Origin of the sequence: Xanthomonas sp. CFBP 8152, from assembly GCF_014199025.1 — a bacterium.
In the GTDB taxonomy this organism is placed as follows: Bacteria; Pseudomonadota; Gammaproteobacteria; order Xanthomonadales; family Xanthomonadaceae; genus Xanthomonas; species Xanthomonas arboricola_B.
The window spans coordinates 287,444-402,786 of the sequence record NZ_JACHNO010000004.1; the positions used below are offsets into that span (position 1 = coordinate 287,444).

Below are 115,343 nucleotides of genomic sequence, written 5' to 3' on the forward strand. Positions count from 1 at the left end.
ATCGCGCGATATCTGTCCACGCTTGAATGCACTTAACAGCTCACGGACGGTCATCGCGCTGCTCCCCCTTCGATGAGTCTTTCCATGGCATCGATACCGAGTTCGCCGGCCTCGAATGCATCCAGCAGCGCATCGATCCCGTGGTGCGGATTGCTGGCGGCAACGACCGGGGCAGTCACCGGCGCAGGGACAGCGGCTAGCACCTCAGTGATGTAGACCACCAGCGCAGCGACCGTACTGTGGTCGAACACCTCTCGGCCAGACACCTTGATGGCGTAGCGATGCCCGATCTCGCGCATGAGCCGCATGCTCACCAGCGAGTCTGCGCCCAGCTCCTGCAGGTCGATCTCCGGCGTCAGCTCACCGGGATTGAGCACGAGCGCGCGTTCGAGGAAGTCGACGATGAAAGTCTGCAACTCATCGCCTGGTGAGGTGCTGGACACGGGCGGCGTCACCGCTGACACATGGGCGGCGGGATCCGGCGCGGCGTCGACCAGCCAATAGCGCTCGCGCGCGAACGGATAGGTCGGTAGCGGAATGCGACGCGCCTGCAGGCCGAACAGCGCAGCGAAATCGGGCGTCGCACCACGGACGAAGAGCTCGCCCAATGCGTCCAGCTGGGCGCGGCGCTCGCGCGGGTACGCGGCCGCCTCGATGCAGCGCTCCGCTTGCTTGGTCAACCCCTCGCGCTCACGTGTGCCCAACCGAGTTGACGCAGTGTCGGGTGAGGTTGCCAATGCCGTCTGCAGCGCCGATAGCGTCTCGGCGATATCGGCGGCAACGCAGGACCAACGGCAATCGAGGTGTTGCCGGCCCTGCAGCAGGGTGTGACTGAGCTGCATCGGGTCCAGATCCCGCCTCGCTTGCAGGTGATCGAACAGACGTTGCTGGCTGATTCGCAACTGGCGGGGGGTGCGTGCCGATAGCGCGATGGGCCATGCACGCCCGGTTGATCGGGAAACCGGGAATGCTGGTGCTTCTTCGATCACCAGGTGCGCGTTCGTTCCGCTGAGGCCGAAGGCACTGAGCACCGCCCGTCGTGGGCCGTGTTCGGGCGCTGGCCAGTCACGCAGCGTGGTGTTGACAAAGAACGGGCTATTGCTGAAATCGATATGCGGATTTGCCTTCCGATAATGCAGCGTGGGTGGCAACTGGCGATGCCGCAGTGATAGCAGTACCTTGAACAAGCCCGCCATTCCGGCCGCCTCGGCGGCGTGACCCATATTGCTCTTGACCGAGCCGATCGCGCAGTAACCGACACGGTCGGTGCGCTTGCGGAATGCCCGTGTCAACGCCTGGACTTCGATAGGGTCGCCGAGCACCGTCCCGGTACCGTGCGCCTCGGCCATCTGGACGTGCGAGACATCGATGTTGAAGCGCGCGTAGACACTGCACTCCAGTTGCTCTTGTGCTGATGCACTCGGCGCGGTCAGGCCGTTGCTGGTGCCATCCTGGTTGATCGCGCTGCCCTTGACGATACCCACGATGTGGTCGCCATCGGCCTGGGCTGCCGAGAGCCGCTTCAGTACGACAATGCCGACGCCGTCGGCGGGCACGAAGCCATTGGCCCGCTCGTCGAAAGTGAAGCAACGGCCATCCGGCGATAGCATGCCGGCACGGCTACCGATGGCATGGAAGCCATCGGTGCATTGCACATGCACACCTCCGGCAATGGCCAGCTCGATCTCATCCATCCACAATGCCTGGCACGCCAGATGGACAGCCACCAATCCGCTCGAACAAGCGGTGTCGATCGTCATCGCCGGCCCGTGCAGATCCAGGTGATAGGCAATACGCGATGACAACAGGGCTGTCGAGCTGCCATGCATGGCGGCGACCGGAAGTTCGCCGTCCAGCAGCTGGGTATAGTCTTCGCCACTGCATCCAATGTAGACACCGCAGTGACTGCCGGCGATGGCTTGGCCAGCGTAGCCCGCATTCTCCAGCGCCTTCCACGACTCCTCCAGGCAGAGGCGCTGCTGCGGGTCCATGTGCAACGCGTCGGCACGCGATATGCGGAAGAACAGTGGATCGAAATACTCGACATCGCGAATGTATCCGGCATGAGCGCAGCGCACGTCGTCGTCACCTTGCCGCGCCTGGCTCTGCCAGCGCGTGGCCGGCTCGACCAAATCATGCCCGGCAGCCAGATTCCGCCAGAGCTCATCGACATCGTCGGATTGCGGAAAGCGTCCGCTCATGCCGATGATGGCGATTGGTTCGCGCTGGATCGGTGCCATCCGTGCGACTGCCGGTTGCGGCGAGGTGGTAGTGGTTGACCCGGAAACACGGTCGACTGGGGCATGCCGTGCGGCAACGCGGTGACTGGCCAGGATATGCGCGGTGAGTTTGTCGACATTGGGATGGTCGAACAGGCAAGGCCCCGGCAGGCTGATGCCCAGACTCTGGTTGATCGCTCGAACGACCTTGAGACCGATGATGGAATCGAGCCCGAATTCGGCGAACATCGCCTGCTCGTCCAGCAAGGCCGGATCCAGCCCGAGGGCACGGCATACTTCGCTTGCGACCGTTGCCTGCACCGCCTCGCGCAAGGTCGGGTCGGTATCGTCTTGGCCAGTGCTGGCGGCATCTGCGTCCTGCTGAGCCTGCGGGATCCTGCGGACGCGGTCGCCATCGAGACCAATACGATCGACCAGGTTCACGCCTTCGACTGCCAGCGGCGCGTGCGTGCGCAGGAAGCCGAGTTGTTCGAACGGGCCGGAAAGCAGGACATCCAGCGCCCAGCCACCTGAAGCAGCATCGATGAAGTCGATCCCGATCTCGCGCAGCTCGTCCGATCGCCTCGGGTCGTCGATGGTCCAGTAGCCCCAGTTCATCACCCTGGCCCTCACTCCACGTAGCGACAGCGCACGCGCGAAAGCGTCCTGCCACGCGCAGGCTGCGGCGTAATGGCTTTGCTCGCGATTGCCGATGAACGACACCAGCGATGACAGAAAAATGATGCCATCGCGAAGGTCATTGGCAAAAACCTGAGCGAACGCCACAGCTGGGCGGACCTTGGCGCCGAATGCCTCATGCAGATCGCCCTGCGACAATGATCCGAGCGGCACCCTGGAAAAGTGGGTCGTCGCCACCAGCACCGCGTCGATCCGTTGGTGGCGCCCGAGCATCTGAGTTCGCAAACGACGCAGCGACTCCAGGTCTCCCGCATCGGCCTGGCAATACTGCAGACGTCGATCGCCACCGAAGCGCGAGAGTGCCTGCTGTATGTCCGCTTCCGGTCGCCGCCCTACCCAGACGACGGTGGCCAACCCGCGCAGCAGATACTCGGTAATGTGCTGTCCAACGTGGCCAGCACCTCCAACGAGGATGTAGACGCCCTCGCGGACGGACGTAGACCGTGGTCGATCCAGGTGCAGGGTGGTCAGCTGGCTGCGTAGCCAACGACCATGACGATGGGCATACACGCTTGTCCGGCCGACGACCGCGTGCAATGCCGCCAATACTCCGATGTGCGGCGTCTGGACAACGGGGAGATCGGCCACCACCACCGCTGCATGGCGATACTCTTTTGCAGCCGATCGTAGAAACCCGACCACCGCTGCGTGTGCTGGATCGGGACAATCGTCCGCCACCGCCGATTGGGATTGCCGCGTCACCGCAACGAGGGCGATAGCGGTACCGCACCGGCCGATCGCGTCCAGTTCCTGCAACAGCTCCAGGCACTGTGCGACCGCCGCGGTGTGCTCCTCTATCGGCGCATCGAACGCGGCCTGCAACGCATGGGGAATGAACCAGATCACCCGACTCACAGGCCGCTCGATCAAGCGGTGACGCAGGGACGCGCGATCACTCCACGCGACCGCTGCGACACCGCTAGGCGAGACGGCTTCTATCGTGTCCGGCAGTGCGTCGGTCACGCCGATGACCAGTACATCTGCATCGACTGGCAACGCGTCTGGCGCGGCGATGTTCTGCCACTCCGGCACCAGCAGGGTCGCATTGCCGGCGACAGCGTCCACGGGGAGAGCACTGGTCGCACCCTGCTCTCCTGCGGGCGCTGCACCGGCACGCCCGCGCAGCGCCACGACCGGCCAATATTCTTCTTCCGCGAACGGATACGTCGGCAACGACACACTGCGGGGCACGCCGTGGTACAGACAGGCCCAATCGAGCTCCGCCCCGCTCGACCAGGCTTCTAGCGCCACCTCGTGGGGACCTGCCTGCCAGCCGTCCGGCAACGTCGGCATCGCGCCACCGCCCATTCGCCGGCCGGCGTAAAGCTTGGAACGGCGCGGTTGCTCATGCACATACGCATGCAAGCTGTCGATCACCTGCGCCAAGGAGGTGGCCGCAAACGCGATTCGATATTCCATCGCTTCCCGACCCAATTGCAGCGTGGCAGCGACAGCGGACACGTCGGCATCGGTGAACGAGCCGCGCTTGAGGGCGACTTCGAGACGCTTTGCATATTCCATCAGCCGATCGGGCCGACGCGCCGAAACCACGATCAGCGCAGGCCAGCCCGAGGCACGAGACATCGCAATGGTCTGCGGTAGGGCTGGCGGAGCCTCCTGCACCACCAGGAAGGCGTTGGCCCCGCCAGCGCCGAACGAGGACACCGTAGCCGTGCGCGGAACTGCAGCGCCATCAGCCCGGCGTGGCCGCGTCCAAGGCGCGAGCTGCTGCTGCAGCACGAAGGGTGTACCAGCCAGATCGATGTTGGGATTGGGGTTGGTGCTATGCAGCGTCGGCACGAGTTCACCGTGCTTGAACTGCAGCAGCACCTTGGTCAGCCCGGCGATCCCTGCCGCGGCTTCCAGATGGCCGATATTCGACTTGACCGAACCCAGCGCACAGAACCCGAGTTCACGCGTGCTTGTAGCGAATGCCTGCGAGAGCCCTTCCACCTCGATGGGATCGCCCATCTCCGTTCCGGTGCCATGTGCTTCGACGTAGCTGATATCGCGCGCATCCAGGCCGGCCCGTGCCAGGGTCCGCTGCACCAGGTCGCGCTGGGCGCGTGGATTGGGCACGGTGTAGCCATGCGTGCGGCCGCCATGATTGATGCCCGAGGCCAGGATCACGCCATGGATCCTGTCGCCGTCGCGCTGGGCACGCGACAGCGGTTTGAGCAGCACAGTACCGACGCCTTCACCAGGTACAAAGCCCGTGGCGTTGGCACCGAAACTTCGACAATGCCCATCGGTGGACAGCATGCGCTGCGAACACAGACCCACATAGGTCGACGGATGCAAGTAGAGATTCACACCTCCAGCCAGCGCCATCTCGCATTCGTCGCGTAGCAGATGCTCACAGGCCTCGTGAATGGCGGTCAACGACGCCGAACACATCGTATCGATCGGAAGGCTGGGTCCATTCAGATCGAGCAGATAGGACACCCGGTTGGCCACCGAGCCGAAGCTGGTGTAAGGCGTTGCCGCGCTGCCGTGCTCGGCCAGATCCCGGGCATGCAGCTCGAAACCGGTCTTGGTGATGCCGACAAACACGCCGACACGCCCTCCATGCCTGCTGGCCAAGCTCCGACGCGTGTAGTTGCCGTCCTCCAAGGCTTCCCAGCACGCCTGCAGGAACAGCCGTTCCTGCGGGTCCATGTCGAGCGCTTCGGCCGGCGCGATAGAGAAGAACAGCGGATCGAAGTCGGCGAATCCTTCCAGGAATCCGCCCCACTTGCTGTAGCTCATCCTGCTGGCGATCGCCAGCTGCGGGTCTTCGCAGAAGAAGCCTTCCAATGGCCAGCGCTGCGCAGGAATATCACCGATGCAGTCGCGGCCAGTGCGCAGGTTTTCCCAGAATGCATCCAGACTGCGGGCCTGCGGATAGCGGCCGGCGAGCCCGATGATCGCGATTGGTTCGCCTGCATCGGCCGCGCTCCGTCGGATTACGGCAGGGTCGGCCGCAGCAACCGTCCTGTGAGGCACGGCAACGTCTTGGGCAGCGACGGCTGGCAGCAAGCTACCCACCCAGAGCGCGCAACTCTCGGCATGTTCGGCTGCCAGGAAGTCGCCGATCGCCTTCAACGAGTTGAACTGGTAGAACAGCGTCTTCGGCAAGCCGGGAAAGGTGGCCGTCAGGCGCTGGTTGAGCTGGGCGATCATGATCGAATCGATACTGAACGTCTCCAGCGCCGCGGTGCCGTCGACACGCGCGGGATCGATCTTGGACACCTCGCTAAAGACCTCGATCAGCCGTCGCAGTGTCAAGCTGGCGAGATCCGGCGAAACGTCTATCCGCTGCATGCGGGCTACGTCAGGCTTGCGTTCGGCGATTGCGGCAAACAGCGCAGCCATGTCGGCGCGTTCTCCGGCTAGCACACTCACGCACGACTCTCCGCTCTGCCAAGCACGACGAAGTGCATCCATGGCATCGACGGTGCCAAGCGGCGCCAGGCCAGCCTGTGCGAGTTCCGCCTCGGCCTGAGCGGACAGGCGCATGCCGCCATCGCGCCAGTATGGCCAATCGATGCAGAGTGTCCTGCCCTGACGCAGTCCAAGAGCGACCCGTGCAGCGCGGGCCGTGGCAAAAGAGCGCATGAAGGCATTCGCAGCGGCGTAGTCGCACTGTCCAGCGCTGCCGAGTGCGCCGCCGATCGAACCGAAGCAGATCAGGAAGTCCAACGGAGCAGAGCCATGGCAGGCATCCAGGTGCTCGAGTCCGGCCACCTTCGGCGCCAGCACGTCCTGCAGTTGCTCAGCGCGCTTGCGCGCAAGATATCCGTCGTCCAGTACGCCGGCCGCATGCAGGATGCCATCGATACCGCCGTACCGATCGGTCATCTCGCCCAACACTGCCTGCACGGCGGCACGGTCGCTGACATCGGCGCGGCGGTACTCCACGTGCAATCCCGCCGTACACAACGCTGCCACCTGTGCAGCAAGCGCTGGCGACGCCTCGCTGCGACCGACCAGAACCAAGGTGCCGGTTCGCAGTGTCGCGGCCATTTCCCGAGCCAGAAGCAGCCCGAGTCGACCGCCACCGCCGGTAATCAGATAGCGACCGGCATTGCGCCAGGGCCAAGGCGCTGGCTGCGCTCCGTTGGGCACCGGAACGAACCGACGGATCAGCGGCTCTGCATGCGTGCAACGTAATTCGCGCATGTCAAAGGGTTCGCACTCGATCAACTGCAATGCGGCCTCGGTGGTTGCATCCGCCGCAAGATGAAGGAGTTGTACTTCAAGTCTGTCGTACTCGCGCTTGGCGCTGAGCAACAGCGACACCAGCGCGCCGCAGACGCGCCCTTCGTCATCGCCCGGCAGCACCAGCTGGATCATTGCCGGCGCCATCGACGCCGCTTCGCGCACCAGGTCGAGCAAGGACGATGCGTAGGTCGTGAATCGTGTGCCGATGCTGTCGCCTGTCCGTGGCCACACCCGCACCGCAACGTCGGTGCGGGTGTGGATGACATCGGCAAACGGGGTGGAAGGAGAAACATCGCAAAACACGACAAACCGGGGGTGATCCCAGGTCATGCGCGGCGCCGCCGAGTGCTCCCAGCGCTCGGCAAACAACGCCACCTTCAGCGGCTGTGTCGAGGCCACAGCGGGCTCCATCGCGGGGGTATCCAGCCAGAAACGTGTTTTGTTGAAAGGATAAAGGGGTGCGTTGATCCTGAGCGGTGGCGTGGTGCCATAGAGCGAACGCCAGTCGAACGGAAATCCGCTGACCCATAACGAAGCCAGCATGTCCTGCTGCCCCTGCGCGACCCACCGTGCCAGCGCTGATGCCAACTCTGCACTCGCCGGGTCGTTGTGCGCACGCGGCGAGGACGGGCTCGCATGACCGCAGTAAACGCCGGCCGCAGCGGACTCGCCGTCCAGGTAGCAGCGCAATCGGGTCTGCAGCAGATCGCTATCGCCTGCGACGATCGCAATGCGATACGGCATTTCCTTGCGGCCCACTTGCAAGGTATAGGCAAGACTGCGCAAGGACAGCGTTGGCCGATGCTGGACGAAACTCGCCAGCTGTTGCGCGAGCACGCGCAGGCATTGCGGATCGTGTGCAGAAAGCGGAAACAGCCATGGCCCGATCGCTTCCTTGTCTTGGTCCTGCGCGTGTCGCGCGATGCATGCCTCCAGGATCGCATGCGCATTGCTGCCTCCCACGCCCATCGCACTGACCGCCGCACGATGCGGTGCCGGTCCCTGCAGTCGGCGCCGGGCATCGACAACGAAGAACGGAGACTGCTCCAGCTTCAAAGCAGGATTGGGCGAAACGAAATGCAGCGAGGCCGGGATCTCACCATACGACAGACTGAGCGCCACCTTGATGCAACCGGCCAGTCCTGCCGCCGTGTCGAGATGGCCGATGTTGGTCTTGACCGAGCCGATGCCGCAGTACTGCCGTCGTCCTGTACGGGCACCATAGGCCTGTGAGAGTGCGGCGATCTCGATCGGATCGCCGAGCGGCGTGCCGGTACCGTGCGCCTCGACATAACTGATCGACTCCGGGTCGATACCGCTGACGGCCAGCGCACGGTCCACCACGTCACGCTGACCCGCCACGCCGGGAGCGTAGAAGCCAGCGCTGTTGCCTCCGTCGTTATTGGTCGCCGTGGCACGTAGCACTGCGTAAATGGGATCTCCATCGGCAATCGCGTCGTGTGCGCGCTTCAGCAACAGCACCGCTACACCCTCGCCGCCGACGGCACCATCGGCAGCGGCATCGAAGGCGCGCAGATGGCCGTCGCTGGAGAAATTCATGCCCTCCTGGTGCACGTAACCGGTGCCTTCGAAGCTGGCCACACGCGCCGCTGCGACGAGGGCGAATGGCCATTCGCCCTCCAGCAGTCGCCGGTGCGCCAGGTCCAACGCACTCAATGAGGAGGAACAGTTGGAATGCACGAACAAGCTTGGTCCCACCAAGCCGAGCTTGTTGGAGATCACCGCGGGCAGCGTGCCGTTCTGGGCCATGATCCAACCCACATACTGCTCGATGCTCTGCGCCGATGCGGAGGCCGAGGCCAAGAGATGTGCGTGGTAGGCGCTGGTGCTGGCGGTGGCGAACACCGCCGTGCGGGCTACCTCGTCGATGCGATAGCCGGCATCCTCGATCGCGCGCCATGAATGCATCAGCAGCAGGCGTAGCTGTGGGTCCATCAGCTGCGCATCGCGCTCCGAGACGTTGAAGAACGCCGCGTCGAACACATCGCGATCGTGCAGCTGGGAACGTACCGGGACGTACTTAGGATCGGCCAGGACATGCGCGGGAATGCCGAGTTGGCGCAATTCACCATCCGGGACGCGCTCGATGCTCTCTTTTCCGGCCAGCAGGTTATGCCAGAACTCCTCGGCATTGCTGGCACCCGGGAAAGCGCAGGACATGCCGATGATGGCGACACTGTCGGCGTAATACGCCGGTACGTCTGTCGGTGCTGAAACAGCACGGGGCGTGGGTGCACGCTCAACGGGCGCTGGTCCAGTGGCCGTATCGGTCAGCGATTCCAGATGACGGGCAAGGCGGGCAATGGACCCGAATTCGAAGATCGCGGTGACCTCGAAACCAGGATGGAGTTCTGCAGCGATTCGCTCTGCAACGACAATCGCCTGCAGCGACGTTCCGCCCTGTTCGAAGAAGCCATCGTCAGGGCGAAGGTCGCGCCGGCCGAGCACGGCCTGCCAGATGAGCAGCAGGCGTTGTGTGATGGTATCTGCCGCAGAGGCCTTCACCTGCACTGGGGCTGGATCAGCCAAGGCACCGACCCCTGCACGGTCGATCTTTCCGTTCGCCGTCAGCGGCAATGCGGGTACATCGACATACGCCACAGGAATCATGTGGTCGGGCAGATGCGCGCGGAGGTAGTCCATCAGTTCGCGACGGCCCGGCGTTTGTCCCGGTGCGGGCACATAGGCTGCGACGAGTTGGGGCTCGGCATCCTGGCGTATCGCGCAGGCGCATAGATCCACGCCCGGGTGCCTGGCCAGTGCGGCTTCGACGTCGCCCAGTTCGATGCGAAAGCCCCGTAGCTTGACCTGTGCATCCCGACGCCCCAGGTATTGCAGGCATCCATCGGCCAGCCAGCGCGCCCGATCACCGGTCTGGTAAACGACCCGACCAACCGCGAACGGATCGGCGACAAAGCGCTGCGCGGTCAGAGCGGGCTGCTTCCAGTACCCGCGTGATACGCCGTGACCACCGATATACAGATCGCCCTCCACACCGATCGGCACCGGTTGCATCGCCGCATCCAGGACATAGGTGCAGGTGTTGGCGATCGGTCTGCCGATGGTGATCGGACCCGTTGGCGTGATCGGTCCTGTAGTGGACCAGATCGTCGTCTCGGTCGGTCCATACATATTCCATGCGATGCCGTCCTTGGCAAGACGATCACGCAAGGCATCCGGAAGCGCTTCGCCGCCGCACAGGGCTTGCATGTCGCCCTGATTGCGCCAGCCAGCGCGATACAGCATCTGCCAGGTGGCCGGCGTGGCCTGCATGATTGTCGGCCCGACCTCGTGTATGGCCTGCATCAGGCGTCGCGCATCGCGCGCCTGCGCCGACGTACAGATATGCGTCCTGGCACCGCGTAGCAACGGCATCAGCAGTTCCAGCCCGGCAATATCGAAGCTGTATGGTGTGACCGCAAGCAGTCGGTCGCCATGGCCCACGGCGAACTGATCTGCCATCGCACCGAGCAGGTTCAGCAGCCCACGATCGGTAATCACGCAGCCTTTGGGCCGCCCGGTGCTTCCCGAGGTGTAGATGATGTACGCAACGCTATCGGCAGAACGTGTGACCGGGTCCGCCTGCCCGGACCTGGCCGACAGCAGATCCGGATCGTCGATGAAGAGCAGACGATCGCTCGCGATACAGGAGGCCATTGGCGCGACGCTCGCGCGATCGGTCAGGATGCAACACACCTCGCTGTCCTGCACCATGTAGTCGAGGCGATGCTGCGGATAAGCCGGATCCAGCGGCACATAGGCGGCTCCGGACTTGAGCACTGCCAGCATCGCCACGACGAGCTCCACCGAACGCTCGACGCAGATGCCGACCCGGCAACCTGTGCGTGCCCCCGAGTGTTGCAGTCGCTCGGCCATCAGCGCACTGTCCCGATCAAGCTCGGCATATGTCAGCGAACGCTTGGCGCAGCTCACCGCGATGGTCTGCGGCCGGCACCGTGCATGGTGTCCGATCAGCTCGGGAATCGACTGGGCGAGCAGGCCTGCGCGTGCAGTGGCGTTCCATGTCTGGAGCAGACGTTTGCGCTCGACCTCGCCGAGCAGCGGTAGTCGACTGACCCGCGTCATTGGATCTGCAAGCGCTCCCGCAAGCAGGCAAAGTAGATGATCGCCCCAGCGCTCGACTGTGGCAGCATCGAAGACATCGGTGGCGTACTCGTACTGGCACGACAGGCCATCTGCCGATTCCTCGACGTACAACGACAGATCGTACTTGGCATAGTTCCAGGGACCATCCACGCACTGCCATGCGGACGAAGGCCCGCTCTGGGGAGACGGCTGGTTCTGGAGCGAGAAAAACACCTGTACCAGCGGCTGTCTGGCCAGGTCGCGGGGTGGTTGCAGCTCATCGACCAGGTGCTCGAACGGCATTGCCTGGTGATCGTAGGCGTCCAATGTCACGACGCGGGCACGCGCCAGCAGCGCGTCGAACGATGGATCATCCGTCAGGTCCAACCTCAGGACGATGGTGTTCAACAAGGGCCCGACCACATCGACCAGACCCGGTTCCATGCGCGTGGCGATGGGCGAGCCGATCAGCACGTCTTGGCGGCCGCTCAACCTGGTCAACAGGACGTTGAAGGCCGCGAGCATCGTCATGTACAAGGTGACGCCGCGCGCTGCGCTCAGCGTCGACAGCCCGCGATGCAAGTCCGCCGATAGGGTGAAGCGGTGGAGCGCGCCGCGGTACGACTGTGACGGCGGGCGTGGGCGGTCGGCCGGCAGTTCGAAAACCATCGGCGCGCCTGCCAACTGTTCCAGCCAGTAGCGCTTGTGCGCATCCAACGCATGCCCGTCGCTACGCTCCCGTTGCCAGGCGCTGTAGTCGGCATACTGCAGCAGCGGTTCCGGCAGTGGTGTGTCACGATGGTCGGCGAAGGCTGTGTAAAGAAGGCGCAGCTCCTTCACCAGCAGTGCGATCGACCAGCCATCTGCGGCAATATGGTGCGTCGCCAGACAGAGCAGCCAGATCTGGTCCGCGCACTGCAGCAAGCGCGCGCGTAGCAGAAGGTCCTTGCTCAAGTCGAAGCGGCGTTCTATGTGCGCCCGCTGCAGGTCCATGCACGCATCGGCACAGATTGCCTCAGTCACTGCGCGAAGATCGTGGATCTCCAGCTCGACGCCCTGCGGCGGCTGTATGACGCAGTGGGGACCTTCGGTATCGCAAACGAAGATGGTCCGCAGCACCTCGTGCCGGCGCACGAGCTCTGACAACGCCCGCTGCAGGGCCAGGGTGTCGAGCCTGCCCTGCTGGCGCAAGGTGATCGGCATGTTGTAGGCGCCACCGGCCAAGCCCAGCCGGTCAAGCATCCATAGACTCTGCTGGGCGCTGGACAACGACATCCGGTCTGAACGCGCAACCCGCCCCAGCACTGCCACTGACGGAAGCACCCCCGCACCCGACGCGACCACCTTGGCCAACTGTTCCAAGGTGTCGGCAGCGAAGAAGTCGCGTACGGAAAGATCCACGTGCATCGCCTCGCGAATCCGTCCCACGGCGCGAGTGGCAAGCAGGGAATGTCCGCCCAGACGGAAGAAGCTGTCTTCCACGCTCGGTGGCGAACATCCCAGGACCTCGACCCAGATCGCGGCCAGTTGCCGTTCGCTCGGCGTTCGCGCAGCCGTGTGTGTCTGCGCCGTGGAGACCGCCACCGCCGGCGGCAAGGCAGCCTGATCGATCTTTCCACTGGATGTCAGCGGAAACTGCTCCAGCACGACCAGCGTGGAAGGCACCATGTAGGTCGGCAGACGAACGCGTGCGGCGGCCAGCAATGCCTCTGGCGAGACGGCACCTGGAACGGTGGCGACCACGTAAGCGATCAGTCGCCGGCTGTCGAGTTCTCCCTGAGCCAGTACCAAGGCTTGACCGACGCTACCCTCCTGGAGCAATGCCGCCTCCACGTCGCCCGGTTCTATGCGGTAGCCGCGCACTTTCAGTTGGCGGTCGAGACGTCCAAGGAATTCCAGGCTGCCATCCGGGCGTAACCGTCCACGGTCGCCGGTCCGGTACATGCGCGAACCGGGATCGGCGAAAGGATCTGCGAGGAAGCGCTCGGCCGTGAGTGCCGGCCTGCCATTGTAGCCCCGCGCCACTCCGGTCCCACCGATGTAGATCTCGCCCGCAATTCCCGCCGGCACACGCTGCAGCGCGTCGTCGAGTACGTAAACGCGCACATGCGCCAGCGGCTTGCCGATCGGAGGGTTGCGAGGATCTGCCGGATCGCAGACGTGAAGGGTTGCGCAGACAGTCGCCTCGGTCGGACCATAGGCGTTGATGAAGCGCACTGTCGTTGGCCAACACCGCACGATGGACGCCGCGCAGGCTTCGCCGGCGACCACCAGCGTTTCCAGCTTCGTCGCGGCACCAGCCTGCACAAGCCCGGGAATCGCGCTGGGTGGCAACGTCACATGGGTGATCGCGCGTGCCTGCAGGGTGGCAGCAAGGGTGTCGCCGGCCAGGATGTCCATTCGGCCAGGCAGGCATAGGCAGGCACCGCTGCACAAGGCGGTGAACACTTCCGAGACCGAGGCATCAAAGCCCAGCGTGGCGAACTGCAGGAGCCGGCTGGCCGAGGTGATGGCGAATGTTTCGATTTGTGCGACGACCAGATCGCGCAGTCCACGGTGCTCGATCAACACACCTTTGGGTCTGCCAGTCGAGCCGGAGGTGTAGATGACATAGGCGAGGTCATCGACGGAGGGTTCGGCACATACGGCTTGCAGTTCTGTTGCCTCCGCGGTCACCGCCGCCGTGGCGATGGACTGGAACGCGACGGCAGTCGCCCGCTCCGGCAACTGTGCAAGCATCGACGCATCCACCAGTACCAGACGTGGACAAGCGTCCCCGAGCAGACCTCGCAGCCGCTCTTTGGGGGATCCCGCATTGATCGGAAGATACGCCGCTCCGGCTTTGATCACGGCGAGCATCGCCACGAACGTATCGACGTCGCCATTGCTGATCACCGCGACGATATCGCCGGGGCCGATGCCGTTTCGACGCAGCCACAGCGCCCAAGCATTGGCGCGCGCGTTCAGCTCGGCATAGCTGAGGCAAAGAGAGGGCGATTCGATCGCTGGTGCATGCGGGGTGAGCGCGGCCTGGGCCTGGAACAAATCACTGACACTGCGGCGCGGCGCAGACGCGGCCCCCGGCGGGAGCACAGGTGTTTCGCCTGTCAGGGGCAGACGCGAAACCCTCAGAACGGGACGCTCCATTGCCGCCTGCAGCAACGTGCTGTACATCTGTGCCACATCCGCGATGGTGGTCGCATCGAATAGATCGGTGGCGTATTCGATCTCAGCAACCAGGCGGCTTCCGACCTCGATGACGTTCAAGGTCAGGTCGTACTTGGAGGTCGCGCTGGGCAGGGCGATGGGCTCGACGCGTGCGTTACCGAAGCGCAACTCGCCGGGGGGCGTGTTCTGCAGCGCGAAGATCACCTGCACGATCGGCTGACGCGAGAGGTTACGGGTTGGCCTTAGCTCGGCCACCACCTTCTCGAACGGCGCATCCTGGTGGGCATACGCAGCAAGCGCGGTTTCCTTGGCGCGTACAAGGATCTCGCGAAAGCTGGCATATGGATCGATATGTACGCGCAGCGCCAGCGTATTGATGAACAAACCGATGAGTTGCTCGGTTTCCTGGCGGGTGCGGCCGGCGGTCGGCGTGCCGACCACAATGTCTGAGCTGTCGCTCCAGCGCGCAAGCAGGATCTGAAACGCCGCGAGCAGCACCATGAAGGGGGTGACGTCTTCCTCGCGGGCGAAGCCGGGCAGGCGGCGCGAAACCGCGGACGGCAGCGTGAACCGATACATGCCGCCACGAAAACTGGCCACGGCCGGACGCGGCCGGTCCGTGGGCAACGCCAGCAGATCCGGAGCATCGGCCAGTTGCCGCTTCCAGTAATCCAGTTGTTGGCAGACGCGTGCTTCTGTCAGCCACCGACGCTGCCACACGGCGTAATCGGCGTACTGCAGCGCAGGCGCAGGCAACGGCGGAGTGTCCGGGTGGGTGCGGACGCGGTAAAGCGCGCTGAGCTCGCGAAACATCACCGTATGCGACCAACCATCCGCGGCAAGATGGTGCGCGGCCAGGATCAGCACATGTTCGCTGTCGTGAATGCACAGCAAGCGTGCACGGAACAGTGGGCCACGTTGGAGATCGGTCTGGTGGCCTGCCTCGCTGGCCAGCAGGTCGGCAACGCGTGCCTGCACCTGTACAGTGTCCAGGCAGCTGAGATCGTGGACGACCAGAGGGTCTTGCGAGCCGGCATCGATCACCTGCCGCGGCTCCTGGTCTTCGACGACGAACCGAGTGCGCAACATCTCGTGACGTTGCACAAGCTCGGCGACCGCGCCTCGCAGCGCCTGCACATCCAGTGCTCCATGGATCCGGAAAGCCAATGGCACGTGGTAGGCGGCGCCCACCAGGCCAAGCTGTTCGAGAAACCAGAGCCGCTCTTGCGGGAACGAAAGCGGGATGTGCTCCCAGCCAAGACGTGGCCTTAGCGGCGCCTCCGGCTCCTGCAAGGGCGCATCCAAATGCTGTTCCACCTCGGTCTCGAGCCCGGAGATGGTCGGATATTCGAAGATCGCTCGCAACGGAACATCGATCGCCAGCTGGCTGCGCAGCTGAGTGACGATACGCATCGCCAACAGCGAGTTGCCACCGAGCTCGAAGAAGCTATCGTGCAGCCCTACCCGATCCAGGCGCAAGACATCGGCGAAGATTCCAGCCAGGGTTCGCTGCAATGGCGTATGAGGTTCGGCGTAGTCGGCCACATCGGGCCGCTCGTCGGGCGCGGGCAGACGTTGCTTATCCGCCTTACCATTGGCGGTGAGCGGTAGCGCCGGCAACAGGATGGTCGCCGACGGCAGCATGTGCTCAGGAAGCGAGCTGCGCAGGTGCTCGCGCAGCTCGCGCAGGAGCGTTTGCTGAAAGGCGCCGGCCAACGGATCGTTGGTGTAGTGCGATAAATCAGCCGCTAGCGTCGTCGCTACTGCACTAGGATGCAAGGCGGTCACGGTGGCGCGACGGTCGATGAGATCCGCTGACAGGTACCCGGCCACTGTCTGCGACCAGGTGAGTATCACATCGTAGCCATGGCGTTCTCCCAGTTGCCACAGTGCTTCCGGCTCCAGCGCAGGCACATGCAGCTTTCCGACCTGCTCACGCAGCTCGCGCACAGACAGGGTGTCGCTGCAGCTGCGCAGACATATCAGCGTGGCCAACGCGATCGCAAGCCGAGCATTGGGCATGTCGGTCAACCGCACGCATGCCGGCTTGTGCTGGGAAAAATACCCGTCGAGCTCCTGCAGCGGATCGTTGCCTTGCGGCCGCCACACTTCCGGGAGGGGGATTGCTTGCTCAGCGGCTCCCACTTCTAGCCATACGTCATATCGGTATTGGTTGAGTTCGTTCTGCGCATCGCCACGCTTGAGCAGGATTTCGACATGGGTGATCGTAGGCAACCAGTGCGGCAAGGCTCGAAAGAAGTCGGGCGCAACCAGGAGTTCCTTTTCCTGCCAGATGCTACGGTCGATCGCTAGGCGCAGTTGCGCCACTGGCATATCGTCGTTGGCCCGTGCCAACTGTACGGACGCATGAAAGGCCTCAAGCAGGTCGTAGTTGCGTACGTCGCCAATGAAGATCCGTCCCCCCGCCTTCACCCGCTCGACCGCCTGTCGTAGCACCTCCAGCAGGTAGTCGGTGCCGGGGAAGTACTGGATGACCGAGTTCAATACGATCGTATCGAAGCCGTCCGGCAACCCTGCAAACTCGATCGCCGGCTGCACATGGACGCTGACATGCTGCAGACTATCGGCCGAGTGTATCCACTCTCTCAGGCGTGATATCGCCGCTGACGAGAGATCGGTACCGACGTAGCATTGGCAATGGGGCGCAAGCTGCTCCAGCACGAGGCCCAATCCGCATCCGATTTCCAACAACCGCTGCGGATGCCGTGCCAGGATCCTGCTCGCCGTTGCCTGCAGCCACTGCCGCATGTCCTGTTCTGGAATGGGTGCGCCGGTGTAGCTGCTTAGCCAGCCGGTAAAACTGGGCGCGCACTGCGTACCGACAGGTTGGTAGGTCTGTTGGTAGAGCGCCTGCCATTGCTCGACGCTCTCGTCGGCGCACGACGCGATCTCGGATGCCGAGGCGGACGAGCCGACGACATAAGCAATCAGAGCGCTCTGCTGATCATCGCTTTGCTTGACCGTCACGACCGCTTGTCGAACGGCTGGATGCCGCAGCAGAGCAGCCTCGATTTCCCCAAGCTCGATCCGGAAGCCGCGCAGCTTGATTTGCTGATCGGTGCGACCAAGATATTCGATCTCGCCGTCTGGGGTGCGTCTGGCCACATCGCCACTGCGATACAACCGCTCCCCCACAGCGAAGGGACTGGCGATGAAGCGAGACGCAGTCAACGAGCTGCGGTTGAGATAGCCCCACGCCAAACCGGCGCCGGCGACGTAAAGTTCACCTGGGGTACCGTCTTCGACCGGTCGCAGTGATTCGTCGAGGATATGGATTGCAAGGTGCGGTAGCGCCTGCCCTAGGAGGCTTGCAGACTGCTGCTGTGCGTCTACGTCCACCACACGCCGCAGGGTGACATGCACCGTCGTTTCGGTGATGCCGTACATGTTCACCAGCTCCGGGGTGGTATCGCCGTGCCGCTCTATCCAGCGACGTAGACCACTGAATCTTAGCGCTTCGCCACCGAAAATGACCAGCCGCAGATGTAATGCCAGACGTCGGAACTCGTCGACCGCCATAAACTGCGAAAATGCAGAAGGCGTCTGGTTGAGGACAGTGACGCACTCTTGGCTGACGAGATCGTAGAAAGCCTCGGCATTGCGGTTGACGTTGCTGGGGACGATGACCAGCCGGCCGCCATGTAACAAGGCTCCCCACATCTCCCATACCGAAAAGTCGAACGCATAAGAGTGAAACAGCGTCCAGACATCCTGCGGACCGAAGCCGAAGCGCACCCGGGATGCATCGAACAAGGCCGCCACGTTGGACTGTGGCACTAATACCGCTTTAGGCTGGCCGGTCGATCCGGAGGTGTAGATCACGTAGGCCAACGCACCTTGCGAAAATGCTCGGGGTGAGCCGGCCATTGCGCTCGACGTTGCGCTTCCGGCGTCACGGTCCAGTCGCACGACGGTGCGGCCCTTCAACTCTGGCTCATCGCACAGGTCCGGCTCGGCCAACAGCAGGCTTGCACCGCTATCGTCCAGCATGAATGCAATGCGCGCAGCAGGCGTCCCTGGGTCGATGGGTAAATACGCAGCGCCAGTTCGGAGAACGGCGAGCACGCTGCTGATCAGCAGTGGCGATCGTTCAATGCACAGTCCGACGATGCAACCTGGTCCTGCGCCTAGCTCCTGGAACCTACACGCGAGCCGCCAGGCGCGCTCCTGTAGGTCGCGATAGGTGACATGGATGCTGCCCCATGTCAGCGCAATCGCATCGGGTGCGCATTCGACTTGCGCCATGAAGCGGTCCAGCAACGATGACCCAAGGCCGTCGGGATCAGCAGGACCGCTCACTGGGGCATTACGACTGCATGTCGCTAAGTCCGTAGGGGTTGTCACGCATACATCTCACGATAACGCATCACCCATTCTTCGGAGATTTCATCGGACTGGCGCCGATGCCGGGTTGGTGCGATGGCTCCGCATTGCGCCGACAGCCCTAGGAAATTCAACACCGAGTGCAATGTGGATTCATAGTTCGCTGCGAGATCTTCATAGTCGATCGTCAACGGCTGGAGCCTGTATCGCTTGAAGAATGAACGCCAAGCGTCGTCGCCACTTTGTAACCAATCGGCAAGACGTCGGATCGCCGCGGAGTCGAAGTCCTCGACGTTGATCGGCTTTATCGGGTCATTAGAGCCCTCCACACGGACGAACTCGCTGGTCTTGAGGGCCTTGAACAGCGACACAGCCTGCTCGATGCGATCGGAACGGCGTAACCAGATATAAGAAAGGCGCGGAAAAGCTCGACTGAACAAAACATGGGGGGATGCCAGACGATCGTTAAAGCTAGCCTGGAGTAGCTCCACTGCGTTATGGAAGTCGGAAAATGGCCGCTGAAAGTGAATTTTTACGCCGAACACACCGTTGTCGGTGGTGCCTGCATCGATAATTTGACGCAGCGTCTGATCTGCGGGATGTGCCTCCCGATGCGCCTGTAGGAGCGCCTGGTAGCGTGCAGGGTCCATGTCGAAAATCTGCGCTTGTGGCAGACGCACAGGGGGCGCGAAATACTCTTCGGGCCGGCCCGCCATATTCGTCTGACGTAATCCGCTTGCGAGTAGCGTACTTCCGCTGCGCATCGTGGTGCAGATGATGTAAGACTGCCTGTTCCGCATCCTTGAGAACTCCTAGTGTCACGGAATTTCGGACCGTGCCGTTACGACTTCAACTTTCGCTCTTTCAGAGGCTTGGGTTGCTCACGAAAAGGCATCTCTCTTTTGCATCACCGACGCGTGAAATCAACCACATCTGACGTCTGGCGACTAAGCGAGATCAAGCATAACCACCCAACACTTGGCTGATTCTGTTGAAAAAGTAATTCTTGCGGCGCTGCGACGACCCCGCAGGACTCCAAAGCATCAAAATTATCGTAAGGGCGCGCCATCATCTTGCCATCGCAAGAGGGATCGACTCTGAATCCGAGCAACGTCTTCAAGGCATCCTGCACTCCACGTTGAGGGCCTCTTGCGCATTCAGCAAGCGCTGATCGAGGTCGTACTTCGCATCCTCTTACGATCAATCGTCCTAGTCAAGCTAGTCGACTCCCCCGCTAGCTATTACGCTGAAGTTACTAGGTTGAAGCCTAGAAACAAACGCAATTGAGCCAGAGCGAGCGCATTGATGACAGATCGGACTGTCACAAATTTTTGTAGCTTGATTGTCGTAAGGTTTTACAACAAGAACAATTCTGGCGTGCTCGTTAAAATTTCTTGAATTCAGATTGATCGTCCGCTTAACAATCAAACAACAATTAACAACCTGACTGCTTGGATTGGCATCATCCTCACCGACAGCTCCAGATCTCGATGCATTGTGAAACAGTGCCTTTGGGGCGGCACTCGGGCAACTTCACTGCCTGCTCCAATAAGCTATTCGAATGCCAGCTTGACAGTCATAGTCAGCGCATGCCACCGCAACACACTAATACCTAGATGAGCACCTGATCGACTCGAAATTCACGTGCTTGATGGTGCTGCAATGCAGCACTTAGCGGAGCAGCAGGAGAAGATTAAGGGAGTGGCGGACATACACCAGTGCGCGCAACGGCTATGCGTGCACCAAAGGACAAAACCGCAAACACATAGCAACGCTGGGACGAGTAGTGCTGGCTTCTGATTTTTTGAGCAATATTTGTAAGATCAGTATACCCTGATGCATACTGATTGGATTCAGGCACTTCACCATGCCATATGAAAATTCGATCCTATGACTGTATTGTGTCGACTGTCCCGCCTGGATTGAAACGCTCCAATCGCGGCCTTGGCGTCAGCACCAGAGAATGATTCGTGGCAAACTTAGCGTCCATCTCCCATATTTTTTCACGAAAGGTTTCGCTCAGTTGAGCGCGGTAGTGCTCTGCGTAGTCTTTCGTGCAAAGCAGAAACTTTGAGGCAGCGGCGATGTCTTCCCGATCAATCACGCAAAATACTATCCAATCGGGGTGGGCGCTTAGTGCTTCGGCGACTCCAAGCATAAGATCCGGATAAGCGGGGCTTAGCATGTCGTCCAGGCAGACTACACCGTAAGGCTTCATGCAGCTAAACGCGAGTGCCATGTCCTGCATCAATGACGTCTTATCATGATCACCGTCGATATGAAAGAATCTGAAACCCTTGCTTTCCCCTTTGGGAACGATCATTTCAACCTTCATTGATCGGCTATCTCCACAGATAATATCCACTCGATCCCTTAGACCAAACAGGCGTAGACGCTCATCAAGCCGGACATTGACGTGGATATCCGGCCAGTCAAAGCGGTCTATTGCCACCGCGCGCTCTTGCTCATGCAGCCCAATTGCCAGTGCTATCAAGAAACGCCCCTCGAAGGCACCTATTTCTGCGATGTGCCCTCCCCATCCAAGGTGGGTCTGACCTCGTAACAGTGCGTGGCAAATCCTCGCCGAAAATGCCGAGGACATTCCTGGTACTTTGAAATAGTGATCTTCCATGTAACAGTTGAAATTTAACATTTCAGGATTCGGGTAGTGATGACTGGAGGATGTTGGCGCATATTTTTTAAGCTTGCCACCTAGCTGCGCAACGCGTCGCTGGTTAGTGAAATTATTGTTATGTTGGGCACCAAATCGTTTGCTTCATCTTGTGGTGAACGCTCCATTTGGCTTTGTAGGGTTGTTCCTCCGCTACTCGCATACCAGGTCACGCATCGATGGAGCTTCTGAACAGCGCGCAGTAGTCAGGCAACACTAGCCCGCACACGTTGAGGAATGACCCATGCAACTGACGTTCGGTGACGCTGAGGGCTTGGGCAAGCGCAAGCAGACCCGCCGCGAGAACTTCCTGGCCGAGATGGATCAGGTCGTTCCATTGCAGCAATTGCTTCGGCTGGTCGAGCGCACTATCCGTTGTCAGGACGCCCTGGTCGATAGCCGTATGCACGGGCGGATGTTGCGGATTCGTTTGCTGCAGCACTGGCATGTCTGTGGATGGTGCCCCGGCAGGCGCTGCCGGTCAGGGGGATGCTGCCCGGTGGTGGCATGAGCCGCTAGAACCTGCATGAATCACGCGACTCAGGCCAACTACACGCTTCATCTCGACGATGTCGTCTGAACTTCGAAGATCCTTGCTGTTTGTTCAGAGCTTCCCTAGACAAGGCATTCAGCGAATTATGGAAGGGGATTGTGCTGTGACCGATTTCAGCAAGAAGACTGGATCAGTTCTCGTTACCGGTGGCGCTGGTTATGTTGGAAGTCATGTCGTCCTACAGCTGTTGGAGAAGGGTGAAAGAGTCGTGGTACTGGACGATCTGAGTACAGGATTCGCCGAAGCTGTGATAGGAGCAGAGCTTGTGGTGGGTAATGTCGGTGACATTCAACTCGTATCTCGGCTGATCCAGGATCATCATGTCGATGCGGTGATGCATTTCGCTGCGCGCACAGTTGTACCGGAATCTATCGAAGCTCCACTGCGCTATTATACTCACAACACAGTATTCACCAGCAATCTACTGTATTCTTGCGTTAATTCAAATGTGAAGAATTTTATATTCTCCTCTTCGGCTGCTGTGTATGGCATGCCGGAGTCGGGTAAAGCCAGTGAAGAGACACCGCCAGTACCTATAAACCCGTACGGCACTTCGAAGCTGATGAGCGAGTGGATGTTGCGCGATCTTGCGACCGCCAAGCAACTGAGTTACGTAGCACTGCGTTATTTCAATGTCGCTGGTGCTGATGTACGAGGACGTATAGGACAATCTACCCGAAATGCCACGCTTTTGATCAAGATCGCATGCGAAGTTGCGGATGGTAAGCGGGATTGTGTCGAAATCTACGGAACAGATTTTCCAACGCCCGATGGAACGGGCGTACGCGATTATATCCATGTTCAGGATTTAGCATGCGCACATGCCCAGGCTCTCGATTATCTCAGAGCCAACGGAACATCAGTTGTTCTTAATTGTGGATATGGGCATGGCTCGTCGGTACGTGAGGTATTGAGCGCTGTCGAGCGGGCCTGTGGCGGCCCGCTTCGGGTACTTGAACGGAGTAGAAGGATTGGTGATACACCTTTTCTGATAGCCGATTCCAAGAAGATTCGTTCAGTACTCGGTTGGTCTCCACGTTACGATGATCTTGATCTGATTATAGAGAATGCTCTAGCCTGGGAGCGACGACTACCTGGTTTTCGGGCGGCGTGAATAAAGGTTCTCGTCAATAGATAATTAGGTTAGCGCTGCCACGAGAAACTGGTGCGCAAGGCGTGCAGCAAGTAGTTGATCGTCGACGTGCAGAGTGTGAGAACACAGATACGGCGAGTCAGAAAGACTATGACGCAGGCCAGAAAGTCTCAGGAATCAAGCGACATATCGCCGTAAACAACAAAGCCCACCGAACGCGGCTTGGCCAAGAACACCGTGCAGGTGCCGACGTTGTTTGCGCTCTCCAATCTGTGGATGGTGCTCCGCTAGTCGCTGCCGGTCAGGGATGATGCTGCCTGGTGGCGGAATGAGCCGCCAGAAGCTGCATGGATTACGCAACTCAGGCCAACTACACGCCTCATCTCGACGATTTCGTTTGAATTTCGAAGATCTTGCAGGTTGTTCAGAGCTTTCCTATACGCAGCTAATTTTTGACATCGATTTTCCGTCAATACGTCAAGATTAGTTTTTTTACACCAATATTTTTTGTATTTTTTCTCGTCGCCTGTAAGTGATTTATATGTAGTGCAAGGTGTTGTCGAGATTGGTATTGTCATGCGCATGGACCAACCCGACTTCATTCAGATCACCGACCACGCAGTGTCGCGGCAGGATTGCGCCGCCATCGTGCAGCGCATGCGCGCCAGCCAGCAGCTGAAACCGGGCCGCGTCGGCAGCGGCGTGTTTCCCGAACTCAAGCACAGCCGCGACCTGCGCATCAGCGGTGTGGCCGAGTGGGCCGAAGTGGAAAACCGCCTGCAGCAAGCCGTGTTCGAAGGCGTGCTGACCTATCTGCGGCACTATCCACAAGCCCTGATCTCGCCGCTGATGCTGCAGGTCACCACCGCCGACGGCAGCCCGCATCGGCTGGTGGCCGAGGACATCGCGCAGATGAGCGAGCAGGCGCTGGGCGACCTGGCCCGCACCTGCCTGCGCCCAGGCGCGATCAACCTGCAGTGGTACGCCGCCGAGCAGGGCGGTTATCCGTATTGGCATTGCGAGCTGTACCCGCGCGATGCCAACGCCGACACGCTGCACCGGCATCTGCTGTGGACGCTTTACCTCAACGACGAGTTCGAACACGGCGAAACCGAATTCCTGTTCCAGCAGCGCAAGGCGCGCCCGCGCACCGGCAGCCTGCTGATCGCCCCCACCGCCTTCACCCACACCCACCGCGGCAACCGCCCGGTCGGCGGCGACAAGTTCATCGCCACCAGCTGGATCCTGTTCCAGTCGGCGAGTGCCTTGTACGGCGGGGAATAGGGAATCGGGAATGGAGAATCGCAACAGCAGAGCCACGCTGTTGCGAATTGCTGTCGCCGTTACGATTCCCGATTCTCCAATCCCGATTCCCCGCCCCTAGAACAGACTGCCTTGCGGCGATTGCGGCACCGGCTTGGCCGGCGGCGCGGGGCGGCGGAACTTGGTCGTGTCCAATGCCGGCATGTCGCGTGCGTCGAAACCGCTGCGGCGGTGGGCCAGGGCGAAACGGCGTGCCAGCAACTCCGCGTAGACGCCCTGGCCGCGCAGGCGTGTGCCGAAGGTGCTGTCGTAATCCTTGCCGCCGCGCAATTGCTGGATCGTGCTCATCACATGCCCGGCGCGTTGCGGGTGATGGGTCTGCAACCAGTCGCGGAACAGCGGCGCCACCTCGTGCGGCAGCCGTAGCAACACGTAGCCGGCACTGTGTGCGCCGGCGTCGGACGCGGTCTGCAGGATCGCTTCCAGCTCGTGATCGTTGATCCACGGGATCACCGGCGCGGCCATCACCCCGACCGGCACGCCGGCCTCGTGCAGCGCCCGCATCGCGCGCAGGCGGGCATGCGGTGCGGACGCGCGGGGTTCCAGCCTGGCCGACAGATGCGGGTCCAGCGTGGTCACCGAAAAATGCACGTTGACCAGGCCCTCGCGTGCCAGCGGTGCACGCAGGTCCAGATCGCGCGTGACCAACGCATTCTTGGTGATCAGCGTGAACGGGTGCCGCGTCTCCCACAACACTTCGATCAGGCGCCGCGTCAGTGCGCGTTTGCGCTCGATCGGCTGGTAGGCATCGGTGTTGATGCCCAGTGCGATCGGGCTGGGCACATAGCCCGGGCGCGACAGTTCGCGGCGCAGCAGCTCCGGCGCATTGGTCTTGGCGAACAGCTTGGTCTCGAAATCCAGCCCGGGCGACAGATTGAGATAGGCATGCGAGGGCCGTGCAAAGCAGTAGCTGCAACCATGCTCGCACCCGCGATACGGATTGACCGATTGCGAAAAGCCGATGTCCGGCGATTGATTGCGGCTGATGATGCTGCGCGCGGTTTCCTCGGTGACCTGGGTACGCAACGCCGGCGCGGCGAACTCCTCGCCGTCGTCGGCGTACCAGCCATCGTCCACCGGTTGTTGGGTGGTGGTTTCGAAGCGTCCGGGCAGATGGCCGGTCGCACCACGGCCCTTGATCGCAGTTGCCATCGCGTCATCGTACGGCCGGCAGGTCTCAGGCAATGCGACCAGGCGCGCGCCACGATGAAGCTTTCAGACCCGGCGCGGCGATCGCGTTGGCCGCACGGTCACCGCAGCGGTGCCTGCGGCCCGTAGAATCCGCGCATGCTCGCATCCGTACAGGGCGCGTGGGACTGGCTGGCCACCATTCCCCACCTCGAAGCGCTTCTCCTCGCCGCCTACGTGCTGTACCTGCTATGGATCGCCGGCTGGATCGTGCTGCAGAAGCGCGAGCCGGTGGCTACGCTCAGCTGGGTATTGTCGCTGGCCGCTTTGCCGTATCTGGGCCTGCTGATCTATTACTGGCTCGGCCCGCAGAAGGTCAAACGCCAGCGGCTGCGGCGCGGCCGCTCGCGCTCGGGCATGGAGAGCTACAGCAGCGTCTGCCCGCCGGACGCCGACTGCACCGAGCTGGCCAAGATCGCCCAGTCCACCACCGGGCTGGCTCCCAGCAGCGCCACCGAGGTGCACTGGCTGGTGGATGGCGCGGCCACCTATGCGGCCATCATCGAGGCCATCCGCGGTGCACGCGACCATATCCATCTGCAGTACTACATCTTCCAGCCCGACCACAGCGGCACCGCGATCTGCGATGCGCTGATGGAGCGCGCACGCGCCGGGGTCAAGGTGCGCCTGCTGATGGATGCGGTGGGCTCGTCGGCGATGACCCGGCGCAGCTTGCGGACGCTGCGCGCGGCCGGGGTGGAGACTGCATGGTTCCATCCATCCCAGCTGCTCAAGCCGTTCAAGCGGCCGTGGTTGAACCTGCGTACCCACCGCAAGGTGGTCGTGGTCGACGGCAGGATCGGCTTCACCGGTGGCATCAACGTCACCGACGAAGAAAACGAGCAGGTCCGCAGCGATGCCTATCGCGATCTGCATGTGCGCCTGCAGGGCCACGTGGTGCGCAGCCTGCAGCTGGTATTCCTGGAAGACTGGTTGTACGCCACCGGGCAGGGCCGCGCCGCCTTCCACGGCCAGCAGCTATGGCCCGAAGACGTGCCGAGCCGCGCGCAAGGCGATGTCGATGCGCAGGTGCTGATCTCCGGGCCGGATTCGTCGTGGGAGTCCATCCACCGGCTGATGGTCGCTGCGATCCACGAAGCCCGGCATCGGGTCTGGTTGGTGACGCCGTATTTCGTCCCCGGCGAGGCCGCGCGCATGGCGCTGACTTCGGCCGCATTGGGTGGCCTGGACGTGCGCCTGCTGGTGCCGCGCGTTAGCGACTCGCGTCTGGTCACCTACGCGGCACGTTCGTATTTCGACGAGTTGCTCGAGGCGGGCGTGCGCATCTACGAATACGGCCCGCGCATGCTGCACACCAAGGCGCTGCTGGCCGACGATGAGGTCTGCATCGTCGGCAGCGCCAATTTCGACAGCCGTAGCTTTCGCTTGAATTTCGAGCTGTCGATGCTGTTCCGCGACCAGGCGGTGGCCGCCGAACTGGCCGGTTTGATCGACGCCGACCTGCAGCAGGCGCAGGAAGTGCGCTTCGTCCGCCAACGACCGTTGTGGCGCTCGCGGCTGCCCGAAGCCTGTGCACGGCTATTGTCACCGCTACTCTGACCCGCAGCGCTGCGCCCACGTGGAACCATGTGGGGCGCGGCGCTACACTGCCGCCACTGATCGGGGAGCTCGTCATGCACTGGCTGTTTCTGCTTATGGCATTGGGTGCGCTGGTGCTGGCCTTCAGCACGCCGCACGTGTGGTTGCTGGTGGCCTCGCTACTGGTGGCGCTGCTGCTGCTGTTGCTGTGGACGCGCGGCTGGTTCGCCTCGCGCATGGGCGATACCCAGCGCGACACCAGCAGCCTGATCGACCCGGCCGAGCTGCGCCGCCTGCGCGAGATCGCCGAAGCCCGCAAGGCGGCCGCCCTCAACGCCACGCGCGATGGCGAGCCGCAGGCCTGAGACCGACGCAGTGACCACCCAGCTCAGCGTCAACGTCAACAAGATCGCGGTGTTGCGCAATTCGCGCGGCGGCCCCGATCCGGATGTGGTGCAGGCCGCACGCACCTGCATTGGCGCCGGTGCGCACGGCATCACCGTGCACCCGCGTCCGGACCAGCGGCATATCCGTGCCGACGATGTGGTCGCGCTGAGCGCGTTGACGCGCGAGCACGGCGTCGAATTCAATATCGAAGGCAACCCATTCGCGCCACCGCGCGGCGGCTACCCGGGGCTGCTGGAGTTGTGCCGGGCCACGCGCCCCGAACAGATCACATTGGTCCCGGACGGCGACGGGCAACTGACCTCCGACCACGGCTTCGATTTTGCCCAGGACCCCGCGCAACTCGCGGCGTTGATTGCCTCATTCAAGGCGCTGGGTGCACGCGTCAGTTTGTTCGTCGATGCCGGTAATCCCGATATCGCTCAGGCGGCGCTGCTCGGTGCAGACCGTATCGAGTTGTACACTGGTCCGTATGCGCAAGCGCATTCGAACGGGCAGCCGGGGGCGGCATTCGCGTTGTTTGCCGGGGCAGCGCAGCGCGCCAGCGCCGCAGGTCTGGGCATTAATGCCGGGCACGATCTGTCGCAAGGCAACCTTGCCGACTTTCTCAACGCTGTCCCCGGCGTGCTTGAAGTGTCGATCGGCCACGCGCTGATTGGCGAGGCTTTGTATCAAGGGTTGGATGCGAGCGTGCGTGCGTATCTGACGATACTGCGCAGCGCATCGGTTGACGTTTGAGATACTCAATCAAATAAGCACGTGTATCGAAAACGACGGCGCTGACCGCGATACTGCGGCGCGGTCTGAGTTCGAAGTCGCATGGACCTCTGGATTCCCGCGCCCTCCATTCCTGCCCCGCGTCTATACGCGCCTGACGACCGCTCGCTACGTTTTTATTTACTTTAAAGCGACTGAACGCTGTAAAAATCATTATCTACATAGAGGCAGAGTTTCTCTGCCCGGATGAATTATTAACTCCATTAGTTATTGCACAAGACTGATGCGATCAGCCTGCGCATTTTTTGCCGCATCCAACACCTTGGCCATCACCGCGTACTCCGCATCGGCACTGACGGCAATCCGCAGTTCCGGCTGATTTCCAGATGTTTCGCGCATCTGTTCGGTCAACCGCAGCTGCAACTCCTGCAGTGTCACCGGGCTGGAATTCCAGAACACCTGACCACGGGTATCCACACGCAATGCGATCGGTGCAGGCGGCTCCAACTATCGCTGTGGTGGGTCGTTGTGCTGCGGCAGATCCACCGTGCTTGGTCGCGTCAACATCGACACGGTGACGATAAAGATGATCAACAACACCAACATGACATCTACCAGCGGCGTGATATTGATCTCCGCCAGCGGTCCACGATTGCTCGTCGTACTAAAGCCATGACTGCCTCCTGTGCTGTGAGCGTGGGTGCTGCACGATTGAGCACACACCTGGTCGGGCGCTGCGATAGGGCAGGTCGGCCGCAGGGAAGCAGCGTTTATCTAGCGAGCCGAAGCGGCACGCCGGGGTCGATCACGCATAAAAAAACGCCACCGTTTCCGGTGGCGTCTGCAGTCGCGTCATGACTGTGGTGTTGCGATCTTGCGAAGTCTTACTGCATGAAGCCGATTTTCTTCATCTGCGAGTTCTTTGCCGCAGCCAGGACTTTGGCCATCACCTCGTACTCCGCGTCCTGGTTCGCATCGATGCGCAGTTCTGGCTGATTGGTCGGATCGCTGGCGATCACTTCTTCCATCCTCTGCTGCAGCTGATCCACTTGCACTGGACTGTTGTTCCAGAACACCTGGTTGCTGGCATCGATCCGCAACTCGATCGGCGGTGGCGGTTCGGTCGTCTGCGGTGGCGGGTTGAGTACCCGCTGCGGCAGATCCACGGCGATCGGATAGGTCATGATCGGCGCGGTGACGATGAAGATGATCAGCAACACCAACATCACGTCCACCAGGGGCGTGACGTTGATGTCGGCCATCGGGCCACGGTTTCCACCGGTACTGAATGCCATGGCTTACTGCCCCTTCTCTTTAGTCGCGACGAAGCCGATGTCCAACATGCCCTGACCCTGCGCGATCTTGGTGATCTCGTTGATCGTACGCATCTTGGTCGTGCGGTCGCCACGCAAATTGAGCGGCGGTTGCGGCGTCTGCTGTGCGGCGGTCGACAGGCGCGACTCCAAGGCCTCTTTTGAAATTGACTGATCGTTCCAGAACAGATCGCCGTTTTCTTTAACCGCTAAGGTGATTGGATCAGAGCGCTTTGTTGCTTCCTCTTCCTTGTTCAAGTTAGCGTGCGGCAGATCCACCTTGACCTTATGGGACATCAGCGGTGCGGTGATGATGAAGATGATCAGCAGCACCAACATCACGTCCACAAGGGGCGTCACATTGATGTCGGCCATCGGGCCACCGCTGTTTCCACTACTGAAGGCCATAACGGGCTCCGTCTAAATCGTTGCGAGGTCGTTCTTTACTACGGATTAGCGAACGCGCGAACCAGTGGCGAAGAAGTCGTGCAGGTCGTGGGCAAAGGTATCGAACTTGGCGATCACCGAGCTGTTGACCTTGGAGAAGAAGTTGAATGCAAACACCGCCGGGATGGCGACGAACAGACCGATCGCGGTCATGATCAGCGCTTCACCCACCGGGCCGGCCACGACCTCAATGGAGCCCGAACCGGTTGCACCGATCTTGATCAGCGCGCCGTAAATGCCCCACACGGTACCGAGCAGACCGACGAACGGCGCGGTCGCACCGACGGTGGCCAGCAGGGTCATGCCGGACTGCAGCTTGGTGCTTTCGCGGGTCACGGCCTGACGCAGGGCGCGGTCGACGAACTCGGAACGGCTCAGGCTCTCGCCCAGACCACCGACGCTGGTGCCTTCGGCACGCTGGTGGTGAGCGGCGGCCTGGGCTGCGTCTAGCGCGATCTTCGAGAAGGGCTCGGAAGCCGGCTGCTCTTCCATGGCGCGGATGGCGTCCTGCGCATTCGGGGCATCCCAGAACGCGGTGGTGACGCGGTCAGCCGCGCTCTTAAGACGGGTGGCACGGAAGATGTTGATGACAGTCCAGTACCAAGATGAAGCGGACATGGCGATCAGCGTGATCAAGACGACCCAGGACACGGCGAAATCGCCGGGGCTGGAGGTCATTTCGGTCATCAGATGCTCAAAGCCCATCTGCGAAAGACCGGCCGACGGATTGGAGCCCCCTGCAGCGGCGGCGATAAAGATTTCCTGCAGCATGACGCTTACCTTTGTTGTGTGTGGTGATGAAGGGTGGAGCGAAAGGAAGACAGGATCCTGGGCCGACCGTGGCCGGCCCGTGGGATCAGTTCAGAGCAAAGTTGACCGGGACGCGGACACGTCCGGCGGCTTTCTGCCCGTTGACGGTGGAAGCATTGAATTTCCACTTGCGTGCTGCATCCATCGCGGCACGGTCAAGGTCGCGGTTGCGGCTGGACTTTTCGACCGACACATTGGTCACGTTGCCGTTCGCATCCACATCCACGATCAGGATGACCTCACCTTGGACACCGGCACGGAATGCAGCCGGCGGGTATTTCGGCGGGTTCATGTTCTTGGACGAGATATCGACACTGGCGCCGATGTCACTCGGCGGTTGCGGCGGAGCCGGCGGGCTCGGCGGCGTGACGATATCGCTGGGACGCGGTTCGGGAACATCGACGACCGGAGCTTCCGGCGGCGGCGGAACCGGTGACGGCTTCGGCGGCGACAGATTCTTGACCGGCGGCGGCGGCTTGTCTTCCGGCGGCGGCGGCGGCGGCGGCGGCGGGGGAGGAGGCGGTGCATCCACCAAGGTGACGATGGTGGTGCGCTCCTTCTCAGCCGGAGCCTTCGGCGCCACTGCAGGGATCAGCAACATCATCAGTGCAGTGAGGTGCAAGGCAATTACAAAAGCAATGCCGATAATGCGGGCCCAGCTCAGACCCTGGTTCCCGGCATCATAGTCATGCCTGTGGATAACGAGTTGTTCCGTCATGCGCCAATGGCTCTTTCAGTGGGGGCCCCGGATCACGGTGGTGATCCCCAGGTTTTCGGACGGCTTTGACACCGCAGGAACCCCCAAGCTTATACCAATCCCGAGTCCTGTAACCACTAAAAACACAGGGATTTCGGGGGTTTATTTTCTTTTTACTTCAGATTGATGATCTTCTTGGCGTCATCGGGTTTTTTGACACCCTTGGCGATTGCCTGCTGCGCGGCCTGCTTGGCCTCCGGGATGCGACCTTCCGAATGCAGCACCTTGGCCAGATTCAGATAGGTCTCGCCGTCCTTGGAAAGCGGTGCGGCCTTCTGCCAATTCTCGATCGCCTTGGGTACGTCTTCGCTGTAGTAATACGACTGCGCCAGCGCAAGGTATGTCTGATAATCGGGTTTGAGGATGCCTTTTTGCATACCTTCATTGATGACCGCGATGACGTCCTTTTCCTTGTTCTCGGTGTTGGCGTAGATGGAATACAACTGCTTGTACTCCTTTTCTTCGGTCAACTGCCCGGCAGCGCGCAGCTTGTCCATCACTGCGGCGGCCTTGTCCATCTGATCGGCCTGCATATACATGCTGGCCAGGTTGAGCTGAGCCTTCTTGTCGTTGGGCGTCTTGGCGGCAAGCGCTTCGGCGGCGGCCACCGCTTCACCGGTCTGGCCGGCTTCGGCGTAGGACGCCATCAGCAACTGGTTCCAGGTGTCCTTCGGCTCGGGCGAGGCGGCGATGGCCTGCTTCAACACCGGAATGGCTTCTTTGTAGCGCTCGGCCTGGTACAGCGCCTGACCCTTGAGGATCAGGTCTTCCGGACGCTGCGACTTGCTCTCTTCCAGATACTTGTCCAGCGTGGCCAGACCTTCGGCCTGTTGGTCGTCCTGCATCTGCAACTGGGCCAGCATCAGCATCGACTGGAACTGGCCGTTGTTGTCCAGCGCATTGAGGCCGATCGCCTGCTGCAGGTACTTCTTGGCAGCGGCGGTGTCGTCCATGTTGTACGCCGCCTGGGCGGCCAGCTGCGAGGCCAGCGCCTTGTCGGCTTCGTTGGCCGAGCCGTTGGCGAGGATCTCATCGGCCTGGGTGCGGACGGCCGGGAAGTCTTCGCCCTTGTTGAAGGTTTCGATCAGCTTCTGCAGCTTGCTGCCCAGCTTGGACGAGGGCTTGATCGTCGGCGCGGCGCGGGTGGACTGCGGATACAACTCTTCGGCCTTGCCGTTGCCCTTGGACTTGCGGCTGGCGCGCTCGGACGAACGATCCGACTGCGCGACCGCGTCGGCGACAACAGCCCCGCCCAGCGATGCGGCGATGAACAGGGACAACAGGGCTTGCTTGCGGTTGAGCAGTTTCATGTTTCACCTCGGACGAGCCGCCGTCGGGCGGTACGGAAAGCGGAATAGACGCTGTACGAAAAATCTGAGCCGGCAAACTTAGCAGAAAGTCTCAGTTCCCGAAAACGGTTTCCATGCTGTGTTGCGACATTCGGTACGTGCGCGCTGGGATATCAGCCGCAACGCGGTACACGCCCGTCCTGTCGCGCCTGCCGGTAAACCGGTTGGAGTTGATCGACGTCTGCCTGGAGTTCGCGGATGCGATTGGCGGGGTCGGGGTGAGTGGACAGCCACTGCGGCTGGCGGTTGCCGCTGGCCGCCATCATGTTCTGCCATAACGTGACCGCCTGGGCAGGGTCGAAACCGGCCTGGGCCATCAGGCGCTGGCCGACCACATCTGCCTCGCTCTCCTGCGTGCGTGAGCCCGGCAGCAGGAACACGGTCTGGGCGGTCATCCCGCCGACCTGGTTGATGGCACTGGCCGCGCCGTCGCCATAGGCCGCCCCGGCAAGCGCGCCGATGATGCCCAGGCCGGTCTGCGCGCCGAGCTGGCGGGTGATGCGCTCTTCGTGATGGCGGGAGATCACATGGCCGATTTCGTGCCCGAGCACGGCGGCCAGCTGATCCTGCGTCTTGGCGACGGTGAAGATGCCGGTGTTCACGCCGACCTTGCCACCGGGCAAGGCAAAGGCGTTGGCTTCGTCATCGACAAACAGCGCAGTTTCCCAACGGGTTTCTCGCCACTGCGGCGGCAGCTGCGCCACCAAGGCGTTGACCACGCACTGCACGTAGGCGCTCTGCTTGCCATCGGTGCTGACTTTTTCCTTGGCCTTGGTCTGCGCGAACGACTCGGCGCCGAGTTTGTCGAGCTGGTCCTGCGTGACGCCTCCCACCACCTGTCGGCGGCCGGTCGGCGAAGTTGTGGTGGCACATGCCGCCAGTGCAAAGACGGCAACAACGATCAACAGCTTGGCTTTCATCCAATCCCCCTTGAACCCTGGGGACATTTTGGCAGGCTCGTCTTAACTTTTCGTCAATCCGCTCAGCCGACGCCAAAAAAGTACAGCGCCGCCAGGGCGGTGGCATTGTTGACGCCATGCGCCACGATCGGTGCCCACAGCGTGCCGGTGCGCCAGTACAGCCATGCGAACGCCGCACCCATGCTGCCGTAGACCAGCCACAGTTGCGCGATGGCAGCCGGGCCGTTGCCACTGACGCCGGGCACTTCGTGCACCAGCGCAAAGATCGCACTGCTCAGCGCAATGCCCAGCCAGGGCCGGCCGGCGGCGAGCAGGCGGCCGAACAAGACGCGTCGGAACAGCAACTCTTCGTACGCCGGGGCGATCGCCACGGCAAACACCACCAGCGCCAGCGGCCATTGCTTGATGGCTTCTTCCATCAGCGGCAGGTTGGTCGGCACCGGTTTGATGCCCAGCGCGGACGCCGCGACGCTGACCAGATTGCTGAGCAGGAACACGCCAACCGCGATCAGCGCGGTCCAGCCCCAGGTGGAGGCACGCCTTGCAGCGGCGCGCGAGGCCCGGTGTTCGTCTGCGCTGGCTCGGCGGCGCCAGTAGTACAGCAGCAGCGCCGGTGATGCTGTACTGACCAGTGCGGTAAGCAGTTGCACCAGCACGCCGGGCTGGCCGATCGCGGCCATGATCTCGCTCGAGGACAGCGTCAGGCCCTGCGCTTTGGCGGCCTGCGCGGCACCGACGCCGCGGAACATGCCCCAGAGCGCAAATCCGGCCACGCTCAGCGTCAGCAGCATGCCAGTGGCGATCAGCACATCGATGCCGAAGCCCAGCAATGGCGGCAGCAGCGGGGCGGTGCCGGCAGCCGGCGTCGGTGCCGGCCTCGGGGAAGGATCTGCGCTCATCGTCGTCCTGAAAAAAACCGCAGGCGTCGGCGCAGCGCCAAAGCGATGCGCCGACGGGCGACGGTGGCTCAGATGTCCAGGTTGGACACCTTTAGCGCGTTGTCCTCGATGAAGTCGCGGCGTGGCTCGACCACATCGCCCATCAAGGTGCTGAAGATCTGATCGGCGGCCACGGCATCTTCGATACGCACCTGCAACAGGCGGCGCGTGTCCGGATTGACCGTGGTTTCCCACAGCTGTTCGGCATTCATTTCGCCCAGGCCCTTGAAGCGCTGTACCTGGCGGCCCCGCTTGGCCTCTTCCAGCAGCCAGGCATGCGCCTGGGCGAAGCTGGTGATCGGATGGGTCTTGTTGCCACGCACGATCTGCGCGCCTTCACGGACCAGGTCGTGCAGAGCCAGCGAGACGTCGCGCAGCGGACGCAGCTCGCCGCTTTCGAACGCACCCATCGGCAGCACCTGGGTGAATTCCTCACCCATGTGCCTGCGCACCGCCACCAGCGATGCCGAGGCGCTGTCGGTAGCCGGGTCGAAACGCAGCTGGTAGCGCGCCGTACCCAGGGTGCCGCGGTTGAGCACTGCCTGCAGCGCATCCAGGGTGGGATGCACCTCGCCTTCGGCCTGCAGCTTATCCACATCCAGCGGCGGCAGGTCGATCAACGCGGTGAGCAGCGCCGGGTCGTAGCGGTGTGCGTTGCGCGCGATCGCCTCGTTGGCGCTGGTGAACAGCATCAACAGCTTCTCCAGCGCCTCGCCGGTGATCGGCGGCTCGTCAGTGGCGGGGATCAACGCCGCGCCTTCGACCGCGTTGCTGGCCAGGTAAGAGTTGAGCGCCGCGTCGTCCTTGAGATACAGCTCGCTCTTGCCCTGTTTGAGCTTGTACAGCGGTGGCAGACCGATGTAGATGTAGCCGCGTTCGATCAGCTCCGGCATCTGCCGGTAGAAGAAGGTCAGCAGCAGGGTCCGGATGTGCGAGCCATCGACGTCGGCGTCGGTCATCAGGATGATACGGTGATAACGCAGCTTGTCCGGGTTGTACTCGTCGCGGCCGATGCCGGTACCCAGCGCGGTGATCAGGGTGCCGACCTGGTCGGAGGCCAGCATGCGGTCAAAACGCGCGCGTTCGACGTTGAGGATCTTGCCGCGCAGCGGCAGCACCGCCTGATTCTTGCGGTTGCGGCCCTGCTTGGCCGAGCCACCTGCCGAGTCACCCTCGACGATGAACAGCTCGGACAGCGCCGGGTCTTTTTCCTGGCAGTCGGCCAGCTTGCCGGGCAGGCCGGCGATGTCCAGCGCACCCTTGCGGCGGGTCAGGTCGCGCGCCTTGCGGGCGGCTTCACGCGCGCGGGCGGCGTCGACGATCTTGCCGGTGATGGCCTTGGCTTCGTTCGGATTCTCCTGCAGAAACTCCTGCAGGCGCGCACCGAAGGCGTTTTCCACCGCCGGACGCACATCCGAGCTGACCAGCTTTTCCTTGGTCTGCGAGGAGAAGCTGGGGTCGGGCACCTTCACGGAAAGCACCGCGATCATGCCTTCGCGCATGTCGTCGCCGGTCAGTGCGACCTTGGCCTGCTTGGCGATGCCGTTCTGCTCGATGTAGTTGCTGAGCACCCGCGTCAGCGCGGCGCGGAAACCGGCCAAGTGGGTGCCGCCATCCTTCTGCGGGATGTTGTTGGTGAAGCAGTACATGGTTTCCTGGTAGGCGTCGGTCCATTGCAGGGCCACGTCCACCACGATGCCATTGTGCTCGCCGGTCACCGAGATCACGTTCGGGTGCAGCGGCGACTTGAGCTGCGCCAGATGCTCGACGAAGCTGCGGATGCCGCCCTCGTAGTGGAAATCGTCGCGGCGGCCGTCGCCGCGCTCGTCGATCAGGGTGATCTTGACGCCCGAATTGAGGAACGACAGCTCGCGCAGGCGGCGCGCCAGGATGTCGTAATGGAACTCGACGTCACTGAAGATCGCCACGGCCGGTTTGAAGCGCAGCGTGGTACCACGCTTGGTCGAGGCTTCCAGCTGCTTGAGCGGGTACTGCGGCTCGCCCAGCGCGTATTCCTGCTGGTAGTGGAAGCCGTCGCGCCAGATGTCCAGCCACAGGTGTTCGGACAGCGCATTGACCACCGACACGCCCACACCATGCAGGCCGCCGGACACCTTGTAACTGTTGTCGTCGAACTTGCCGCCGGCGTGCAGTACGGTGAGGATCACCTCGGCTGCGGAGACGCCTTCTTCCTTGTGGATGTCGACCGGCACGCCGCGGCCGTTGTCGGAGACCGCAACCGAGCCATCGACCAGAATCTTGACCAGGATGTCGTCGGCATGGCCGGCCAGGGCTTCGTCGACCGAGTTGTCGACCACCTCGAACACCATGTGATGCAGGCCGGTGCCGTCATGGACGTCGCCGATGTACATGCCGGGGCGCTTGCGGACGGCTTCCAGGCCACGCAGCACGGTGATCTTGCTGGAGTCGTAGGTGCCGTTGGGGGTGGGCGAGGTGTTCTGTTCGTCGGTCATGCGTGTGCCGTTAGCTCCACAACACGGGCGTAGGCGGCAGGAGCCGCATCGCACCGTGGGAAAAGGGGGATAGCCCGGAAATTATACCAGTCGGCCCACCTGCGCCGCCGACGGTTACGCGGAGTGCGTCAGCACGGCCACAGTGCCGTGTTCCACGTGGAACCGATGCAGCAGCTTGCCGGATTCGGCCAAGCCGGGCGGAATTTCGGTTGCGGTGATCAGCACCTGCGCCGGCGCGGACGCCAGGCGCTGCAGCACGCGTGCCTGGTGGTGGCGGTCCAGCTCCGAGCCAAGGTCGTCCAGGGCGATCACTGGCCACTCGCCACGCTCATGGGCGAAGTCTTCCGCCTGCGCCAGCAGGCAGGCGAGGGCGGTGAGCTTTGCCTGGCCCCGGGAGAGCGCATCCTTGCCCGGCAGTGCATCGAAGGCAGGCGCCCAATCGGCACGGTGCGGCCCTTGCGAGGTGTAGCCGTTCTGACGATCACGCTCGCGTGCCAATAGCAGCGCGTCGGCAAGTGACACTTCATGGCGCTTCCAGCCCGGTGCGAACGTCAGCGCGGATAGCCCGAGCGACGGGGCGATCGCGGTTGCGACCGGAACCAGTCGCTCCTGCAGGCGCTCCAGATAGCGAAGACGACGCGATGTCAGCGTTTCGCCAGATTCGGCGAGTTCATGATCCCAGGCATCCAGCATGCGTGGCTGTGCGCCCTGCTTGAGCAGGGCATTGCGCTGTTTGAGCGCCCGCGCGTATCGCCGCCACAGCGCCAGGAAGTCAGGTTCCACGTGGAACAGCCCCCAGTCCAAGAAGCGCCGGCGCGGCTCACCACCACCGCTGATCAACACATGGCTGCCAGGTTCGAAGGTCACGACAGCCAGCGCGGCACACAAAGCGCCCAGCTGGGCGACAGCTTCGCCGTCCAGCCGGCCGGTCCATTCCTGGCCGCTGTGGCGCAGTCCCGCCCGCCGCGTGCGTTCCCCAATCGCGGCGGTTCCCTCGCGCCACTCCACGAAGACTTCCAGATCGCTGGCACCTTGCTGGATCAGCCCGTCACGTACACGGCCACGAAAGCTGCGGCCATAGGCCATCAGATGCAACGCTTCCAGCACGCTGGTCTTGCCCGCGCCGTTATCGCCGGTCAGCAGGTTCAAGGAACTGGCGGGGTGGAGGTCGACGGTCTCGAAACGACGAAGTCGATGGATGGACAACCGCACTACGTGCATCGATCGGTCTGCTCTGCGCTGTGATCCGGCATCCCGGTCGGAGCGGAGGATACGTGATCGATGCGGGTCCTGCCCATGCAGGCGTGAAGCGACCCGAGGGACAGGCAGGGGACAACCTGTGGATAAAAAGCAGACCTGAGCAACCTCTGCCGCTTACCCACAGGTTATTGACCCCTCCACAGGGGTCTAACCACAGGGTTTCGAAGTACAAAACAGATTTAAAAACAAGCACATAGGGTGGTTTCCGGCGAAATCTGGCCCTACCATCACCACCAAGCTCTTAAATTCTTTATAGATTTAAAAGCAAAGCTCAATGTGCATAACTCAAAAAAACGGCTTGAGGACGCTCAAGTCAGACGCAGCTATACGTCCTGGCTCGGATCGAACCACTTCGCTTTTGATGAACTGGTTCAGGCTAATACCCATGCGGGTGACTTCGCTGGACGACAAAACCGCAGCGCTCATGACTGCCGAATCTCACTAAGGCTGCGACAAAGCCAACTTTTTCAATGTTGGTTGGTGACACGAGGAGAACCACGTTGTTCCACGTGCACGCCGTTGACCTGCCAACAGGGTCTTCGTGACTCGATAGGTCCCGGGTGGGTAGCCTACTTGCGCGGAGCACACCGACCTCACGTGGCACTGTCTTTAGGCAAGACAGCTCACTGATCCTTTGGGATGCCTGAAATCACAGATTGGCAAAGCATCCGTGCCGGCGACAGCCGCGCACCAGGCTTTTGCCCCTCTTTTTTTGATATCGCTCGCCTACGAACTTGCGCCCGTCAATCCAAGCAAATGAACTAATGCGCTTGTGCGATCGTTGAAGTCTGACTACCCGGGAGTGGCGTCTATCGAACCGTCCTTGGCTCGGTGATCGTGCGGCACTGCTACTCCGAGGATCCTGCCCGAAGGCACAGCCGCTTCAGCTAAGACACCGAAGCATCCAAGCGCCAAGCCGATCTCCCAAAACAGCCTAAGCCTCCCAAAGCCTTACACCGCAACGAACCCAACGCTCTCGATCTCCAAAACGAAAAAGCCCGGCTGTCGCCGGGCTATTCGTGTTCCACGTGGAACTGGGCGTCAGAGGCGCAGCGGCATCACCACATGGCGCGACTTCTCGCTACTAGCCTCGCGCACGAGCGCCGACGAGTTCGCATCGCGCAGCTGAATGACCACGTGCTCGTCGCGCAGTGCAGACAGCGCGTCCAGCAGGTAGTTCACATTGAAGCCGATCGCCAGATCGTCGACCTTGGTGTCGGCCTCGATTTCTTCCTGCGCTTCTTCCTGCTCAGGATTGTGCGCGCTGATCTTCAGCTGACCTGGTGACACTTCCACCCGCACGCCGCGGTACTTCTCGTTCGACAGGATCGCCGCACGTTGCAGAGATGCGCGCAGTGCCTCACGGTCCACCTTGACCTCGCGGTCGGCGCCGATCGGAATCACCGCCTCGTAATCCGGGAAGCGGCCGTCGATCAGCTTGGAGGTGAAGGTCACATCGCCACGCTTGACGCGGATGTGGCTACGACCGACTTCCAGCTCCACTTCGCGGTCTGCCGCTTCCAGCAAGCGCAGCAACTCGGTTACGCCCTTGCGCGGCACGATGATCTGGCGCTTGGCACCGCCGCATTTCTCCAGCTCGGTCTCGCACAGCGCCAGACGGTGGCCGTCGGTGGCCACGCAACGCAAAAGACCCTCGCGCAGGTCGAACAGCAAGCCGTTGAGGTAATAGCGCACGTCCTGCTGGGCCATGGCGAACGCAGTGCGCTCGATCAGCTCCTTCAACGCCGCCTCTGGTACTGCAACGCGCTCGGTGGCTTCGACTTCGTCCACCGACGGGAAATCGTTGGCAGGCAGCGTGGCCAGGGTGAAGCGGCTACGCCCGGCCTGTACCGTGACCTTGTCGCCGGTCTGCGAGATGGTGACGCGGCTGCCGTCGGGCAGGGCACGCAGGATGTCGAACAACTTGCGCGCCGGAATCGTGGTTTCGCCGTCCTGCGCGTCTTCCACCATCGTGCGCGAGATCATTTCCACTTCCAGGTCGGTACCGGTCAAGGAGACCTGTCCGTCCTTGACCTGCACCAGCAGATTGGCCAGAACCGGCAGGGTTTGACGGCGTTCGACCACATTGACCACCTGGGCCAATGGTTTGAGGAAGGCTTCGCGCTGCAGTGTAAAACGCATGTGGTTCCGTGCCCCTATGCTTTAAAAGATAATGGAATAAATCAAAAGCTTGGTGGTGATGGTAGGGCCGTTCTCAGCGGATAACCACCATAACTGTTTGTTTCCAAAGACAAATTAGCGCCTGAAAGTCGTTGGACTAGTGCCCCTGGGCTGGCGGTAAAACCTGTGGATAGTTTTCCGCCCGCCCTGCGAGGCAACGTTATCCACAGATTCTCCCGCATTTGACCCCAACGTTTCCACGCTTTTCTCCAAGCGGGCCGTCCAGGCGGTTGCCGCCTCACTCACTGAGCTTGCGAATCAGCTTTTCCCAGTCCTCGCGCAGCTTGCCGTCGGCCTCCATCAGCGTGCGGATCTGCCGGCAGGCATGCAGCACGGTGGTGTGGTCGCGGCCGGCGAAGGCGTCGCCGATCTCCGGCAGGCTGTGTTCGGTCAGCTCCTTGGCAAGCGCCATCGCCACCTGGCGCGGACGCGCCAGCGAGCGGGTGCGCCGCTTGGAGAGCAGGTCCTTCATCTGGAGGCCGTAATAGTCCGCCACGGTCTTCTGGATGTTGGGGATGCCGATCGCCTGCTGCTGGGCGCGCAACAGGTCGCGCAGCGTCTCCTGGGCAAATTCCACCGTGATCGCGCGGCCGGTGAAGTTGGCACGTGCCACCAGCGTGTTGAGCGCGCCTTCCAGGTCGCGCACGTTGGAGCGCATCTTCTTGGCGATCAAAAACGCCACGTCGTCCGGAATTTCCGCGCCGCGCTCGCGCGCCTTGGCCAGCACGATCGCCGCGCGGGTCTCGAAATCGGGCGGATCGATCGCCACCGACAGGCCCCAGGCCAGGCGCGACTTCAGCCGCGGCTCCAGGCCTTCGACCTCGCGCGGGTAGCGGTCGCAGGTCAGGATGATCTGCTGGCGGCCATCGAACAGCGCGTTGAAGGTGTGGAAGAACTCCTCCTGCGTGCGGTCCTTGCCGGCGAAGAACTGGATGTCGTCGATCAGCAACGCATCGATCTGCTGGAACTGGCGCTTGAACTGGTCCATCGCCTTGTCCTGCAGCGCCCGGATCATTGCGCTGAAGAACTGTTCCGAGCGCAGGTACATCACCTTGGCGGCCGGATTGGCCTGGCGCAGCGCGTTGCCGGCGGCGAACATCAGGTGGGTCTTGCCCAGGCCGGTGCTGCCGTACAGCAGCAGCGGGTTGTGTGCGCGGTCGCCGGGCTTCTGCGCGGCCTGGATCGCGGCGGCCAGACCGAGCTGGTTGCTGCGGCCCTCGACGAAGTTGGCGAAGGTGTAATGCGAATCCAGATTGCCGGCGAACGGCACGATCGGCGCGGCGACCGGTGCGCTGGGCGCGGCCATCGGTGCCGGTTGCGGCTCCGGCGCACGCGGGCGCGAGCCGACCGCCAGCGCCACTTCGCCGTTGCCGACGAAATACGCCACCAGTTCGCGGATGCGCGGCAGATAACGCTCGCGGACCTGGTCGACGATGAAGGCGTTCGGCGCATACAGCACGATGCTGTCGCCGCGGTCTTCGGCTTGCAGGGGTTTCAACCAGGTGTGGACGTCTTCGGGCGGGAATTCGGCTTCGAGACGTTCCAGACAGCGGGGCCAAGCATCCATCAAAGTATGATCATCTGTTGCTGGCTGCGGCGCGCAGAAAAGCGCCGTGCTCGCAGCCCGGTAGTGAAAAGAGGATGCGCCAGACTAGCACCCAGGGCAGGGTTTTCCCAGACTTATTCACAGGTCCATCCACAGGGCTTGACCGCCATCACCTCCGCTAACGTGTCCGGGGAGTTGACCCGGCCGCTGCAGGCCCTATAGAATTGCCGGTTCTATTCGTCTCCATTCATGCAGAGGGCCCCATGGCCACCAAGCGTACTTTCCAACCCAGCAACCTCAAGCGAGCACGCGACCATGGCTTCCGCGCACGTATGGCAACCGCCGACGGCCGCAAGATCCTGGCTCGCCGCCGCGCCAAGGGCCGCAAGCGCCTGAGCGCTTGATTGCCGCGCCGCTCCCTGCGGCCGAGGCAGTCCCTAACGTGAACGCATCGAACCCGTGCAGGCGATTTCCTCGCTCTGCGCGGGTTCGTACGCGTGCGCAATATACGGTCGTTTTCGATACTGCACGTCGTACCTCGGACCCGTTGCTCAGCCTGCACTGGCGGACCGGCGATACGCCGCCGCGCCTGGGCATGGCGGTGTCGCGCAAGGTTGATACCCGTGCGGTGGGACGTAACCGGATCAAACGCGTACTACGCGATGCCATGCGGCATCTGCTGCCCGAGCTTGCCGGCGGCGATTACGTGATTGTGGCGCGCTCCGCAGCCGCAAAAGCGACCAATCCACAGATTCGCGACGCCTTCCTGCGCGTGCTGCGCCGTGCCGGCGCATTGCCCCTGCCTCCTGCGCCCGGCACAATGCCGCCCGCCAGGACGATGCACCCATCCTCCCTTCCCCCGACAGAGCCGGAACCCAGTTCCGACTGAGCGAGTTGCTGCCCGATGAACCAGACCCGTGTTTTCCTGATTTTTGCCTGGCTGATGGTCGCGGCGCTGCTGTGGATGGAGTGGGGCAAGGACAAGGCGGCCGCCAATGCGCCGGTGGTTGCGGCAACGCAGTCGGTGCCGGCTGCGCGCGATCTGGACGCAGCGGCACCGGTGGCCAATGTGCCAGCGGCCCAGGCCATCCCGCAGGCGGGCGTGCCGGGCGCTGTCCTGGCGACCAGCACGACTGCCGCGACGCCGGCCGCTGCCGGTGCTGCGCCGGTGATCACCCTGACCTCCGACGTGCTGCGCCTGAAGCTGGACGGCCGCAGCGTGCTCGACGCCGAGCTGCTGCAGTTTCCGCAGACCAAGGACGGCACCGCGCCGGTCAGCCTGCTGACCGAAGATGCCGCGCATCCTTATAACGCCACCAGCGGCTGGGCCAGCGAGCATTCGCCGGTACCCGGCGTGGGCGGCTTCCGCGCCGAACAGCCGGGCACCGCGTTCGAACTGGCCAAGGGCCAGAACACCCTGGCGGTGCCGTTCGTATGGAATGGCCCCAATGGCGTGTCGATCCGCCGCACCTTCACCCTGGAGCGCGGTCGCTACGCGATCTCGATCAAGGACGAGGTGATCAACAAGAGTGGCGCGCCGTGGAACGGCTACGTGTTCCGCAAGCTGAGCCGGGTGCCGACCATCCTCAGTCGCGGCATGACCAACCCGGATTCCTTCAGCTTCAACGGGGCGACCTGGTACAGCCCGCAGGAAGGTTACGAGCGTCGCGCGTTCAAGGACTACATGGACGACGGTGGCCTCAATCGCCAGATCACCGGCGGCTGGGTGGCGCTGCTGCAGCACCACTTCTTCACCGCGTGGATTCCGCAGAAGGACCAGGCCTCGCTGTACGTGCTGAACCAGGACGGCCCGCGTGACGTGGCCGAGCTGCGTGGCCCGGCCTTCACCGTGGCGCCGGGCCAGACCGCGACCACCGAGGCACGTCTGTGGGTGGGCCCGAAGCTGGTCAGCCTGATCGCCAAGGAAGACGTCAAGGGATTGGACCGTGTGGTCGATTACAGCCGCTTCTCGCTCATGGCCATCATCGGCCAGGGCCTGTTCTGGGTGCTGAGCCATCTGCACAGCTTCCTGCACAACTGGGGCTGGGCCATCATCGGCCTGGTGGTGTTGCTGCGCCTGGCGCTGTATCCGTTGTCGGCCGCGCAGTACAAGTCCGGTGCCAAGATGCGCCGCTTCCAGCCGCGCCTGGCGCAGCTAAAGGAGCGCTACGGCGACGATCGCGTCAAGTACCAGCAGGCGACGATGGAGCTGTTCAAGAAGGAAAAGATCAACCCGATGGGCGGCTGCCTGCCGCTGCTTATCCAGATGCCGATCTTCTTCGCACTGTACTGGGTGCTGGTGGAATCGGTGGAACTGCGTCAGGCGCCGTGGCTGGGCTGGATCCAGGACCTGACCGCGCGCGATCCGTATTTCATCCTGCCGGTGCTCAACATCGCCATCATGTGGGCCACGCAAAAGCTGACCCCGACTCCGGGCATGGACCCGATGCAGGCCAAGATGATGCAATTCATGCCGCTGGTGTTCGGCGTCATGATGGCCTTCATGCCGGCCGGCCTGGTGCTGTACTGGGTGGTCAACGGCGGGCTGGGCCTGCTGATCCAGTGGTGGATGATTCGCCAGCACGGCGAGAAGCCGAGCAAGATCATCCAGGCCAACGCCAAGTAAGCGCAGTTGCACAGAGCCCGCCGCAAGGCGGGCTCTGTGCATGTACCTGCACATGCTGTCTGCCCTGTTGTCTTCATCGCCAAGGACGCCGTCGTGATGTCATCGCCGCTTTATCGCCTGTTGCTGTGCGCCAGTTGCGCCGGAGTGCTGGCGATGGCCGGCTGCGGCAAGCAGAACGCGGGACATGCAGCGCCTGCGGCCAGGGCACCCGCGCAGGCCGCTGCTGGCGCACAAGCCGAAACCGACAACGACGACGCACGCGCACTGATCGCGCAGCTGCGTGAGCAACTGGATCGGCATCGCCGCATCATCGTGTTGCTGGCCGATGCGGATGCTCAGACGCCACGCGATCGCGCCACGTCCAGCAGCGTGGGGCAGCAGCTGTTCCATGAAAACCTTCAACAGCGCGAACGCATCGCTGCGCGATTCGAGACGGTGCTGACGTCGAATGCAGCGCGGCGCTTCGCGACGATCGCCACGGTGCTGGACGAGATCGAATCGGCACCGGATCTCTACGATGCCGACCGCCTGGCGTTCGCCGAAGTGCTGCGCGACCTGCACGCACGCATTGGCCGCGATTCGGCATTACCGGCAGTGAAGCTGCATCAGCGCATCGGCGAGGATCTGGAAGCGCTGGACGAGATCGAGCGCAGCTACAACAAGGAACTGACGCAGATTTTCAGCCGCTTCGATCGCAGCCGCGCGATCGTGCCCAAGCGCGAGAAGTGGGACGACTACGTGGCGCATCTGCGCAGCCTGTACACGCGCGAAAAGATCCTGCGCGATCATGGCGTGGTGGAGCCGTACCCGTTTTCCGCGCGCGATAGCGACAGCGAGATCTTCGGCCGCGACCTGCCGCCCAAGACCGTGGTGCTGACTTTCGACGATGGCCCGCACAAGGCCTATACCGAAGAGATCGTGGCCATCCTCAAACGCTACGACGTGCCGGGCGTGTTCTTCGAAGTGGGGCGCAATCTGGGCAGCCTGGACGCGCAGGGCAAGCCGAACCTGGCAGCGTTATCCAAGATCAGCCACACGCTGATGGAAGAAGGCTATGCGGTTGGCAACCACAGCCTCACCCATGCGCAGTTGTCCAAAACCACCGGCGATGCATTGCGCAGCCAGGTGCTGGATACCGATACGTTGTTGCGTGCGGTGGACGACAAACGTGCGCCATTGTTCCGGTTTCCGTATGGGGCGCGCAATGCCGAAGGCTTGCAGCTGCTGGGCGAGGCGGGCCTGAAGTCGATCATGTGGAACATCGATTCGATGGACTGGGCCGACCCGGTGCCCGAGTCGATCGTGCAGCGCGTGCTCGACCAGGTGAACAAGGAGCAGCGCGGCATCGTGTTGTTCCATGACATCCACGACCGTGCAGTGAAGGCGCTGCCGCAGATCCTGGATCGCCTGATCGCCGACGGCTACCAGTTCGCCGGCTGGAACGGCCGCGAGTTTTCGGTGGCGCACGCGCCCAGCGCGGCGGCCGAGGCGACCGTGACCACCGGCTACGCCAACTCCTGGGCGATCGTGATCGGGATCGACGACTACGCGCACTGGCCCAAGCTCGAATATGCCGCCAACGACGCGCAGGCCATCGCCAGCACCTTGACCGGCCCGTTGGGATTTCCGTCCTCGCAGGTGGTGGTGCTTAAGAACGGGCAGGCCACGCGCAACAATATTCTTGCGGCGTTTCACGATCGTCTCGGCGAGGGACGCGCGCAGGCCAACGATCGCGTATTCGTGTTCTTCGCCGGGCATGGCGCCACGCGCCGGCTGGCATCCGGGCGCGACCTGGGCTACATCATTCCGGTCGACTCGGATCCGCAACAGCTGGCCAGCGATGCGATCGCAATGAGCGACCTGCAGAACATCGCCGAAAGCCTGCAGGCCAAGCATGTATTGTTCGTGATGGATGCCTGCTACAGCGGACTGGGCCTGACGCGCGGCGGGCCGACGTCCGGCGCCTACCTGCGCGAGAACGCACGACGCATCGCGCGCCAGATGCTCACTGCCGGCGGTGCCGATCAGCAAGTGGCCGACAGCGGCCCGAACGGGCATTCGGTGTTTACCTGGGTGCTGCTGCAGGCGCTGGCGGGCAAGGGCGACCTCAATGGCGACGGCCTGATCACCGGCACCGAACTGGCGGCCTATGTCGCACCGGCGGTGTCGGCAGTGTCGCCGCAGACCCCGGCATTCGGCAGCCTGCCCGGCTCGCAGGGCGGCGAGTTCGTGTTCCAGGTACCGAGCGGCGAGGAGTTCCTGACCGCCGGCACCGCGCAGCTGTCTGCCGATGCGATCGCACTCAACGGACGCGTGGATGCGGCGCGTCCTGTCGCTCCGGCCAGCGGTGCTGCAACAGCTGCGGCGCCGGTGACGGTGAAGACATTGCAAGGTGGCGAAGCCAAGCTGGTCTTGCCGACGGCGGTGAAGAGCAGCGACCGCCAACGCGCGCAGCTGGCCAACGAACGCGGCCTGCAGTTGTACAAGGAAAAACGCTACGCCGAAGCGGCCGAGCAGTTTGCCGAGGCCTTGAAGCTGCGCCCGGACTTCGCCTTGGCCGCCAACAACCTGGGCTTTGTGTATTACCGCCAGGAACGCTTTGCCGAATCGGCGCGCTGGCTGGAAAATACCTTGAAAATCGATCCATCGCGTGCGGTGGCCTATCTCAATCTCGGCGATGCCTACGCAAAAGCCGGTGATCGCGACAAGGCGCGCAAGGCCTATTCCACCTACCTGGAATTGCAACCGCAAGGCAGCGGCGCCGCGCAGGCGCGTGCGCAGTTGCAATCGCTGTGATTCACGGCGGCTGACACATCGTTGCGAACAGTCGCCAGGAGCACGCGTGCCGCGATGGAGGCGTTGATACACCAGGGACCCGGGCATCGGCACGATGCCGCTGCCGGTCGCGCAGTCGCTGCATCGCCGCGCTTGTCTTCTTCAATCCACCTCAGAGCAATGCCGATGTCGTCTTCCACTTCTACCATCGTTGCCATCGCCAGTGCTGCAGGAGCCGGTGGGGTGGGCATCGTACGCCTGTCCGGGCCGCAGGCGGCGCAGATTGCCGCCGGGCTGGGCGTTGCGCAGTTGCAGCCTCGGCAGGCGCGGTACGCACGCTTTCGCGATGGGCAGGGCGAGGTGATCGACGATGGCATCGCGCTGTGGTTCCAGTCACCGCGCAGCTTTACCGGCGAAGACGTGGTGGAGCTGCAGGGACACGGCAGCCCGGTGCTGTTGCGGCAGCTGGTGGCGCGTTGCATTGCACTGGGTGCGCGGCAGGCGCGCGCGGGCGAGTTCAGCGAGCGTGCCTTTCTCAACGGCAAACTCGATCTGGCGCAGGCCGAAGCCATCGCCGATCTGATCGCCGCCGGCGACCTGCGTGCGGCACGTGCCGCGCGCAGATCCTTGGACGGTGTGTTTTCGCAACGTGTCGATGCGCTTAGCGACAGCCTCACCCGGCTGCGTATCCACGTGGAAGCGGCGATCGACTTTGCCGACGAGCCGCTCGATACCCTGGGCGGGGCGCAGGTGCGCGACGGGCTACAGCAGGCGCGCGCACTGCTGACGCAACTGCTGCGCGATGCCGAGCGCGGGCGCAAGCTGCGCGACGGCCTGCACGCGGTGCTGATCGGCCCGCCCAACGCGGGCAAGAGTTCGTTGCTCAATGCATTGGCCCGCAGCGAGCGCGCCATCGTCACCGATGTCGCCGGCACCACCCGCGATACCTTGCAGGAAGCCATCCAGCTCGATGGTTTCGAACTCATGTTGGTCGACACCGCCGGCCTGCGCGAGGGCGGCGATGCGATCGAGCGCGAAGGCATGCGTCGCGCGCGTGCCGAACTGCAGCGCGCCGATCTGGCGCTGGTGGTGCTGGATGCGCGCAACCCGCAAGCCGCGCGCGAGGCGATCGGCGATGCCATCGATACGGTGCCGCGTCAACTGTGGATCCACAACAAATGCGACCTGCTGGCCGAACCCGCAGCGCTCGATCGCGATGCGATCGCGATCTCGGCAGTGACCGGGCAGGGACTGGAGCAGTTGCACGCCAGGCTGCGCGAACTCGCACTGGGCGACGGAGCGGACAGCGTGGAAGGCGAATTCTCCGCACGCACGCGGCATGTCGAGGCATTGCGTCGCGCCGAACAGCATGCGGACGCAGCGGATCTGGAGCTGGGTTTCGAACAACTCGAACTGGCCGCCGAAGAATTGCGCCTGGCACAGGAAGCACTCGGCGAGATCACCGGCAAGCTGAGCGCCGACGAATTGCTGGGCAAGATCTTTTCGAGCTTTTGTATCGGCAAGTGACGCTGCGCGGCACCACGTGCAGAGATGAATCCGGTACTGCCTAGGCCAAAAAAATCCGGCCTCTTTCGAGGCCGGATTTGGTAATGCAGTCATTTAACCAGCGAACAATCAGAAATCGTAGCGTGCGGTCAAACGGAACGAGCGCGGAGTCTGATAATTGACGTCGTTCAAATAGTTCGGGCTGATCACGTCGCGAGACGCCTCACTGAACTCGTTGTACTCGGTAACCCTGTCGTTGTTGAAGAGGTTGAAGACATCGAGCTTGATACGCAGCTTGTTGTCGGCCCAGTTGGGGATGTAAGCCGCTGCCAGATCGAACGTCCAGGTCCAAGGTGTTCGCCCTTCGTCACCACGCTGACGCAGCACGCGCGTGCCCTCGGCATTCAAGCAGTAGAAGCTCGAGCCGCTGTACCCGCTCAGTGTCCCCTGGTCGGGCTGAGGAATGTCGTCCAATGGGATATAGCCTTGGCAGTTGACCGGGCGCCCGGACTGCAGAACCAGGTTGCCGCCGAATTGCCATTCCGGTGTCAGGTTGTAGGCACCGAACAGCTTGAGGGTGTGCTGGCGATCGTTTGGTGTCGGCCCATAGGTGCCGTCGGTGAACAGACGGTGGTCGAAGTCCTGTGTCAGGCCCGGATCTTCTTGTTCCAGGGTGGAATTGACGTAGCCCTCCACATTGCCGCGCGTTCTGGCAAACGTGTAGGAACCCTGGAAGTTGAACTTCTCGCCGGTGCGCTCCCAGAAGAACTCCAATGCAGTGTGGAGGCGGCGGTATTCGGGCAGGCCAAGATAAGAAGCTGGCAACGTCGCGAGTTCAAGTTCGCCATCGCCGTTCAAGTCGACATTGATGGTGACATCACTACCCGGATTCAGGAAGTAGCAGCTCGGGACCGAGCTCGGATCGAAGTCGGTAAAGCCATTATCTGCTGCCCAATCGATCCACGGATTGGTCGTGCAGGTATCGTCCATGCCGGACTTCACTTCGCGACGGATCATTCGCACACCCGCCATCCAGTTTTCTGTTAGTTGCAGCTGCCCGCCCAGAATCACTTCGTCCTGATACATGGGCGAAAGATTGGTGGATGCAACTGAAGCCGGGTTTGGCGCAACCAGCGAGCCGTTGGTCTGGGTCGCACCGATCTGCGCGCCCTGGCCGACCGGCGTGCCGTCTGCTTCACTCCAGCCGTTGACGAAGTACCAGTTGGAGACCGTGGATTCCGCACCCGTTGCACGGATGCTTGAGTTCGTGGCGACCGGAATGTAGTACCGACCGGCGGTTCCGAACAGCTTCAGGCTGGCATCGCCCAGCACGTCCCACGAGAAACCAAGCCGTGGTGCCAGTTTGTAATCCGATTCTACCCAGGCAATACCGTCGCCATTCTTGTTTTCGAACTTCTCTCCGCGCAGACCGAGCACCGCGAGGAAGTTTTCTGTCACTTGCCAATTATCTTCGACATAGAACGCGCTATTGATATTTTCGTAACTGGAACTGCTGGTCTGATAAACGCGCGAACGGGCGTAGAGGGCCCCACGTGGGACCAATTGACCGTTGACTGTCCGGCCTGGCTGCCCGGCAAATGCACCAGTTGCCACCGAACTGCCGGGGACCGTGTAGTACGCCCAGTTGATGCCGCCAGCATAGGTCTGACCGCGGTGGCTGGATTCGTATTTTTCCTGATCGGCACCGAAGCGTATGCGATGGTCGCCCAACACCCATTCACCGTCGACACGGAATGCCTTACGGATGTCTTCGTCCGGTTCGGCATTCAAATCGGCGATGGTCGAGATGGTTCCCGGGTTGCAGCCGATGTAGCGGTCCACCACGCTGGTGGTCAGTCCGAAGCTATACGCCCATGGGCATTCCCCGCCGGCTGGGTTGGCTGGCAGGCGCGAGTTGATGAGGTTGCTCAAATAGCCGTATTGCGCTGACAGGGTGAAGTTGTCGGTGAAATAGCCAGTGTATTTAAGGATGCCGACCTTGCCGCCATTTTCCATCTCATACCGTTCGATTGGCGCTTCGTGCCGGCCGACGTTGTAACGGTTTTCGCCGTTGGCATCGAGATTGTACTCATAGGTGCTGTACTTGGTCTTGGCCTGGTTATAGATGCCGGTGAACTCGACCAGATTGCTGTCGTTGATGTACCAGTCTAGCTTGACCAATCCTTGCGGTGTGCTGTCGCGAGTCCGTTGGCTCGTCAATGCTCCGAACGTGTCGTCGGTTTCGCTACGGCCTTCGGCCAAGGCGAAGAAGAACAGCCTGTCTTTGATAAGCGGGCCACTGGCATACGCCGAATAAATGGTACTGTCGAATTGATTGTCGCTGCGGTACTGGTACAACGGGTCTGCCGCATCTGGATCGCGCTCACGCACGTTCTTCCCGGAAGCCCGTCCCCAATCCGGCTCCCATTCGACGCTACCGCCATAATGCCAGTCGTTGGAACCGGACTTGGTCACGATGCTGATAATGCCACCCAGCGAGCGCCCATACTCAGCACCATAACCGCCGGTTTTGACCTGCAGCTGGCCAATGCCCTGGAAGGGCACGTTGGCGAAGGACAGGAACGTGCGCATGTTGGTCACGTCGAAGCCGTTGATGTAATAGCCGTTCTCGGCCACCGACGAACCGCCGAACGAGGCGAGATTTCCTGCGCCCAGACCGCTGTCGCCTCTGACTGCGCCAGGCGCTAACAAGGCGACCGAGGAGACATCGCTGGCCACGGGCAGCGAGATCATCTGTTCGGCCGTGAATACCGTGGTGGATTCAACCGAGGACACGTCGATCGGGTTGAACGCACGTTGGCCTAACACTTCGACCCTGTCCAGGGTCGTCGCGTCATTGTTCAGAAGCACTTGCGAGCCGCTACCGACCTTGACCTCGACCTCGCGGGTTACGCCATCCGAGGTGATGACGTACTTGCCCGGAGGCAGCTGGCTGAAGGTGAATCGGCCATCGGCAGCGGCGGTGGCCGAGCGGCTTACACCCGTCTGGGGGCTTTGGATGGCAATGGTGCTGCCTGGCTGCCCGCTACCAAAAATGGAGCCAACCGCGCTCTGTGCTTGCACACCGCCGGCAACGCACATGCTTAGTGCAATGCTCAAGGCACTGCGTGCGATGTTCTTCGACAAAGACCTACGAACCCCTGGACGTGTCATTCCTCTCTCTCCTGATGAAGTACCGCCACAACGACTGCAAACCGTAGAACCCAACTGCATTGCCGCAGTTGAGGGGGGAGCCCCTTCGAAGGACGCCGACCAGCCCAGCTCGTCACCTTCCTGAAGGGTGTCTGAAGATTAACCCAAGATTTACGGCTGTGTCATTTCTCGGGAACTTTTTAGTGAAACAGGGCTTACGGACCAGGACTTGCTGATCCGTTTCGTGTAGCGGCTGCTGGCCCGGTTGAATACGGGTGTCGTCCGCGTCCCGAGTCTGTATAGACAACAGGTACTCGCTCTCCCAATAGTCATGAGCTGACCGATCAGCGAGGCGCAGCTAAGTTGCGAAGGGTCTTAACAGTGCGGGCGGCAGTGAGACGGCGATTGCCGTGAACGTGCCAGCGCTACGCCGGATCCCGGTCGGCAGCGATGTGCTGCATTGATCCTGCGGAACTCGTGCAAGCGGTCGGCGGCGTGCGCGCAGAATGAGCGAGGCCAAGTGGTCTCGATCAGCGCGTGGTTGATTTGGCTGTTGCGCCTGCGGCCAGTCTGTGTCGGTGGAACGACATGCATCCGGGATCAGACAAAAATCCGGTGAAGCTGGACAACAGAGCGCGGATGCACGTCCGACACTCTCTGTACTGCGCGAGGTCAGCAACAGCCCGGAGGCGGAGCCGTCCTGCTGCTACATCACACCCGGCAACACCGTCTGCAATGCCGCGTTCTCGGCATCGCATGCTGGCGATGCAGCGGTAGTGGCAGGTTGCTTTGCACGTGCCTTGTCGATCTCGCGGCGTGCAGCGGCTAGATCCTTCTGGAACTCGGGGTTGTCGTGCAGGGCGGCGACGGTGGCGGCGCCCATGATGCGGCCCTGCAGGACATCGCTCTGCCAGTGCACGTTGCAGACCAGGCGGCTGTCGCCGAAGGCGCGGCCGCGGGCGAGCAGGGCGTCGCGTTGTGCGGGGGCCAGCTCGGCCAGAATCAGTGCCCAGCTCCAGCCGATGGCGGTGTGGCCGGAGGGGTAGGAGCCGTTCTTGCGCAGCGCCGCGTCGTCGTCGGGCGTGCACATCGGCTGATCGTTGCGCATGAACGGGCGTGGCCGCTGGTAACGGGCCTTGGCTGCGCTGGTGCTGGTGCTGGCGTCGCGCATGCTGCGTTCGAGCAGGCGCAGCAGGTGCGGGGTGTGCGCCTGGTCGATCTGGATGCCGAGCGCGCAACTGAAGTGATTGGCGGCCGCCGGGAAAGTCAGTGCAGCGTCTTGCCTGGCCAGGTCCCAGCGCGGTGTATTGCGCAGAGCGAGCATGGAGGTGGCGATGGCTTGATCGTTGGCGAGCGCGGCGCTGCCGTCCTGCGGCGGCGGCGGTACCAGGCGCAGGCTGTCGGGCACCTGTGCTTTTTCCAGGTAGCCGTGTGCATCGGTGGCGATCACCGAGCCTGCCGGGGCCACCTTGTCGCGCGCGCCTGCACTGCCGCATCCCACTGCCAACATCGCGATGGCGACGCTGGTCAGCGTCCGGGAACAAGCGCGCGCAATGCGATCGGACATGGAGCAACCCTCGGACAACACGGATGGATGAGGGCGCAGATTACGACGCGCAGATGACATCTGCATGCCAGCGAAACGCAGCTGCGGCGCGCAATGCGCAGCTGCTGTCGCAGCACTGTCATGCCCCGGTCGCATCGACGCAAGACAGCTGTCGCACGCTTGCCGTCATCTTTTGACTCGTTCCCCTGCCGCTCATGCCCAAGACCCATCTGTTAAGTGCCGCCGTCCTTACCGCGCTCGTGCTGTCGCCGGCCGCCCATGCCGCCGATCCCGAGCTGACTGCCGACACCGGTACGACCGTGCAGCAACTCGATGCGGTCTCTGTCATCGGCCAGGGCGAAACGCGTCAGGTGCAGCGCATCACCCAGCAGGACATTCCGGTGTTGCCGCCGGGCACCAGCATCCAGAAGCTGCTCAACCGCATGCCGGGCGTCAACGTGCAATCCAACGATGCCTTCGGTGCCAACGAGGAGTCGCAGACGATCAGCCTGCGCGGCTTCAACGGTACGCGCCTGGGCTATACGCTCGACGGCCTGCCGCTGGGCGACAACGCCTACGGCAACTACAACGGGCTCAATATCAGCCGCGCCCTGATCGCGGAAAACTTCGGCGGCGTGGAGCTGGCCTCGGGCATCGGCGCACTGGGAACCGCGTCCACCAGCAACCTGGGCGGCACCATCCAGTATTACTCGGCCGACCCGTCCAGCGTGTTCGGCGGGCAGCTGTCGCAGACGGTGGGCTCCGATGCCAATCGCCGCACCTTCCTGCGCGTGGACACCGGCGACTACAACGGTTTTTCGGCGTCTCTGTCCGGTATCAATGCCGAAGCCGACATGTGGGCGCGCCCGGGCTCGCCGACCACCACGCGGCAGTTCAATGCCAAGGGCGTGTACCAGTTCGACGGCGGCAAGCTGACCGCATTCGCCGACACTTCGCGGACCTCGCAGGCCGATTATTCGTATCTGTCCAAGAGCGGCATGGCGCGTGGCCTGGGCTGGGACTGGAACCTGTACGCACCGGACTGGAACCGTGCGTTGGCCGCGGCGTACTGCGCACCGGCCACGCGCAATGCGGCGCGCTGCGGTTTCAGCGGCGGCGTGGACAATGTCGACGATGCCTATTACCAGAGCCGCGCGTTGCGCGACGACGATCTGTTCTATGTGGCCGGCGACTTCCAGCCCAACGATGCGATCAACCTGCACACCCAGGTCTATCACCACGAAAACAAGGGTCAGGGCCATTGGTGGTCGCCGGGGCAAGCGTCCAATCCGGGCACGCCGCAGGCACTGCCGATCTCCATCCGCAGCACCAATTACTGGATCAACCGCACCGGCGGCATCGCTTCGCTCGGATGGAACCTGGGCCCGCATCACCTCGAAGCCGGGCTGTGGTACGAGCGCAATCACCACGATGTGGAGCGCAATTTCTACTGGATCGACGGGCCGGTCAACGACGATAAGTTCCTGCAGGATCCCGATCGCCGGCTGTTCTCGCAGAACTACATCATCACCACGCGGCAGTTCTACGTGCAGGGCAACCTCAAGTTCCTCGACGAGCGCCTGAGCGTGGATCTGGGCATCAAGAGCCCGAGCACCGAAATGACCGCGCGTGAAACGCCGGGGCTGGCGGTGGAAGCGCCGGTGGCGACCGGCTCGATCAAGGCCAGCGAGTCGGTGCTGCCGCAGGTCGGTCTGGGCTATCGTCTGGCCGAAGGGCAGGAAGTGTTCGCCTCGTACGCGGAAAACATCGCTGCATTCCAGGGCGGCGGCGCCGGTGGTCCGTTGCTGGTGACCCAGGCCTCGTTCGATGCCAGCGTCGGCGCGCTGGAGCCGGAGAAGTCGCGCACCGTGGAGGCCGGTTACCGCTTCGTGCGCGACCATTTCGAAGCCTCGCTGGTCGGCTACGACGTGACCTTCGACAACCGCCTGCTCTCGCTCAATCCCTGCGCCAGCATCCAGCAGGGCACCACGCCGGCGTGCACCACGCGCTTCTTCAACGTGGGCTCGGTGAGCAGCCGCGGCGGCGAACTGACCGTGATCTGGAAGCCGACCAGCTACCTGCAGTGGTACAACTCGGCCTCGATCAACCGCTCGACCTACGACGACAACTACGTGCAGAACGGCGCGATCATTCCGACCGCCGGCAGGACCACCGTCGATACGCCCAAGCGCATGTTCGCCAGCGAAATCGCCTTCACCTACGCCAACTGGAACATCAACCTGCGCGGCAAGTACACCGGCCAGCGCTACTACACCTACACCAACGACCAGGGCTTCGGCGGCTACACCTCGTTCGATGCGGGCGCCGGGTACGACTTCGGCCAGGCCGGCGTGCTGCAGGGGCTCAAGCTCTCGCTCAACGTGACCAACCTCACCGACAAGCGCTATGCGTCCAACCTTACCGCCTTCGCCAACAGCGATCCGAATGGACGTCAGCTGGCGTTCCATGCCAGCGCGCCGCGGCAGGTGTTCTTGACCTTGGATGCCAAGTTCTGAGTTAGGGATTGGGGAGTCGGGATTGGGGATTGGTAACAGCGGGTTTTGTGGCTGCTTAGTGATTTTCGGTGGTGTTCGACGTGGATGGTTTTAGAGTGGCTGGCAAGACCTGGCGAGTGATTGTCGGGCGGGTGCGACGATACGGAGGTGCGGGATGCAAGGCCGTGCATCCCGCCCTGCTCATCGGCCGCGCTCGCCTGGCGATGACGCGGTGGTGTTGATGGCTGCTTTTTGGTTGGAGAACGGCATGATGCAGTTCCACCGTGCGTTGGTGTTGGGAGCGATGATGGTCGGCATGAGCGGACCGGTGTTGGCACAGGCGCCGTTGGCGAAGACGGTGCAGATCTATGCGCACCGTGGCGCCAGCGCATTGCGCCCGGAGCACACCTTGGCCTCGTATGCCAAGGCGATCGTCGATGGCGCCGATTTCGTCGAGCCGGATCTGGTGTCCACCAAGGATGGCGTGCTGGTGGCGCGCCACGAAAACGAGATCGGCGGCACCACCGATGTGGCCAGCCACCCGGAGTTCGCCGCGCGCAAGACCCGCAAGACCATCGATGGCCAGGCGATGGAAGGCTGGTTCACCGAAGATTTCAGCCTGGCCGAATTGAAGACCTTGCGTGCGCGCGAGCGTCTGCCGCAATTGCGCGGCACGCGTTGGGACGGGCAGTTTCAGATCGTCACCTTCGACGAGATCATCGAGTTTGTCGCCGCCGAATCGGCAGCGACCGGGCGCACGATCGGGCTGATTCCGGAGATCAAGCACCCGAGTTACTTCAGTGGGCTGAATCTGGCGATGGAAGACAAGGTGCTGGCAAGCCTGCGTGCGCATGCCTACACGCAGACCGCGCCGGTGGTGATCCAGTCGTTCGAGACCGGCAACCTGCGTGAGCTGCGCGGCAAGATCGGGCGCAGCAGCAACATTCGCTTGCTGCAGTTGCTCGGCGGCGCGCAGATGGCGCTGCCCGATGCGGGCGTGGGCAACGCGCCGCGTACCTACGGTCAAATGATCACGCCCGAGGGGCTGAAACAGGTTGCCGGCTATGCCGATGCGATCGGCCCGGACATCCGCAGCATCATTCCGCTGGATGCGCAGCAACGCCTGGGCACGCCGACCCGCCTGGTGCACGACGCGCATGCGGCAGGATTGCAGGTGCAGCCGTATACCTTCCGCCCGGAAAATTATTTCCTGTCCGCCAACAACCGCAGCAGTGCTGCGGTGACCGAGCGTAACGAGGCCGGTGCATTGGCCGAGTTGAAGGCCTATCTGGATGCCGGTATCGATGCGTTCTTTGCCGACGATCCGGGCCTGGCGCGGCGTGCGTTGAGCGAGCGCAAGTAGCGCCGATGCCGGGCTGCCAAGCGCTCTGTAACGACGCTGGCAATGGCGCGCTCCTACGAATAGGGCGCTACGCCCCCGGTGGCCGCTCGCGCGGCGGGAAGTGCAGCACCACGTTGTGCGAGCCGTCTTCCGGGCGTTGCCACAGCACCGGCACCTGGCGTGGCGGCGGCGGTTCCAGCACGTCGCGTTCGGCGTTGCTGTTCTCCCAGGCGGCGTCTTCGTCCTCGTCTTCCCAGCTGTAGCGCGGCCTGGCCTGTTGCGGGTCGCGCAGGCGCAGCAGCAGCGCGGCGATCAGGCCGGCCACCGCACCGCCCAGATGCGATTGCCATGACACGCCGGCCTCGTGCGGCAGGATGGTCAGCACCATGCCGCCGTAGAACAGGAAGGCGATCATGCTGGTGGCAATCGCCGGGCGGTCGCGGCGCAGCAGGCCCAGCACGAACACCAGGAACATCAGCCCGTGGGTGACGCCGCTGGCGCCCAGATGCCGGCTGCCGGGCTCGCCCAGCAACCACGCGCCCAGCCCCGCGCCCAGCCACAGCAACGGCAGCGCCAGGGCGGTGGCACGCGGATACACGCTGCCGGCCAGCGTGCCCAGGATCAACAAGGCGGCGGCGTTGGCGCCCAGATGCGCGAGCGAGCCGTGCAGCAGCGGTGCGGTGAGGATGCCGAGCAGGCCGTCGGCCTGTAGCGGCGCCACTGCCCAGGCGCGCCAGTCGAACATGCCCTGGGCGGTGAACACCGCCACCAGCAGCAGCACTGCGGCCAGGCTGAAGTTGAAGGCACGCAAGACCCGGGAACGATCCAGGCGATCTTGCGAGGTGGCGTCGGCGGCGGCAACAGGATGCGGTGTCATGCCTTCACGGATGGCGTCGCGCGGGTTTTTTTACAAGCCCGCCGAACGCGGGATAAGCAGGCCCGGCGACGGGATAATCCAGTTCCGCCACCGGTGATTGGCGCAGCGGCTCGCGTGGCATCACGCAGGTGGCTGAGGCGCGACACCGATTGGCTGCAGGGCCCTTGCCCGCCCACTATCGCGGGACACGCCGCAAACACGTCCCTGTAGGCGCTTACGCAGCATCCATGCCGCGTAAGGTCCCGCGACGGTGGGCGCAAGGACCCCTCGCGTTGGTCGGTGCGCATGGATGCGAGCAGCGCACGCGGCGCTGCTGTTCCCAAATCCCGATTCCCGATTCCCGATTCCCAGCCCCTCAGTGCCGAGCCGGCTTGGGCGGCCGCAGCAGGCTCAGCACGATGGTGAAGACCAGGATCACGATCACCGCCGCCAGCGAGACCAGCACCGGAATCTTGTACAGATCGATGATCATCATCTTGGTGCCGATGAACACCAGGATCACCGCCAGGCCGTACGGCAGCAGGTGGAAGCGGTCGGCCATGCCGGCCAGCAGGAAGAACATCGCGCGCAGGCCCAGCACCGCGAACACGTTGGAGGTCAGCACGATGAACGGGTCGGTGGTGATCGCGAAGATCGCCGGAATGCTGTCCACCGCGAAGATCACATCGATCACCGCAATCAGGATCAGCACCACGAACAACGGGGTGAACCAGCGCTTGCCGTCCTTGATCACGCTTAGCGCATGGCCGTCGTACTGCGGGCTCAGGCGCAGATGCCCACGCATCCAGCGCAGCACCGGGTTGGCTTCCAGATCCGGCTCCTTGCCGGCGGAAAACCACATCTTGATGCCGGTCAGCAGCAGGAACGCACCGAATACGTACAGCAGCCAATGGAACTTGGTCAGCAGCACCGAGCCGGCGAAGATCATGATCGCGCGCAGCACGATCGCGCCCAGCACGCCGATGATCAGCACGCGCTGGCGCTGCTCCTCGGGTACGCCGAAGTAGGTCATCACCATCAGGAACACGAAGATGTTGTCGACCGCCAGCGATTTCTCGACCAGGTAGCCGGTCAGGAACTCCAGCCCGATGCGATCGGCCGCCGCATCGCCCATGCTGCCTTGCAGGTACCACCACAGGCCCGCGTTGAAGGCCAGCGCCAGCAGCACCCAGCCGATGCTCCACCAGGTGGCTTCCTTGAAGGTGACCTTGTGGGCACCGCCATGGCGCATCAGCACCAGATCGACCAACAGCGCCACGATCACCACGATCGCGAAGCCGCCCCATAACCAGACATTGCCAATGGTTTGCATACAAGAATCCCGAAAGTGAAACGACCTGGACAGCCGGTAGGCTGAGGCCTTGTGACACGGAAATCGTGGATTCCGGGTGACGGACCTTCGCCTGCGCGGCGAAGGTCTCGCTCACAACCGGCCGGGCCGGTTGCCGTTGCACCGGAGCCTGGCTGGCAGGACTCGTCATGACGGCGACAACGCTGGGAGCTACTCCCCTTCTGTGCCCGATTCTGCGTGCCCGGGGCAGGCACGTCAATCCAGCCGGATACAATGGGCGGATGAATATTCCAGTCCCCGTCGTCCGACTCAAGAATGCGTGGCGCTCCAGCCACCCGTGGATCTTCCAGAAGCTGGTGGAAAAGCCCGCCGCCAAGCCCAAACCCGGCACCATCGTCGATGTGGTCGGCGTGGACGGGGAGTGGGTCGGCCGCGGCTTCTACAACGGCCACTCGCGCATCGCCGTGCGCATCCTGGAGACCGACCAGGCGGTGCCGGTGGATGCGGGCTGGTTCTCGCGCAAGATCGCCGCGGCAGTGAGTCTGCGCCGCGACTGGCTCAAGCTCGACGCGGTGTCCGATGCCTGGCGCGTGGTGCACAGCGAAGGCGACGGCCTGTCCGGCCTGGTGGTGGACCGCTATGGCGACCTGGTGGTGGTGGAGTTCTTCGCCGCCGGCATGTTCCGCCACCGCGAATGGATCTACGAGGCGCTGCGCGAGCAGTTCCCGGGCTGCCGCTTCCACAGCTTTGCCGACGAGCACGTGCAAAAGCAGGAAAGCTTCGACTTCCACGGCAACACCACCACCGACGCGTCGGTGATCACCGAGTACGGCATCAAGTTCCGCGCCGACCCGGCCGGTGCGCACAAGACCGGCTTCTTCGCCGACCAGCGCGAGAACCGCCAGTGGCTGAGCGAACAGGTCCAAGGCAAGAGCGTGCTGGACCTGTGCTGCAACACCGGCGGCTTTGCGGTGTATGCGGCCGCGCGCGGTGCGTCCGAGGTGCTGGGCGTGGACATCGACGAGGACGTGATCGCCATCGCCAAGGGCAACGCCAAGCTCAACAACGTGCGGCCGAAGTTCGTGCAGGCCGACATCTTCCCCTGGCTGCGCGATGCGTCCAATCGCGGCGAGCAGTTCGATGTGGTGATCCTGGACCCGGCCAAGATGACCCGCGACCGCGAGCAGGTGATTCCGGCGCTGAAGAAGTACCTGGACATGAACAAGCTGGCGCTGGGCGTGGTCAAGCCCGGTGGCCTGTTCGCCACCTTCTCGTGCACCGGGCTGGTGGCCGAGCAGGAATTTCTGGACATGCTGCGGCGCGCCTCGTATTTCTCCGGGCGCACCATCCAGATCCTGAAGGTGGCCGGTGCCGGTCCGGACCATCCGTTCATGGCGCACGTGCAGGAATCGCGCTATCTGAAGGCTGTTTTCTGCCGCGTGGTCTAGCGCGGCGATCACCCCGTGGAGCGGCCAGTCGATGACACCGGACGATGAGGAACGCAAGGCGCTGACCCGGTTGCTGGGCGAGATCGAGCGGCCCCATGCCAGTCTGCTGGCCAGCAACTGGCCGGTGTTCGGCGTGTGGCTGCTGTTCGCCGGCGCCTTCATGTATCTGTTCCAGACCGGCAGCGGCTCGCCGTTGCATCCGTTGCTGCTGGCGCTGGGCTCGACCTGCCTGGGCGTGCTCGGGGCCTGGATCGTCTTGCGCTCGGTGTGGGCGCGGCAGTGGCTGCATGTGCGCGAGCACGTCGATGTCGAGAGCGTGCGCGCGCGCCTGGCCGAACTGGGCGACTGAGTGCCGTGCACGCCGGGCGGCATGCGCGCCCGGCGTGGCAGTGATGGACGTCGCAGGCATCACTGCCTGCGGCGGCGGTATGTGCGCGTTGTTTGCCAACCGTTGGAGTGCCCACGCGGTGGCGTGCACGCCGCTTTGAAGTGGTGCCCCACGCTGCCATTCCCTGGCCTGTGCGTGGTCCGTCAGGGAGTGCTGCCCGCTGCCCTGCGACCAATCACCAGCCCGCCGGTCGCGCGGTGATCTCCGGCACGGCCTGGCGCAGGTCGGCGCCGAACTCGGGATTGCGCATGGTCTGGCCATCGGCGTAGCCGTAGAACACGCCTTGCGTGGGTGTGCTGCCTTCGCGCAATTCGCTATCGCCACGCACCTGGGTGGTGCCGGACACGTTGACCGCACCGAAGGCGCCTGGCCCCATGAAGACGGTACTTGCCTGCGCGTTGGCGCCGATCGTTGCGCCTGGATGCCAGACGGTCAGGCCACCGAGTACCGCATTGCCCTGCACGGTGCCGCCCATCACCGTGGCATGGCCGTCGATGCGTGCGTTGCCGAGCACGTTGCCGGCCAGCACGCGTGCACGCGGCCCGACGTAGGCGGTGGACGCAACGTTGGCGGTGCTGTCGACCCAGCCGCCGCCGTTGGCGTGGCGACGGCCCACCGGCGTGGGCGTGGATGCACTGGGCTGGCTGCCTGCCGGTGCGGCGTTGGTCAGGGTCACGCTCCACGGGTAGCGGTAGATCGCGTAATAGGATTGGTCCCACTTGATCTGCTGCATGGTGCCGGGCGCGCCCATCACCATCAGGTACACCGCGCTGTCGCCCCTGTTGCGGGTGACGTTGACGCTGGCCCTGGCGCCGCGTTGCAGGGCGCTGTAGCGCGCACGGCCGGTGCTGTCGATGGTGACCACGCCCCAGCGCCAATCCGAATCCGGCAGCGGGATGCTGGCGGGATCGTTAACCAGGCCAGGCAGGGATGTGGTGGCCGGCGCGGTCTGCACCTGTCCTTCGAAGGCGACCGTGAAGCTGGTCGCGCCGCTGGCGGGAATCAGCTGCACCAGGTTGTAGCCCCAGCGTTGCGGTGCCCACTCGAACGGCACGCGGTAACGATTGGCCTGGCCGGCGACCGGATCGAGCACGGTCAGGCGCAATGCGCGATCGCGGTTGTCCCAGTCCTGCGTACGTTGCGGATCGAACGCCAGGTTGCTGCCGTAACGCGCGCGGTACAGCGCGCCCTGGTCGCTGCCATCGGGATTGGTGTAGTCCCAGTTGACGTTGCGCAGCGCCCAGTCGCCGAACACATCGTTCAGTTGCGACTGGGTCCAGCCCATATTGGTTCTGAGGATGATGAACGGATCGGCGCTGCGCTGTGCCGGATCGCCCGGCTTGGGCGCCTTGGCCCACAGGTCGTTGATGGTGGCGTAGCCGTAGCGGTTCTTCAGGTATTCCAGGAACTGCCAGTTGCAGTAGCGGTCGCGGGTGGAGCCCAGATACAGGTGCGGGTAGTTCACCAGCATGCTGGAGCAATGCACCTGGCTGGAATGGAATTCCGGCAACTGGTGAGTCATCCAGTTGGCGTGCGACTCCCAGATCCAGCCGGTGAACTCCGAATCGCGCAGGCCCAGCGTCTGGCCCTGCAAGGCATGGGTGAGTTCGTGCGCCAGGCCCCAGTGGTCGCGCAGGCCGCCCGGCGCCATCCACATGCCCATGTTGCCGCTGCCGGTGACGCCGCCGCTCAGCCCGAAGCCGGGATCCAGATGAATGCTGGCCTTGTACTTGGTGGTGCTGCCGCAGGCCGGCTCGGGGAATTGCAGGCGGTTGATGAAGGTGTCCCAGACCAGTTCCAGATGCTCGCCGGCGGCGCGCACGTCGGCGGCGGGCACGCCATCGCCATTCCAGCGGAAAGCAAAGTGCGCGGTCTCGTAGCGTACTGCCGGCATGCCGGCCTCGTTGGTCCGGGCCACCCAGGTGCCGGTGGTGCAGCCGGCGGCGCTGGCGGTGGGTGCGGTGCACAGCCCGGCGGCGATCAGGCTGGCGGTCAGCAGGCCTGTCGTCAGACGGGGAGTGGAACGCGGTCGGGGCAGGGCACGCGATGCGGTGGACATGGGAGGTTCTCGCAAAGAATGGGATGCGCACACGCAGCCGCACACACGCAGGGCTGCGCAGTGGCGAAAGAGACCTGGGGAATGTCCGCCGACGTTGGTGGCCGCGCAAGTATGCGTAGCCACGCACTGTGCGCAATTGCTTTGCAGATGTAATTTGCAGAACTGCAACGTGCGCATCGCTCGCGCTGTGGCGCGGGTTGGAGTTGCGCTGCCCTGTCAGGCGATGTGCACAGCGCACCTGTGATGCACTGTGCGAACCCACTTTCCGGTCCGGCGATGGGGCAATGCGCCGGATGATCGCGACCGGCCTGCGCTGCCGCGGCGCTGGCTGCGCAAGCACGCCCCCGGCAACGTCGTGGATCACGCGCGAGCAGGTCGAACAGCACCAGATCGCGGTGAGCAAGACCGGCGCCGACACCTACCAGATCCTCAAGATGAAGGACGACGACGTGATCGTCGGCGAGTTCTGGACGTTTTCCGCAGACGGCAAGACGCTGATCCGCAATGGCGTGGGCAAGTCGCCGGAAGGCAAATCCAAGGCGTATCACGAGTTCTTCGAACGCAAGTGAGCGCTGGCGCGTGGTCAGTGGATCACGCACGCGACATCCCCGGATCGTGCAGCGGCTGAGGCAAGCGCGGCTATGATCGATGCATCCCCCATCTTCTGCGAGCTGCCATGACCCTGCATCGCCTGTGCACCGCCATCTTGCTCAGTCTGGCCGTGGCCGCACCCGGCCACGCGCTGGAGTTTTCCAAGGCCGAGCTGGCGCGCGCCACGGCGCTGCAACAGCGGCTGATCACGCTGGACTCGCATCTGGACACGCCGGCCAATCTGGAGCGCCCCGACTTCGACGTGTTGCAGGCGCATGCCGGCAACCGGCTGTCGCAGGTGGATTACCCGCGCATGGTCGAAGGCGCGCTGGATGGCGGCTTCTGGGCGGTCTATACCGGGCAGGGCAATCGCAGTGTGGCCGCGCACCTGGACGATCGGGATGCCGGCCTGCAGCGGCTGTTGAAGATCCACACGCTGCTGGCCGCGCAACCGCAGCGCTTCGCCTTCGCCAGCACGCCCGCCGATGCCGCGCGCATCAAGGCCGATGGCAAGCGCGTGGTGTACATCAGCATGGAAAACGCCAGCCCGCTGGTGGCCGACCCCACCCTGCTGCGCTTCTATTACGCGCAAGGCCTGCGCCTGATGAGCACCGTGCATTTTCTCAACAACGAGTTCGCCGATTCGGCCACCGACCCCAAGGGCCCGGAGTGGAAGGGCCTGAGCCCAGCCGGCCGGCAACTGGTGCAGCAGGCGCAGGCGCTGGGCATCGTGATCGATCAATCGCATGCCTCCGATGCGGTGTTCGACCAGCTGATCGCATTGTCGCCGGTGCCGATCGTGCTCTCGCACAGCGGCGCGCGTGCGGTCTTCGACCATCCGCGCAATATCGACGACGCGCGGCTGAAGGTGCTGGCCCGGCACGGCGGGGTGATCCAGGTGAATTCCTACGGTGGCTATCTGGTCGACAGCGGCGCCAGCCCCGAGCGCAAGGCCGCCGAGAAGGCGCTGACCGAGCAATACGGCGGCTGGGAGCACATCAAGATCGCCGACGGCACGGCCCTGAGCGCCGCGCTCAAGGACCTGGATACGCGCTACCCGATCAAGCGTGCCACCGAGGAGGATTTCTTCGCCCATCTGGAGCATGTGCTCAAGGTGGTCGGGCCCGAGCACGTCGGCATCGGCATGGACTGGGACGGCGGCGGTGGCGTGGTCGGCCTGGAAGATGTCTCCGACCTGCCGCGCATCACCGCCTGGCTGCTGCGCAAGGGTTACACCGAACAGCAGATCGCCGGCATCTGGGGCGGCAATCTGCTGCGGGTGATGGGGCAGGCGCAGGCGTATGCGGTGGGGAGTGGGGAATCGGGAGTAGGGAGGTAGTGCTGGGATTGGGCAGTCGGGATTCGGATTCGCAAAGCCGAGGCGGTTTGTCGTGCGGGGCTGGTCCTGCATAGCGCCTGGCGGTGGGGCGCTGGCTTGGTTGTTGGTGCAGGGCTGGGGTAGAAGCGCGTTGCTGCTGCGGCGTCGCCGGATTGGCTGATCGGGAGGGGGCGTGGTGCGTCAGCTCTAGCTGTCGGCCCGGTGGTCACTTGGCCGGGTGACCGCGCTGTATCGGGGCGGCCAGCTCTGCACCAGCATGGTTGCTGCAGCATTCCGAGCCTCGCACACGCTCGGGACACCTGATGTGGATTTGGGCATTTGCACAAAAACTGGCGTTTACCTGCCCACAGCCAGGCAGCAGGCTGACGATGCTTCCTGGAACAAGCGCCAACTAGAATGCGCCGACCCCTGTGCGGTGCCAGTGCCAGGGCACTGTGCGCCGGTGGGCCCACCGACTGCTGGAGCGTGCGATGACCCAAGCCTCCCGGCCCCTGCCGCCCCCCGACGGCATGGCCCCGACCTACCGCAGGATCCTGTGGCGGCTGATCCCGTTCCTGTTCGTCTGTTACCTGTTCAATTACCTGGACCGGGTCAATGTCGGCTTTGCCAAGCTGCAGATGCTGGGCGATCTGGGCATGAGCGAGACCGTGTACGGGCTGGGCGCGGGCATCTTCTTCATCGGCTATCTGGCCTGCGGGGTGCCGAGCAACCTGATCCTGCAACGCATCGGCGCGCGCCGATGGGTGGCGATCATGATGGTCAGCTGGGGCCTGCTGTCGACCTGCCTGATGTTCGTGCGCACCCCGGCCGGCTTCTACATCTTGCGCCTGCTCACCGGCGCGGCCGAGGCCGGCTTCTTCCCCGGCATCGTGCTGTACCTGACGCGCTGGTTTCCGCGCGCCCAGCACGGCCGGGTCATGACCGTCTTCATGTCGGCCATCCCGATCTCCGGCGTGCTGGGCGGGCCGTTGTCGGGCTGGATCCTCGGCCATTTTTCGGCCGGGCAGGGTGGCCTGGCCGGCTGGCAATGGATGTTCCTGCTGCAGGGCTTGCCCACGGTGTTGCTGGGCATCGGGGTGTGGTTCCTGCTCAGCGATGGCGTGCAGCAGGCGAGCTGGCTGGACACGCAGGAGAAGCAGGCATTGACCCGCGCGCTGGCCGCCGACGAAGCCGGCAAGCCGGCCGGTGCCTCCAGCTCGCTGGGCGCGGTGCTGCGCAACCCGGCGGTGTGGATGCTGGGCACGGTGTACTTCTGCATCCAGAGCGGGGTGTATGCGATCAACTTCTGGCTGCCCTCGATCATCCAGGGCAGCGGCGTCACCGACCCCACCCGGATCGGCCTGATGAGCGCCATTCCGTACCTGGCCGCGGCGGTGTTCATGGTGCTGATGGGCCGCTCGGCCGACCGCCGCCGCGAGCGCCGCTGGCATCTGGTGATGCCGTTGCTGATGGGGGCGGCCGGGCTGTGCATCGCCGCCAGCGTCACCGACAACCTGGGTCTGGCCCTGTTCGGCATGACCCTGGCCACGATGGGCGCGGTCAGTGGCTTGCCGCTGTTCTGGCCGCTGACCAACGGCTTCCTCACTGCCGCCGCTGCGGCCGGTGGGCTGGCGCTGATCAACTCCACCGGCCAGGTTGCCGGCTTCGTCAGCCCGTACCTGGTGGGCTGGATCAAGGACGCCACCCACAGCACCGAGCTGGCGCTGTACGTGCTGGCCGGCGCCATGCTGCTGGGCGCCGTGCTGGTGCTGCGGGTGCCGGCACGCGCGGTGAACCAGTGATGCATCCGTCCCAGCGAGTGTGCCCATGAAGATCGTCATTGCGCCCGATTCCTACAAGGAAAGCCTGTCCGCGCTGGAGGTGGCCACCCAGATCGAGGCCGGCTTCCGCGAGGTGTTCCCCGACTGGCAGTACCGCAAGGTGCCGGTGGCCGATGGCGGCGAAGGCACGGTCGACGCGCTGGTGGCGGCCACCGACGGGCGGGTGATCGACTGCACGGTCAGCGGCCCGCTCGGCATCCCGGTGCAGGCATTCTTCGGCCTGACCGGCGACGGCCGCACCGCGGTGATCGAAATGGCCGCCGCCAGCGGCCTGGCGCTGGTGCCGCCGGCCGAGCGCACGCCGCTGCGCACCAGCACTGCGGGCGTGGGCGAGTTGATCCTGGCCGCGCTGGATGCCGGCGCGCGGCGCTTCATCATCGGCATCGGCGGCAGCGCCACCAACGACGGCGGCGCCGGTCTGGCGCAGGCCCTGGGCGTGCGGCTGCTGGATGCGCAGGGCGAGTCGATCGGCCCGGGCGGCGGCGCGCTGGCGACGCTGGCCCGCATCGACACGCAGGCCCTGGACGTGCGGCTGCAGGACTGCCAGTTCGAAGTGGCCTGCGACGTGGACAACCCGCTGATCGGCCCGACCGGCGCCTCGGCGGTGTTCGGCCCGCAGAAGGGCGCCACCCCCGGCATGGTGCGCCAGCTCGACAGCAACCTGCAGCACTACGCCGATGTGCTGCAACGCGACCTGGGTGTGCGCCTGCACGACCTGCCCGGCGGCGGTGCGGCCGGCGGCCTGGGCGCGGCGCTGGTGGCGTACCTGGGCGCGCAGTTGCGGCCCGGCGTGGAGATCGTGGCGCAGGCGCTCGGGCTGGATGCGTTGGTCGCCCAGGCCGATCTGGTCATCACCGGCGAAGGCCGCCTGGACGGCCAGAGCCTGCACGGCAAGACCCCGGTAGGCGTGGCGCGGGTGGCGCTGCGGCACGGCAAGCCGGTGCTCGCCATCGCCGGTTGCCTGGGCAACGGCGCCGCGCTGCTGCATGGCCATGGCATCGACGCGATGTTTGCGGTGGTGCATCGCGCCTGCACGGTGGAGCAGGCACTGGCCGACGCCGCCAGCAACGTGCGCATCGCTGCGCGCAATGTGGCCGCCGCGCTGCAGGTGGGCCAGGTCTTGGCGCAGCTGCCTGCGAGTGCAGACATGCGCTGACGGCAGCGCGCGGGATGCCTCGCGCAGGCCGTGCCCATGCCGTGCCCATGCGGTCGCCACGTGGCGACCGGGTCGCGCACAACGCATCTTCTGTGCGATGGCGCACGCAACGCTGCGTTAGCAGGGATGTTTGGTCCGCTAGACTGAGCGGATTGCCCGGGGAACAAGCGAGCATTCCATTGAGCCACCGCGACGCCTTTGTGTCATCCACTCCCCGCGAGACCGAGCGGCTGTCGCGTCTGGCGCTGCTGCAGGTTGTCGATACCGATGCCGAGCCGTTCTTCGATGCGCTGGCCGCCGCCGCGCAGGCGATCGCCGGCACGCCGATCGCGCTGGTGTCGCTGGTGGACGAACATCGCCAATGGTGCAAGGCCAATATCGGCCTGCCCGACGCCAGCGAAGGCTCACGCGAACTCGCGTTCTGCGCCCACGCCATCCAGGACGATGCGGTGATGGAAGTACGCGATGCGCCGGCCGATCCGCGCTTTCGCGACAATACGCTGGTCACCGATGCGCCTGGAATCCGTTACTACGCCGGCGCGCCGATCGTGTTGTCCGACGGATTGCGCATGGGCACCGTATGCGTGCTCGATCAGCGCCCGCGCGCGCTGGAGCCGGCGCAACTGGCCGCGTTGCAGCAACTGGCCAGGGTGGCCGCCGAAGGTCTGGAGCAGCGCCGGCTGATGCTGGAGCGTGAAGCCGCCAACGCGCAATTGCAGCAACGCCTGCGCGAGAGCGAAGCGTTTCTGGAACGCACCGGCCGGGTTGCCGGCGTCGGCGGCTGGGAAGTGGACGTGGCCAGCGGCACCCTGACCTGGTCGGATCAGACCTGCCGCCTGCACGATCTGCCGGCGGGCTACCGGCCGACCTTGGCAGAGGGGATCGGCTTCTATCCGCTCGATGCGCGCGCGGTGATCACCGAGGCGGTCGAGGCCTGCGAGCGCGATGGCACGCCCTGGGATCTGGAACTGCCGCTGGTCAGCGCCACCGGCCGGCAGCTATGGGTGCACGCCACCGGCTCGATGGAGCATGTGGACGGACGCACCCGCCTGATCGGCGCGATCCAGGACGTCACCGACCGCCATCGTGCGGTGGATGCGCTGGCCGCCAGCGAGCGCAAGTTCCGCAACATGTTCCAATACAGCCTGGGCCTGATCTGCACCCACGACATGGATGGCCGCCTGATCAGCGTCAATCCGGCCGCCGCGCGCTCGTTGGGCCGCAGCGTGGACGGTGTGGAAGGCCGCTCGTTGCTGGAATTCGTCCGCCCCGAGCGGCATGCCGCCCTGCAGGGCTATCTGTCGCGCATGGTGCTCGACGGTCAGGACGCCGGGGTGATCGAGCTGGTCGCCAGCGACGGCAGCCTGCGCCACTGGCAGTACAGCAACGTGCTGGACGTGGAGTCCGACGCCACCATCGTACTGGCGCACGCCCAGGACATCACCAACCAGTACCAGCAGGAGAAGCAGCTGCTGGAATGGTCGTTCACCGACCCGCTCACCAACTGCTACAACCGCCGCTTCCTGGACGAGCTCGACAAGCGCGACCCCAGCGTGCGCTGGGGCTGCATCGTGGTGGATCTGGACAAGTTCAAACTGGTCAACGACACCCATGGCCACCAGCGCGGCGACGAGGTACTGGTGCAGATGGCCTGGTTCCTCAATCAACCGCTGCGCACCCAGGACCGGCTGGTCCGTCTGGGTGGCGACGAGTTCCTGGTGCTGCTGCATCAACCCACCCAGCCGCAGCTGGCGGCATTGGCGCGCGACTACGTGGCCGCCACCGACGACGCGCCGATCCAGTTCACCCTGGGCACCGCCCTGCGCAACGATGGCGAGGCGCTGGCGGCGGTGGTCGATCGCGCCGACCGCTCGCTGTATGCGCTGCGCCGGGCGCGCCGCGGCACCAGCGTCAGCGACGGGCGCGAATAACGTGCGGCGTCCTGCAGGCAGCCACTGCCGAAGCTGATCGGCGGCTGACCCTCACGTCTTGCCGGCGCCCGCGAACGTGCCGATGAATACGCGATCGCCTATCATGTAACCGTTTTCAACTACATGGTTTGGAATGGACACCTTCGATCGCACCCAGCTCAGTCCCAAGTGGCAGTTCCGTTTCGATTTCTTCGACCGTCACGGTGGCCCCAAAGACCCCAGTTACAAGAACGCACTGAAGACCTTGAGCTTTGGCGAGAAGGTCAAGGTCGGCATGAACTTCTATGCCTTCTTCTTCGGCGTCATCTATTTCTTCATCATCGGCCTGTGGCGCAAGGCGTTGAGCCTGATCGGCATCAGCATCGTGGTCAGCATCGTGGCCTCGTTCCTGCCCGCCGCGTTTCAGAACGTGCTGTGGCTGCCGTTGTCGTTGTTGACCGGCATGATCGCCAACTACGCCTATTACCTGGACAAGGTGAAGGGCAGCACCAGCTGGAACCCGTTCGAAGGCATGCGCTGGATCTGAAGCAACTGCGTCACCGGCGCGTCGGCCCCTCCCGCCGCCATGCCAGCGTCGCCAAGCCCGGTCACTGACCGGGCTTTTTTATGGGCGAACCAAGCCCCGGGGACCAGGCCCCTCTCCCCCCGGGGCGATAAGGCACAGCGTGCGCGCCACTGGCGCGCGTGCCTGGGAGCGCCCGCGCTGCTAGCGCGGGCCCGGGGCGCGGAGCGGGGGTTGGGGTGAGGGTCCGGCCCACCGATACGCAACACGCCCAGGCGCAGCTCTCTCAACCGACCGCGCGCAACGCAGCCCAATCTGACCCCAAGCCGGCTCATCCGTCAGTGCAGCTGACACGCGCCGGAAACGCAGTACCCGGGCACTCGCAACAGATTGATTCAAAACACCTAAACCTCGGAAAAACTGGCGGAACCCGCACACTTTGCTGCACCGCGGTGTGCAGCAGGTGGGCGAGAATGCTTAATCTTTGCCAACCCGTGACACACGACTGTACCGAATTTAGATCGATCCAAGTACCCCATTCCCCCGCAAGTGTTTGAAAAGACGAAGTCTTTCCGTCGTACTACCGTCCTCGACGAGACGCTTGAATGACCGATCACCGCCGTTGTCGCCCGCAGCTGCTGTCCCGCGCCGTGCTGCTCGCATTGCTGTCACCCCTGCCCGTACTGGCCCAGCAGGTCAGCGCCCCGCAACAGCTCGATGCCGTCACCGTGACCGGTTCGCGCATCAAGCGCGTCCAGGCCGAAGGACCGGCGCCGGTGCAGATCATCGGTTCCGAGGAGATCCGTGCGCAGGGCTTCACCACCGTCTACGACATGCTCGGCACCCTCAACCAGGCCATCGGCACGGTGGAGGCCGACGTCAGCTGGGGCTCGCATACGCCCAACGCCAGCCCGCTCAACCTGCGCAATCTGGGCCCCAACCGCAGCCTGTTGCTGGTCAACGGCCGCCGCGTGGCCGACTACCCGCTGCCGTACAACGGCCAGAGCAACGTCTCCAACTACAGCAACATCCCGGCCGCCGCGGTGGACCGGGTCGAGGTGCTCACCGGCGGTGCCTCGGCCATCTACGGCTCGGACGCGATCGCCGGCGTGGTCAACGTGATCCTCAAGCAGAACTACAGCGGCGACCAGTTCCGCATGCGCGGCGGCACCTCCACCGAGGGCGGCCGCGATACCGCCGATGTGTCCTGGGCCGGCGGCCGCACCGGCGACAACTGGAGCGTGACCTACGCGCTGCAATACACCAGCCGCGACCCGCTGTTCGGCCGCGACCGCCCGCAGATGGACGACGCCAGCGATGCGCCCTACAGCGCCTGGACCGCCGAGCAGCGCCGGGTGGGATTTCGCCCCAGCAGCGGCATCGCCCTGATCGACAACGCCAGCGGCACCCGCCAGGCGCCGCCGCCCGGTGCCTGCGAGCAGTTCGGCGGCGAGTACTACCTGGCCGACCGGCTGCTCTACAACCGCAACACCGGCGTGACCAGCAATACCGGCCAGCTGTGCGGGCTGAGCGCCGACTACGGCAACTGGCTGCTGCGCAGCGGCAGCAAGGACCTGTCCGGCTATCTCTACGGCACCTGGGAGTTCGGCAATGGGGTACAGGCCTGGACCAACCTGGCGGTGTTCGATTCCCAAGCGCAGTGGGGCACCTCGCCGCCTGCGGTGCAGCTGCCGGCCGGGCTCGATTTCCCGGCGTTCTACGATGTGACCAGCGGCCAGCAACTGATCGGCGTGCGCCAGTTCACCGCCGCCGAGGTTGGCAGCCAGGCCGGGCTGCGCAACCGCAACCGCGAGCGCTCCTGGGACATCAGCGCCGGTTTTCGCGGCACCCTGGCCGACGGGCGCTTCGATTGGGAGGCCTCACTGGGCCGTTCGTACTACCGCGTGCAGGAGCGCATCTCCACGGTGGACTGGCAGCGCGCCAACGCCTATTTCCTCGGCCCGCAGCTGGGCACCGTGGATGGGCTGCCGGCCTATGCGCTAGACCGCGCGCGCTGGTGGACGCCACTGACGCCGGGCCAGTACGCGCAGATCGGCGCGCACTCGGTCAATCGCGCCGCCTCCTGGGTCAACCAGGGCGCGCTCAGCCTCAGCGGTACCCTGGCCGACGGCTGGGCCGGGCCGATCGAATTCGCCGCCGTGGCCGAAGCCGCGCAGCAGGGCTACCGGCTCAATCCCGATCCACGCGCCAATCTCGATTACGAGGTGCAGAACGTCGACCGCGGTGGTGGCGAGCGCACCCGCTATTCGGCCGGGCTGGAGTTCAGCGTGCCGCTGACCAGCACGCTGATCGCCACCCTGGCCGGCCGCTACGACCGCTACGGCGACTACAAGGCCTATAGCGACGACGCCAACCTGCTCGACATCGGCACCCAGAAGGAATCCACCTGGAGCGCCGGCCTGCAGTGGCGCCCGATCGACAGCCTGCTGTTGCGCGGCAGCTACGCCACCAGCTTTCGCGCCCCGGACATGCACTACCTGCTCGGCCAACCCAGCTCGGCGCAGGTGCGCACGCTCGACCAGTACCGCTGCATCGCCAGCGGCGCCTACCGGATCAACAATTGCACTGGCGACAACACCGCGGTGACCTATCCGTTCGCCATCAATCGCCGCGGCACCCCGGACCTGGACTCGGAACTGGGCAATTCGTGGACGGTGGGGTTTGTCTGGGACGCGTTCGAGCATGTCTCGTTCACCGCCGACTTCTGGAGCATCCATCTGGAAGACGAGATCCGCGACATCGACGAAACCACCATCCTGCGCGACGAGGCCGGCTGCCGCACCGGGCTGACCATCACCCCCGGCCAGGCCTGGTCCAACCCGGGCGGCGCCGATTACTGCGCCTCGATCCTGGCCCGCGTGCAGCGCGATGCAGGCGGCGCCATCACCGCGATCGAGCGCGGCCCGATCAACCTGGCCCAGCGCGACGTACGCGGCCTGGACCTGTCGGCGCGCTACCAACTCGAAACCGGCGTCGGCGATTTCCAGCTGGGTCTGGATTACACCAACCTGCGCTCGATGCGCGAGCAGACCTACCGCACCGATCCCAACCCCGAGCGTCGCGACCGCGACATCCGCAGCAAGCTGCGCGGCAGCGTGAGCTGGCTGTACGGCAACTGGAACGCCACCGTCTACGGCGACCGTGTCGGCGCGGTGCCCGGCGTGCGCTCGCACTGGGGCCTGGACCGGCTCGACACCCCAGGCGGTTGCGTGCCGTTTGCCGATGGCGGCGTGCCCGACGACCGCGCCAACTGCACCGACACCGATCCGGCCAGCCCCACCTTCGGCCAGAGCACCCGCAAATACTTCGGCCGCGTCGGCCCGGCGATCACCTGGAACGTCAATCTCGGCTATCGCATCACTCCGGCGATGAAGCTCAACCTCTACGTCAACAACGTCTTCAACAGCACCGGCTACAACCACAAGGATCCGTACAAGCTCGATTACGAGTTCTACAACAGCCGCCTGTTCAGTCCGGTGGGGCGCGAGATCGCGGCAGAATACGTGTTCGATTTCTGAGGCGACCAACGCCCGGCGAGATCGTCAGACGGCAGCGGGTGGCCGTGCCGGCGCCGGCACTGCACGCGAGTGCCGGCCGGTCTCGGACCGCCGCTCGTTCGAACGCGGTCGTTGTACGCCGAACGCTGCGTGGTGCAGCGCTCGGCAGGGATCCTCCACCTGCGGCTTCGGTCGCCCGCTCCCCCGAGGTGTTTTGCATGCTCTGCGCAGTTTCGTCCGACCGTTCCGTCTTCCGCGGCGCTGCGCTGCCGTTCTGGCGCCGCGCTGCCGCCGGCCTGTGCCTGCTCGGCATGGCGGTGTGTGCGCCGCTGGCCGCGCAGGACCCGGCGCAGGTCAACACCTTCATCGGCAGCAAGGACGACGGCAACACCTTCCCAGGTGCCTCGGCCCCGTTCGGCCTGGTCCAGGTCAGCCCGATCGGCGCGCACTACGCCGGCTGGCGCTACGACGATCCCAGCATCCGCGGCTTCGGCCATTCATTCCTGTCCGGGGCCGGCTGCTGGGAGCAGGGCGGGCAGGTCTCGGTGCTGCCGGTCACCGGCCGCATCGGCCCGGGCGGCGACTTCGACACCGGCGACGCCAAGGCCTTCGACCAGAAGCGTTACGCCGCCCGCTACACCCATGACGGCGAAGTCGGCCAGGCCGGTTACTACAAGGTGCGGCTGACCGACTACGGCGGCATCGACGCCGAAGCCACCGCGCTCACCCGCGCCGCGGCCGAGCGTTACACCTTCGCCCCCGGCGCCGACACCGGCCATGTGCTGGTCAATCTGGGCCAGGCCAACGACCGCCACGTGGTGATCGGTAGCCAGCTGCAGGTGGTCGGCGACCGCGTGGTCGAAGGCAAACTGACCACGCGCAGTTTCTGTGGCGGCCACGAATACACCACCTGGTTCCGGCTGGAATTCGACCGCCCGTTCACCGCGCACGGCGTGTGGGGCGAAGACGGCGGCGTGCCCGATGCGCGCCACGGCATGGGCGGCGAACTCAAGCCCAATGGCGCCTGGCTCAGTTTCCCGCTGGGCAACAACAAGAACGCGCGCGCAGTGACCGTGGTCAGCGCCATCTCGCACGTGGATGCCGAAGGTGCACGCAACAACCTGCGCGCCGACGGCATGCTCGGCGGCAAGCTGCTGGGTCTGGAGCAGATGCGCCAACGCGCGCAGCAGGCCTGGCGCAAGGAGCTGGCCAGCCTGCAACTGGATGGCGCCAGCGCCGACGACCGCAGCGTGGCTTACACCGCGCTGTATCACGCCCTGCTGCAGCCGCTGACCGGCAGCGATGTCGATGGCCGCTATCGCGGCTTCGACGATGCGATCCACCGCGCCGATGGCTGGACCTACTACGAGTATTTCTCGCTGTGGGACACCTATCGCTCGCAGAACCAGCTGCTGGCGTTGCTGCAGCCGACGCGCGCGCGCGACATCGGCCGCTCGCTGCTGGCGATCCATCAGCAAGGTGGCTGGCTGCCGCGCTGGGGCTATGCCAACTTCGATACCAACATCATGACCGGCGATCCGGTGACCCCGTTCCTGGTCGACCTGTGGCGCTTCGGCGCGCTGCAGGACAACCAGGCGCAGGCGTACGCAGCGCTGCGCCAGAACGCCTTCGAGCAACCGCCGATCAACTCGCGCCACGCCGGCCGCTCCGGCAACGCCAGCTATCTGGCCAACGGCTTCGTGCAGTACGACCGCGCGTTCCCGTCCAAGGGCATGGACGTGGACCCGCACCACGGCGGCTCGGCCACGCTGGAGTACGCGCTGGCCGACTGCGCGTTGGCGCAGATGGCGCAAGCGCTAGGCCACCCCGACGACAGCGCGTTGCTACGCAAACGCGGCGGCAACTGGCGCAGCGTCTGGGACGCCAACGTGCGCGATACCGACACCGGCTTCAGCGGGTTTCCACGGCCCCGGCTGGAAGATGGCAGCTGGTACGCACCCTCGGACGATCGCTACAGCCCGCGCTCGCAGCACGGCTTCCACGAAGGCACCGCCTGGCAATACCAGTGGCTGGTGCAGCAGGACATCCCCGGCATGCTGCAGGCCATGCACGGCAGCGAGCAGGCCGGCAAACGCCTGGATGCCTTCTTCGCCTACGACGACCTGCTGAAGGACCCGCTCAACGCCGCGCGCACGCACTGGGTGGTCGGCCCGTACAGCTATTACAACCAGTACCGCTACAACCCCAACAACGAACCGGATCTGCACGCACCGTGGATGTATACGTTGATCGGCCAGCCGTGGAAGACCGCCACCGTGGTGCGCGCTGCGCAGCAACTATTCACCAACGCGCCCAACGGCGTCACCGGCAACGACGACCTCGGCACGATGTCGGCCTGGTACCTGTTCAGCGCCCTGGGCCTGTATCCGGCGGTGCCGGGCAGCGGACAGTTCCTGCTGCACGCCCCGCGCTTCAAGCGGGTGACGCTGAACCTGGGCAACGGCAAGCGCCTGCGCATCGACGCCCCCGGCGCCGACGGCCGCGCGCTGCAATACGTGGACAGCGTGCATCTGAACGGCGCGCCGCAGCGGCAGGTGTTCCTGGATTGGGCCCAGTTGCAGCAGGGCGGCACGCTGTCGTTCGCGCTGACCAGGCAGGCGCCGACCCAGGGCTGGGGAACCCAACCAGACGCACTCCCGACCTCGTTCTGCGCCACGCCTGCAACCGCGCGTTGAGCGAAAGCTCCTCTCCTGGTTGCGGGGGAGTGCGAGGGAAAGGGCTAACGCTGCCGGCGCACGTGCTCAAGCCCCTCTCCTGCGGGGCGATAAGGGCGCCACTGGCGCGCGTGCCTGGGAGCGCCCGCGCCGCTGGCGCGGGCCGGGGCGCGGAGCGGGGGTTGGGGTGAGAGTACGGAGCGAAGCCCCTGACCAAGTTGGATAACACCAGGCTTCGCCCGTACCCTCATCCGGCCCTTCGGGCCACCTTCTCCCGATGGGAGAAGGGAGTGGTCAGCGCGCATCCGCAAGCAGCCGTGCAGCACAGGACGGCTACCGCCAAGACTTTCCCATCGACGATTCAACCTTGAAGGCGCGTGGCGGCGCGTGCGTCATCGCTGGTCATTGGTGGATATCCGAGGCGCCCCTCATCCGCCCTGCGGGCACCTTCTACCGGTGGGAGAAGGAAGCCACCTCAACCGACCTTCCCCAACCGGCTATTCCGCCGCCCATACGCCACATACACCACCACGCCCAGCACGTTCCACACCAGGAACCAGCCCTGCGTGGTGCTCGGCAGGCTCCAGAACAGGTACAGGCAGCCCAGGATCGCCACCGGACCCACCACCCACGCCAGCGGCGTACGGAAGGAGCGCGCACGCGTCGGTTCGCGCACGCGCAGCACCAGCAGGCACGCCGCCACCGCGGTGAACGCCGCCAACGTCCCGGCATTGGCCAAGGCGGCAATTTCATCCAGCCGCGCCACGCCGGCCAACGCGGCCACCAACACGGCCGTAAACAACGTGATCGCCACCGGCGTACCGGTGCGTGCGTTGACCTTGGACAAACCGCGCGGCAATAGGCCATCGCGCGACATCACGAAGAAGATGCGGCTCTGCCCGTACAGGAATGCCAGCAGCACCGTCGGCAGCGCGATGATCGCCACCGCGCCGATCACCAACGCCGCCTTGCCGTGGCCGAGTTCGCGCATGATCAGCGCCAGCGGCTCGGGGCTCTTGCCGAACACGGTGAAGCTCATCGCGCCCACCGCCGACAACGCCACCAGCACATAGATCAGCGTGCAGCCGATCATCGAACCGACGATGCCGATCGACAGATCGCGGCCGGGGTTCTTGGTCTCCTCGGCTGCGGTGGAGATCGCATCGAAGCCATAGAACGCGAAGAAGATGATCGCCGCCGCCGCCATCACCCCACGCTCCACGCCATCCGGGCCTGCGGTCTTGGGGAAGCCATACGGCATGAACGGCTGCAGGTTGGCGCTGTCGAAGGCCGGCAGGGCGATCGCCACAAACACGCCCAGCGCCACGATCTTCAGTACCACCAGCACCGCATTGAGCGTGGCGCTTTCCTTGGTGCCGGCCATCAGCATGCCGGCCACCAGGAAGGTGATCACCACCGCCGGCAGGTTGACGATGCCGCCGGCATGCGGCCCGGCCACCAGGGCATGCGGCAGGTTGACCCCCAGCCACTGCAGGAAGCCGACGAAGTAGCCGGACCAGCCCACCGCCACAGTACTGACCACCAGCGAGTATTCCAGCACCAGGCTCCAGCCCACCACCCAGGCAATGCTCTCGCCGAGTGCGGTGTAGCTGTAGGTGTAGGCGCTGCCGGCGGCCGGCATCATCGTGGCCATCTCCGCATACGCCAGCGCCGCGCAGGCGCATACGATGCCGGCGGCCACGAACGACAGCAGCACCGCCGGGCCGGCCTTGTCCGCGCCTACGCCGATCAACGTGTAGATGCCGGTGCCGACGATCGCGCCGATACCCAGCGCGATCAGGTGCGGCCAACTCAGGCTGCGGACCAGTTGCCGGCCGGCCTCATGCACGGTGACCTGATCGATGGATTTGCGCCTGAGCCAAGACGACATGCGGACCTCGCGGGAATCAAAGAATTCCCGAGTTTCGCCCAACGCGCCGCAGCAAAGCTATCTGTCCAAGGTCATGCGTCGGCGCAGGCGTGTCAGCGCACGCACGCCCACCGCCTTACTGGGCGCGCACCGCACCTCGCCGGTGCTTGGCGCGGCACGACCGCCACCGACATCCCGGCTTTCATGAATCCGCAATCCCCAATCCCCGCTCACTCAACAGACGGGCGATGCGGTGGGCGCACATTGCGATAGACCAACTGCACCGCCCACGCGCCAATCAAACCCACCGCACCAGCGGCAAAGTGGGTCCAGTCGAGCAGGCGTGGCGCCGCACCGTTGGCGTCATGCCCCCAGAAGTTGAACCACAGCAGCACCAGTGCGGTGACCCCGATCCCGATCCAGAACCACAGCCGCGTGCCGCCGATCGCATAGAACCCGAATGGCAAGGCTGCCCCGATCAAAAAGTGCACCGGGAAGAAATACGCCGTACCGTACGGCCGCATCAGGTACCACACGATCGCCGCAAAGCTGCCCAGAAACGCGAACAGGCCCAGCGCGAACAGACGGGTTTGGTTGGTGGCGGTGGTCATCAGCTGGCCTGGCGGGAACGAAGCCTCACCCTAGCCATGCGCAGGTCACGTTGAGGTCAATGCGGTCCGAGCAGTCTGCAAATCCATCACCACTGCGCTGTCTCGTTCGCTGCACGCCGGCGCCGCACGCAGTGTCTACGGCGCGTTGCAGCCATGACGTTGAAACCCGGCACGCGTCTTCAAGTGTGCGTGATACGCCGCCACCGCCGGCAACGCCGGCCGCGCAATCGGGCTGGCGAACCAGCGCTGCGTCGATAGCCCCAGCACGATATCGGCCAGGGTGAAATCCGCGCCGAGCACGAACGGGCCGCCGCGTTGCAGCTGTGCCTCGAGGATGGTCATGTGGCGATTCCACTCGCGCACGCTCGCCGCAATCGCCTGCGCATCGGCATGCGCCGCGCTGCCACGCACCGTGGCCATGAACGCGTACCGCCAGGCGGTGTTGAGCTCGGTGGCCTGCCAATCCATCCATTGCTCGACCAGCGCACGTGCGGCGGGAGCAGTCGGCAACAGGTCGGTGCGACCCGCATGTGCGGCCAGATACCGGCAGATCGTGTTCGACTCCCACAGCACCAGATCGCCATCGCGGATCACCGGCACCAGCGCATTGGGGTTGAGCGCGCGAAACGCCGGCGTGTCCACCGATGCAAACCCACTGCCATAGGTGTGCAGCGTGTAGTCCAGCGCCAGTTCCTCGCACAGCCACAGCACCTTGCGCATATTGATGGAAGTCGGTTTTCCGTAAAGTTCGAGCACGGTCGGCAACGGCTTGGGCAGGTCGCTCACCTTAGCGCGCATGCCTGCATCTGCGCAGCAGCCCAGACCTCGGCGCGATGCCAGGCCGCTTCGCACCTCCGCCAGGCACATCGCAGGGGTCGCCCATCTGCATCCGACGCAGTGCGCGCCAACCGGCCGTACGCTGCGCCCTGCAGCCGCGCCGACACCTCCGGCCGGCAAGTCACTGACGCAGCCCCTGCGACCGGCCCGGCTACACTGCGCACATGTCATCCCAATCCCTGATCCTTCTCGGACTGCTCGTCGCAGTCCTGGTGCTGCAGCTGATCGCGCTGCTGCGACGTCCTTCCACCAGCGGCCTGGAGCTGGCGCTGCGCGCCGAGCAACGCGACGGCCGCGGCGAACTGCGCGAGCAACTCGAAGGCCTGGCGCGGCAACAGGATGGGCGCCTGGAAACCTTCGCGCGCAATCTCACCGAGCTGTCCACGCGCACCGATCAACGCCTGGACCTGTTGCGCGACGCACTCGGCGAAGACGCCCGCAAGGCCCGCGAAGAAAGTGGCCTTGCGCAACAACGCACCAGCGAACTGCTGACGCTGCGGCTGACCGAATTGCGCACCCAGCTCGACGGCTTCGGCCAGCAGCAGGAAACACGCATCCAGGTGTTCGGCCTGCAACTGACCGAGCTGATCGCACGCACCGACACCCATATGGCCGCCCTGCGCGACGCGCTGGCCGAAGATTCCCGCAAGGGCCGGCAAGAGGCCGGGCAGTCGCAGCAGCGCTTCACCGAGGCCTTGGGCCAACGTCTGACCGAACTCACCCAACGCAACGAGCTGCGCATCGGCGAGATGCGCGCCACGCTGGAACAACAGCTGGCCAACCTGCAGAACGACAACGCCAGCAAGCTCGAATTGATGCGCGCCACCGTCGACGAAAAGCTGCAGACCACGCTCAACACGCGCCTGGATGCCTCTTTCAAGCTGGTTTCCGAGCGCCTGGAGCAGGTGCAGCGCGGCCTGGGCGAAATGCAGCAGCTGGCCACCGGCGTGGGCGATCTCAAGCGCGTGCTGACCAACGTCAAGGACCGCGGCGGCTGGGGCGAGGTGCAGCTGGAGAACATCCTCGAGCAGACGCTGACGATGGAGCAGTACGCGCGCAGCGTGCGGGTCAGGCCCGACAGCGCCGAAGCGGTGGATTTTGCGATCCGCCTGCCGGGGCGTGGCGACGACACCGTGGTGTGGCTGCCGGTCGATGCCAAGTTCCCACGCGAGGACTACGAGCGCCTGATCGATGCGCAGGAAAAGGGCGACCTGGACGCGATCAAGAATTCGACCGCGCAGCTGGAACGCGCCATCCGCATCCAGGCCAAGTCGATCAGCGACAAGTACGTGTGCCCGCCGCAGACCACCGACTTCGCGGTGATGTTTCTGCCCACCGAGGGCCTGTACGCCGAAGTGATCCGTCGCGCCGGCCTGGTCGACCTGCTGCAGCGCGAACATCGCGTGGTGCTGGCCGGCCCGACCACGTTCACCGCCCTGCTCAACAGCCTGCAGATGGGCTTCCGCACGCTGGCGATCGAAAAGCGCTCCAGCGAGGTCTGGCAGGTGCTGGGCGCGGTGAAGAGCGAGTTCGGCAAATTCGCCGGCATTCTCGAAAAGGCCGAGCGCCAGATCAGCACGGTCGGCAAGAGCCTGGGCGAAGCCAGCCGCAAGACCCGCACCATCGAACGCCGCCTGCGTGGCGTGGAAACCCTGGCCAGCGAACACTCCCAGGCGCTGCTGGACGATGCCGGCAGCGACGACACCGGAAGCAGCAGCGAAGACGACAGCAACGACGAGCAGGAGTGATCCGGCTGCGTCAGGCGATGCCACAAGCCATGACGTAGGAGCGCGGCCGGGCGCGACCGGGCATTACCGATAACGCCTCATCGCGCCCGGGTGCGCTCCTACGAACGCAGGTCTCCGGCGTGCCCTTCTTGCGCCCGATGGCGAGCACGCCACGCAGACATCGCCGCCGCGATGCTTGCGTCACCTGGTTCAAGAAGAGGTTTTCCCCGATGGCGACCCGATCGATCCACGCAGTGCTCTGCGCGCTGCTGCTGACCGCATGCAGCAATACCCCGGCGGCCAGGTCGGGCGCTGCGGCAAGCGCCCCGCAGCCACCGCGCGCCGTCTCCGCCGACGCTGCCGACTGCACGGCAAAGGGCGGGCAACTGCGTCCGGTCGGCCGCATGCAGACGGTGCGTTGCGTGGTGCCGTATGCCGACGCCGGCAAGACCTGCAGCGACAACGCCGACTGCAGCGGCGATTGCCTGGCCACCAGCATCGTGCCGACCGGCACCGCGACCTCCGGCACCTGCCAGCGCGACAGCGACCGCTTCGGCTGCCGCCAGGAAGTGGTCGGCGGCATGGGCCAGGCCGCGTTGTGCATCGATTGAGGGCTTCGAACATGGCCAAGCGCTTGCACTGGCCGGTCAGCCGATCGGCCCGTGCGCGTCGCTGCAGACATCTGCCGGCAGCGTGAGCCAGCGGCATCGCTCGCTCCACCCTGGCGGTTTATGCTCTCGGCTCCACCTGTCCAGGACGCACCGATGAGCCAGACGCTTTACGACATCCCCGTGGCGCGCATCGACGGTGCGCCCGCCACGCTGGCCGACTATCGCGGCAAGGTGTTGCTGGTGGTCAATGTCGCCTCCAAATGCGGGCTGACCCCGCAGTACGAAGGCCTGCAAGCGCTGTATCGCGACAAGCAGGCACAGGGACTGGAAGTGCTGGGCTTTCCGGCCAACGACTTCAAGGGCCAGGAGCCGGGCAGCGAGGCGGAGATCGCGCAGTTCTGCCAGCTCACCTACGACGTGAGCTTTCCGATGTTCTCCAAGATCGCCGTCACCGGCGCCGAAACCCATCCGCTGTATCAGCAGTTGACCAGCGCCCGCCCGCAGGCCACCGGCGACGGCCCGATGCGCGAAAAACTGGCCGGCTACGGCATCGCACCCAACCCGGCACCGGGCGTGCTGTGGAACTTCGAAAAATTCCTGATCGGCCGCGACGGCCAGGTCATCGACCGCTTCGCCCCCGACGTGCCGGCAGACGATGCGCGCCTGCGTGCAGCGGTGGATGCTGCGCTGGCATCGGCTGTTTGAGGCCCCTCTTTACCAGGGCCAGACACCACGCGTGCGCAGCAGGGGCAGACGTGGCTTGAAGCGCACGCCGCGGAGCAGGGATTGGGGTAGGGATACGGTTAAAGACGGCTGCACCATCTACACTCGACGCTGATAACAGACAGATGTCTGGAGTGATCTGCACGAGCGCAGGAATACGCTGCGTTTGCTGGCATGACCAAAACATCACGGCCGTTGCGGATAGGCCGGGCTCCGCCAGCAGCATGCGATTGCACTGCTCGATTTCCAGTCGCCGGCCCGCCCGAGCTGCGAGCAAGCTACACCCGATGTGGCAGTGCAATCATCGCGAAAGCGACACAACAAGGAACCTGTCGATGCGTCTTATCTTTGTCGTGCTGATGCAGCTTGGCAGCTCGTCGTTGCAGGCTGCGGAACTTTGCCGCGACCTGCGGACAACCCCGGAAAGTAATGCCTGCTGGAACGAGCAAGTCGGCATATCGCAGGAACGTCTGAACGATTATCTGGCTACCGCGCGCGACACGGCCATTTCCACGCCGGGCGTTCCCGCCGACGCCTTCGACAACGCACAGACGGCGTGGACGATTTACCGGGATCTTCAATGCGGCAATGTGCGAACGCGCTGGCGCGATGCGACGGTCCGGTCGGCAAAAGTAGCGAGCTGCATCGTCGACCTCAACGATCAGCGGGCGCACGACCTATGGAAACACTATCTCACCTATATCGACCGCACGCCGTCGATCAGGCCCGAACCCGCGTTGCGCTCCGGCAAGTGACATCGCAATTGCAATCCGATCTCCGGTTCGGATTGCCCGAGGCAAGCATCCGCAGACGCAACAAAGTCTTCGGTCACCACCTCGTATGATTGTTGCGAAAAAACGAAAAGCCCGGGATCGCTCCCGGGCTTTTCGTACTGACTCCAAACCGCAAGCTCGACCGATCAACGAATCCACTGCGGGATCGGCATCGCATCCACCGGAACGGTGCTGTCCTTGTCTTCGCGCAGGTAGTCGGGCAGCTCGTTGTTCTTTTCGCGATGGCTGCGCAGATCGCGCACGATCTGGTAGTTGCGGCGTTGCATCCACGCATCGCGGGTCAGCGCGTATTCGTCCGGTGCCTGGTCGCGCAGCGAATCCAGCGACATCAGTTGCGCGCGCGTATCCACCAGCTGCAAACCCTGCAGGGCGAAGCGCGCACCGCTGTCGTCGACCTGGCGCAACGGCGAGAGCGGAATGTCGCCGCCCAGCCCGAAGGTATCGCGCACGGTGCGTGGGCCGAACAACGGCAGTTCGAAGTAGCGCGAATTGCGCCAGCCCCACACACCCAGGGTCTGGCCGAAGTCTTCGCTACGGCGCGGAATGCCCGCTGCCGAGGCCGGATCGAACAGGCCAGCCACGCCCAGCGTGGAATTCATCACGAAGCGGCCCAGCGACTGCACCGCATACACCGGGTGGCCCTGCAGCAGCTGATTGACCATGGTCAGCGGCGTGCCCAGATTGTCGAAGAAGTTGGTCACGCCCAGGCGGGCCGGACGCGGCACGACCTTGGTGTAGCCGGTGGCCAACGGACGCGCCACGCCGCGGTCTACTGCCAGGTTGAAGCGGTGCATGCCGCGGTTGTAGCGCTCCCACGGATCATAGGACGACGCGTCACCGGGCTGTACCGGTGCACCGTTGGCGCCGGCCTGCGGGGTGGTGGGGCCGTAGAGCGCAGCGAAGTCGTCCTCAGCCGAGGTAGGGGCACCGGGCGTGCCGGCGCTAGCATCGGCCCTGGTCTGGTCGGTGGACGCCGCTGCGGTGGCCGGCACGGCGTCGGGTGCGGCAAAGCCGGCGGCGGCCGGCTGTGCGGTCACGCCGGCATCGTCGCGCACCGGTGCTGGGGTCGTATCCGGGACGGTCTCGGCAGCGGTCACCGGCGGCGCGGACTTCGGAGCTTGGCCGGCGCAGGCGCCAAGCAGCAGGCAGGCCAACAGGGAAAGGGGGCGAAGCTGGGTCATGGGGTGGCACTCAGGCCTGGAAATCGAAAGTAGGGGACAAACGGTAGGCGGCACGCAATTCGTCCAGACCGGACGCTTCGCCCACCACCGTGACAGGGCTGGCTGCGGTGCTACGCAGACGCGCAGCCAGTTCGGCCAGCATCGCAACGCCAGCGCTGTCCAGGCGTTGTACACCCGACAGGTCCAGCGTGCGAATGCCGTCCAGCTGTGCGATCGCCTGCGGCCATGCCGCAGTGACCGCGTCGCGGTCGAGCACGCCGGTGAGGACCAGTGTCTCGCCCTTGCGTTGCACGGAGCTGTTACTTGCCATTGGCCGGTGCCGCACCGACCTGCAGATTGCCGCTACGCAACTCTGCGGCAACCTTGGCGATGCCCTTCTCGCGCAGCGGACCGTCGAACTGGGTCTTGAAGGTCTGCACGTAGGAGATGCCTTCGATCATCACATCGAAGATCTTCCACTGGCCACCGACGTTACGCATCATGTAATCGACCGGGGTCGGGTCATTGCCGGCGCGCAGCAGGTCGGTGGACACCTTGACGCCGCGGTTGCCCGGCAACGGGCTCTCGGACTTGGCACGGAAGGTCGGCTTGCCTTCGAAGTTCAGCAACGCGGTGCCGTAACGCTGCATTAGGTTGTCGGCCAGCGCATCGGCGAACAGCTTGACGTCCGCATCGGAAGCACCACGGCCGTTGACGCCCAGCACCAGGCGGGCCGAGTAGTCGCGGTCGAAGGCCTTGTTCAATTCGCCGTTGATGTACTGACGCAGGGCGGCCGGGTTGCTGCGGAACTCGGCGCGGCGCTGATCCAGCGTGCCCAGGATGCGGGTGCTGCTGTCGATGACGGTCTTGGTGGCAGCGCCCTGCGCGGGCGTGCTGGCGGCAGCCGGCTGGGCCAGCACGGTGGCCGGTGCGCACACCAGCAGGGTCGAGGCCAGGATGGCGGAAAGCAGGGTGGTTTTCATTGGTGTGATTCCGTAGAGGGAGAAGCGGTCTGGGCCGGCGCGGGGGCCTGGCCGTCGGTGGCGGCCGGGGCATTGCTGCCACCACCGCCACCACTGAACATGTATTTGCCGACCAGCTGCAGCAGATCCACCGCCGGCTGGGTGAAGCCGATTTCTTCGCCCGGCTTGAGCGTCTCCGGGTCGCCGCCCGGCTGCAGCCCGATATAGCTCTCGCCCAGCAGGCCGCTGGTGAAGATGCCGGCCGAGGTGTCGGCGGGCAGATCCTTGTACTTGTTGTCCAGCGATAGGGTGACCACCGAGTCGAACTTGGTCGGATCCAGGCTGATGTCGGAGACCTTGCCGATGGTGACGCCGCCGATCTTCACCGGCGCCTGCGCACGCAGCTGGCCGATCTGGCTGAAGCGCGCGGTCAACGTGTACTGGCTGGACCCGAAGCCCCAGCGCTGGTTGGTCGAAGCCACCGCCAGCACCAGCAGCGAGGCCAGGGTCAGCAGCAGAAAGGCGCCGACGGCGAATTCGAGTCGTGGTCCACGCATGGCCATAGTTATTCCACTCACCTAAACAACATTGCAGAAAGGACGAAGTTGAACATCAGCACCAGCAGTGAGGCGTTCACCACCGCACGGGTGGTGGCGATCGAGGTGCCTTCGATGGTCGGCTCGGCGTGGAAGCCCACGTAGGCGGCGACCAATGCGGCCGTGCCGCCGAAGATCGCCGACTTGAGCATCGCCACACCGAAGTCGTCCCAGAAGTCCACGCTGTTGCTCAACCCCGACCAGAATGTGCCGTTGTCGATGCCCAACACGTGTACGGCCTCGAAGTAGCCGCCGGTAATGGCCAGCGAGCAGAACACGCCGGTCAGCAACGGCACCGTCAGCACCGCCGCCCAGAAGCGCGGTGCCACCGCCTTGGCGACCGGGTCGATGGCCATCAGCTCCAGCGCCTTGATCTGGTCGGTGGCGCGCATCAGGCCAAGCTCGGCCGCGATCGAACTGCCGGCGCGGCCAATGAACAACAGCGCGGTCAGCACCGGTGCCAGCTCGCGGTACAGCGACAGTCCCAGCAAGGTGGACAGCGCATCCGACGCACCGTAGGTGGTCAGCGTGCGGTAGCCCTGCAGGGTCAGCACCAGGCCGACGAAGGCGCCGCCAACGGCGATGATTGGCAGCGAGCGCGCGCCGACCTTGTAGATCTCGCGCACCAGCTCGGCGATGAAGTCGCGCGTGGGCACCGAGCCGCGCAGCACGGTCAGCGAGAACAGCCCGGCGCGGCCGAAGGCGCGGATCGACTCGACCATGCCCATCAGGCAGCACTCCGGTCGCGCCGCGGCGCCGCATCGAAGGCGATCGGGCCATCCGGCTGGCCATGCAGGAACTGCTGCACCAGCGGATCGGTGCTGTCCTGCAATTGCTCGGGCGTGCCGGCGAACACGATGCCGCCATTGGCGATCACCACCGCCTGGTCGCTGATCGGCAGGGTTTCGTGCACATGGTGACTGACGATGATGCTGGTCAGACCAAGGCTGTCGTTGAGGCGCTGGATCAGGCTCATGATCACGCCCGAGGCGATCGGGTCCAGCCCGGTCAACGGTTCGTCGTAGATCATCAGCGGCGGGTCCAGTGCCAGCGCACGCGCCAACGCCACACGCCGCGCCATGCCGCCGGACAACTCGCGCGGCCAGGCATCGGCGGCCGCGAGCAGGCCCACCGCATGCAGCTTCATCTGTACCAGGCGCTGCAGCACTGGCGCCGGCAGGCGCGTATGCGTACGCAGCGGCAGCGCGACATTGTCGGCCACGCTCAGGTCGGTCAGCAGGCCATTGCCCTGCAGCAGTACGCCGACATTGCGACGCATCTCCAGCAATGCACGGTTGCCACGCGGGATTTCCTCGCCGAACAGGGTGACCGTGCCGGCGACCGGACGCAGCTCGCCGGTCAATGCGGCCAGCAAAGTGGACTTGCCGCTACCGGAAGGACCGAGCACGGCCGTGATGCTGCCGCGTGGCACCTCAAGCGAGACGTCGCGCAGGATCGTGCGACCGCCGCGATCGATGCGGACACCGGACAACTGCACGACAGGGGATGCGGACGCCGTCATCGAAGCCTTTAACAGAATTCCAACGCGATAGAGTAACCGTCACACGGCTGAACATAACCGAACCGGCGCGTGCAGTATTGTCGCATGACGCCTGTACTGCAGCAGACGCAGTACGGCTGATACGTGTGCAACAAGCCGTCTCATGCATGACGCAACGCAATCTTCGAACGCATGGGTGTTGTGGCAGGGATGCCCTATGTGGATGATCGGATTCCCTGCCGACCATGAGCACAAAATGGACTTACTGACCCTGGAGCACTTTGCAGGCAGCGTCAACGACACGTTCTCGGCCGCATTGAACGAAGGCGAGGTTCCATTCGTGCTGGTCGAGGCGCGCGCGCTGCCCACCACGCACGCGGTACATCGCGCGCCGTTTTCGCTATTGTTCCGCAACAGCTCGGCATTTCTGTTTCCGCAACAGATCTATCAGCTGCGGCACACGCGGCTGGGCGAAGTTGGAGTGTTTCTGGTGCCGGTGGCGCGTGAGCGCGATGGTTTTCTGTATCAGGCGGTTTTCAACTGAACTCATCCGCAGCTGCGGATTCGGCACAACGCCACTGCATCGCAAGATGCATGTCGTTGGACTCGCTGGCGATAAATCCCAGACGCTGATACAGGCGCCGCGCCGCAAGATTGGTATGCAGCACATGCAGCGATAATGGACACCTGGCTGCACGCGCCAACGTCTGCGCATGCGCCACCAACGCAGTGCCGATGCCCTGGCCGCGCCAGGCCGGCAGCAGGCTGATATCGACCAGCACGTGCTGCGTCGCGTCGCGCTGTAGGTAGAACCTGCCCAGCGGCGCCTGCGCGGTTTCCACGACCAGGAAGTCGGCATCGGCAAAGTGGGTCAGGTAGTGCGCGTGCTGCAGCGCAAACTGTTGGTCGACAAACGTGCGTTTGGTCGCGTCCGGCCATGGCACCGCTGCCAGCTCGGCGCTGCGGGTGCACGCATACAGATCGCGCAGCCATGGCAGGTCGGCAGCGTTCGCTGCGCGTAGCCGGACGCCGCGCGCGTGCAGGACCGGCGGTTGTGCGATGGGCGCATGCCGTTGCGGAAAGGGCAGCGCGGGAAAGCCGGCGGCGGCGGACATTGCCCTTCGCCTCAGCCGAATGCCGGGTAATCTCCGGACAGGGCGATGCAGAAGTTCACCGCAAGATAGGGCTGCTGGTTTTCATGCGCCAGCCCATTGCCGGTCGGCAGCAATGCCGTCGGCGAGAATTGCGTCTCGGGCTGCTGCACGGTGGCAAATGGACGTGCGGTGGTGCTGCCCAGCGACGACAGCGCTGCGCCATTGGCGGGCGTGCCGCTCTTCTTGGTCTGATCCGATTGCGAGAACGCGCTGATGCTGTGCTGGTGGGGCGGGATCTGCGTGCTCAGCAGGCTCACCCCGGCAGTGCCGAACGTGTTGCCACGCTGCCGGTTGCTCAATCCGCCACCCAGGCCTTGCTCGCAGCCGGCGCGCGCGCAGAAGTTGGGCAACTGGAACGTACTGGAGCCGTTGCCGCCATAGGCCACACCCAGCAGCGAGTACAGCACGGTGTTCTGCGTAATCGGCAATGTTGCGCCGTTGCACAGCGCCCAGCCGACGGGATTGAAATCGAAGCCGAACAGCTGGATTTCGCCGATGTATGGTTCGGTCATGAGCGGATTCCTTCGATGGGGCGGATGCGTGCCGCAGCGATTCGGTCGCGGCGCATGGGATCAGGCCTGTTGCGGGAAGATGCCGGTGGTGGCGATGCAGTACTGCACCGTCAACGTGGGCATGGTGTTCTCGTGCGGTTGGCCGCCGCCGGCGATCGTGGTCGATGGCGTGGCCATCGGCACTGCAGTGGCGCCGGTGGTGTCGGTCACGTAGAACACGTCGCCGCTGACTGCGGCGGGCAGCAGCCCGGACGGCGCGGTCGCCGTGGCCGCGGCCGTGGTGGCGACCAGCGTGTGCGTGTGCGCCGGCATCTGCAGTCCGGTCAACGCCACCGTCTCGGTGCCTGCGCGCTGGGCGATGACATAGTTGCTCAGCCCGGGTCCCTGGCCTTGGTGGAGCGGCACGCGGCCGCGCAGGTCGGGCACCGCGAATGTGTTCTGCCCATCGCCGCCGTAGGTGGTGCCGATCAGCACGAACAGGGTTTCGTATTCGGAGATCGACAGCAGTGTACCGTCGCAGGCCTGCCAGCCCTGGGGGGTGCGGCCGAAGCCGAACAAGCGGATCTCGCCGATGAATGGAGTGCCCATGGTGTCCTTCCTGGTCGGTGATACGCCGCGCGCCGTCGGCACGCCGCGCGCATGAGGTGCGGTTGCCTAGCTGCGCGAGGGGAAGATGCCGGACAGCGCGATGCAGAAATTGAGCGTGGTGTAAGGCTGCAGGTTCGGATGCGGCTGGCTGCCGCCCGCAGTGCCCACCGTCACCGGATTCAGCGCCACCAGCGGCCCGGGTGCCGCATACAACGGCGTCGCCGGCCCCGACGTGCTGGCGTTGTTGGCGAACGAGCGGCCGGCAGGATTGCGGTTGTTGCCTGCGGTGGCGGTGGATTCCAGCAGGTGGCCGTGCGCCGGCAGGTTGCTGGGCAGCAGTGAGACGTTCTCGGCGCCGCCGTTCTGGCCCAGCGTCTGCGGCGAGGGTTGCCAGTTCGGATCGGCCGAAGGCGCGAATCCGATCGGGGTACGTCCGCGCATGTCCGGCAGCGCAAAGTTGGTGCTGCCATTGCCACCGAAGCGGGTGCCAAGCAGGCTGAACAGCGCCTGGTTCTGGTTGACCGGCAATAGCTGGCCGTTGCACTGCGCGAAATACCTTGGAGCGAAAACGAAACCGGTCAACATGATCTGGCCGACAAAAAATTCGCTCATGCGGATTTCCTTCCCGTGAGTGCCACCGTGTGTCGGGGCTGCCGTACAGATACCTGGCGCGTCTGGATTCGGCAAGTTGCGGTCCCGCAAAATCGATGAAGTATTAATATTTCATTCTTTATCTGGCAGTCAGTTCCTGTTCAAATACGCCCGCGATGCCGAAGGGGAAACCCGCTAGGGCGGCATGGCCTTCAGGCACGAGGATCGTTGCCGGCGCCGGGGGGCGCTTTCCAGGGGTGCGGACTGTGATCAAGCAGCGGAATTCTGTAACGGACGCCGGTGGCCGGATGCGTTTTGCCATGATGCTGGCGATGCTCATGGTGGCGATGCTGTTGCCGGCCTGGGCCATGGCAGCGACTTCGCCGTATTGTCCAACCTTGAATGCCTCCGTGGTGCAGGGCGGTTCGGTCGTTATCGACGTCACCAACTGCGACGGCCCGAACAATTTCGGCATCGGCTGGGACGGCGTACAACCGGCGCACGGCACGATCGTGATCAGTTCGCAGAGCGGGTCAGGCACGCAGACCGTCACCTATACGCACAATGGCGATTCGGCCACCAGCGACTCCTTTCCGCTGGCAGACGAAGACGGCGACACCATCACCGTCAACATCACCATTACCCCGGCGCTGTCGGCCAGCATCGCGGTGAGTCCTTCCAGCCGCAACGAAGACAGCGGCGCGTCATTTACCTACACGGTGACCCTGAGCCAGACCAGCAGCTCGGCGACCACGGTCAACCTCAGCAGCAGCGGCACGGCTACCAGCGGCACCGACTACACGGGCGCGCCGGCCAGCATCGTGGTACCCGCCAACGCCACCTCGGCCAGCTTTGCCGTCACCCCGGTCGCCGACACCACTGTAGAGGCCGACGAGACGGTCGTGATCAGCGTGGCCAGCGGCAGCGGCTATGGCATCGGCAGCCCGTCCAGCGCTACCGCCACCATCGTCAATGACGACTTTCCGACCGCATCGATCGCCGTGTCTCCGTCCAGCGTGGCCGAGGACGGTGCGGCCAATCTGATCTACACCGTCACGCTCGACCAGGCCGCGTCGAGCGCGGTGTCGGTTGTCTTCAGCGTTGGCGGCACGGCGACCTCGGGCACTGATTACGCGGCTGTGAGTTCGCCGCTGGTGATCGCCGCCGGCCAGACCAGCGGCACCATCACCATCAATCCCACCGCCGATGCCACCATCGAACCGGACGAGACCGTGGTGCTGACCCTTGCGAGCGGCACCGGCTACAACGTGGGTTCGCCCAACAGCGCCACCGGCACCATCCTCAACGACGACCAGCCGACGCTGTCGATCAACGACGTCTCGGTGAACGAGGGCAATGCCGGCACCACCAATGCCACCTTCACCGTCTCACTCAACCAGCCGGCCGCCACCGGCGGCGTCAGCTTCGATATCGCCACCGCCGATGGCACCGCCACCGCCGGTGTGGACTACGTTGCCTCCAGCCTGACCGGGCAGACCATCCCCGCCGGCAGCAGCAGCGCCACCTTCACCGTACTGATCAACGGCGACACGCTCAGCGAGCCCGACGAGACCTTCTTCGTCAACGTCAGCAACGTCACCGGGGCGAGCGTGGGCGACAGCCAGGGCCAGGGCACGATCGTCAACGACGATGCGCTGCCTGCACTGTCGATCGACGACGTCAGCGTCAACGAAGGCAACAGCGGCACCACCACTGCCACCTTCACGGTGAGCCTGAGTATGGCCAGCGGCCAGACCGTGTCGGTCAATTACGCCACCGCCGATGGCACCGCCACCGCCGGCAGCGACTACGTCGCCCGCTCCGGTACGCTGACCTTCGCGCCGGGCGTCACCGCGCAGGGCGTGGCGATCACCGTCAATGGCGACACTGCGGTCGAATCCAACGAGACCTTCAGCGTCGGCCTGTCCGGCGCCAGCAACGCGAGCATCGCGCGCGCCACCGGTACCGGCACCATCGTCAACGACGACGTGGTGGTGACGGTTGGGCCGGCATCGCTGCCGGCGGCGACCGCGGGCAGCGCCTACAGCCAGACCCTGAGCGCCAGCGGCGGCACCGCGCCGTACACCTTTGCCATCACCGCCGGTGCGTTGCCGGCTGGGTTGACCCTGAGCGCTGCCGGCGTGCTGTCCGGCACGCCCACCGCCAGTGGCAGCTTCAATTTCACCGCGACCGCCACCGATAGCGGCGGCAGCCCCACCAGCGGCAACCGTGCCTACACGCTGACCGTGGCCGTGGCGACGACGACCTTGCCGGCGACCAACCTGCCGGCCGGCACCGCAGGCCAGGCCTATTCGAGCGCGCTCAATCCGGCGACCGGCGGCGTTACGCCTTACACCTACGCCGTCACCGCCGGTGCCCTGCCGGCGGGCATCACGCTCAACGGCAGCAGCGGCGCCCTGACCGGCACCCCCGGCAGCGTGGGCAGCTTCACCTTCAGCGTGACCGCCACCGACAGCACCACAGGCACGCCGTCGCAGGCCACGCGCGGCTACACGTTGACCATCGCCGCGCCGCCGATCGTGGTCGCGCCGTCCACGCTGCCGGCCGCCACGCGCGGCACGGCCTACAGCCAGGTGCTAAGCGCCAGCGGCGGCACCGCGCCGTACACCTACGCGCTCGCCAGCGGCACGTTGCCGGCCGGTATCACCCTGGCCAGCAACGGCACGCTGTCGGGCACCGCCACGGTGGAAGGCAGCTTCAACTTCACAGTGACCGCGACCGATGCGGGCAGTTTCACCGGCAATCAGGCCTATGCACTGACCGTGGCCGGCCCGAACCTGGCGCTGCCGGCCAGCACCTTGCCGGCAGGCACGGCCGGGCAGGGGTACTCCGCGGCGATCACGCCGGCCACCGGCGGCACTGCGCCCTACAGCTACGCATTGACCGGCGGCGTCCTGCCGGCGGGTGTGGTCGTGGATGCGGCGACCGGCGCCCTCAGCGGCACGCCGACCGTGGCGGGCACGTTCAACTTCACCCTGACCGTGTCCGACAGCACGCCAAGCCCGGCGGCGCAGGCCAGCCGCAGCTACACGCTGACCATCGCTGCACCTGTGGTCGTGATCGCGCCCACCGCGCTGCCGGCCGCCACGCGTGGCACGGCCTACAGCCAGGTGCTGAGCGCCAGCGGCGGCACCGCCCCGTACACCTACACGCTCGCCAGCGGCACGTTGCCGGCCGGTATCACCCTGGCCAGCAACGGCACGCTGTCGGGCACCGCCACGGTGGAAGGCAGCTTCAACGTCACCGTGACCGCGACCGACGCGAACGCCTTCACCGCTGCGCAGGCCTATGCACTGACGGTGGCCGGCCCGAACCTGGTGCTGCCGGCCAGCACCTTGCCGGCAGGCACGGCCGGGCAGGCGTATGCGGCGACGATTGCCCCGGCCGCCGGCGGCACAGCGCCTTACAGCTACGCACTGACAGCAGGCGCATTACCCAATGGCGTTGTGCTCGACGCTGCGACCGGCGGGCTCAGCGGCACGCCGACCTTGTCCGGCACGTTCAACTTCACCCTGACCGCGACCGACAGCACGCCCAGCCCCGCCGCCCAGGCCAGCCAGCGCTATGCGGTCACCATTGCAGCGGCGACGCTGGTGCTGGCGCAACCGACCCTGCCACCGGCGGTGCGCGGCAGCGCGTACAACCAGGTGCTCACGGCCAGTGGCGGCATTGCGCCCTATCGCTACAGCATCGCCAGCGGCACGCTGCCGGCCGGCCTGACGCTGGCCAGCGACGGCACGCTGTCGGGCACGCCGACGACGCAGGGCACCTCGGCCTTCACCATCGCGGTGGCCGATGCCGGCAATGCCAGCGCCACCCAGGCCTACAGCTTCACGGTGAACGATGCGGCGCCGGTGGCGGTGGCGGATGTGGCGGCCACCATGAGCGATGCTGCGGTGACGGTGGCGGTGACCGCCAACGACACCGGCAACATCACGGCGATCGCCATTGCCGCTGCGCCCACCAACGGCACCGCCGTGGTCAACGGGCTGGAGCTGGTCTACACGCCGGCCGCCGGTTTCGTCGGCACCGATGTGGTGAGCTACACGGTCACCGGTAGCGGCGGCACCTCGGCGGCGGCCACGTTGACCATTGCGGTCAATGCGCGGCCGGTCGCGGTGTCGGTCGCTGCTGCGGCAGTGCCGGGCGAGGCGCAACAGGTCGACCTGACCCGCAATGCCACTGGCGGGCCGTTCGTGGCGGCCGCCGTGGTCGCGGTGCTGCCTGCGTCGGCCGGTACCGCCACCATCACCCGTGTCGGCGGTGCCTCGGCAGCGGCCCGTGCGTCCGGCCCATCGCCAGCGGCGGTTGTCGACGGACCCACCTTCACCCTGACCTTTACGCCCAACCCGGCCTTTGTCGGCCAGGCCACGGTGCAGTTCACCTTGTCCAATGCGTATGCCACCTCGGTGCCGGCCAACGTGGTGTTCACCATCGCGCCGCGTCGCGACCCAAGCGTGGATGCGGAAGTGCGTGGCCTGATCGATGCGCAGTCCGAGTCCACGCGGCGTTTTGCGCGGGCGCAGATCGACAACTTCCAGCGCCGTCTGGAAGCCACCCATCGCGGCGGCGGCACCTTCAGCAACGCGGTGAGCTTCCAGCCGACCTCGCATTGCCGTCAGGCCGACCGCGGCATCAGTGCGCAGCCCTGCAGCCCGGACACGCAGGAGGCCGACAACGACTTCCGCGATGCGCCGGCAGTGGCCAGCAGCGGCAACAGCGCTGCGCAGGGCCAGGGCGATCTGGGGCTGTGGGTGGGCGGTGCGATCCGCTCGGGCAGCCTGGACACGCAGTCCAACAGCAACGGGGTGGACTTCCAGACCGACGGCCTGAGCGTGGGCGCCGATTACCGGGTGGCGCAGTCGCTGGCGATCGGTGCGGGCCTGGGGTGGGGCCGTGACGACAGCGATGTGGGCAGGAACGGCAGCCACTCCAAGGCCGCCGCCTACACCATGGCGTTGTATGCCAGCTTCCATCCGGGCAAGGCGTTCTTCTTCGACACCCTGGTCGGCTACCAGCTGCTGTCCTACGACCTGCGCCGCTATGTCACCGACGACGCCTCGATGGCCGAAGGCAGCCGCGACGGCAAGCAGTGGATCGCCTCGCTGTCCACCGGTGCGGACCTGCAACGCGGCGAGCTGCAGATCACCCCGTATGCGCGTGTGGATGTGGCGCGCGCCACGCTGGATGGCTATGTCGAGGATGGCGTGGCGCCGTTCGCGCTGCGCTATGACGACATGGACGTGGCCACCACCACCGGCAACCTGGGTCTGCGCCTGGAATGGCGCCGCGAAGTGGCCTGGGGCCGGCTGACCCCGCAGTTGCGCGTGGAATATCAGCGCGACTTCCAGGGCCGCGGCGATGCCACGCTGAGCTATGCCGATCTGAACGGCGGGCCGTTCTACCGCGCAGGCCAGAGCGCGTTCGATCGCAACCGCCTGATGGTCGGCATCGGCGCGGCGTTGCTGACCGAGCAGGGCCTGTCGACGCGGCTGGAATACCGCGGCATCACCGATGGCGACAGCAACAACGACCAGACCTGGATGATCAACCTGGAAAAGAAATACTGATCGTCTCCAGCGTCCTGCATCAGGCCAATGCGATGGGCCGGGCGAACATCCCGGCCCATCGCTTTTTGTGATGCCGCTGCAGGGGTATTGGATAGCGGCGCCGGCGCTCTGCTGCGCGTTGGTCGACGGTGGCTCGCAAAGACACCGCCGGGCGCAGCGGCCGCGCTGCATCGAGGGCACTCCGCAACCCGGTCGCGCCTGCTGCATGTGAGTGGAATCAACTCCGCAGCGCGTCGGCCGTCGATCGCCAAGGTCGGCCTCGCGCTTGCCCACCCAGTACGGCCCGAACACGGCGCCGATCGCTACATGCCGATTCTGGGCAAACAGCGCAGTACGGTCGCATCCGGCACAATGCACGCACGCATGCACGCCACTTCCGCGCCCGATTTCCGCCTCTATCCCTCCAATGCGCTGGATACGCTGGCTGCCTTGCTCGCACAGGAGCTGCGCCGGCCGGTGCCGGAGCAGCCGTTGCTGCAGCCGGAGGTGGTGCTGATTCCGCAGGTGGCGATGCGGCGCTGGTTGCAGTCCACGCTGGCGGCCGAGCACGGGGTGGCGGCGAACCTGGAATTCCTCACTCCCGGCGAATTCGTCGCGCGCGCGCTGGAATGCAATCTCGGCCCGGCCGACGACGATCTGGACATGGCCACCACGCAGTGGCGCCTGTATGCCGCGTTGCAGGCCGATCTGGGCAGCGATGCGGCGCTGGCGCCGTTGTCCGGTTATCTGTCCGATGGCGATGCGCTCAAGCCCTGGGCGCTGGCCGGCGAGTTGGGCAACGTGTTCGAGAAGTACCAGGCCTGGCGACGCGACTGGTTGCTGCGCTGGGAAGGCGGCGCCGACCCCGATGATCCGCAGGCGCGCCTGTGGCGCAGCATCGCCGCCGGCCGGCAATACCGCGCGCGCCGCATCGGCCAGTATCTGGACCGCTACGCACGCCCGGACGGTCCGCTGCCGCAGGGCCTGCCCAGGCGCCTGTTCGCCTTCGCCATCTTGAATATCTCGCCCGACGTGCTGCGCGTGCTGGCCACGCAGGCGCGCGTGGGCACGCTGCATTTCTATCTGCCCACGCCCACGCAAGGTTACTGGGGCGACCTGCAGACCCTGTGGCAGCGCCGTCGCGAAGACGGTGCGGTGCAGCTGTTTGCCGAGCAGGTGCAGGAGAACCCGCTGCTGCAGGCCTGGGGCGCGGCCGGGCGCGACTTCATGGCGTTGGTCGGCGACTACGAGGTGGTGCACCCGCTGGCCGAGATCGCCGCCTATGCCGACCCGCTGGAATCCGGCCGCCGCGCACTGGCCGCCGGCGGCCTGGGCGACAGCCTGCTGCGGCGCATGCAGAGCGACCTGTTCCATCGCCGCGCGCCCAGCGTGCCTGCAGTGTTGCCGGCGGTGAATCTGCACGACCCCAGCCTGCAGGTGCATGCCTGCCACACCCGCCTGCGCGAGCTGCAGGTGCTGCACGACCAGCTGCGCGCCTTGCTCGACGATGCGCGCTTCGACCCGCCGCTGCAGCCGCGCGAGATCGCGGTGCTGTCGCCAAATATCGACCCGTACGTGCCGTACCTGGATGCGGTGTTCGGCAGCCACGGCAACGACGACGCGCTGCCCTATGCGCTGGCCGATGCCAGCCCGTTGGCCAGCGAGCCGCTGGCCGAAGTGTTCCTCACCTTGCTCGGCCTGCCGATCGCACGCTTCGGCCTGCACGAAATTCTCGATTTGCTCGCCAGTGCGCCGATCGCCGAGGCCGCCGGCCTGGACGAAGCCGGGCTGGAACGTCTGCGCGGCTGGCTGCATGCGGCCGGCGCGCGCTGGGGGCTGGACGCGGCGCATCGGCGCCAGCACCAGGCACCGAGCGACGACGCCTACACCTGGCGCTTCGCGCTGGACCGGCTGCTGCTCGGCCATGCCAGCGGCGCCGATGAGGAGATCGAGGGCGTGGCGCCCTGGCCGCAGCTGGAAGGCAGCGCGTTGGCCGCACTCGATATCCTGTTGAAGCTGCTGCGCGTGCTCGAACGTCACCAGTCCGTGCTGGCCGACGCGATGACGCCGGTCCAGTGGCGCGAGCGTCTGCTCGGCCTGCTGGAGGCGTTGATTCCGAAGGCGCCGTCGGCACCGCGGGCGCAGCGCGCGCTGGATCGGCTGCGCACATTGATCGATCAATTCGCCCGCGATGCGGTGCGCGCCGACTACGCCGGCAACGTGCCGGCCGAGGTGGTGCGCGCGCACTTTGCTGCGGTGCTGGGCGAATCGGACACGCGTGCGCCGCTGCTCACCGGCGGCATCAGTTTCGGCCGCATGGTGCCGATGCGCCTGCTGCCGTTCCGCGTGATCTGCCTGCTCGGCATGAACGATGGCGACTTCCCGCGTCGCGACCCGGCCGCCGGACTCAATCGCCTCACCGCCGAACTGGGCACCGAACGTCGCCGGCACGGCGATCGTTCAACCCGCGAGGACGACAGGTTCCTGTTTTTGCAGTTGTTCGCCTCTGCGCAGGAGGTGTTCTACCTGAGCTATCTCGGCGCCGATGCGCGCGATGGCAGCGCGCGCGAACCGTCGGTGCTGGTCAGCGAACTGCTGGGCAGCGCCGCGCAGTACCACGCCGACCCGCAGGCGATCGCCAGGCTGGTGGTGGAGCACCCGTTGCAGCCATTCGCCGCCGCCGCCTTCGGCGCGCCGGGCGATCACGGCGCCGACCCGCGCCGTTTCAGTTATCGCCGCCAATGGCGACCGTCGGTGGACAGCCTGGTCGGCCAGCGCCAGCCGCTCGCGCCGTGGGTGGCCGGTGCGTTGCCGGCCGATGACAGCGCGGTGCCGGGCAGCGTTTCGATCGACGACTTGCGCCGCCTGTTTTCCGACCCGGCCGGGCAGTTCCTGCGTCATCGTCTGGGCATGCGGTTGCCCGACCCGGCCGGCGAAGACAGCGATCTCGAACCGCTGCTCGCGCCCACGCGTGGGCTGGACCAGTACGGCCTGCAACAGCAGGTGTTCGACGCCACACTGGCCGGCGACACCGAGCGGCTTTACGAGCGTCTGCGCGCGCGCGCGCTGCTGCCGTCCGGGCCGCTGGGGCGTCGTCAGCTCGACGAGCGGGTGGCGCAACTGCGTCCGTATGCCGAGGCCTTCCGGCAATGGCGCGGCGAGGCGCCGGTCGAGTCGCGCCGGCTGCAGGTGCAGATCGGCCAGACCGAGGTACATGGCCGCGTGCCCGGCTGGTATGCGAGCGGGGTAGGGCGGGTGCAGGTCGGCGCGCTCAGCGGCCGCAGCGCGATCCGCCACGGTCTGGAATGGCTGCTGCTGCGCGCTGCCGGCGAACACGCACCGTACGTGCGCTTCTTCGAACACGACGACGGCCTTGGCCCGCATCCCATCGACCCCGACCCGCTGTCGCAGACGCAGGCGCAAACCGCGTTGGCCGCACTGCTGCAGGTGTATCGGCACGGCCTGCAGGCGCCGCTGGCGTTCGCGCCCTACAGCAGCTGGAAATACCACCAGGCCGCGCGCGGCGACGACCTGGACAAGGCCATCAAGGACGCCGCCGGGCAGTGGCAGTCCAGCTTCGGCTGGAGCGAATCGCACAGCCCGGAGCTGCGCCTGGTCAACCGCGGCCGCGACCCGTTCGCCGATGCGCAGCGCTTCGCCGAGTTCGCCGTCACCAGCCATCGCGTGTACGACCTGCTCGAGCGCGGCCATGCCGATGCCACGCTGGAGCCGCAGCGTCTGATCGAGAGCTGGCGCCACTGGCACGGCGCGCAGGAGGAGGCCGAATGAGCGCCGGCCCGGTCACCGACCCGTACCTGCACCTGCCATTGCATGGCGTGCGCCTGATCGAGGCCAGCGCCGGCACCGGCAAGACCTTCACCCTGGCCACCCTGTTCACCCGGCTGGTGGTCGAGCGCGGCCTGCGCATCGGCCAGATCCTCGCAGTGACCTTCACCGAGGCCGCCACCCAGGAACTGCGCCGCCGCATCCGCGAACGCCTGGTCCTGGCCGCAACCCTGGTCCCCGATGCCCCATCGCCTTTCGTAGGAGCGGCCCAGGCCGCGACCGCGACCGAGCAAGCCGCAACGCAGGCACCCGGCAATCCATCTGCCTCTGTAGGAGCGGCCCCGGCCGCGACCGACCTTCCCGACGAGCTGTCGCGGCCGGGGCCGCTCCTACAGGAACCGCCCGACGTCCTGCTTACCCGCGCCCTGCTCACCACGCACCTGGCCACCGGCACCGAGACACCGGCCGCCCTGCGCCGCCGCCTGCAACAGGCGGTGGAAGAAATCGACCTGGCCGCGGTGTTCACCATCCACGGCTTCTGCGCGCGCGTACTGCGCGAGCACGCGCTGGAAAGCGGCCAGGCCTTCGCCGCGCCGGAACTGCTCGCCAACGACCGCGAACTGCTCGGCGAAGTCGCCGCCGATCTGTGGCGCCAGCGCGCCGCCGATGCGGCGATGGCCGAAGACCTGATCGCGCTGTGGTCGGGCGGCCCCGAGGCATTGGCCAGCGATCTGCGCGCGCTGGTGCGCCATCCAACGCTGCTGCCGGCGGCTGCCACGACGACCGACGATTCCGCTGCGCTGCTGCAGGCCGTGCAAGTCGCCAGCACCGCAATGGCGGCCGCATTCCAGGCGCACGGCACCGCGTTTTTCGACACCCTCATGGCCGCCATCGACGGCGGCATCCTGAGCAAGGTCAGCTACAAACCCGAGTGGCTGACCTCGCTGTGGCATTGGTTCGACAGCTTCGCCGCCGCGCCATCGGTCAACACCGCGCCGCACCCCAAGCTGGTCAAGTTGACCGCCGCGGAACTGGCGGCCGGCACCAACAAGAAGTTCGTCGAGCGCACGCCGGCCTCGCCGCTGAGCCACGAAATCGACGGTTACCTCACCGCGCTGGCCCGCGTCGAAGCATGGCGCAGCCGTCGCCGCATCGGCCTGCTGCACGCCTTGCGCGAGGACGCCATCGCACGGCTCGCCCTGCTCAAGCGCCAGCGCCGGGTGCAGACCTACGACGACCTGGTCGACGGCGTCGCGCACGCACTGGAAGGCGCGCAGGCGCAGGCCCTGGTCACACGACTGCGCGCGCAATACGCCATCGCGCTGGTGGACGAATTCCAGGACACCGACGACCGCCAGTGGGCGATCTTCTCCAACGTGTTCGGCGAAGGCCCGCTCGCACGCGCTGCCGGCCTGGCGCCGGCGCTGTTTTTGATCGGCGACCCCAAGCAGGCCATCTACGGTTTCCGCGGCGGCGACGTGCGCACCTATCTGGCCGCTGCGGTCACTGCCGAACTCGCCCCGCCGCTGAGCCACAACTTCCGCTCGCGCCCCGGCGTGCTGGCGGCCATCGACGCGCTGTACGCGCAGGCCGGCTATACCGATGCCTTCCTCACCGACGGCATCGCCTTCCACCCGGTGCAGCCCGGCACCAAGCGGGCGGATGCCGACCTGCAACACGATGGCGCCACCGCCCCGGCGCTGACGCTGTGGCGCGCCCCGGAACCGCCGCCGCCAAGCAAGGGCAAGCCCAAACCCTGGAGCGCCGGCCGCGCCCGCGAGCTGGCCACCGCCGCCTGCGTGGCGGCGATCCGCGGCTGGCTGGCCGGTGGGCGCGACGGCAGCGCCACCATCAACGCGCGCCCGGTGCAGGCCGGCGATATCGCCGTGCTGGTCCGCAGCCACGGCGAGGCCACGCGCATGCAACAGGCGTTGGGCGCGGTGGGAATTCCGGCGGTCGCCGCAGGCAAGCAGAGCCTGTTCGCCACCGACGAGGCGCTGGAACTGCTGGCCCTGCTGCAGGCCTTGCTCGACCCCGGCGACGACAGCCGCCTGCGCGCCGCCCTGGCCACCGTGCTGATCGGCGCGGACGCCGCCGCCATCGCCGCGCTCGCACACGATGGCGAGCGTCACCGCCGCTGGCAGCAACAGGCGCTGGACTGGCGCGAGCGCTGGCAACGCGGCGGCCCGCTGGCCTTGATCGGCGAGCTGGGCGCCGCGCACGGGCAACGCCTGCTCGCCCTGGTCGATGGCGAACGCCGCCTCACCAACTACCTGCAACTGGCCGAACTGCTGCAGGAAGCCGACGCCCGCGCGCTCGGCCCGCATGGCCTGGTCGACTGGCTGTCGCGGCGCATCGCCAATGCCGACGACAACGACGAAGCCCAGCAGCTGCGGCTGGAATCGGACGCGCGCCGCGTGCAGATCGTCACCCTGCACAAGAGCAAGGGCCTGGAGTATCCGCTGGTGTTCCTGCCGTACATCGGCATCGGCCGCAGCGACAAGGGTGCCGGCCGTCACTGCGTGGTGCACGCGCCCGAGCTCGGCCGCCAGATGCATTGGAAGACTGATAAAGACGATCCAACCTGGAGCGCCGCCGAAGCGGCCTGGAAGCAGGAACAACGCGCCGAGGACGCGCGCCTGCTCTATGTCGGCCTGACCCGCGCCGAGCACGCGCTGTGGATCGCCAGTGGCCCGTTCCACCAGCACGAGCGCACCGCCTTGTCCGGCATGCTGCGCGCGCTCGACGCGCTGCAAGGCGCGGCCGGCGAGGGCGCGGTGGTGGTCGACACGTCCACGCCGCCGGCCACCCTGCCGCGCCTGCCGCCACCGATCGAGGCGCAGGTGCCGCCCGCGCGCAACCCGCAGCGGCATATCGCACCCGAGTGGTGGGTCTACAGCTTCACTCAGCTGGCCAATGCCGATGCCGGCGCCGCCACCGACCCGATGGCCAGCGCCACGGTGGTCGGCAGCGGCGGCAGCGACGAGCCGTCCGGCAGCGAGGCGATCGCGGTGGCCGCAGAGGTCGACACCTTCGACCCGCGCTTTGCCGGCAACCGTTTCGGCGTGGTGATGCACGACGTGTTCGAGCGCTGCGACTTCGCCGTCTGGCAGGCCTGGCGCCCCGGCCTGCCCGCACCCGAGGGCCAGGCCGCCGCCATCCTCGAGGCGCTGCAACGCGGCGGCTACGCCGAGAAGGACTGGGACGACGGCCTGGCCATGCTCACCACGTTGATCGGCCACACCCTCACCGTCGCCCTGCCCGAAGGCACCACCCTGGCCGCCGTGCCGGAGTCGCAGCGCCGCAACGAGATGGAATTCCACTTCGCCATGCGGCCCACCCGCGTCGAGGCACTGCTGGCACTGCTGCACCGGTTTGGCGTGGTCGGCGAGCGCCAGGCCTTCGGCGCGCGCCAGCGCCTGGAAGGCCTGATGACCGGCCTGATCGACCTCACCTACACCGTGGACGGGCGCTGGTACGTGCTCGACTACAAGTCCAACCGCCTGCCCAGCTACGACGCCGACGCCCTGGCCCGCGCCATGGCGCACAGCGAGTACGAATTGCAGGCGCTGATCTACACCGTCGCGCTGCACCGCTGGCTGCGCTTCCGCCTGGGCCAGGCCTACGACTACGCCCGTGACTTCGGCGGCGTGCGCTACCTGTTCTGCCGCGGCCTGGACGCCACTCGCAACCCCGCATCAGACCCCGGCTCCAACCCTGCTCGCAACGCCGAGGCCAACCCCGGCTCCGACCCCGCCAGCAGCGCTGCAACCGACCCCGGCGCCGACCGCGCCCGCGATGCCGAGGCCAACCCAGGCGCCGACCCTGCCCGCAACGCCGTAGCCGACCCTGGCGCCGACCGCGCCAGCGACGCCATGTCCGACACGCCCGCACCCGGCATCCACGCCTGGCGCTTCGATCCGGCGCTGGTCCAAGCCCTGGACGCCCTGTTCGCCGGCAGTGCCCCGGAGCCGACATCCAGCAACCCAGGCACGCCCGATGCCCGCTAGCGCACAGCCCCTTACCGCTGACGCACCAAAGCCCCGCTCCCCCCGGGGCGATAAGGCACTGGTTGCGCGCCACTGGCGCGCGTGCCTTGGAGCGCCCGCGCCGCTGGCGCGGGCTGGGGCGCGGAGCGGGGGTTGGGGTGAGGGCAGGTCCGCCGCCGAAGCATCCGAGCCATGACCCAACAGACCGGACTCCCGATCAGCGCGGTGCGCAAGCCCCTCTTCCCCCGGGGCGGGCAGGCACCGCTTGCGCGCCACGGCGCACGTGCCCGGCAGTGCCTGCGCCACGCCGCGCGGGCCGGGGCGCGCAGCGGAGCTTGGGCTGAGGGTGTCGTGCAGGGTCAGAAATGTGCCGATCGACAACTCGCCCGAGGCGCCTCCGCCCAGCAGGGGGCCGCCCCATGAACCAGCCAACCCTCTTCAGCGCGCTGATCAGGGCCGAGGCGCTACGCCCGCTGGATCTGGCGCTCGCGCAAAGCCTGCAACGCCTGGCCCCGGACACCGACCCACAGGTCCTGGCCGGCGCCGCGCTCGCCTCGCTGGCCGTCACCAGCGGCCACGCCGGGCTGGACCCCACCCGCGCCGCCATGCTGCTGGACGCGCGCGAAGGCCCATCGCCCGCGCTCCCGGACCCCACCGACTGGCAACGCACCCTGGCCGCCTCGCGCTGGGTCGACCAACCGAATCCGCAAGACCCCGCCGCCGCCGACTGCCCGCTGGTCCTCGAACACGGCCTGCTCTACCTGCGCCGCTACCGCGAGTACGAGCGCCGTCTGGCGCTGGGCCTGCAACGCATCGCCGCCCACTCGCCGCCGCCCTTCGACGCCGCCAAGCTGGCCCCGCTGTTCGCGCAGTTGTTCCCGAACCCGGCGATCCCTCTCCCGCCTGCGGGAGAGGGTGCCCGAAGGGCGGGTGAGGGTACGGGCCTGCCCGAGCCATCCGTCCACCAAGAAGGTACGGACCCGCCCGCCCCATCCCACCACCAAGACCGCCAGGCCCAGGCCGCCGCCCTGGCGCTGCGCCGCACCCTGCTGCTGGTCACCGGCGGCCCCGGTACCGGCAAGACCACCACCATCGCCCGTCTGCTGCTGCTGCGCATCGCGCAAGCCCACGCAGCCAACACCCCGGCCCCGCGCATCGCCCTGGCCGCGCCCACCGGCCGCGCCGCCGAGCGCATGGCCGAGAGCCTGCGCGCCGCCGTCGCGCGCGCCATCGCCAACGGCACCGACCCGGCCCTGGCCGACGCGCTGCCCACCGGCGCCAGCACCCTGCATCGCCTGCTCGGCGTCATTCCGGATTCCCCGCAGTTCCGCCACACCGCCGACAACCCGCTGCCGTTCGACCTGATCGTGGTCGACGAAGCCTCCATGGTCGACCTGCCGCTGATGTGCAAGCTGGTCGAAGCCGTGGCCGACGGCACCCAGCTGATCCTGCTCGGCGATGCCGACCAGCTGCCCTCGGTGGAAGCCGGCGACGTGCTCGCCGCCATCCTGCAGGCCGCCGGCCCCGGCGATGCCCTGCAGCCGCAGGACGCACAGGCGCTGCAGCCGTTGCTCGGCAACGTGCCCGCTGACACCACGCCCACCGCCACCCACGGCGGCGGCCTGGCCGGTCACCGCGTGCACCTGCTGCGCGGCTACCGCCAGGCGGACGACTTCGCACTCGCTCCGTTGGCCGACGCCGTGCGCGCCGGCGATGCCGACACCGCCCTGGCCCTGCTGCGCAGCGGCGAACTGGCCGGCGTGCACTTCCACGAAGACGGCGAAGATCCGCTCGCCCTAGGCCGCGACGCATTGCTCGCGCACTGGCGCGCGCTGGCCGACGCACACGACCCGGCCGCGGCCCTGCGCGATGCCGCGCGCCTGCGCCTGCTCACCGCCGTGCGCGCCGGCCCGCAGGGCGCACGCGGCCTCAACGCCCGTATCGAACAACTGCTGGCCGACACCGGCGCCGGCGGCCGCCGCCTTGGCGCCGCCTCGCCCTGGTTCCAGGGCCGCCTGCTGCTGATCACCGAAAACAGCTACCGCCACGGCCTGTTCAACGGCGACGTCGGCATCTGCCTGCGCAGTGAAGCGAGTCCCTTTTCGGGGCGCAGCGACGCAAGCCCGTCTTCAGCGCCAGGCCAGTCCGGCGCCACCGCCGACCGCCACGCCCCAGGCACGGACAGCCGTGCCCAAGGTCCGTTGGTCGCCTGGTTCGAAGGCGATGGCGACGGCCAGGTGCGCGGCTTCCATCCCGCCGCACTGCCCGCCCACGAAAGCGCCTTCGCCATGACCGTGCACAAGGCCCAGGGCAGCGAATTCGACACCGTCTGGCTGCAACTGCCCACCCGCGACGCCCGCGTGCTCAGCCGCGAACTGCTCTACACCGGCATCACCCGCGCCCGCCGCGCCCTGCACCTGGCCGGCAGCGAAGCGGTCATCCGCGCCGCGCTGGCCCGGCACGCCGCCCGCATCTCGGGCCTGGCGTGGCGGTTGGGCGGCGCGCAGGCGCCGCCGGCTGCCGAAGCTGCACCCGAGGTACCTGCTGCCCCGGTTGCGCCAATGCAAGGCTCGTTGTTCTGATGACATCACGCGCTTGGAGATCGCATGCACCTTGATGACAAGGACGCCCCAGTTTCCGGGCTGATCCTGTACCGCAGCGATGATGCGCAGACGCGCGTCCAGGTGCCGAAGGCGATTCGGGCTGGCTGACCCAGGCGCAGAGTGCAGAGCTTTGCCAGACGCGCCCACAAACCATCACTCAGCACCGCTAAGCGTTTGTTGCATCCACGAGCAGCCTGAGCGGAAAGAAGCGGCAACTTGTAAGGAGCACTTACAAGTTCGCCAGGAGGCAGAACGGCGGGTTCGCCGGCAGCTTGGACACTACCGCCTGGACGTCATCCTGGCCATTGGTGATCGCGTCCGTTCGCCCGCGGCACGCATTTCCGGCAATGGGCCACCGCCCGGCTTTCCGAGTAGCTGGTCAAAGGCATCGCCCTGGATGACGAATGCCTCGAGCGCGGCCCCGATGACGGTCACCTCGAAGACCTGCTCGGCGAGATCCGCGACATCTGCTTCTCTGGCGGCGACCGTCCGGCGGGCTCGGCAGTTGGCGCCGCCGGCTCCGCAGGAAGGGGCCAGGCTCCGATTTTCCCGGAAGACGCAAAAGAGTTTCCTTGAATTGACCATTCCCATCATAATTAGGAAGGTATAAGTTCCTTCCAGACGAAGGTCCCCGCCCACGAGCGGAGACCGCGGACACGGGAGGAGGAAGCTTGACGACGAACACCGGCGAACCGCTGGCGGTGGAAGGCGCGTACTTCGAAGAAGACACCTCGGTGGAGGTGGTCAACTCGCGCATGGGTGCGGCGGCCGATCCGCGGCTGCGTGCCATCCTCGAGGTGCTCACCCGGCATCTCCACGAAGCGGTCAAGGAGATCGAGCCGACCCATGAGGAATGGTTCGCGGCGATCCGCTTCCTCACCGACACCGGCCACATGTGCACGGACTGGCGCCAGGAGTTCATCCTGCTGTCGGACGTGCTGGGCGTCACCATGCTGGTGGACTCGATCAACCACCGCCGGCCCAGCGGCGCCACGCCCAACACCATCCTCGGCCCGTTCTATGTGGAAGGCGCCCCGCGCTACCCCAACGGCGCCAACATCTGCCTGGACGGCAAGGGCATCCCCACCCTGGTCCGCGGTCGCGTGCTCGACATCCACGGCCAGCCCATCGCCGGCGCCACGCTCGACGTGTGGCAGACCAACGACGACGGCTTCTACGACGTGCAGCAGAAGGGCGTGCAGCCGGACTACAACCTGCGCGGCCTGTTCACGTCCGAGGCCGATGGCCGCTACTGGCTGCGCACCGTCAAGCCGCGGTTCTACCCGATCCCCTACGACGGCCCGGTCGGCAAGCTGCTCAAGGCGGTCGACCGCCACCCGAATCGCGCGGCCCACCTGCACTTCATCGTCGAGGCCCCGGGCTTCCAGCAGGTGATCACCCATATCTTCGCCCCCGACTGCCCCTACCTGGCCGAGGACGCCGTGTTCGGGGTCAAGCGCGAACTCGTGGCCGAGTTCAGGCAGGTGGACGATCCCGCGCTGGCCGAGCAGTACGGCCTGCCGCCCTCGTTCCTGCTGGTGGAATGGGACTTCATCCTGGCCCCCCGCTAGGCGCACGCCCACGGGATCCGAACACTTCAAGCAATGAATGCCGCACGGCCTGGGAGGGCATGCATGGACATCAGCGACATCGAACTCTGCGCGTCGTACTGGACGATCGCAGGCAACACCTTTCCCGGCGCCCCCAGCGAGGTGAGCCCGTTCCCGCTGCGCGAACGTGCCGAGATCGCCGGCCGCGTCGGCTGGCGCGGCATGGGCCTGGTGCATGCCGACCTCGCCGCGAGCATCGCGCAGGAAGGCATCGACACCGTCCGCAGCCTGTTCGCCGACAACGGCATCCGCCACGTCGAGCTGGAATTCCTGGTCGACTGGCATCTGGACGACGCCAAGCGCGTCGCGTCGGACACGACCTTCAGCGAGATGCTGGACATCGCATCGCGGCTGGAGGTCTCGAAGATCAAGCTGGGCGCGGGACTGTTCGAGGACGCTGCGCCGGACCTGCCGCGCATGCGCGACGCCATCGCGCGGATCGGCGAGCGCGCGGCGCCGCTCGGGATCGACATCGTCGTCGAGTTCCTGCCGTTCGCCAGCGTCAACTCGATCGACCGCGCACTCGCACTCACCCAGAACCTGGGCGTGGAGAACGTCGGCATCCTGGTGGACACCTGGCATGTGCAGCGCGGCGGCATGCATGCGAACGACATCCGCGCGATCCCGCCGGCCCTGCTGAAGGCGGTCGAGCTCAACGATGCCGACCTGGATGTCGTGGACTCCCTGTTCAACGATTCGACCCATCACCGCCGGCTGTGCGGCGAAGGCGCGATCGACCTGCACGCGCAGATCCAGGCCATCCTCGACGTGGGCTATCGCGGTTACTGGGGGGTGGAGGTGATCTCCGCCGAGCACCGCAGGCTGCCGCTGGAACAGGCGGCCCGGCGCGCGTTCGACACCACGATGGCGCAGTTCGAACACGTGCGCTTCTCCGACGCCATCGCGGCGTGATCCCCCGGCCGCCCCGCCGGGTCGGCCTGCCCTTTCCTTCCCCCTCTCGGGAGTCTTCCCCAATGCTTGGAGTCGCAGTGCTCGGTGCGGGTCGCATCGGACGTATCCACTCGCGCAACGTCGCCGCCCATCCCGACGCACGGCTGGTGGCGATCGCCGACCCGCTCGCCGGCGCGGTCGAACCGCTGGCGCAGGCGCTCGGCGCCGAGGCGTTGCTCGACGCCGTGGCTGCCATCGAACATCCGCAGGTCCAGGCGGTGGTGATCGGCACGCCGACCGACACCCATGCGCCGCTGCTGCTGCGGGCGGTGGAGCTGGGCAAGGCGGTGCTGTGCGAGAAGCCGATCGACGAGTCGCTGGCGCAGAGCGAAGCGGTGGCCGCGCGCGTCGAGGCGCTCGGCGGCCGGGTCATGATGGCCTTCAACCGCCGCTTCGAGAGCAGCTTCGCCGCGATCCGGCGCGCGATCGTGGCCGGGGAGATCGGCGAGGTGAGGCAGGTCATCATCTCCAGCCGCGATCCGGGCATGCCGCCTCCCGGCTACGTGGCGCGGTCCGGCGGCATCTTCCGCGACATGACCATCCACGACCTGGACATGGCGCGCTTCCTGCTGGGCGAAGAGCCCGTCGAGGTCAGCGCCACCGCCAGCCGGCTCGTCGACCCGGTGCTGACCGAACGCTACGACGACTACGACACCGCGATGGTCACGTTGCGGACGGCCAGCGGCAAGCAGTGCCACATCAACAACTGCCGCGAGGCCGTCTACGGCTACGACCAGCGCATCGAGGTGTTCGGCGCCACCGGCATGCTGCTGCAGGACAACCTGCGCGCGACCACGCTGCGCCGCTGGGGCGCGGACGCCACCGATGCACGCGAACCGCTGCTCAACTTCTTCCTGGACCGCTACGCCCAGGCCTACGCCGCCGAACTGGACGCCTTCATCGGCGCACTGGTGGCCGGCACCGCGCTGCCCACCGGGATCGACGACGGTCTCAGGGCGCTCAGGCTCGCCGAGGCCGCGCTGGCCTCGGTGCAGAGCGGACGCGTCGTGGCGGTCTGAACCCGAACCCCCGGCCGCGCATGGCCGACATGATCCAGCGCCTGCAATGGAGGGAATACAGATGAGTTACGCAGTTGGACCGGACAAGACGATCGGCGTCGCCTGCCTCGGCATCACCCACCCGCACACCTCGGGACGGGTGATGGCGTTCCAGCGCGCTGCGGGCGTGCGTTTTCTCGGCGCCTACGACGAGAGCCCGCTGCTCGCACCCTTCGTCGAGGCGCTGGGCCTCCAGGCCCGCAGCAAGGACGCGATCCTGGCCGACCCGGCGGTGGACGCGGTGCTGATCCACCCCAAGAGCTACCTGATGGCCGACTGGGCGATCGAGGCGCTGGACGCGGGCAAGGCCGTGCTCTGCGAGAAGCCGGCGGGCCGTGGCTCGCACGACACCGCGCGCATCCTGGAGACGGTCGAGCGCACCGGCGGCCTGTTCCAGGTCGGCTACTGCTGGCGCTATGCGCCGTCGGTGGACAAGATGCAGGAAGTGGTGCGCTCCGGACGCCTGGGCAAGATCCTGCAGGTACGCGCACACGCCGGGTGCTCGCACCACGAGGCCGGCACCAGCCACATGAAGCAGGCCGGGGACATCGGCGGTGCCTTCTACGTGATCGGCTGCCACACCATCGACCGCGTGCTGCTGCACTTCGGCATGCCGCGCAGCGTCAACGCGCGCATCACCAAGTTCGCCGGCGCGATGGACGAGACCGCGCGCGAGGACGCGGCGGCGGCCATCCTCAACTACGACGACAAGATCGTCACGATCGACTTCATGTCGTGGGACCCGCTGCCCTGGACCGAGAGCTGGGACATCACCGCCTACGGTACCGAGGGGATCATGCATTCCCGCCCCTTGCCGGCGTCGTACAAGATCTACGACAGCGGCCGCAACGGCCACGCCGAAGGCTGGACCGAATGGAACGAGACCAGCTTTCCGGAGATATGGGCGATCCGCAAGACCGTCTACTCGCCGGAGCTGGCCGAGATCGGCAACCCGGTCTATTTCGACCGTGAGGCCACCCGCTTCCTCGCGGCGCTGCGCAGCGGCGACGCGTCCAACGTGCCGGCCAGCCAGGCCCATCACATCAACCTGATCCTGGAAGCCTTCTTCGCCTCGGCGGCGCAGCAGGGCAGCGAGATCGTGCTTGCACCGTAGACGCCCGGACCGCCCGGTCACCGATGCCGTATCCGCCATGAGGGAGAGCCAACGACCATGAAGCCGTTCGACCGCAGGGCCTTTCTGGGCATGAGTTCGCTCGCGCTGCTGTCGCCGCTGCTCGGCGGCTGCGCGCGCGCGCCGAAGTCGCCCAAGGGCACCATCGGCATCACCCTCACCAGCAAGACCGAGGCGCGCTGGGTGTCGGACGGCAACAACATGGTCCGCGCCCTGACCGGCATGGGCTACGACGTCGACCTGCAGTACGCGCAGTACGACGTCCCGGTCCAGCTCTCGCAGGTCGAGAACCTCGTGGCCAAGGGCGTGCGCGCCTTGATCATCGCGCCGGTGGACGGCACCACCATGATCACGGCACTGCGGCAGGCCCGCGAGCAGGGCATCCGCACGCTGTCCTACGACCGCCTGATCCGCGGCACCGCCGACGTGGACTACTACGTGACCTTCGACAACCGGCAGACCGGCGTCCTGCAGGGCAAGGACATCGTCGACAAGCTCGGACTCGCCGCGGGCAAGGGTCCGTTCACGCTGGAGCTGTTCTCCGGCTCGCTCGACGACAACAACGCGCACGTGGTCTACGACGGCGTCATGTCGCAGCTCAAGCCCCACATCGACAGCGGCCGGCTGGTCGTCCGCAGCCGCCAGCTGACGCTCAACCAGACCGCCACCTCCAACTGGGATGGCGCGCTGGCGCAGGCGCGCATGGACAACCTGCTGAGTGCGTTCTACACGCGCCAGCACCTGGACGCGGTGCTGGCGATGAACGATTCCATCGCCACCGGCGTCGTCTCCTCGCTCAAGAGCGTGGGCTACGGCACCAAAGACAACCCGATGCCGGTCATCACCGGGCAGGACGCGGAAGTACCCAACGTCAAGTCCATCGTCCGCGGCGACCAGACCTCCAGCGTCTTCAAGGACACCCGCGCGCTCGCGGTGACCGCGGCACGGATGGTGGACGCCATGCTCGAGGGCCGCAGCGTCCCGGTCAACGACACCCGCTCCTACGACAACGGCGCCAAGATCGTCGCCACCCAGCTGCTGCAACCCGTGCTGATCGACCGCTCCAACTGGAAGGAGAAGCTGATCCTGCAAGGCGGGTTCTACACCGAAGCCCAGATCCTGGGCTGAGGCGGAGGAAGACCATCATGCTCCAGTCTGTACTGCATCCCGCCGCGACGCACGTGGCAGCCCCGGCCGACGGCGACGTCATCCTCGAGATGAAGGACATCGCCAAGCGCTTCGGCCCGGTCCAGGCGCTGCGCCAGGTGGACCTGACGGTCCGGCGCGGCGAGATCCACGCGATCTGCGGCGAGAACGGCGCCGGCAAGTCCACGCTGATGAACGTGTTGAGCGGCGTGTACCCGCACGGCAGCCATGAGGGCCGCATCGTCTTCGACGGCCGGGAGCGCAAGTTCTCCGGGCTGCGCGACAGCGAGCGCACCGGCATCTGCATCATCCACCAGGAGCTGGCGCTGGCCCCGCTGCTGTCGATCACCGAGAACCTGTTCCTCGGCCATGAGACGGCCCGCTTCGGCGTCATCGACTGGGACGCCGCGCATGCCGAGGCGCGCACGCTGCTCGACCGCGTCGGCCTGGCCGATGCCGCGCAGACCCCGGTGGGCGAGCTCGGCATCGGCAAGCAGCAGCTGGTCGAGATCGCCAAGGCGCTGGCCAAGGACGTCAAGCTGATGATCCTGGACGAACCCACCGCCAGCCTCAACGAGACCGACAGCGCGCAACTGCTCGACCTGATGCTCGAACTCAAGGCACGCGGCGTCACCGCCATCATCATCTCGCACAAGCTCAACGAGATCCGGCGGGTGGCCGACGCGGTCACGGTGATCCGCGACGGTGCCACCGTCGACACCCTGCAATGCGCCGACCACGAGGTGGACGAGAGCCGCATCGTCGCCGCGATGGTCGGGCGCGAGCTGTCCGACCGCTATCCGTCGCGCCGCCATGCCGTGGGCGAGGTCCTGTTCGAGGTGCGCAACTGGCGCGTGGTCGATCCGCAACGCCCGGACCGCGACATCATCCGCGATGTCAGCCTGACCGCGCGGCGCGGCGAGATCGTGGGCATCTCCGGGCTGATGGGCGCGGGTCGCACCGAGCTGGCCCTGAGCCTGTTCGGGCGCCTGCACGGCCGCCATGTCGGCGGCTCGGTGCACCTGGGCGGCCGCGAGATCGACACCTCCAACGTGGCCCGCGCCATCGCCGCCGGCCTGGCCTACGTCACCGAGGACCGCAAGGGCAGCGGCCTGGTGCCCGAGGAGAGCATCGCGCGCAACACCGTGCTCGCCAACCTGGCCAAGGTGTCGCGCTGGGGCTTCGTGGTCGACGCCTTCAAGGTGCTCGACGTCGCCTCGGACTACTGCCAGCGCATGCGCACCCGCTGCCACGACGTGCTGCAGCAGGTGGGCACGCTGTCCGGCGGCAACCAGCAGAAGGTGGTGCTGAGCAAGTGGCTGTTCACCGACCCCGAGGTGCTGATCCTCGACGAGCCGACGCGCGGCATCGATGTCGGAGCGAAGTACGAGATCTACAAGATCATCAACGAGTTCGCCGAGTCCGGCAAATGCGTGATCATGATTTCTTCGGAGATGCCCGAACTGCTGGGCACGTGCGACCGGATCTACGTGATGAACGAGGGCCGTTTCGTCGGCGCCTTCACCGCGGCGGCCGCTTCGCAGGAAGCCATCATGCGCGCCATCCAGAACAACCAAGCGCTGAGCGCCTGAGGGAGACGACCGCATGACACCACTCGATACCGCCACGGTTCCGCCGCAGTCCGGCGAGCCCCTGCTGCTGGTGCTGCGCCGGCGCCTGGGCAACTACGGCCTGCTGCTTTCGCTGGTCGCGATCATGGCCTTCTTCCAGTACGCGACCGGCGGCGTGCTGCTGCAGCCGCTCAACATCACCAACCTGCTGCTGCAGAACAGCTATGTCGTCATCATGGCGCTGGGCATGCTGATGGTGATCGTGTGCGGCCACATCGACCTGTCGGTGGGCTCGGTGGCCGGTTTCGTGGGCGCGCTGGCCGGCGCGCTGATGGTGACCCATCAGATGGGCCTGGTACCGGCGGTCGTGCTCTGCCTGGTCGCCGGGGCAGCCGCCGGCGCGCTGCAGGGCTACTGGGTCGCGTACT

73 protein-coding genes and 3 pseudogenes (2 of these 76 running past the window's edge) are annotated in these 115,343 nt (G+C 65.3%); 40 read left to right on the forward strand and 36 right to left on the reverse strand.

Annotation, left to right across the window (positions count from 1 at the left end; translation table 11 throughout):
• The 4 genes from FHT09_RS16575 to FHT09_RS16590 all read right to left on the reverse strand — a co-directional run.
• Nucleotides 1-54, reverse strand: partial view of a non-ribosomal peptide synthetase gene (locus FHT09_RS16575; protein WP_104606204.1) — the start only. Its footprint begins 15,888 nt before the window's first position; only the first 54 of its 15,942 coding nucleotides appear in the window; the start codon lies at nucleotides 52-54; its stop codon lies off the left edge, out of view.
• Nucleotides 51-18,761, reverse strand: coding sequence for an amino acid adenylation domain-containing protein (locus FHT09_RS16580; RefSeq protein WP_343205072.1), 18,711 nt, complete (start codon nucleotides 18,759-18,761; stop codon nucleotides 51-53). Before FHT09_RS16580 ends, FHT09_RS16575 begins: the two co-directional genes overlap by 4 nt.
• Nucleotides 18,758-19,540, reverse strand: coding sequence for a Stf0 family sulfotransferase (locus FHT09_RS16585; protein ID WP_104606206.1), 783 nt, complete (start codon nucleotides 19,538-19,540; stop codon nucleotides 18,758-18,760). The genes FHT09_RS16580 and FHT09_RS16585 overlap by 4 nt, the downstream gene beginning before the upstream one ends.
• A 1,088-nt stretch (nucleotides 19,541-20,628) precedes the next feature.
• Complete coding sequence (locus tag FHT09_RS16590; RefSeq protein ID WP_181141317.1) at nucleotides 20,629-21,372, reverse strand: class I SAM-dependent methyltransferase; 744 nt, start codon at nucleotides 21,370-21,372, stop codon at nucleotides 20,629-20,631.
• A 283-nt stretch (nucleotides 21,373-21,655) separates the two neighbouring features.
• On the opposite strand from FHT09_RS16590, the pseudogene FHT09_RS16595 reads away from it, so the two are divergent.
• The 4 genes and pseudogenes from FHT09_RS16595 to FHT09_RS16610 form a co-directional block, all read left to right on the forward strand.
• Nucleotides 21,656-21,807, forward strand: a pseudogene (locus tag FHT09_RS16595) (IS5 family transposase); the annotation flags it as partial.
• A 260-nt stretch (nucleotides 21,808-22,067) separates the two neighbouring features.
• Nucleotides 22,068-23,078, forward strand: coding sequence for a UDP-glucose 4-epimerase GalE (galE, locus tag FHT09_RS16600; RefSeq protein ID WP_258077216.1), 1,011 nt, complete (start codon nucleotides 22,068-22,070; stop codon nucleotides 23,076-23,078).
• 42 nt (nucleotides 23,079-23,120) lie between these two features.
• A pseudogene (locus tag FHT09_RS16605) lies at nucleotides 23,121-23,263 on the forward strand (IS5/IS1182 family transposase); the annotation flags it as partial.
• A gap of 376 nt (nucleotides 23,264-23,639) precedes the next feature.
• Nucleotides 23,640-24,341 carry a 2OG-Fe(II) oxygenase gene (locus FHT09_RS16610; protein WP_104606209.1) on the forward strand — a complete coding sequence of 234 codons (702 nt, stop codon included), beginning with the start codon at nucleotides 23,640-23,642 and terminating at the stop codon, nucleotides 24,339-24,341.
• Between the two features lie 96 nt (nucleotides 24,342-24,437).
• Here the strand turns inward: FHT09_RS16610 and FHT09_RS16615 are convergent, their stop codons facing one another.
• On the reverse strand, nucleotides 24,438-25,532 hold the full coding sequence (locus tag FHT09_RS16615; protein WP_104606210.1) for a PA0069 family radical SAM protein: 1,095 nt from the start codon (nucleotides 25,530-25,532) through the stop codon (nucleotides 24,438-24,440).
• A 135-nt stretch (nucleotides 25,533-25,667) separates the two neighbouring features.
• On the opposite strand from FHT09_RS16615, the gene cls reads away from it, so the two are divergent.
• The 3 genes from cls (at nucleotide 25,668) to FHT09_RS16630 (ending at nucleotide 28,250) form a co-directional block, all read left to right on the forward strand.
• Nucleotides 25,668-27,128, forward strand: a complete 1,461-nt coding sequence (gene cls / locus FHT09_RS16620; RefSeq protein WP_104606211.1) for a cardiolipin synthase — start codon at nucleotides 25,668-25,670, stop codon at nucleotides 27,126-27,128.
• Between the two features lie 74 nt (nucleotides 27,129-27,202).
• Nucleotides 27,203-27,472 (forward strand): hypothetical protein, encoded by a 270-nt coding sequence (locus FHT09_RS16625; protein ID WP_024939143.1) that lies wholly within the window; start codon nucleotides 27,203-27,205, stop codon nucleotides 27,470-27,472.
• 10 nt (nucleotides 27,473-27,482) lie between these two features.
• Nucleotides 27,483-28,250 (forward strand): pyridoxine 5'-phosphate synthase, encoded by a 768-nt coding sequence (locus tag FHT09_RS16630; protein WP_104536771.1) that lies wholly within the window; start codon nucleotides 27,483-27,485, stop codon nucleotides 28,248-28,250.
• A 246-nt stretch (nucleotides 28,251-28,496) separates the two neighbouring features.
• Here the strand turns inward: FHT09_RS16630 and FHT09_RS16635 are convergent.
• The 12 genes and pseudogenes from FHT09_RS16635 to dnaA form a co-directional block, all read right to left on the reverse strand.
• Nucleotides 28,497-28,835 (reverse strand): annotated as a pseudogene (locus tag FHT09_RS16635) (biopolymer transporter ExbD).
• A 278-nt stretch (nucleotides 28,836-29,113) separates the two neighbouring features.
• Nucleotides 29,114-29,524, reverse strand: a complete 411-nt coding sequence (locus FHT09_RS16640; protein ID WP_104606212.1) for a biopolymer transporter ExbD — start codon at nucleotides 29,522-29,524, stop codon at nucleotides 29,114-29,116.
• Between the two features lie 3 nt (nucleotides 29,525-29,527).
• A complete protein-coding gene (locus tag FHT09_RS16645; RefSeq protein WP_104606213.1) occupies nucleotides 29,528-29,950 on the reverse strand; it encodes a biopolymer transporter ExbD in 423 nt (140 codons plus the stop codon).
• Nucleotides 29,951-29,995: 45 nt separating this feature from the next.
• Nucleotides 29,996-30,760: a TonB-system energizer ExbB gene (exbB, locus tag FHT09_RS16650; protein ID WP_053046134.1), complete on the reverse strand. Its 765-nt coding sequence runs from the start codon at nucleotides 30,758-30,760 to the stop codon at nucleotides 29,996-29,998.
• An 85-nt stretch (nucleotides 30,761-30,845) separates the two neighbouring features.
• Nucleotides 30,846-31,403 carry an energy transducer TonB gene (locus FHT09_RS16655; protein WP_184417055.1) on the reverse strand — a complete coding sequence of 186 codons (558 nt, stop codon included), beginning with the start codon at nucleotides 31,401-31,403 and terminating at the stop codon, nucleotides 30,846-30,848.
• 266 nt (nucleotides 31,404-31,669) lie between these two features.
• A complete protein-coding gene (locus FHT09_RS16660; protein ID WP_104606850.1) occupies nucleotides 31,670-32,866 on the reverse strand; it encodes a tetratricopeptide repeat protein in 1,197 nt (398 codons plus the stop codon).
• A 152-nt stretch (nucleotides 32,867-33,018) separates the two neighbouring features.
• Nucleotides 33,019-33,825 carry a M48 family metallopeptidase gene (locus FHT09_RS16665; RefSeq protein WP_104536602.1) on the reverse strand — a complete coding sequence of 269 codons (807 nt, stop codon included), beginning with the start codon at nucleotides 33,823-33,825 and terminating at the stop codon, nucleotides 33,019-33,021.
• Nucleotides 33,826-33,887: 62 nt separating this feature from the next.
• On the reverse strand, nucleotides 33,888-34,724 hold the full coding sequence (locus FHT09_RS16670) for a CPBP family intramembrane glutamic endopeptidase (RefSeq protein ID WP_104536601.1): 837 nt from the start codon (nucleotides 34,722-34,724) through the stop codon (nucleotides 33,888-33,890).
• Nucleotides 34,725-34,792: 68 nt separating this feature from the next.
• On the reverse strand, nucleotides 34,793-37,237 hold the full coding sequence (gene gyrB, locus FHT09_RS16675) for a DNA topoisomerase (ATP-hydrolyzing) subunit B (protein ID WP_104606851.1): 2,445 nt from the start codon (nucleotides 37,235-37,237) through the stop codon (nucleotides 34,793-34,795).
• A gap of 114 nt (nucleotides 37,238-37,351) precedes the next feature.
• On the reverse strand, nucleotides 37,352-38,458 hold the full coding sequence (gene recF, locus FHT09_RS16680) for a DNA replication/repair protein RecF (protein ID WP_104536599.1): 1,107 nt from the start codon (nucleotides 38,456-38,458) through the stop codon (nucleotides 37,352-37,354).
• 1,080 nt (nucleotides 38,459-39,538) lie between these two features.
• Complete coding sequence (dnaN, locus tag FHT09_RS16685) at nucleotides 39,539-40,639, reverse strand: DNA polymerase III subunit beta (RefSeq protein WP_104606852.1); 1,101 nt, start codon at nucleotides 40,637-40,639, stop codon at nucleotides 39,539-39,541.
• Between the two features lie 277 nt (nucleotides 40,640-40,916).
• Complete coding sequence (dnaA, locus tag FHT09_RS16690; protein WP_104536597.1) at nucleotides 40,917-42,245, reverse strand: chromosomal replication initiator protein DnaA; 1,329 nt, start codon at nucleotides 42,243-42,245, stop codon at nucleotides 40,917-40,919.
• 242 nt (nucleotides 42,246-42,487) lie between these two features.
• Here dnaA and rpmH point away from each other — a divergent pair, with 242 nt between their 5' ends.
• From rpmH to mnmE, 5 genes are all read left to right on the forward strand, one after another.
• Nucleotides 42,488-42,628, forward strand: coding sequence for a 50S ribosomal protein L34 (gene rpmH, locus FHT09_RS16695; RefSeq protein ID WP_002805908.1), 141 nt, complete (start codon nucleotides 42,488-42,490; stop codon nucleotides 42,626-42,628).
• 38 nt (nucleotides 42,629-42,666) lie between these two features.
• Entirely contained in the window at nucleotides 42,667-43,113 is a 447-nt protein-coding gene (gene rnpA, locus FHT09_RS16700) for a ribonuclease P protein component (protein WP_104606853.1), read from the forward strand.
• 15 nt (nucleotides 43,114-43,128) lie between these two features.
• On the forward strand, nucleotides 43,129-44,850 hold the full coding sequence (gene yidC, locus FHT09_RS16705) for a membrane protein insertase YidC (RefSeq protein WP_104536595.1): 1,722 nt from the start codon (nucleotides 43,129-43,131) through the stop codon (nucleotides 44,848-44,850).
• 93 nt (nucleotides 44,851-44,943) lie between these two features.
• Nucleotides 44,944-47,646, forward strand: coding sequence for a polysaccharide deacetylase family protein (locus tag FHT09_RS16710; protein ID WP_104606854.1), 2,703 nt, complete (start codon nucleotides 44,944-44,946; stop codon nucleotides 47,644-47,646).
• 165 nt (nucleotides 47,647-47,811) lie between these two features.
• Nucleotides 47,812-49,152 (forward strand): tRNA uridine-5-carboxymethylaminomethyl(34) synthesis GTPase MnmE, encoded by a 1,341-nt coding sequence (gene mnmE / locus FHT09_RS16715; protein WP_104606877.1) that lies wholly within the window; start codon nucleotides 47,812-47,814, stop codon nucleotides 49,150-49,152.
• A 108-nt stretch (nucleotides 49,153-49,260) separates the two neighbouring features.
• Here the strand turns inward: mnmE and FHT09_RS16720 are convergent, their stop codons facing one another.
• A complete protein-coding gene (locus FHT09_RS16720) occupies nucleotides 49,261-52,305 on the reverse strand; it encodes a TonB-dependent receptor (RefSeq protein WP_104536593.1) in 3,045 nt (1,014 codons plus the stop codon).
• Between the two features lie 685 nt (nucleotides 52,306-52,990).
• Nucleotides 52,991-53,851, reverse strand: coding sequence for a phosphatase PAP2 family protein (locus FHT09_RS16725; protein WP_104536592.1), 861 nt, complete (start codon nucleotides 53,849-53,851; stop codon nucleotides 52,991-52,993).
• A gap of 194 nt (nucleotides 53,852-54,045) precedes the next feature.
• Here FHT09_RS16725 and FHT09_RS16730 point away from each other — a divergent pair, with 194 nt between their 5' ends.
• Nucleotides 54,046-56,346, forward strand: coding sequence for a TonB-dependent receptor (locus FHT09_RS16730; protein WP_104606855.1), 2,301 nt, complete (start codon nucleotides 54,046-54,048; stop codon nucleotides 56,344-56,346).
• Between the two features lie 247 nt (nucleotides 56,347-56,593).
• Nucleotides 56,594-57,688, forward strand: coding sequence for a glycerophosphodiester phosphodiesterase (locus tag FHT09_RS16735; protein WP_104606878.1), 1,095 nt, complete (start codon nucleotides 56,594-56,596; stop codon nucleotides 57,686-57,688).
• A gap of 67 nt (nucleotides 57,689-57,755) precedes the next feature.
• Here FHT09_RS16735 and FHT09_RS16740 read toward each other — a convergent pair whose 3' ends face one another.
• Together FHT09_RS16740 and FHT09_RS16745 are read right to left on the reverse strand one after the other, a co-directional pair.
• Nucleotides 57,756-58,544: a rhomboid family intramembrane serine protease gene (locus FHT09_RS16740; protein WP_104606856.1), complete on the reverse strand. Its 789-nt coding sequence runs from the start codon at nucleotides 58,542-58,544 to the stop codon at nucleotides 57,756-57,758.
• A gap of 355 nt (nucleotides 58,545-58,899) precedes the next feature.
• Complete coding sequence (locus FHT09_RS16745; protein WP_104535370.1) at nucleotides 58,900-59,856, reverse strand: TerC family protein; 957 nt, start codon at nucleotides 59,854-59,856, stop codon at nucleotides 58,900-58,902.
• A 260-nt stretch (nucleotides 59,857-60,116) separates the two neighbouring features.
• On the opposite strand from FHT09_RS16745, the gene FHT09_RS16750 reads away from it, so the two are divergent.
• Together FHT09_RS16750 and FHT09_RS16755 are read left to right on the forward strand one after the other, a co-directional pair.
• Complete coding sequence (locus FHT09_RS16750; RefSeq protein ID WP_104606857.1) at nucleotides 60,117-61,283, forward strand: class I SAM-dependent rRNA methyltransferase; 1,167 nt, start codon at nucleotides 60,117-60,119, stop codon at nucleotides 61,281-61,283.
• Between the two features lie 31 nt (nucleotides 61,284-61,314).
• Nucleotides 61,315-61,632: a hypothetical protein gene (locus FHT09_RS16755; protein ID WP_104606858.1), complete on the forward strand. Its 318-nt coding sequence runs from the start codon at nucleotides 61,315-61,317 to the stop codon at nucleotides 61,630-61,632.
• Between the two features lie 214 nt (nucleotides 61,633-61,846).
• Here the strand turns inward: FHT09_RS16755 and FHT09_RS16760 are convergent, their stop codons facing one another.
• On the reverse strand, nucleotides 61,847-63,730 hold the full coding sequence (locus tag FHT09_RS16760) for an Svx/AvrXca family virulence/avirulence protein (RefSeq protein ID WP_104606859.1): 1,884 nt from the start codon (nucleotides 63,728-63,730) through the stop codon (nucleotides 61,847-61,849).
• Nucleotides 63,731-64,014: 284 nt separating this feature from the next.
• Between FHT09_RS16760 and FHT09_RS16765 the strand changes: the two genes are divergently transcribed.
• The 8 genes from FHT09_RS16765 (at nucleotide 64,015) to FHT09_RS16800 (ending at nucleotide 77,283) form a co-directional block, all read left to right on the forward strand.
• On the forward strand, nucleotides 64,015-64,299 hold the full coding sequence (locus FHT09_RS16765) for a hypothetical protein (protein WP_258077250.1): 285 nt from the start codon (nucleotides 64,015-64,017) through the stop codon (nucleotides 64,297-64,299).
• Nucleotides 64,300-64,406: 107 nt separating this feature from the next.
• On the forward strand, nucleotides 64,407-65,660 hold the full coding sequence (locus FHT09_RS16770; protein ID WP_104606860.1) for a dipeptidase: 1,254 nt from the start codon (nucleotides 64,407-64,409) through the stop codon (nucleotides 65,658-65,660).
• Nucleotides 65,661-66,130: 470 nt separating this feature from the next.
• Nucleotides 66,131-67,441 carry an MFS transporter gene (locus FHT09_RS16775; RefSeq protein WP_184417033.1) on the forward strand — a complete coding sequence of 437 codons (1,311 nt, stop codon included), beginning with the start codon at nucleotides 66,131-66,133 and terminating at the stop codon, nucleotides 67,439-67,441.
• 25 nt (nucleotides 67,442-67,466) lie between these two features.
• Entirely contained in the window at nucleotides 67,467-68,636 is a 1,170-nt protein-coding gene (locus tag FHT09_RS16780) for a glycerate kinase (protein WP_104606862.1), read from the forward strand.
• 200 nt (nucleotides 68,637-68,836) lie between these two features.
• Complete coding sequence (locus FHT09_RS16785; RefSeq protein WP_184417035.1) at nucleotides 68,837-70,567, forward strand: diguanylate cyclase; 1,731 nt, start codon at nucleotides 68,837-68,839, stop codon at nucleotides 70,565-70,567.
• A 133-nt stretch (nucleotides 70,568-70,700) separates the two neighbouring features.
• Nucleotides 70,701-71,093, forward strand: a complete 393-nt coding sequence (locus FHT09_RS16790; protein ID WP_104535383.1) for a DUF2628 domain-containing protein — start codon at nucleotides 70,701-70,703, stop codon at nucleotides 71,091-71,093.
• Between the two features lie 581 nt (nucleotides 71,094-71,674).
• Complete coding sequence (locus FHT09_RS16795) at nucleotides 71,675-74,608, forward strand: TonB-dependent receptor (RefSeq protein ID WP_104606864.1); 2,934 nt, start codon at nucleotides 71,675-71,677, stop codon at nucleotides 74,606-74,608.
• A gap of 197 nt (nucleotides 74,609-74,805) precedes the next feature.
• A complete protein-coding gene (locus tag FHT09_RS16800) occupies nucleotides 74,806-77,283 on the forward strand; it encodes a GH92 family glycosyl hydrolase (protein WP_104606865.1) in 2,478 nt (825 codons plus the stop codon).
• Between the two features lie 454 nt (nucleotides 77,284-77,737).
• Here FHT09_RS16800 and FHT09_RS16805 read toward each other — a convergent pair whose 3' ends face one another.
• The 3 genes from FHT09_RS16805 to FHT09_RS16815 all read right to left on the reverse strand — a co-directional run bounded on the left by FHT09_RS16805 (nucleotide 77,738) and on the right by FHT09_RS16815 (nucleotide 80,499).
• Nucleotides 77,738-79,153 (reverse strand): amino acid permease, encoded by a 1,416-nt coding sequence (locus FHT09_RS16805; protein WP_104536575.1) that lies wholly within the window; start codon nucleotides 79,151-79,153, stop codon nucleotides 77,738-77,740.
• Between the two features lie 209 nt (nucleotides 79,154-79,362).
• On the reverse strand, nucleotides 79,363-79,743 hold the full coding sequence (locus FHT09_RS16810) for a hypothetical protein (RefSeq protein ID WP_047129789.1): 381 nt from the start codon (nucleotides 79,741-79,743) through the stop codon (nucleotides 79,363-79,365).
• 135 nt (nucleotides 79,744-79,878) lie between these two features.
• Nucleotides 79,879-80,499, reverse strand: coding sequence for a glutathione S-transferase (locus FHT09_RS16815; protein ID WP_104606879.1), 621 nt, complete (start codon nucleotides 80,497-80,499; stop codon nucleotides 79,879-79,881).
• 245 nt (nucleotides 80,500-80,744) lie between these two features.
• On the opposite strand from FHT09_RS16815, the gene rmuC reads away from it, so the two are divergent.
• The 4 genes from rmuC to FHT09_RS16835 all read left to right on the forward strand — a co-directional run bounded on the left by rmuC (nucleotide 80,745) and on the right by FHT09_RS16835 (nucleotide 84,396).
• Nucleotides 80,745-82,328 (forward strand): DNA recombination protein RmuC, encoded by a 1,584-nt coding sequence (gene rmuC / locus FHT09_RS16820; RefSeq protein ID WP_104606866.1) that lies wholly within the window; start codon nucleotides 80,745-80,747, stop codon nucleotides 82,326-82,328.
• 209 nt (nucleotides 82,329-82,537) lie between these two features.
• Nucleotides 82,538-82,918: a hypothetical protein gene (locus FHT09_RS16825; RefSeq protein WP_104536573.1), complete on the forward strand. Its 381-nt coding sequence runs from the start codon at nucleotides 82,538-82,540 to the stop codon at nucleotides 82,916-82,918.
• Nucleotides 82,919-83,071: 153 nt separating this feature from the next.
• Nucleotides 83,072-83,623: a glutathione peroxidase gene (locus FHT09_RS16830; RefSeq protein ID WP_104606867.1), complete on the forward strand. Its 552-nt coding sequence runs from the start codon at nucleotides 83,072-83,074 to the stop codon at nucleotides 83,621-83,623.
• A 353-nt stretch (nucleotides 83,624-83,976) separates the two neighbouring features.
• Nucleotides 83,977-84,396: a lysozyme inhibitor LprI family protein gene (locus FHT09_RS16835; protein ID WP_181141389.1), complete on the forward strand. Its 420-nt coding sequence runs from the start codon at nucleotides 83,977-83,979 to the stop codon at nucleotides 84,394-84,396.
• Nucleotides 84,397-84,560: 164 nt separating this feature from the next.
• On the opposite strand, the gene FHT09_RS16840 is transcribed toward FHT09_RS16835, so the two are convergent.
• From FHT09_RS16840 to FHT09_RS16865, 6 genes are read right to left on the reverse strand one after another with little or no spacing between them, the layout of a single operon-like run.
• Nucleotides 84,561-85,616: a VacJ family lipoprotein gene (locus FHT09_RS16840; RefSeq protein ID WP_104606869.1), complete on the reverse strand. Its 1,056-nt coding sequence runs from the start codon at nucleotides 85,614-85,616 to the stop codon at nucleotides 84,561-84,563.
• Between the two features lie 10 nt (nucleotides 85,617-85,626).
• A complete protein-coding gene (locus FHT09_RS16845) occupies nucleotides 85,627-85,926 on the reverse strand; it encodes an STAS domain-containing protein (RefSeq protein WP_181141390.1) in 300 nt (99 codons plus the stop codon).
• A complete protein-coding gene (locus FHT09_RS16850; protein WP_104536569.1) occupies nucleotides 85,916-86,578 on the reverse strand; it encodes an ABC transporter substrate-binding protein in 663 nt (220 codons plus the stop codon). Before FHT09_RS16850 ends, FHT09_RS16845 begins: the two co-directional genes overlap by 11 nt.
• The gene (gene mlaD, locus FHT09_RS16855) at nucleotides 86,575-87,120 is read right to left on the reverse strand and encodes an outer membrane lipid asymmetry maintenance protein MlaD (protein ID WP_104606871.1); all 546 of its coding nucleotides are present in this window, start codon (nucleotides 87,118-87,120) and stop codon (nucleotides 86,575-86,577) included. Before mlaD ends, FHT09_RS16850 begins: the two co-directional genes overlap by 4 nt.
• Before the next feature lie 11 nt (nucleotides 87,121-87,131).
• Nucleotides 87,132-87,881, reverse strand: coding sequence for an MlaE family lipid ABC transporter permease subunit (locus FHT09_RS16860; RefSeq protein WP_104536567.1), 750 nt, complete (start codon nucleotides 87,879-87,881; stop codon nucleotides 87,132-87,134).
• Complete coding sequence (locus FHT09_RS16865) at nucleotides 87,881-88,675, reverse strand: ATP-binding cassette domain-containing protein (protein ID WP_104606872.1); 795 nt, start codon at nucleotides 88,673-88,675, stop codon at nucleotides 87,881-87,883. Before FHT09_RS16865 ends, FHT09_RS16860 begins: the two co-directional genes overlap by 1 nt.
• A 235-nt stretch (nucleotides 88,676-88,910) precedes the next feature.
• On the opposite strand from FHT09_RS16865, the gene FHT09_RS16870 reads away from it, so the two are divergent.
• Nucleotides 88,911-89,198 carry a hypothetical protein gene (locus FHT09_RS16870; RefSeq protein ID WP_104536767.1) on the forward strand — a complete coding sequence of 96 codons (288 nt, stop codon included), beginning with the start codon at nucleotides 88,911-88,913 and terminating at the stop codon, nucleotides 89,196-89,198.
• Here the strand turns inward: FHT09_RS16870 and FHT09_RS16875 are convergent.
• The 5 genes from FHT09_RS16875 to FHT09_RS16895 all read right to left on the reverse strand — a co-directional run bounded on the left by FHT09_RS16875 (nucleotide 89,191) and on the right by FHT09_RS16895 (nucleotide 91,869).
• Entirely contained in the window at nucleotides 89,191-89,769 is a 579-nt protein-coding gene (locus FHT09_RS16875; protein ID WP_104606873.1) for a GNAT family N-acetyltransferase, read from the reverse strand. The two genes, FHT09_RS16870 and FHT09_RS16875, sit on opposite strands and share 8 nt — an antisense overlap.
• A gap of 11 nt (nucleotides 89,770-89,780) precedes the next feature.
• The gene (locus FHT09_RS16880) at nucleotides 89,781-90,320 is read right to left on the reverse strand and encodes a tail fiber protein (RefSeq protein WP_104606874.1); all 540 of its coding nucleotides are present in this window, start codon (nucleotides 90,318-90,320) and stop codon (nucleotides 89,781-89,783) included.
• Nucleotides 90,321-90,380: 60 nt separating this feature from the next.
• Nucleotides 90,381-90,908, reverse strand: coding sequence for a tail fiber protein (locus FHT09_RS16885; protein WP_104606875.1), 528 nt, complete (start codon nucleotides 90,906-90,908; stop codon nucleotides 90,381-90,383).
• Nucleotides 90,909-90,974: 66 nt separating this feature from the next.
• Nucleotides 90,975-91,520, reverse strand: a complete 546-nt coding sequence (locus FHT09_RS16890; protein ID WP_104606876.1) for a tail fiber protein — start codon at nucleotides 91,518-91,520, stop codon at nucleotides 90,975-90,977.
• A gap of 118 nt (nucleotides 91,521-91,638) precedes the next feature.
• Nucleotides 91,639-91,869, reverse strand: coding sequence for a hypothetical protein (locus FHT09_RS16895; RefSeq protein WP_181141391.1), 231 nt, complete (start codon nucleotides 91,867-91,869; stop codon nucleotides 91,639-91,641).
• Between FHT09_RS16895 and FHT09_RS16900 the strand changes: the two genes are divergently transcribed.
• The 11 genes from FHT09_RS16900 to mmsB all read left to right on the forward strand — a co-directional run.
• Nucleotides 91,808-97,090, forward strand: coding sequence for a putative Ig domain-containing protein (locus FHT09_RS16900; protein WP_221230802.1), 5,283 nt, complete (start codon nucleotides 91,808-91,810; stop codon nucleotides 97,088-97,090). The genes FHT09_RS16895 and FHT09_RS16900 overlap by 62 nt on opposite strands.
• Before the next feature lie 363 nt (nucleotides 97,091-97,453).
• Nucleotides 97,454-100,858 (forward strand): exodeoxyribonuclease V subunit gamma, encoded by a 3,405-nt coding sequence (gene recC / locus FHT09_RS16905; RefSeq protein WP_104606880.1) that lies wholly within the window; start codon nucleotides 97,454-97,456, stop codon nucleotides 100,856-100,858.
• Nucleotides 100,855-104,865, forward strand: coding sequence for an exodeoxyribonuclease V subunit beta (gene recB, locus FHT09_RS16910; RefSeq protein ID WP_184417039.1), 4,011 nt, complete (start codon nucleotides 100,855-100,857; stop codon nucleotides 104,863-104,865). Before recC ends, recB begins: the two co-directional genes overlap by 4 nt.
• Nucleotides 104,866-105,263: 398 nt before the next feature.
• A complete protein-coding gene (recD, locus tag FHT09_RS16915) occupies nucleotides 105,264-107,426 on the forward strand; it encodes an exodeoxyribonuclease V subunit alpha (RefSeq protein WP_184417041.1) in 2,163 nt (720 codons plus the stop codon).
• Nucleotides 107,427-108,118: 692 nt separating this feature from the next.
• A complete protein-coding gene (locus tag FHT09_RS16925) occupies nucleotides 108,119-109,018 on the forward strand; it encodes an intradiol ring-cleavage dioxygenase (protein ID WP_219843007.1) in 900 nt (299 codons plus the stop codon).
• Between the two features lie 63 nt (nucleotides 109,019-109,081).
• Entirely contained in the window at nucleotides 109,082-109,969 is an 888-nt protein-coding gene (locus tag FHT09_RS16930; RefSeq protein ID WP_104607527.1) for a sugar phosphate isomerase/epimerase family protein, read from the forward strand.
• 62 nt (nucleotides 109,970-110,031) lie between these two features.
• Complete coding sequence (gene iolG, locus FHT09_RS16935; protein ID WP_184417043.1) at nucleotides 110,032-111,027, forward strand: inositol 2-dehydrogenase; 996 nt, start codon at nucleotides 110,032-110,034, stop codon at nucleotides 111,025-111,027.
• A 61-nt stretch (nucleotides 111,028-111,088) separates the two neighbouring features.
• A complete protein-coding gene (locus tag FHT09_RS16940) occupies nucleotides 111,089-112,180 on the forward strand; it encodes a Gfo/Idh/MocA family oxidoreductase (RefSeq protein ID WP_104607525.1) in 1,092 nt (363 codons plus the stop codon).
• 57 nt (nucleotides 112,181-112,237) lie between these two features.
• Nucleotides 112,238-113,326 carry a sugar-binding protein gene (locus tag FHT09_RS16945; RefSeq protein WP_219843005.1) on the forward strand — a complete coding sequence of 363 codons (1,089 nt, stop codon included), beginning with the start codon at nucleotides 112,238-112,240 and terminating at the stop codon, nucleotides 113,324-113,326.
• A gap of 17 nt (nucleotides 113,327-113,343) precedes the next feature.
• Nucleotides 113,344-114,936 carry a sugar ABC transporter ATP-binding protein gene (locus FHT09_RS16950; RefSeq protein ID WP_104607524.1) on the forward strand — a complete coding sequence of 531 codons (1,593 nt, stop codon included), beginning with the start codon at nucleotides 113,344-113,346 and terminating at the stop codon, nucleotides 114,934-114,936.
• A 70-nt stretch (nucleotides 114,937-115,006) separates the two neighbouring features.
• Nucleotides 115,007-115,343, forward strand: partial view of a multiple monosaccharide ABC transporter permease gene (mmsB, locus tag FHT09_RS16955; protein ID WP_219843004.1) — the beginning only. Its footprint extends 806 nt past the window's final position; the window shows 337 of its 1,143 coding nt (coding positions 1-337); the start codon lies at nucleotides 115,007-115,009; its stop codon lies off the right edge, out of view.

What these genes read in the sequence shown, in the direction of transcription:
- FHT09_RS16585 (WP_104606206.1), bottom strand. Translation starts at nt 19,540, where the DNA reads ATGCGGAACAGGCAGTCTTACATCATCTGCACCACGATGCGCAGCGGA.
- FHT09_RS16590 (WP_181141317.1), bottom strand. Translation starts at nt 21,372, where the DNA reads ATGGAAGATCACTATTTCAAAGTACCAGGAATGTCCTCGGCATTTTCG.
- FHT09_RS16610 (WP_104606209.1), top strand. Translation starts at nt 23,640, where the DNA reads ATGGACCAACCCGACTTCATTCAGATCACCGACCACGCAGTGTCGCGG.
- FHT09_RS16615 (WP_104606210.1), bottom strand. Translation starts at nt 25,532, where the DNA reads ATGGCAACTGCGATCAAGGGCCGTGGTGCGACCGGCCATCTGCCCGGA.
- cls (WP_104606211.1), top strand. Translation starts at nt 25,668, where the DNA reads ATGCTCGCATCCGTACAGGGCGCGTGGGACTGGCTGGCCACCATTCCC.
- FHT09_RS16625 (WP_024939143.1), top strand. Translation starts at nt 27,203, where the DNA reads ATGCACTGGCTGTTTCTGCTTATGGCATTGGGTGCGCTGGTGCTGGCC.
- FHT09_RS16640 (WP_104606212.1), bottom strand. Translation starts at nt 29,524, where the DNA reads ATGGCATTCAGTACCGGTGGAAACCGTGGCCCGATGGCCGACATCAAC.
- FHT09_RS16645 (WP_104606213.1), bottom strand. Translation starts at nt 29,950, where the DNA reads ATGGCCTTCAGTAGTGGAAACAGCGGTGGCCCGATGGCCGACATCAAT.
- exbB (WP_053046134.1), bottom strand. Translation starts at nt 30,760, where the DNA reads ATGCTGCAGGAAATCTTTATCGCCGCCGCTGCAGGGGGCTCCAATCCG.
- FHT09_RS16655 (WP_184417055.1), bottom strand. Translation starts at nt 31,403, where the DNA reads ATGATGTTGCTGATCCCTGCAGTGGCGCCGAAGGCTCCGGCTGAGAAG.
- FHT09_RS16660 (WP_104606850.1), bottom strand. Translation starts at nt 32,866, where the DNA reads ATGAAACTGCTCAACCGCAAGCAAGCCCTGTTGTCCCTGTTCATCGCC.
- FHT09_RS16665 (WP_104536602.1), bottom strand. Translation starts at nt 33,825, where the DNA reads ATGAAAGCCAAGCTGTTGATCGTTGTTGCCGTCTTTGCACTGGCGGCA.
- FHT09_RS16670 (WP_104536601.1), bottom strand. Translation starts at nt 34,724, where the DNA reads ATGAGCGCAGATCCTTCCCCGAGGCCGGCACCGACGCCGGCTGCCGGC.
- gyrB (WP_104606851.1), bottom strand. Translation starts at nt 37,237, where the DNA reads ATGACCGACGAACAGAACACCTCGCCCACCCCCAACGGCACCTACGAC.
- recF (WP_104536599.1), bottom strand. Translation starts at nt 38,458, where the DNA reads ATGCACGTAGTGCGGTTGTCCATCCATCGACTTCGTCGTTTCGAGACC.
- dnaN (WP_104606852.1), bottom strand. Translation starts at nt 40,639, where the DNA reads ATGCGTTTTACACTGCAGCGCGAAGCCTTCCTCAAACCATTGGCCCAG.
- dnaA (WP_104536597.1), bottom strand. Translation starts at nt 42,245, where the DNA reads ATGGATGCTTGGCCCCGCTGTCTGGAACGTCTCGAAGCCGAATTCCCG.
- rpmH (WP_002805908.1), top strand. Translation starts at nt 42,488, where the DNA reads ATGGCCACCAAGCGTACTTTCCAACCCAGCAACCTCAAGCGAGCACGC.
- yidC (WP_104536595.1), top strand. Translation starts at nt 43,129, where the DNA reads ATGAACCAGACCCGTGTTTTCCTGATTTTTGCCTGGCTGATGGTCGCG.
- mnmE (WP_104606877.1), top strand. Translation starts at nt 47,812, where the DNA reads ATGTCGTCTTCCACTTCTACCATCGTTGCCATCGCCAGTGCTGCAGGA.
- FHT09_RS16720 (WP_104536593.1), bottom strand. Translation starts at nt 52,305, where the DNA reads ATGACACGTCCAGGGGTTCGTAGGTCTTTGTCGAAGAACATCGCACGC.
- FHT09_RS16725 (WP_104536592.1), bottom strand. Translation starts at nt 53,851, where the DNA reads ATGTCCGATCGCATTGCGCGCGCTTGTTCCCGGACGCTGACCAGCGTC.
- FHT09_RS16730 (WP_104606855.1), top strand. Translation starts at nt 54,046, where the DNA reads ATGCCCAAGACCCATCTGTTAAGTGCCGCCGTCCTTACCGCGCTCGTG.
- FHT09_RS16735 (WP_104606878.1), top strand. Translation starts at nt 56,594, where the DNA reads ATGATGCAGTTCCACCGTGCGTTGGTGTTGGGAGCGATGATGGTCGGC.
- FHT09_RS16740 (WP_104606856.1), bottom strand. Translation starts at nt 58,544, where the DNA reads ATGACACCGCATCCTGTTGCCGCCGCCGACGCCACCTCGCAAGATCGC.
- FHT09_RS16745 (WP_104535370.1), bottom strand. Translation starts at nt 59,856, where the DNA reads ATGCAAACCATTGGCAATGTCTGGTTATGGGGCGGCTTCGCGATCGTG.
- FHT09_RS16750 (WP_104606857.1), top strand. Translation starts at nt 60,117, where the DNA reads ATGAATATTCCAGTCCCCGTCGTCCGACTCAAGAATGCGTGGCGCTCC.
- FHT09_RS16755 (WP_104606858.1), top strand. Translation starts at nt 61,315, where the DNA reads ATGACACCGGACGATGAGGAACGCAAGGCGCTGACCCGGTTGCTGGGC.
- FHT09_RS16760 (WP_104606859.1), bottom strand. Translation starts at nt 63,730, where the DNA reads ATGTCCACCGCATCGCGTGCCCTGCCCCGACCGCGTTCCACTCCCCGT.
- FHT09_RS16765 (WP_258077250.1), top strand. Translation starts at nt 64,015, where the DNA reads ATGCGCCGGATGATCGCGACCGGCCTGCGCTGCCGCGGCGCTGGCTGC.
- FHT09_RS16770 (WP_104606860.1), top strand. Translation starts at nt 64,407, where the DNA reads ATGACCCTGCATCGCCTGTGCACCGCCATCTTGCTCAGTCTGGCCGTG.
- FHT09_RS16775 (WP_184417033.1), top strand. Translation starts at nt 66,131, where the DNA reads ATGACCCAAGCCTCCCGGCCCCTGCCGCCCCCCGACGGCATGGCCCCG.
- FHT09_RS16780 (WP_104606862.1), top strand. Translation starts at nt 67,467, where the DNA reads ATGAAGATCGTCATTGCGCCCGATTCCTACAAGGAAAGCCTGTCCGCG.
- FHT09_RS16790 (WP_104535383.1), top strand. Translation starts at nt 70,701, where the DNA reads ATGGACACCTTCGATCGCACCCAGCTCAGTCCCAAGTGGCAGTTCCGT.
- FHT09_RS16795 (WP_104606864.1), top strand. Translation starts at nt 71,675, where the DNA reads ATGACCGATCACCGCCGTTGTCGCCCGCAGCTGCTGTCCCGCGCCGTG.
- FHT09_RS16800 (WP_104606865.1), top strand. Translation starts at nt 74,806, where the DNA reads ATGCTCTGCGCAGTTTCGTCCGACCGTTCCGTCTTCCGCGGCGCTGCG.
- FHT09_RS16805 (WP_104536575.1), bottom strand. Translation starts at nt 79,153, where the DNA reads ATGTCGTCTTGGCTCAGGCGCAAATCCATCGATCAGGTCACCGTGCAT.
- FHT09_RS16810 (WP_047129789.1), bottom strand. Translation starts at nt 79,743, where the DNA reads ATGACCACCGCCACCAACCAAACCCGTCTGTTCGCGCTGGGCCTGTTC.
- rmuC (WP_104606866.1), top strand. Translation starts at nt 80,745, where the DNA reads ATGTCATCCCAATCCCTGATCCTTCTCGGACTGCTCGTCGCAGTCCTG.
- FHT09_RS16825 (WP_104536573.1), top strand. Translation starts at nt 82,538, where the DNA reads ATGGCGACCCGATCGATCCACGCAGTGCTCTGCGCGCTGCTGCTGACC.
- FHT09_RS16830 (WP_104606867.1), top strand. Translation starts at nt 83,072, where the DNA reads ATGAGCCAGACGCTTTACGACATCCCCGTGGCGCGCATCGACGGTGCG.
- FHT09_RS16835 (WP_181141389.1), top strand. Translation starts at nt 83,977, where the DNA reads ATGCGTCTTATCTTTGTCGTGCTGATGCAGCTTGGCAGCTCGTCGTTG.
- FHT09_RS16840 (WP_104606869.1), bottom strand. Translation starts at nt 85,616, where the DNA reads ATGACCCAGCTTCGCCCCCTTTCCCTGTTGGCCTGCCTGCTGCTTGGC.
- FHT09_RS16845 (WP_181141390.1), bottom strand. Translation starts at nt 85,926, where the DNA reads ATGGCAAGTAACAGCTCCGTGCAACGCAAGGGCGAGACACTGGTCCTC.
- FHT09_RS16850 (WP_104536569.1), bottom strand. Translation starts at nt 86,578, where the DNA reads ATGAAAACCACCCTGCTTTCCGCCATCCTGGCCTCGACCCTGCTGGTG.
- mlaD (WP_104606871.1), bottom strand. Translation starts at nt 87,120, where the DNA reads ATGGCCATGCGTGGACCACGACTCGAATTCGCCGTCGGCGCCTTTCTG.
- FHT09_RS16860 (WP_104536567.1), bottom strand. Translation starts at nt 87,881, where the DNA reads ATGGGCATGGTCGAGTCGATCCGCGCCTTCGGCCGCGCCGGGCTGTTC.
- FHT09_RS16865 (WP_104606872.1), bottom strand. Translation starts at nt 88,675, where the DNA reads ATGACGGCGTCCGCATCCCCTGTCGTGCAGTTGTCCGGTGTCCGCATC.
- FHT09_RS16870 (WP_104536767.1), top strand. Translation starts at nt 88,911, where the DNA reads ATGGACTTACTGACCCTGGAGCACTTTGCAGGCAGCGTCAACGACACG.
- FHT09_RS16875 (WP_104606873.1), bottom strand. Translation starts at nt 89,769, where the DNA reads ATGTCCGCCGCCGCCGGCTTTCCCGCGCTGCCCTTTCCGCAACGGCAT.
- FHT09_RS16880 (WP_104606874.1), bottom strand. Translation starts at nt 90,320, where the DNA reads ATGACCGAACCATACATCGGCGAAATCCAGCTGTTCGGCTTCGATTTC.
- FHT09_RS16885 (WP_104606875.1), bottom strand. Translation starts at nt 90,908, where the DNA reads ATGGGCACTCCATTCATCGGCGAGATCCGCTTGTTCGGCTTCGGCCGC.
- FHT09_RS16890 (WP_104606876.1), bottom strand. Translation starts at nt 91,520, where the DNA reads ATGAGCGAATTTTTTGTCGGCCAGATCATGTTGACCGGTTTCGTTTTC.
- FHT09_RS16900 (WP_221230802.1), top strand. Translation starts at nt 91,808, where the DNA reads ATGCGTTTTGCCATGATGCTGGCGATGCTCATGGTGGCGATGCTGTTG.
- FHT09_RS16895 (WP_181141391.1), bottom strand. Translation starts at nt 91,869, where the DNA reads ATGGCCCAGGCCGGCAACAGCATCGCCACCATGAGCATCGCCAGCATC.
- recC (WP_104606880.1), top strand. Translation starts at nt 97,454, where the DNA reads ATGCACGCCACTTCCGCGCCCGATTTCCGCCTCTATCCCTCCAATGCG.
- recB (WP_184417039.1), top strand. Translation starts at nt 100,855, where the DNA reads ATGAGCGCCGGCCCGGTCACCGACCCGTACCTGCACCTGCCATTGCAT.
- recD (WP_184417041.1), top strand. Translation starts at nt 105,264, where the DNA reads ATGAACCAGCCAACCCTCTTCAGCGCGCTGATCAGGGCCGAGGCGCTA.
- FHT09_RS16930 (WP_104607527.1), top strand. Translation starts at nt 109,082, where the DNA reads ATGGACATCAGCGACATCGAACTCTGCGCGTCGTACTGGACGATCGCA.
- iolG (WP_184417043.1), top strand. Translation starts at nt 110,032, where the DNA reads ATGCTTGGAGTCGCAGTGCTCGGTGCGGGTCGCATCGGACGTATCCAC.
- FHT09_RS16940 (WP_104607525.1), top strand. Translation starts at nt 111,089, where the DNA reads ATGAGTTACGCAGTTGGACCGGACAAGACGATCGGCGTCGCCTGCCTC.
- FHT09_RS16945 (WP_219843005.1), top strand. Translation starts at nt 112,238, where the DNA reads ATGAAGCCGTTCGACCGCAGGGCCTTTCTGGGCATGAGTTCGCTCGCG.
- FHT09_RS16950 (WP_104607524.1), top strand. Translation starts at nt 113,344, where the DNA reads ATGCTCCAGTCTGTACTGCATCCCGCCGCGACGCACGTGGCAGCCCCG.